The 115,343-nt window shown below is 67.6% G+C and carries 101 protein-coding genes, 1 tRNA gene and 13 pseudogenes (1 of these 115 running past the window's edge); 71 read left to right on the top strand and 44 right to left on the bottom strand.

Annotated elements, in window-relative coordinates; all coding sequences use genetic code 11:
• From OG331_RS00575 to OG331_RS00560, 4 genes and pseudogenes are all read left to right on the top strand, one after another.
• A pseudogene (locus OG331_RS00575) lies at positions 1-590 on the top strand (transposase family protein) (its annotated part extends 288 nt beyond the left edge of the window); the annotation flags it as partial.
• A gap of 259 nt (positions 591-849) precedes the next feature.
• Positions 850-1,239 carry a luciferase family protein gene (locus OG331_RS00570; RefSeq protein ID WP_406190490.1) on the top strand — a complete coding sequence of 130 codons (390 nt, stop codon included), beginning with the start codon at positions 850-852 and terminating at the stop codon, positions 1,237-1,239.
• A 23-nt stretch (positions 1,240-1,262) separates the two neighbouring features.
• Entirely contained in the window at positions 1,263-1,469 is a 207-nt protein-coding gene (locus tag OG331_RS00565; protein WP_406190487.1) for a three-helix bundle dimerization domain-containing protein, read from the top strand.
• Positions 1,470-1,708: 239 nt separating this feature from the next.
• Positions 1,709-2,191 carry a GNAT family N-acetyltransferase gene (locus OG331_RS00560; RefSeq protein WP_406190485.1) on the top strand — a complete coding sequence of 161 codons (483 nt, stop codon included), beginning with the start codon at positions 1,709-1,711 and terminating at the stop codon, positions 2,189-2,191.
• An 821-nt stretch (positions 2,192-3,012) separates the two neighbouring features.
• Here OG331_RS00560 and OG331_RS00555 read toward each other — a convergent pair.
• On the bottom strand, positions 3,013-3,225 hold the full coding sequence (locus OG331_RS00555) for a transposase (RefSeq protein ID WP_406190483.1): 213 nt from the start codon (positions 3,223-3,225) through the stop codon (positions 3,013-3,015).
• A gap of 139 nt (positions 3,226-3,364) precedes the next feature.
• Here OG331_RS00555 and OG331_RS00550 point away from each other — a divergent pair, with 139 nt between their 5' ends.
• From OG331_RS00550 to OG331_RS00535, 4 genes are all read left to right on the top strand, one after another.
• Positions 3,365-3,742, top strand: a complete 378-nt coding sequence (locus tag OG331_RS00550) for a helix-turn-helix domain-containing protein (protein ID WP_406190481.1) — start codon at positions 3,365-3,367, stop codon at positions 3,740-3,742.
• A complete protein-coding gene (locus OG331_RS00545; RefSeq protein WP_406209545.1) occupies positions 3,727-4,413 on the top strand; it encodes an IS630 family transposase in 687 nt (228 codons plus the stop codon). The genes OG331_RS00550 and OG331_RS00545 overlap by 16 nt, the downstream gene beginning before the upstream one ends.
• A gap of 106 nt (positions 4,414-4,519) precedes the next feature.
• Positions 4,520-5,653, top strand: a complete 1,134-nt coding sequence (locus OG331_RS00540) for an IS630 family transposase (protein ID WP_406190477.1) — start codon at positions 4,520-4,522, stop codon at positions 5,651-5,653.
• Positions 5,654-5,716: 63 nt separating this feature from the next.
• A complete protein-coding gene (locus OG331_RS00535) occupies positions 5,717-6,994 on the top strand; it encodes an IS701 family transposase (protein WP_406190343.1) in 1,278 nt (425 codons plus the stop codon).
• A gap of 304 nt (positions 6,995-7,298) precedes the next feature.
• Here OG331_RS00535 and OG331_RS00530 read toward each other — a convergent pair whose 3' ends face one another.
• The 4 genes from OG331_RS00530 to OG331_RS00515 all read right to left on the bottom strand — a co-directional run bounded on the left by OG331_RS00530 (position 7,299) and on the right by OG331_RS00515 (position 9,858).
• On the bottom strand, positions 7,299-7,685 hold the full coding sequence (locus OG331_RS00530; protein ID WP_406190474.1) for a fic family toxin-antitoxin system, toxin component: 387 nt from the start codon (positions 7,683-7,685) through the stop codon (positions 7,299-7,301).
• Entirely contained in the window at positions 7,682-7,990 is a 309-nt protein-coding gene (locus tag OG331_RS00525; RefSeq protein ID WP_406190471.1) for a DUF1778 domain-containing protein, read from the bottom strand. The genes OG331_RS00530 and OG331_RS00525 overlap by 4 nt, the downstream gene beginning before the upstream one ends.
• A 37-nt stretch (positions 7,991-8,027) precedes the next feature.
• Positions 8,028-8,534, bottom strand: coding sequence for a helix-turn-helix domain-containing protein (locus tag OG331_RS00520; RefSeq protein ID WP_406190468.1), 507 nt, complete (start codon positions 8,532-8,534; stop codon positions 8,028-8,030).
• A 463-nt stretch (positions 8,535-8,997) separates the two neighbouring features.
• Complete coding sequence (locus OG331_RS00515; RefSeq protein ID WP_406190466.1) at positions 8,998-9,858, bottom strand: hypothetical protein; 861 nt, start codon at positions 9,856-9,858, stop codon at positions 8,998-9,000.
• Positions 9,859-10,069: 211 nt separating this feature from the next.
• Here OG331_RS00515 and OG331_RS00510 point away from each other — a divergent pair, with 211 nt between their 5' ends.
• The gene (locus OG331_RS00510; RefSeq protein ID WP_406210884.1) at positions 10,070-10,666 is read left to right on the top strand and encodes a hypothetical protein; all 597 of its coding nucleotides are present in this window, start codon (positions 10,070-10,072) and stop codon (positions 10,664-10,666) included.
• Between the two features lie 215 nt (positions 10,667-10,881).
• Here OG331_RS00510 and OG331_RS00505 read toward each other — a convergent pair.
• Positions 10,882-11,076, bottom strand: a pseudogene (locus OG331_RS00505) (transposase); the annotation flags it as partial.
• Positions 11,077-11,399: 323 nt separating this feature from the next.
• Between OG331_RS00505 and OG331_RS00500 the strand changes: the two are divergent.
• From OG331_RS00500 to OG331_RS00460, 9 genes are all read left to right on the top strand, one after another.
• Positions 11,400-12,227, top strand: a complete 828-nt coding sequence (locus tag OG331_RS00500) for a transposase family protein (RefSeq protein WP_406190463.1) — start codon at positions 11,400-11,402, stop codon at positions 12,225-12,227.
• A 610-nt stretch (positions 12,228-12,837) separates the two neighbouring features.
• Complete coding sequence (urtA, locus tag OG331_RS00495) at positions 12,838-14,094, top strand: urea ABC transporter substrate-binding protein (protein WP_406190460.1); 1,257 nt, start codon at positions 12,838-12,840, stop codon at positions 14,092-14,094.
• A gap of 52 nt (positions 14,095-14,146) precedes the next feature.
• Complete coding sequence (gene urtB, locus OG331_RS00490) at positions 14,147-15,034, top strand: urea ABC transporter permease subunit UrtB (protein ID WP_406190457.1); 888 nt, start codon at positions 14,147-14,149, stop codon at positions 15,032-15,034.
• Positions 15,031-16,152, top strand: a complete 1,122-nt coding sequence (urtC, locus tag OG331_RS00485) for an urea ABC transporter permease subunit UrtC (protein WP_406190454.1) — start codon at positions 15,031-15,033, stop codon at positions 16,150-16,152. The genes urtB and urtC overlap by 4 nt, the downstream gene beginning before the upstream one ends.
• Entirely contained in the window at positions 16,149-16,934 is a 786-nt protein-coding gene (gene urtD / locus OG331_RS00480) for an urea ABC transporter ATP-binding protein UrtD (RefSeq protein ID WP_406190451.1), read from the top strand. Before urtC ends, urtD begins: the two co-directional genes overlap by 4 nt.
• Before the next feature lie 5 nt (positions 16,935-16,939).
• Positions 16,940-17,632 carry an urea ABC transporter ATP-binding subunit UrtE gene (gene urtE, locus OG331_RS00475; RefSeq protein ID WP_406190448.1) on the top strand — a complete coding sequence of 231 codons (693 nt, stop codon included), beginning with the start codon at positions 16,940-16,942 and terminating at the stop codon, positions 17,630-17,632.
• A gap of 15 nt (positions 17,633-17,647) precedes the next feature.
• The gene (locus OG331_RS00470) at positions 17,648-18,397 is read left to right on the top strand and encodes a metallophosphoesterase (RefSeq protein WP_406190445.1); all 750 of its coding nucleotides are present in this window, start codon (positions 17,648-17,650) and stop codon (positions 18,395-18,397) included.
• Between the two features lie 221 nt (positions 18,398-18,618).
• The gene (locus tag OG331_RS00465) at positions 18,619-19,053 is read left to right on the top strand and encodes a transposase family protein (RefSeq protein ID WP_406190442.1); all 435 of its coding nucleotides are present in this window, start codon (positions 18,619-18,621) and stop codon (positions 19,051-19,053) included.
• 30 nt (positions 19,054-19,083) lie between these two features.
• Entirely contained in the window at positions 19,084-19,641 is a 558-nt protein-coding gene (locus OG331_RS00460; RefSeq protein WP_406190439.1) for a hypothetical protein, read from the top strand.
• Between the two features lie 40 nt (positions 19,642-19,681).
• On the opposite strand, the gene OG331_RS00455 is transcribed toward OG331_RS00460, so the two are convergent.
• From OG331_RS00455 to OG331_RS00430, 6 genes and pseudogenes are all read right to left on the bottom strand, one after another.
• A complete protein-coding gene (locus tag OG331_RS00455) occupies positions 19,682-20,536 on the bottom strand; it encodes an urease accessory protein UreD (RefSeq protein WP_406190436.1) in 855 nt (284 codons plus the stop codon).
• A complete protein-coding gene (ureG, locus tag OG331_RS00450; protein ID WP_406190433.1) occupies positions 20,533-21,222 on the bottom strand; it encodes an urease accessory protein UreG in 690 nt (229 codons plus the stop codon). The genes OG331_RS00455 and ureG overlap by 4 nt, the downstream gene beginning before the upstream one ends.
• Before the next feature lie 39 nt (positions 21,223-21,261).
• Positions 21,262-21,936 carry an urease accessory protein UreF gene (locus OG331_RS00445; RefSeq protein WP_266592331.1) on the bottom strand — a complete coding sequence of 225 codons (675 nt, stop codon included), beginning with the start codon at positions 21,934-21,936 and terminating at the stop codon, positions 21,262-21,264.
• A gap of 86 nt (positions 21,937-22,022) precedes the next feature.
• Positions 22,023-24,080: an urease subunit alpha gene (locus OG331_RS00440; protein ID WP_406190431.1), complete on the bottom strand. Its 2,058-nt coding sequence runs from the start codon at positions 24,078-24,080 to the stop codon at positions 22,023-22,025.
• On the bottom strand, positions 24,077-24,472 hold the full coding sequence (locus OG331_RS00435) for an urease subunit beta (protein WP_406209542.1): 396 nt from the start codon (positions 24,470-24,472) through the stop codon (positions 24,077-24,079). The genes OG331_RS00440 and OG331_RS00435 overlap by 4 nt, the downstream gene beginning before the upstream one ends.
• 165 nt (positions 24,473-24,637) lie before the next feature.
• A pseudogene (locus OG331_RS00430) lies at positions 24,638-24,934 on the bottom strand (urease subunit gamma); the annotation flags it as partial.
• 703 nt (positions 24,935-25,637) lie between these two features.
• On the opposite strand from OG331_RS00430, the gene OG331_RS00425 reads away from it, so the two are divergent.
• A complete protein-coding gene (locus OG331_RS00425; RefSeq protein WP_406190428.1) occupies positions 25,638-26,117 on the top strand; it encodes a hypothetical protein in 480 nt (159 codons plus the stop codon).
• Positions 26,118-26,298: 181 nt separating this feature from the next.
• On the opposite strand, the gene OG331_RS00420 is transcribed toward OG331_RS00425, so the two are convergent.
• Positions 26,299-27,543, bottom strand: a complete 1,245-nt coding sequence (locus OG331_RS00420; RefSeq protein ID WP_406190426.1) for an IS110 family transposase — start codon at positions 27,541-27,543, stop codon at positions 26,299-26,301.
• 355 nt (positions 27,544-27,898) lie between these two features.
• Positions 27,899-29,293, bottom strand: a complete 1,395-nt coding sequence (locus tag OG331_RS00415; protein WP_406190423.1) for an APC family permease — start codon at positions 29,291-29,293, stop codon at positions 27,899-27,901.
• A gap of 734 nt (positions 29,294-30,027) precedes the next feature.
• Here OG331_RS00415 and OG331_RS00410 point away from each other — a divergent pair.
• The 4 genes and pseudogenes from OG331_RS00410 to OG331_RS00395 all read left to right on the top strand — a co-directional run.
• A pseudogene (locus tag OG331_RS00410) lies at positions 30,028-30,237 on the top strand (transposase family protein); the annotation flags it as partial.
• Positions 30,238-30,361: 124 nt separating this feature from the next.
• Positions 30,362-31,258, top strand: coding sequence for an ISAs1 family transposase (locus OG331_RS00405; RefSeq protein WP_406190421.1), 897 nt, complete (start codon positions 30,362-30,364; stop codon positions 31,256-31,258).
• A gap of 5 nt (positions 31,259-31,263) precedes the next feature.
• Positions 31,264-31,596: a transposase gene (locus tag OG331_RS00400; RefSeq protein ID WP_406190418.1), complete on the top strand. Its 333-nt coding sequence runs from the start codon at positions 31,264-31,266 to the stop codon at positions 31,594-31,596.
• Positions 31,593-32,504, top strand: coding sequence for an IS3 family transposase (locus OG331_RS00395; RefSeq protein ID WP_406190415.1), 912 nt, complete (start codon positions 31,593-31,595; stop codon positions 32,502-32,504). The genes OG331_RS00400 and OG331_RS00395 overlap by 4 nt, the downstream gene beginning before the upstream one ends.
• Positions 32,505-32,589: 85 nt before the next feature.
• Here the strand turns inward: OG331_RS00395 and OG331_RS00390 are convergent, their stop codons facing one another.
• Positions 32,590-32,889 (bottom strand): transposase, encoded by a 300-nt coding sequence (locus OG331_RS00390; protein ID WP_406190412.1) that lies wholly within the window; start codon positions 32,887-32,889, stop codon positions 32,590-32,592.
• Between the two features lie 674 nt (positions 32,890-33,563).
• Here OG331_RS00390 and tnpB point away from each other — a divergent pair.
• Together tnpB and OG331_RS00380 are read left to right on the top strand one after the other, a co-directional pair.
• Positions 33,564-34,940, top strand: coding sequence for an IS607 family element RNA-guided endonuclease TnpB (tnpB, locus tag OG331_RS00385; protein ID WP_406190409.1), 1,377 nt, complete (start codon positions 33,564-33,566; stop codon positions 34,938-34,940).
• A gap of 25 nt (positions 34,941-34,965) precedes the next feature.
• Positions 34,966-35,721: a transposase gene (locus OG331_RS00380; protein ID WP_406190407.1), complete on the top strand. Its 756-nt coding sequence runs from the start codon at positions 34,966-34,968 to the stop codon at positions 35,719-35,721.
• A gap of 156 nt (positions 35,722-35,877) precedes the next feature.
• Here the strand turns inward: OG331_RS00380 and OG331_RS00375 are convergent, their stop codons facing one another.
• Complete coding sequence (locus OG331_RS00375; RefSeq protein WP_406190404.1) at positions 35,878-38,655, bottom strand: AAA family ATPase; 2,778 nt, start codon at positions 38,653-38,655, stop codon at positions 35,878-35,880.
• A 168-nt stretch (positions 38,656-38,823) separates the two neighbouring features.
• Here OG331_RS00375 and OG331_RS00370 point away from each other — a divergent pair.
• Positions 38,824-39,168, top strand: a pseudogene (locus OG331_RS00370) (ABC transporter ATP-binding protein); the annotation flags it as partial.
• A 5-nt stretch (positions 39,169-39,173) separates the two neighbouring features.
• Positions 39,174-39,587 (top strand): annotated as a pseudogene (locus OG331_RS00365) (ATP-binding cassette domain-containing protein); the annotation flags it as partial.
• A gap of 394 nt (positions 39,588-39,981) precedes the next feature.
• Here the strand turns inward: OG331_RS00365 and OG331_RS00360 are convergent.
• Positions 39,982-40,056: transfer RNA gene (locus tag OG331_RS00360), tRNA-Gln, on the bottom strand.
• Positions 40,057-40,513: 457 nt separating this feature from the next.
• A complete protein-coding gene (locus OG331_RS00355) occupies positions 40,514-41,185 on the bottom strand; it encodes a hypothetical protein (protein ID WP_406190401.1) in 672 nt (223 codons plus the stop codon).
• A 133-nt stretch (positions 41,186-41,318) separates the two neighbouring features.
• Between OG331_RS00355 and OG331_RS00350 the strand changes: the two genes are divergently transcribed.
• Entirely contained in the window at positions 41,319-42,911 is a 1,593-nt protein-coding gene (locus OG331_RS00350; RefSeq protein ID WP_406190398.1) for a S8 family serine peptidase, read from the top strand.
• Positions 42,912-43,470: 559 nt separating this feature from the next.
• On the opposite strand, the gene OG331_RS00345 is transcribed toward OG331_RS00350, so the two are convergent.
• The 3 genes from OG331_RS00345 to OG331_RS00335 all read right to left on the bottom strand — a co-directional run bounded on the left by OG331_RS00345 (position 43,471) and on the right by OG331_RS00335 (position 46,372).
• On the bottom strand, positions 43,471-43,788 hold the full coding sequence (locus OG331_RS00345; protein WP_406190396.1) for a hypothetical protein: 318 nt from the start codon (positions 43,786-43,788) through the stop codon (positions 43,471-43,473).
• Positions 43,789-44,218: 430 nt separating this feature from the next.
• Positions 44,219-44,419 carry an EF-hand domain-containing protein gene (locus tag OG331_RS00340; RefSeq protein ID WP_406190393.1) on the bottom strand — a complete coding sequence of 67 codons (201 nt, stop codon included), beginning with the start codon at positions 44,417-44,419 and terminating at the stop codon, positions 44,219-44,221.
• 1,143 nt (positions 44,420-45,562) lie between these two features.
• Positions 45,563-46,372 (bottom strand): S1 family peptidase, encoded by an 810-nt coding sequence (locus OG331_RS00335; protein ID WP_406190390.1) that lies wholly within the window; start codon positions 46,370-46,372, stop codon positions 45,563-45,565.
• Between the two features lie 497 nt (positions 46,373-46,869).
• On the opposite strand from OG331_RS00335, the gene OG331_RS00330 reads away from it, so the two are divergent.
• From OG331_RS00330 to OG331_RS00310, 5 genes and pseudogenes are all read left to right on the top strand, one after another.
• On the top strand, positions 46,870-47,634 hold the full coding sequence (locus OG331_RS00330) for a transposase family protein (protein ID WP_406190388.1): 765 nt from the start codon (positions 46,870-46,872) through the stop codon (positions 47,632-47,634).
• A 671-nt stretch (positions 47,635-48,305) separates the two neighbouring features.
• On the top strand, positions 48,306-48,854 hold the full coding sequence (locus tag OG331_RS00325; RefSeq protein WP_406190385.1) for a SigE family RNA polymerase sigma factor: 549 nt from the start codon (positions 48,306-48,308) through the stop codon (positions 48,852-48,854).
• 140 nt (positions 48,855-48,994) lie between these two features.
• Positions 48,995-49,192, top strand: a pseudogene (locus tag OG331_RS00320) (transposase); the annotation flags it as partial.
• Between the two features lie 67 nt (positions 49,193-49,259).
• Positions 49,260-49,733: pseudogene (locus tag OG331_RS00315) on the top strand (transposase); the annotation flags it as partial.
• Positions 49,730-49,900: a hypothetical protein gene (locus OG331_RS00310; RefSeq protein WP_406190383.1), complete on the top strand. Its 171-nt coding sequence runs from the start codon at positions 49,730-49,732 to the stop codon at positions 49,898-49,900. The pseudogene OG331_RS00315 and the gene OG331_RS00310, both read left to right, overlap by 4 nt.
• A gap of 69 nt (positions 49,901-49,969) precedes the next feature.
• On the opposite strand, the gene OG331_RS00305 is transcribed toward OG331_RS00310, so the two are convergent.
• The gene (locus tag OG331_RS00305; RefSeq protein WP_406190380.1) at positions 49,970-50,974 is read right to left on the bottom strand and encodes an NADP-dependent oxidoreductase; all 1,005 of its coding nucleotides are present in this window, start codon (positions 50,972-50,974) and stop codon (positions 49,970-49,972) included.
• A 100-nt stretch (positions 50,975-51,074) separates the two neighbouring features.
• Between OG331_RS00305 and OG331_RS00300 the strand changes: the two genes are divergently transcribed.
• Positions 51,075-51,974 carry a LysR family transcriptional regulator gene (locus OG331_RS00300; RefSeq protein ID WP_406190377.1) on the top strand — a complete coding sequence of 300 codons (900 nt, stop codon included), beginning with the start codon at positions 51,075-51,077 and terminating at the stop codon, positions 51,972-51,974.
• Between the two features lie 120 nt (positions 51,975-52,094).
• Positions 52,095-52,274 (top strand): hypothetical protein, encoded by a 180-nt coding sequence (locus tag OG331_RS00295; RefSeq protein ID WP_406190374.1) that lies wholly within the window; start codon positions 52,095-52,097, stop codon positions 52,272-52,274.
• A 582-nt stretch (positions 52,275-52,856) separates the two neighbouring features.
• On the opposite strand, the gene OG331_RS00290 is transcribed toward OG331_RS00295, so the two are convergent.
• On the bottom strand, positions 52,857-53,135 hold the full coding sequence (locus OG331_RS00290; RefSeq protein WP_406190371.1) for a hypothetical protein: 279 nt from the start codon (positions 53,133-53,135) through the stop codon (positions 52,857-52,859).
• 248 nt (positions 53,136-53,383) lie between these two features.
• Here OG331_RS00290 and tap point away from each other — a divergent pair, with 248 nt between their 5' ends.
• Entirely contained in the window at positions 53,384-55,507 is a 2,124-nt protein-coding gene (gene tap, locus OG331_RS00285) for a telomere-associated protein Tap (RefSeq protein WP_406190368.1), read from the top strand.
• Between the two features lie 3 nt (positions 55,508-55,510).
• On the top strand, positions 55,511-56,014 hold the full coding sequence (tpg, locus tag OG331_RS00280; protein ID WP_406190365.1) for a telomere-protecting terminal protein Tpg: 504 nt from the start codon (positions 55,511-55,513) through the stop codon (positions 56,012-56,014).
• A gap of 138 nt (positions 56,015-56,152) precedes the next feature.
• On the opposite strand, the gene OG331_RS00275 is transcribed toward tpg, so the two are convergent.
• Positions 56,153-57,577 (bottom strand): IS1380 family transposase, encoded by a 1,425-nt coding sequence (locus OG331_RS00275; protein WP_406190362.1) that lies wholly within the window; start codon positions 57,575-57,577, stop codon positions 56,153-56,155.
• Positions 57,578-57,697: 120 nt separating this feature from the next.
• On the opposite strand from OG331_RS00275, the pseudogene OG331_RS00270 reads away from it, so the two are divergent.
• From OG331_RS00270 to OG331_RS00220, 11 genes and pseudogenes are all read left to right on the top strand, one after another.
• Positions 57,698-57,790 (top strand): annotated as a pseudogene (locus OG331_RS00270) (XRE family transcriptional regulator); the annotation flags it as partial.
• An 82-nt stretch (positions 57,791-57,872) separates the two neighbouring features.
• Positions 57,873-58,307 (top strand): GNAT family N-acetyltransferase, encoded by a 435-nt coding sequence (locus OG331_RS00265; RefSeq protein WP_406190359.1) that lies wholly within the window; start codon positions 57,873-57,875, stop codon positions 58,305-58,307.
• Positions 58,308-58,569: 262 nt separating this feature from the next.
• Entirely contained in the window at positions 58,570-59,109 is a 540-nt protein-coding gene (locus OG331_RS00260) for a DUF5994 family protein (RefSeq protein WP_406190356.1), read from the top strand.
• A 1,157-nt stretch (positions 59,110-60,266) separates the two neighbouring features.
• Positions 60,267-60,656: a hypothetical protein gene (locus OG331_RS00255; protein WP_406190353.1), complete on the top strand. Its 390-nt coding sequence runs from the start codon at positions 60,267-60,269 to the stop codon at positions 60,654-60,656.
• 932 nt (positions 60,657-61,588) lie between these two features.
• Positions 61,589-62,476 carry a hypothetical protein gene (locus OG331_RS00250; RefSeq protein WP_406190351.1) on the top strand — a complete coding sequence of 296 codons (888 nt, stop codon included), beginning with the start codon at positions 61,589-61,591 and terminating at the stop codon, positions 62,474-62,476.
• Positions 62,477-62,606: 130 nt separating this feature from the next.
• A complete protein-coding gene (locus OG331_RS00245; RefSeq protein WP_406190349.1) occupies positions 62,607-63,875 on the top strand; it encodes an ABC transporter substrate-binding protein in 1,269 nt (422 codons plus the stop codon).
• A 150-nt stretch (positions 63,876-64,025) separates the two neighbouring features.
• The gene (locus OG331_RS00240) at positions 64,026-64,253 is read left to right on the top strand and encodes a hypothetical protein (RefSeq protein ID WP_406190346.1); all 228 of its coding nucleotides are present in this window, start codon (positions 64,026-64,028) and stop codon (positions 64,251-64,253) included.
• A gap of 931 nt (positions 64,254-65,184) precedes the next feature.
• Positions 65,185-66,462 carry an IS701 family transposase gene (locus OG331_RS00235; protein ID WP_406190343.1) on the top strand — a complete coding sequence of 426 codons (1,278 nt, stop codon included), beginning with the start codon at positions 65,185-65,187 and terminating at the stop codon, positions 66,460-66,462.
• Between the two features lie 488 nt (positions 66,463-66,950).
• Positions 66,951-67,142: a hypothetical protein gene (locus tag OG331_RS00230; RefSeq protein ID WP_406190340.1), complete on the top strand. Its 192-nt coding sequence runs from the start codon at positions 66,951-66,953 to the stop codon at positions 67,140-67,142.
• A complete protein-coding gene (locus OG331_RS00225) occupies positions 67,139-67,306 on the top strand; it encodes a hypothetical protein (protein ID WP_406190338.1) in 168 nt (55 codons plus the stop codon). The genes OG331_RS00230 and OG331_RS00225 overlap by 4 nt, the downstream gene beginning before the upstream one ends.
• Positions 67,303-67,482 (top strand): hypothetical protein, encoded by a 180-nt coding sequence (locus tag OG331_RS00220; protein ID WP_406190335.1) that lies wholly within the window; start codon positions 67,303-67,305, stop codon positions 67,480-67,482. The genes OG331_RS00225 and OG331_RS00220 overlap by 4 nt, the downstream gene beginning before the upstream one ends.
• 475 nt (positions 67,483-67,957) lie before the next feature.
• Here the strand turns inward: OG331_RS00220 and OG331_RS00215 are convergent, their stop codons facing one another.
• Together OG331_RS00215 and OG331_RS00210 are read right to left on the bottom strand one after the other, a co-directional pair.
• A complete protein-coding gene (locus tag OG331_RS00215) occupies positions 67,958-68,524 on the bottom strand; it encodes a Uma2 family endonuclease (RefSeq protein ID WP_406190332.1) in 567 nt (188 codons plus the stop codon).
• A 475-nt stretch (positions 68,525-68,999) separates the two neighbouring features.
• A complete protein-coding gene (locus tag OG331_RS00210; protein ID WP_406190329.1) occupies positions 69,000-69,416 on the bottom strand; it encodes an ATP-binding protein in 417 nt (138 codons plus the stop codon).
• An 883-nt stretch (positions 69,417-70,299) separates the two neighbouring features.
• On the opposite strand from OG331_RS00210, the gene OG331_RS00205 reads away from it, so the two are divergent.
• The 3 genes from OG331_RS00205 to OG331_RS00195 all read left to right on the top strand — a co-directional run bounded on the left by OG331_RS00205 (position 70,300) and on the right by OG331_RS00195 (position 72,312).
• Positions 70,300-70,632, top strand: a complete 333-nt coding sequence (locus OG331_RS00205; RefSeq protein ID WP_406190326.1) for a MerR family transcriptional regulator — start codon at positions 70,300-70,302, stop codon at positions 70,630-70,632.
• A 60-nt stretch (positions 70,633-70,692) separates the two neighbouring features.
• Positions 70,693-71,493 (top strand): hemolysin III family protein, encoded by an 801-nt coding sequence (locus OG331_RS00200; RefSeq protein ID WP_406190323.1) that lies wholly within the window; start codon positions 70,693-70,695, stop codon positions 71,491-71,493.
• 114 nt (positions 71,494-71,607) lie between these two features.
• Positions 71,608-72,312 carry a transposase gene (locus OG331_RS00195; RefSeq protein WP_406190320.1) on the top strand — a complete coding sequence of 235 codons (705 nt, stop codon included), beginning with the start codon at positions 71,608-71,610 and terminating at the stop codon, positions 72,310-72,312.
• Positions 72,313-72,372: 60 nt separating this feature from the next.
• Here OG331_RS00195 and OG331_RS00190 read toward each other — a convergent pair whose 3' ends face one another.
• The 3 genes from OG331_RS00190 to OG331_RS00180 form a co-directional block, all read right to left on the bottom strand.
• Positions 72,373-73,350 carry a hypothetical protein gene (locus OG331_RS00190; RefSeq protein WP_406190317.1) on the bottom strand — a complete coding sequence of 326 codons (978 nt, stop codon included), beginning with the start codon at positions 73,348-73,350 and terminating at the stop codon, positions 72,373-72,375.
• A 7-nt stretch (positions 73,351-73,357) separates the two neighbouring features.
• Entirely contained in the window at positions 73,358-73,549 is a 192-nt protein-coding gene (locus OG331_RS00185) for a hypothetical protein (RefSeq protein WP_406190314.1), read from the bottom strand.
• Positions 73,550-73,690: 141 nt separating this feature from the next.
• Complete coding sequence (locus OG331_RS00180; protein WP_406190311.1) at positions 73,691-74,002, bottom strand: hypothetical protein; 312 nt, start codon at positions 74,000-74,002, stop codon at positions 73,691-73,693.
• Positions 74,003-74,288: 286 nt separating this feature from the next.
• Between OG331_RS00180 and OG331_RS00175 the strand changes: the two genes are divergently transcribed.
• A complete protein-coding gene (locus tag OG331_RS00175) occupies positions 74,289-74,669 on the top strand; it encodes a hypothetical protein (RefSeq protein ID WP_406190308.1) in 381 nt (126 codons plus the stop codon).
• Between the two features lie 1,870 nt (positions 74,670-76,539).
• On the opposite strand, the gene OG331_RS00170 is transcribed toward OG331_RS00175, so the two are convergent.
• From OG331_RS00170 to OG331_RS00160, 3 genes are all read right to left on the bottom strand, one after another.
• The gene (locus tag OG331_RS00170) at positions 76,540-77,139 is read right to left on the bottom strand and encodes an IS630 family transposase (RefSeq protein ID WP_406190305.1); all 600 of its coding nucleotides are present in this window, start codon (positions 77,137-77,139) and stop codon (positions 76,540-76,542) included.
• Entirely contained in the window at positions 77,091-77,579 is a 489-nt protein-coding gene (locus OG331_RS00165) for a winged helix-turn-helix domain-containing protein (protein ID WP_406190302.1), read from the bottom strand. The genes OG331_RS00170 and OG331_RS00165 overlap by 49 nt, the downstream gene beginning before the upstream one ends.
• Positions 77,580-77,830: 251 nt before the next feature.
• Positions 77,831-79,699 (bottom strand): helix-turn-helix domain-containing protein, encoded by a 1,869-nt coding sequence (locus tag OG331_RS00160; protein ID WP_406190299.1) that lies wholly within the window; start codon positions 79,697-79,699, stop codon positions 77,831-77,833.
• 334 nt (positions 79,700-80,033) lie between these two features.
• Here OG331_RS00160 and OG331_RS00155 point away from each other — a divergent pair, with 334 nt between their 5' ends.
• Positions 80,034-80,303 (top strand): hypothetical protein, encoded by a 270-nt coding sequence (locus OG331_RS00155; RefSeq protein WP_406190296.1) that lies wholly within the window; start codon positions 80,034-80,036, stop codon positions 80,301-80,303.
• A 110-nt stretch (positions 80,304-80,413) separates the two neighbouring features.
• Here OG331_RS00155 and OG331_RS00150 read toward each other — a convergent pair.
• Positions 80,414-81,135 (bottom strand): annotated as a pseudogene (locus OG331_RS00150) (IS6 family transposase).
• 886 nt (positions 81,136-82,021) lie between these two features.
• Here OG331_RS00150 and OG331_RS00145 point away from each other — a divergent pair.
• From OG331_RS00145 to OG331_RS00120, 6 genes and pseudogenes are all read left to right on the top strand, one after another.
• Positions 82,022-82,735 (top strand): LysM peptidoglycan-binding domain-containing protein, encoded by a 714-nt coding sequence (locus tag OG331_RS00145; RefSeq protein WP_406190293.1) that lies wholly within the window; start codon positions 82,022-82,024, stop codon positions 82,733-82,735.
• A 434-nt stretch (positions 82,736-83,169) separates the two neighbouring features.
• Positions 83,170-83,469, top strand: a pseudogene (locus tag OG331_RS00140) (tectonin domain-containing protein); the annotation flags it as partial.
• Between the two features lie 11 nt (positions 83,470-83,480).
• Positions 83,481-83,903, top strand: coding sequence for a tectonin domain-containing protein (locus tag OG331_RS00135; protein ID WP_406190290.1), 423 nt, complete (start codon positions 83,481-83,483; stop codon positions 83,901-83,903).
• A gap of 410 nt (positions 83,904-84,313) precedes the next feature.
• A pseudogene (locus tag OG331_RS00130) lies at positions 84,314-84,409 on the top strand (helix-turn-helix domain-containing protein); the annotation flags it as partial.
• Between the two features lie 44 nt (positions 84,410-84,453).
• Positions 84,454-84,630 carry a hypothetical protein gene (locus OG331_RS00125; RefSeq protein ID WP_406210882.1) on the top strand — a complete coding sequence of 59 codons (177 nt, stop codon included), beginning with the start codon at positions 84,454-84,456 and terminating at the stop codon, positions 84,628-84,630.
• Positions 84,631-84,723: 93 nt separating this feature from the next.
• The gene (locus OG331_RS00120; protein WP_406190287.1) at positions 84,724-85,410 is read left to right on the top strand and encodes a DDE-type integrase/transposase/recombinase; all 687 of its coding nucleotides are present in this window, start codon (positions 84,724-84,726) and stop codon (positions 85,408-85,410) included.
• A gap of 141 nt (positions 85,411-85,551) precedes the next feature.
• Here the strand turns inward: OG331_RS00120 and OG331_RS00115 are convergent, their stop codons facing one another.
• Together OG331_RS00115 and OG331_RS00110 are read right to left on the bottom strand one after the other, a co-directional pair.
• Positions 85,552-87,075 carry a Mu transposase C-terminal domain-containing protein gene (locus tag OG331_RS00115; RefSeq protein WP_406209539.1) on the bottom strand — a complete coding sequence of 508 codons (1,524 nt, stop codon included), beginning with the start codon at positions 87,073-87,075 and terminating at the stop codon, positions 85,552-85,554.
• 353 nt (positions 87,076-87,428) lie between these two features.
• Complete coding sequence (locus OG331_RS00110) at positions 87,429-89,096, bottom strand: Helicase associated domain protein (RefSeq protein WP_406190284.1); 1,668 nt, start codon at positions 89,094-89,096, stop codon at positions 87,429-87,431.
• A gap of 166 nt (positions 89,097-89,262) precedes the next feature.
• On the opposite strand from OG331_RS00110, the gene OG331_RS00105 reads away from it, so the two are divergent.
• From OG331_RS00105 to OG331_RS00090, 4 genes are read left to right on the top strand one after another with little or no spacing between them, the layout of a single operon-like run.
• Positions 89,263-89,610: a hypothetical protein gene (locus OG331_RS00105; protein ID WP_406190281.1), complete on the top strand. Its 348-nt coding sequence runs from the start codon at positions 89,263-89,265 to the stop codon at positions 89,608-89,610.
• Between the two features lie 36 nt (positions 89,611-89,646).
• Positions 89,647-90,378 (top strand): tyrosine-type recombinase/integrase, encoded by a 732-nt coding sequence (locus tag OG331_RS00100; RefSeq protein WP_406190277.1) that lies wholly within the window; start codon positions 89,647-89,649, stop codon positions 90,376-90,378.
• A 5-nt stretch (positions 90,379-90,383) separates the two neighbouring features.
• Positions 90,384-90,725 (top strand): helix-turn-helix domain-containing protein, encoded by a 342-nt coding sequence (locus tag OG331_RS00095; RefSeq protein ID WP_406190275.1) that lies wholly within the window; start codon positions 90,384-90,386, stop codon positions 90,723-90,725.
• The gene (locus OG331_RS00090; protein WP_406190272.1) at positions 90,722-93,145 is read left to right on the top strand and encodes a site-specific integrase; all 2,424 of its coding nucleotides are present in this window, start codon (positions 90,722-90,724) and stop codon (positions 93,143-93,145) included. The genes OG331_RS00095 and OG331_RS00090 overlap by 4 nt, the downstream gene beginning before the upstream one ends.
• Before the next feature lie 3 nt (positions 93,146-93,148).
• Here the strand turns inward: OG331_RS00090 and OG331_RS00085 are convergent, their stop codons facing one another.
• The 3 genes and pseudogenes from OG331_RS00085 to OG331_RS00075 all read right to left on the bottom strand — a co-directional run.
• On the bottom strand, positions 93,149-93,340 hold the full coding sequence (locus OG331_RS00085; RefSeq protein WP_406190269.1) for a hypothetical protein: 192 nt from the start codon (positions 93,338-93,340) through the stop codon (positions 93,149-93,151).
• Entirely contained in the window at positions 93,337-93,546 is a 210-nt protein-coding gene (locus OG331_RS00080) for a helicase associated domain-containing protein (RefSeq protein ID WP_406190266.1), read from the bottom strand. Before OG331_RS00080 ends, OG331_RS00085 begins: the two co-directional genes overlap by 4 nt.
• A gap of 172 nt (positions 93,547-93,718) precedes the next feature.
• A pseudogene (locus tag OG331_RS00075) lies at positions 93,719-94,024 on the bottom strand (helicase associated domain-containing protein); the annotation flags it as partial.
• A 301-nt stretch (positions 94,025-94,325) separates the two neighbouring features.
• Here OG331_RS00075 and OG331_RS00070 point away from each other — a divergent pair.
• The gene (locus tag OG331_RS00070) at positions 94,326-95,441 is read left to right on the top strand and encodes an endonuclease domain-containing protein (protein ID WP_406190263.1); all 1,116 of its coding nucleotides are present in this window, start codon (positions 94,326-94,328) and stop codon (positions 95,439-95,441) included.
• A gap of 247 nt (positions 95,442-95,688) precedes the next feature.
• Here OG331_RS00070 and OG331_RS00065 read toward each other — a convergent pair whose 3' ends face one another.
• The gene (locus tag OG331_RS00065) at positions 95,689-96,381 is read right to left on the bottom strand and encodes a hypothetical protein (RefSeq protein WP_406190261.1); all 693 of its coding nucleotides are present in this window, start codon (positions 96,379-96,381) and stop codon (positions 95,689-95,691) included.
• 335 nt (positions 96,382-96,716) lie between these two features.
• On the opposite strand from OG331_RS00065, the gene OG331_RS00060 reads away from it, so the two are divergent.
• Positions 96,717-97,262, top strand: a complete 546-nt coding sequence (locus tag OG331_RS00060) for an IS1096 element passenger TnpR family protein (RefSeq protein ID WP_406190258.1) — start codon at positions 96,717-96,719, stop codon at positions 97,260-97,262.
• A 419-nt stretch (positions 97,263-97,681) separates the two neighbouring features.
• Here OG331_RS00060 and OG331_RS00055 read toward each other — a convergent pair whose 3' ends face one another.
• The 4 genes from OG331_RS00055 to OG331_RS00040 form a co-directional block, all read right to left on the bottom strand.
• Positions 97,682-98,512, bottom strand: a complete 831-nt coding sequence (locus OG331_RS00055) for a DUF6233 domain-containing protein (protein ID WP_406190255.1) — start codon at positions 98,510-98,512, stop codon at positions 97,682-97,684.
• Between the two features lie 124 nt (positions 98,513-98,636).
• Positions 98,637-98,846: a hypothetical protein gene (locus tag OG331_RS00050; RefSeq protein ID WP_406190252.1), complete on the bottom strand. Its 210-nt coding sequence runs from the start codon at positions 98,844-98,846 to the stop codon at positions 98,637-98,639.
• Entirely contained in the window at positions 98,834-100,639 is a 1,806-nt protein-coding gene (locus OG331_RS00045) for a helix-turn-helix domain-containing protein (protein ID WP_406190249.1), read from the bottom strand. The genes OG331_RS00050 and OG331_RS00045 overlap by 13 nt, the downstream gene beginning before the upstream one ends.
• Before the next feature lie 704 nt (positions 100,640-101,343).
• Complete coding sequence (locus tag OG331_RS00040; protein WP_406190246.1) at positions 101,344-103,734, bottom strand: Helicase associated domain protein; 2,391 nt, start codon at positions 103,732-103,734, stop codon at positions 101,344-101,346.
• A 297-nt stretch (positions 103,735-104,031) separates the two neighbouring features.
• Between OG331_RS00040 and OG331_RS00035 the strand changes: the two genes are divergently transcribed.
• The 6 genes from OG331_RS00035 to OG331_RS00010 all read left to right on the top strand — a co-directional run bounded on the left by OG331_RS00035 (position 104,032) and on the right by OG331_RS00010 (position 111,801).
• The gene (locus OG331_RS00035) at positions 104,032-105,711 is read left to right on the top strand and encodes a Mu transposase C-terminal domain-containing protein (RefSeq protein WP_406190243.1); all 1,680 of its coding nucleotides are present in this window, start codon (positions 104,032-104,034) and stop codon (positions 105,709-105,711) included.
• Complete coding sequence (locus OG331_RS00030; protein WP_406190240.1) at positions 105,708-106,499, top strand: AAA family ATPase; 792 nt, start codon at positions 105,708-105,710, stop codon at positions 106,497-106,499. Before OG331_RS00035 ends, OG331_RS00030 begins: the two co-directional genes overlap by 4 nt.
• 86 nt (positions 106,500-106,585) lie before the next feature.
• A complete protein-coding gene (locus tag OG331_RS00025) occupies positions 106,586-107,347 on the top strand; it encodes an AAA family ATPase (protein ID WP_406190237.1) in 762 nt (253 codons plus the stop codon).
• A 1-nt stretch (position 107,348) separates the two neighbouring features.
• The gene (locus tag OG331_RS00020; RefSeq protein WP_406190234.1) at positions 107,349-107,780 is read left to right on the top strand and encodes a hypothetical protein; all 432 of its coding nucleotides are present in this window, start codon (positions 107,349-107,351) and stop codon (positions 107,778-107,780) included.
• The gene (locus tag OG331_RS00015; protein ID WP_406190230.1) at positions 107,777-108,922 is read left to right on the top strand and encodes a hypothetical protein; all 1,146 of its coding nucleotides are present in this window, start codon (positions 107,777-107,779) and stop codon (positions 108,920-108,922) included. Before OG331_RS00020 ends, OG331_RS00015 begins: the two co-directional genes overlap by 4 nt.
• Before the next feature lie 212 nt (positions 108,923-109,134).
• Positions 109,135-111,801 (top strand): TOTE conflict system archaeo-eukaryotic primase domain-containing protein, encoded by a 2,667-nt coding sequence (locus OG331_RS00010; RefSeq protein WP_406190228.1) that lies wholly within the window; start codon positions 109,135-109,137, stop codon positions 111,799-111,801.
• Between the two features lie 453 nt (positions 111,802-112,254).
• On the opposite strand, the gene OG331_RS00005 is transcribed toward OG331_RS00010, so the two are convergent.
• On the bottom strand, positions 112,255-114,741 hold the full coding sequence (locus OG331_RS00005) for a Helicase associated domain protein (RefSeq protein ID WP_406190225.1): 2,487 nt from the start codon (positions 114,739-114,741) through the stop codon (positions 112,255-112,257).
• Between the last annotated feature and the right edge of the window lie 602 nt (positions 114,742-115,343).

Raw genomic sequence — 115,343 nt, 5'->3', positions numbered from 1 at the left:
TGCCCTCGCCCACGGGTCCGGGGCGGTGCTCGGCCAAGCCAGCACGCTGCGCGACTACGGCATCCACAGCGTCGGCCTGCTCGCCGCTGTGCCACCCGCCACGGTGCAGCGCCTGCTGGGCGGCCGCGCCGGCCGCACCGCGGCCGACCGGGCCCGCGGCATCGACCCGCGCCCCGTCGTCCCGCGCACCCTGCCCGCGGCCGCGACCGTCCGCCACGCCTTCCCCCGACACACTCTGGACGGCGCCGCCGCCCGCGCCGCCCTGCTCGAGATGGTGGTCCGCCTCGGACTGCTGCTGCGCCGCCGCGACCAGGCGGCCCGCGCGCTCACCATCACGCTCACGTTCGCTGGCGGCGGCCGCTGGGAGAAGACGCGTCGCCTTGCCGAGCCGTCCGCGCACGACGACGACCTGCGCCTGACCGCCTACCAGCTGATGGACGCCGCCGCCCTGCAGCGCGGCCGCCTGACCGGGCTGGCCCTCAAGGGTGAGGACCTAGGCGCGGCTGTCCGCCGAAGCAGCCATCGACCGCGTCCGGGACAAGTTCGGCCCCCGCATCGTCGGCCTCGCCGCCGTCTTCCGGCGCGCCTCGTGCCCCGTCCCGCTCCTGTCATTGGAGGCGAAGCCGATGCTGCTTGACCCGCCAGGATGGTCCGGCCAGCCTGAAGGCTTGCCGCACTGGCTTTACGTGAGGGCCGTCGACGACGCCTTGGCCGCGCGCGGTATCCCGCTGTCTGCGGTGGTTGCTTCTCGGCTACTGGCAGGTCTGCATCCGGACGTTCGGCGGGGTGTGGCGGTTACGGATGCCGTAACTTCTGGTGGATGTGGCGTGTGCTGGTGATTATGAACGTATGACGTTGGCCGCGCAGGCGTTTGCTCAACTGGTGAGTTGGCCCGATCTTGCTGAGGTGGAGCCGAGTTGCGGCATCGGGCGGGGGCTTGGCTCAGCCCACCGGGAGATCGTCCATTTTCATTCCGGACGGGAGGCTGACCTGCACCTGACGGTGGGGGTGATCCGGCGGTTCGAAGAACACCTCAGCGAATCTGCGGCCGTCCGGGTGGTGTCGGCATCGGCGTGGGTGACGGTGCGGCTGGATGCTGCCGGGGATCGCGATGTGCTGATGACGCTGGTTAGTCTCGCCCTGCAGGCTCACCAGGCTTGGCCGGCGCCGGGTGAGTTGCAGCGAGCCGATTGCAACGAGCAGGTGTTGCTCGCGCATGATCATCGCAGTGGGTGCTGAGCCTCTTCCAGGTGGGTGGCAGTATGGCTGACCAGGCGCGTGAGGACGACGCAATCCGTCATGTAGCGAAGCGTTTGAAGGACGCCTTCAGTGCGTCATGCAGTCCGGCCGAAGTCGAAGAGGCAGTAGCGAAGGAGCATGCCTATTTCGCGGGTCGGCCGGTGCGTGAGTTCGTTCCTGTGTTGGTCGAGCGCAGGGCGCGTGCCATTTTGAATGGCTTGGGCGGGTAGCGTCGTGAACCCTGGTTCCGCAGAGACGCGCCAGGCGTCACGGATTCCGGCTATGACGCAGGGCGAAGGAACCGGGCGAGCCGGGTTCCGGGGCAGACGCCGAGGACACATCCGGAGAGGGCCTTCGCCTCGGCGGGGGCACGGGCCCTCGCGTCTGTAGTAGTCGAATCTCGTCACGGTGCATACGGGGAGGGCGCTGTGAGCGCGTGTCCCGGGTGAAGGCGTCTTAGCCTGCCGCCATGTCGATCAACGTGGTCCGCATGGCGGACGCACACCGCGCGGAGCTTCACGAGCTGTTGCTCGCCGAAAACTGGACCCAGCTTGCCAAGGAACTTCAGCAGAACAGCCTTCAGGTGTTCACGCAGTACGTGGCTCTGGTCAAGGGACGTGTCGTGGGATGGCTTGAGGGCACGGCGCGCTATGAGGCGGACGCCGAGGTGCCCGGCTTCCCGACCCCATGGGCGCAGGTCAACTACGTCCTCACCCACCCTGCCATGCGCAGGCGGGGCATCGCAGGCGACCTCCTTCGCCATTTCGCGCACGACGAATACAGCGCCGGTCGTCGCTTCATGGTGCTCTGGCACGATCGACGCGAGGACTCGGGCGGACGGCTTGCGTTCTTTACTGCGCACGGATTCCAGCCAGTTTCGGGCACAGGCCTCTTCGGCATCGACCTCCCGCAACTACTCACCAGTCCGGGCACGGCGCCCCCCGGTCAGTGACCAGCACTCTGAAGTACCCACCCCCTGCCGCCGTCCTTTCCCTCACTGGTCGACGGTGTGACGGTGACGGCACCCCGCGATGCTGGGCGCACGGGTGGCTAAGTGGTCTGCGTCGTAAGTCCTTCGGGGGTTGATCAGCGGGCGGGTGCGGCGGAGGATTCTTCGTGTCGGCCAGCGGTGTGCTGGTCGAGTCTGGCCAGCAGACCGTCCAGGTCGGAGGTGGTAAACCTCCACTGGAACGGCTGTGCCGTGGCGTTACAGCGGTCTTCGAAGGCTCGGAGCGGCCCGCAGCCCGGAGGGACGCCCACGGGGGCTTGATTCCGAACCCCGCACCGCGCGAGTAGCCAGCCCGGAACCAGCTCAAGCGCAGGGACTCTCGAAAGAGGGTGGTGAGGGCCCGGGGGCCGGGCGCTGGCGGGACCGGGCCCTCACGGGGGTTCGCGCTTCCGCCGGGGACGGATGGCCAGCGCGATGACATCTGAACGAAACCCGGGCCGTCCAGGTCACGCGTCAGATCAGGTGAGAGAGAGTGCGTGGTGCGCCCCTGCGGGGGGAACACATGCGAATGGTGGAGCAGGGGCGAGTAACGGGGCGGCACAGCACTGATGCCTGTGCCGCCCCGTCGCCTGCCAAACCGCTGGTGAACCATTTGCGGGCTTGCCCGCGTGGCATACGCGGAGAGGGGTCCGGCACCGAAGCAGGTGGGCTCTTGCGCCCGCGGCTTCCCGCGCCGTCCTTGGCCGGCACCGGCCGGGCGACGACAGTGTCGCCACCGGGTTGGCGCGCTGCCGTCGAGTGATCGCGGCGTCATCTGGGCCCGGCTACCGGGATCCATGGGATCGAAGCCGTATGTGCGCGGGGATAGTACCGGCAGGAGGTTCATTCCGTTCCTTATGCTTCTTCACCCAGCCCCGGAGGGTTTCGGGGTTCATACCGAGTTCACGGCCGACCTCGGTTACGGTCTTGCTGGAAGCCAGCGCGATCCGGACGGCTTCCTCACGGAACTCAGGCGTGTACTTGCTCGGTGGTGCCACTTCGATTCCTCGTTTCCAGTTCAGACGATCCTATTGGACGCCTGTCCGGAAACTTCGGGGCATCCCACCGGTCAGGCTGACCACGCAGGACCGTGAGGAATTGGTCCGGGTGACCACGACGGGTGTTCGCGGAGCTTCGATGATCATGCGTGCGCGGGTGCTGCTCGCGCTGGACACCTCGGTGGGTGAGGTGGACTCCAAAGAGGCGATCGCGACCCGGCTCGGCGTCTGTGGTGAGACGTTGCGGCTGGTCGCCAAGCGTTTCGCCGAGACCGGTGGCGATGTCCGCGCCACGGTCGCACGGAAGAAACGCGACCTGCCGCCGGTGCCCTCGCCGGTGACCGGCGAGGTCGAAGCCCGGCTGATCGCGATGGCATGCTCCCAGCCGCCCTCAGGCTATGCGCGGTGGTCGCTGCGACTACTGGAGAAGCACGTCGCACTGGTTGAGGACATCCCCGATCTGGACCACTCCACCATCGGCCGGATCCTAAAAAAACGGAACTGCGCCCTCACCTGAAGAAGTGCTGGACCATCCCACCACGAGCGAACGCACAGTTCGCAGCCCGGATGGAAGACGTCCTCGCCGTCTATGCCCGACCCTACGACCCGGCACGTCCGGTGGTGTGCATGGACGAAAAGCCCTACCAGCTCCTCGACCACGTCCGCGGCCCAATCCCCGCCCGGCCCGGCCGCGACGCGTGCCAGGACAGCGAGTACATCCGCTGCGGCACCTGCTCCGTCTTCGTATGGACCGAACCCTTACGCGGATGGCGTCGAGTTCAGGCACTGACCCGGCGGACCCGGATCGACTGGGCCGGCCAGGTCAAACAGCTACTGACCGTGGACTACCCCGACGCCGAAACCGTGGTCCTGGTGATGGACAACCTCAACACCCACACCATCGCCTCCCTGTACGAGGCATTCGAACCGGAGGAAGCCTTCGCCCTGGCTCAACGCCTCGAGATCCACCACACACCCAAACACGGCTCCTGGCTCAACATCGCCGAGATCGAACTCTCCGCGCTGACCCGGCAATGCCTCGACCGCCGGATCGGCGACCTCGACACACTCAACACCGAACTCTCGGCCTGGCAGAACGCCACCAACACCCACCAACGCCAAGTGGACTGGCAGTTCACCACCCATGACGCACGCATCAAACTGCGCCACCTTTATCCCAAGAATTAGCCACGACAGTCTACTAGTGCCGCATCAGAGAACCTTTGCCCTGTGGTGATGTGACGCGCCGTTCGGATGCTGGTCCGGACGGCGCGGTGTCGGCCAAGCTGTCTGGGTGGCAGAACGAGTACGCGTCCGTGAGATCGATGACGACGAGGGGCAGCGCCTGCTGCGGATCATCCGTAGAGGCACGGGGTCGGTGGTGACCTGGCGGCGGGCCCAGATGGTGCTGCTGTCCGCGCAGGGCATGCCCGTGGTGAAGATCGCCGAGGTGACATTCACCAGCGCGGACCGAGTCCGGGACGTGATCCACAACTTCAACACCGACGGCTTCGACTCGCTCTACCCGAAGTACAAGGGCGGTCGGCCCAAGACCTTCACTCTCCCCGAACGCCGGGAGATCAAGAAGACCGCCAAGTCCAAGCCCGCCGAGCACGGCCTGCCGTTTTCGACCTGGAGCCTGGCCAAGCTGGCCGACTTCCTGGTCGCCGAGGGGGTGGTCGACGACATCAGCCACGAGGGCCTTCGGGTTCTGCTCCGTGAGGAGGGCGTCTCGTTTCAACGCATAAAGACCTGGAAGACCTCCCGCGACCCCGACTACGCCGCCAAGAAAGCGCGCGTCGAGCACCTCTACGCCATCGCCGACGGCGAGGTCATACCCGACGATGGCGAACCAGAAGTCGTCTTCTGCCTTGACGAGTTCGGCCCGCTCAACCTCCAGCCTCACCCCGGCCGGCAGTGGACCGAGCGCGGCGGGAAGCACAAGGACCCCGACCGGGAACCCCGCCCCCGCCGACGGGCCACCTACACCCGCCCGCACGGCGTCCGCCACCTCTTCGCCGCCTATGACCTGGCCCGGGACAGGCTCTACGGCCACATCAAGCCGAAGAAGAACCGGACGAGGTTCCTGGAGTTCTGCCGCTACCTGCGCAGCCTCTACCCGGCCGAGACCCGGATCGCGATCGTGCTCGACAACTTCTCCCCGCACCTGACCACCAAGAAGGACACCCGCGTCGGCGACTGGGCCACGGCCAACAACGTCGAATTCGCCTACACCCCGACCAACAGCTCCTGGCTCAACCGCATCGAGGCCCAGTTCACCGCCCTGCGCTACTTCGCACTCGACGGCACCGACCATGCCAGCCACAAGGAGCAGGGCAGCATGATCCGCCGCTACATCATCTGGCGGAACAAGCACGCCGCCGACGAACGCCTGCGCAAGGTAGTCAACAGGGCGAACGTTGCCTGATACGGCACTAGTAGGACTCCGTTATGTCTGCCTGTCGGTCCTGTTTGGGGGAACGCTGAAGGTGTGGATACACATGAAGTGAACCGGGCTCGGGCGAAGTTGGCGTTATTCGTGGCTGATGTGTTCGCCTCGGTGCCGCGCAAGGACCAGCGGGCCAAGAGCGACTGCTATCTGCGGGGACTGATGGTGGACGGTCGCCGCAAGTCCATCCAGGCCATGGCGCAGCGGCTGCCGGACGGCAACGAGCAGAATCTGCAGCAGTTCGTGAACCAGTCGACGTGGGATCCGCTGCCGGTGCGGCGGCGGATTGCGCAGCGGATGGTGCCGCTGGTCGGTCCGGACGCGTGGGCGGTCGATGACGTGTCGTTTCCCAAGGACGGGAAGATGTCGGTGGCGGTCGCCCACCAGTACTGCGGGGCGCTGGGCAAGCAGGCCAACTGCCAGGTCGCAGTGAGTGTGCACGCGGTCTCCGACACGGCGTCCTGTCCGCTGCAATGGCGCCTGTTCGTGCCTGAGGAGTGGGCGCACGATCCGGTTCGCCGGCGCAAGACCGGGATGCCCGACGAGATCGGGCACCGGGAGAAGTGGCGTCTGGCCCTGGACACCATCGATGAGCTGGCCGGATGGGGTCTGGTGCCTCCGGTTTTGGTGGCCGACGCCGGCTACGGACAGAACGCCGACTTCCGCGACGGCCTGGAACATCGCAGCATCGACTACGTGGTGGCGATCCGCTCGGATGTGACCGTCCACCCGCATGATGCGATGCCCATGGCCCCCACCTGGTCCGGCAACGGCCGCAAGCCGCAGCCCCGCTACCGCGACAGGCCGACTCCGGTGGCCGCGCTGGTGGCCGGCCACGGACGGCAGGCCTTCACCGAGGTGACCTGGCGGGAAGGATCCCGCGGACCGCTGCGCTCACACTTCCTGTCCCTGCAGGTGCGGCCCGCCGGGATCAAATCCAAACGCCTCGCCCAGGCCGCCGCCCTCGCCTCACACGGCCACTGGGACGGCGTCCTGCCTGAGGTCACACTGCTGGCCGAATGGCCCGACGGCGCCGAAGCACCCACCGGCTACTGGCTGTCCAACCTGCCCGCAGACACCCCAATCGCCGAACTGGTCCGCCTGGCGAAGATCCGCTGGCGCATCGAGCACGACTACCGGGAACTCAAGCACGGCCTCGGCCTGGACCACTTCGAGGGACGTTCCTGGAACGGCTGGCATCACCACGTCACCCTGGTCACCGCCGCCCACGCGTTCCTCACCGAACAGCGACTGGCCCCAAAAGCCGATACAGCCAACTCACCCTCTACCAGACCCTCGACGCCATCCAGGACCTGCTGAACTGCTGGACCGGCACCTGCACCACCTGCCACCGCCCCCTGCCCAGAACATCCACCACCAGCCAAAACCCCAGAGCCAGAGCAACCTAACGGAGTCCTACTAGGAAACCGTGCGTGCTAAGCCAATGGCAGGAAGCAGTTCTGCCCCGTCCGGCCTCCGGACTCCTCATGACTGCGCTGACCGGCAGCGAGGGGCGGTTGATCACCGCCTCAGTGGAGCACCGCGCTGCACGAGCAAACCGGTCGGTGGCTGATGCAGCCTGGGCGTCGGCGGCCGCGGCGACACCCAGTACGGCACGGCGGGATCAGGCGACGGTCCATTCGCGCAGCTGGCGGGCGATCCGGGCGACGCCGAGCGCTCCGGAGGCCGCATCCCGCACGAGCGCGACCGCAGCCTTGGGCGGGTAGTCGAGTTCGCGCGCGTTGAGGATCAGGTAGGCCTCGGTCGCGTGCCAGGCGAAAGCCTCGTTGGAGTGCTCCAGGCACGGCAGTTTCGCCAGGGTCTGCAGCAGCGCCGCGGCCTTGAGATACCGGGATCCGTAGATGTCGCGATCCATCGCCCTGGCATTGACCCGGGCGACAGCGGCGTACAGCGGTCCGAGGTCGTCGACCTGCGGATCGCCGTTGAGCAGCTCGGCGGCGTGCAGCAGGAAGGTGACGTCGAGCGGGTGAATCGGTTCCGGTTGGGTCACGCGGCGTGGCCTCGCTCCTGGTGCTGCTCGAGGTCCTGCTGGGCTTCCTGCTCGGCCGCCCGCTGCTCGGCACTGGGGTCCAGGCTGCCGGGCTCGGCCGCGAAAGCCGCGCCGCTACGGGCCATGGACACCTTGAAGCCGTCCAGGAACTTCCGCTCCACGGCGGTGGCCCGGTCGTAGGCGGCGGAGAGGATGTACTCCTGCATGCTCATCCCTGCCTGCCGGGCCGCTGCCGCGATTGCGGCCCGCTGGTCAGGGTCGGGAAAGCGCAGGTTCATCGCTTTGGGATCCGGCATGGTATCCATGGTACCAGCGGTACCACCTGCGCGTCTCCAGGAAGGCTCAGGACGCGGCCCGCTCACGCGGTGGGGTAGCTTCCGCGACCCGCGCAGGAGCCACGTGACCGTTGCACATCCCGCCCAGGAGGTGCCCCACGGGGACCTGGAAGGCGTGGGCCAGCGCGGGCCAGGTGCTGAGGCTTCCGGCGGACCGGCCGTGTTCAAGGTCCACCAGGCTACGGCGGGACACGCCGCTGAGCTTGGCGAGAGTGTCCAGGGACCAGCCGCGCACCGTCCTGTGTTGCACCAGTTCGGCGCGCACCGCGTTGAGGTTGGGCGCACTGGTGGGGCAGCGCGACGTGTCGGCCGCATTCTGCGAGCAGGCCGGCGCTGTGCCGGGACCGTCGTCCGAGACGGCTTTGTCCGACTGCGGTGCAGGAACAGGCGCGAAGCCGGTGTCCTCGTGGGCCAGGTGCACCCCCGGTGGCGCCGGGCACGAGGTCTCCGCGCCGCCCGGCAGGCAATCGAGGGGGAGGGGATGCCCCTGCGGATCGTGCTGATCGAGGGGCACGTGCTCACAGAGGACGGGCGGCGCTCGATGGCCTCCGCGAGGGTCTCCTCGACGAAGGCCTGCAGATTGCCAAAGGTTTCCGCATTGAGGCGTGCGGTCCTTTCCTCGCGCCGGGCCGCCTCCAACTCTCTCTCCAGCGTTTGGACACGGAGCTGCGCCGTGGTCAGCCTGGCAGCATCCGCGGCGGCAGTCTCCTAGATCTGCAGGAGCAATTCGCGCAAAGAACTCAAACTCACATACTTGCCGCCCCTTCATGCTCCACACCGGCCGTGGGGCCGCCGGTCAACCAGACCCCCATGTACGCAACGTCAGGGGCGGACAGGGGGACACGCCTCTGAGCGCAGGGAAGCCGCCGTGCTCGCTCCGGGCAACCCTGGCCGCTGACCGGCATGCCGCGCGCACTTCACCGCAACACCCGCGTTCACCTGCTTCGTCGATGATTCGGTGCACACGGCGAGAGCCGTCACTGCTCGCCTCGCCCGGCCGGCAGGGGCTGGTGGTCGCCGAGTTCGAGGAGTTCGGCGACGGGCACGCGTACATCGGCCCCGTGGTACAGGCCGGGGTATTCGTCGGCGTAGTAGCGCAGTTCGGCCCGCACCTCGGGTGGGGTGCGTCCGAGGGCTTCGGCGACCTGGGCCCAGGTGGAGCCGAGCGTGATCGCTTCGTGGATGTGGCGGCCGCGGCCGGCCAGGATCTCGCGGCGCATCGACTCTCCCGCGGCGAGTACGGAGCACGCGTCGGCGGCGGTGCCGCGCCAGACGTTCGCGTAGATGCCGTCGCGTGGCAGGTCGTTGTTGGCCAGCACGCTGGCGTACACGGCCACCTTCTCGGCCCGCCAGGCCAGTGGGGCCGCGTCGGCCTCGGTGGGGCGGCGGAGCTCGCGGCGCAGGAACTCCTCACGCAGCGCGTCGCCCCGCTCTCCGGCGCGCTTCTTCCACTCGGCGTAGCCGGGACTGTTGAGCACCTGGGTGACGGGGGCGTCGTCCTCGGCGGGGGAGTGGCAGACGAGGCGCCAGCGATCCTCGTCGTAGCCCTCGGTGCCCTGCCACGCCCACACGGTGAAGATCACGTGGTTCCAGGCGTCCGCCTTCTCCTTCAGCCGCTCGGGCCCTGCGTCGTCGTAGCGGAAGGGCAGGCGCAGCTCGTCGAGTTGGACGCCGACCGCTGACTGCAGGGCACGCCCGGCGAGGACCCCGGCCGCGCCCTGGCCATCGCCGAGTTCACGCACCCGCGCGGTGAGGAATGCCGTGAGGGCGTCGACGTCCGCTTCCGTGAGGTCGGCGGCGGTGAAGGTGGCTTCGGCGGGCACCGGAGCATCGGTCATGCGGCAGATTTCCCTCCCTGCTTCCAGACACCAGCGCGGCCTGGGCTGTTGCCACATGGGATCACGGGACTACCAGAGCAGTCCATGCGCTCACCCGCCCCGCACTCTCGTGGCGACGAGGGCCCCCGGGATCCGGCACCGAGGGCCAGACGGCCGCTGAGGGCCAAAACCGCTGTCCTCGGCCCGGCCGTGCGGCCTACCGTCTTCGAGCATGAGCACGCAGGCCTTCAATGGCGCCTACCTGTTGCCCCTGTTCCAGGAGATCGAGCAGCTGCGCGATGAGGGCGCCTACCGGCAACTGCCGAAGCCCGCGCCCTCCAGCAGCCTGGCCGCCGACGACGCCCCGCTCGGCGCCTACGCCACCGCCCACTTGATCCGCGCGGCCTACACCGCGGGCCTGGCCCACGCGGATGCGCTGCGCCGCTTGACGTTGGCCGGTGAGGTCGATCCCACCAGCCCCTGGACCCTGCTGCGCGGCTCCCTGGAGAACCTTGCTACCGGCCTGTGGCTGTTGAGCGGCCCCGATCGCGCCGAACGCCGACGCCGGGCCCTGTCCTTGTGGGACGAGGACATGCGCAACCGTCACCAGCACGAACAGGACACCGGCCACACTCCGGCTCCCGGCGGCATGACAGGCGCCCAGCGCCGTGCCGAGATCCGCGCCCTGGCCGACCAGTTGGGCCTGGCCCCACTCACCGCCCCGAAGGCCCACCAGATCATTCTGGCGGCCGCGCCCGCCGCCGGCCTGACAGCGGTCCGGTCGCGCCGCCGGGCCGTCGCCGAATCCGGACGGTCTCGCCATTCGTAGTAGCCGGACTTGGATACGCCGAGCCGTTCACACATGAACTCGACGGAATATGCGCACTCCGCTTTGTCGAGCCGCATCGTTTCGATGAACTCGTACTTACTCGCTACCGGGGATCCTTCGCGAAGTACGCTGCGGCTTTTTTTCAAGAAGGAGACCTTCGCCTCCAGTTCACGAATGCGCCGGTCCTGTTCCTTCAAACGAGCCCGCTCATCAAGCGTCAGCGGTACACCAAGTGTCGGCTCGTTCCGTTTCTGGTACTTCTTCACCCAGCCACGGAGTGTCTCCGGGTTCAAGTCGAGCTCACGGGCCGTCTCCGAGATGGTTTTACTGGACCGGAGCGCGATCTGGACGGCTTCCTCACGGAACTCCGGCGTGTACTTGCTGGGTGGTGCCACTTCGAGCTTCCTCATTTCCTTGACAGGACGACCCTATTGGCTCCCTGTCCGGGAACTCCGAGGCACCTCAGGATGGCAGCCACACCCGGAACCCCTGGGCCTCCCGATCGTACGAAGGACCAGGACGAACCCAAGCAAGAAGGTAAGGAGGATGGTCGGGTGCCGCTTCGGGCCGTGGTCCGACCCGCAACGTGACTGAGCCTTTCCCAGTAAGGGGTCGTCGCTCGCTGTGATCGCGATGCTGGTGCTGTGGCCCGTGGGCTCCCCAAGTCCGGGCAGGCGTAAGGCCCCTGGTAGGAACGATCTTGCGAAGGATTGTTCTGACCGAGGGGCCCCACGTGTCGACCAGTGTCACATACACCGCCGTGCTCGATGTGAAGCGGTCCACCGCCGAGCACCTCGCCCGGTTGCTGCGCGATCACCGTGTCGCGGCCGGGACCCGCAAGGGCAGGCGTGCACTGGGCTGCTTCCGCCAGGCGGTGTTGATCCTGCGCTGGTTCATCGACGGCACCCGCCTGTCCCAGCTTGCCCGCGACAACCGCCTGTCGGCCTCCACCGCCTACCGCTACCTTCATGAAGGACTGGCCGTTCTGGCGGCCGGGGCACCGGACCTCGCGACCGCGCTGGAGCGTGCGAAGGCGGCCGGGCTGACACACCTGAACCTCGACGGCACCGTCATCCGCACCGACCGCGTCGCCGCTCCCGGCCCCAACGGCGCAGACCTCTGGTGGTCCGGAAAACACAAACACCACGGCGGGAACGTGCAGGTCATCGCCACCCCGGACGGCTGGCCGATCTGGGTCTCCCCGGTCCGCCCGGGCCGCGAGCACGACACCACCTGCGCCCGCCACCACGGCCTGATCGACGCCCTCAGCCGGATCGCCGCCGAGCTGGACATGCCGACCCTGGTCGACCTCGGTTACGAGAACGCAGGTGACGGCTTCCGCCACCCGGTCAAGAAGCCCGCCGGAAGCGAACTGACAGAGGCCCAGCAGACCTACAACAAGGTCATGCGTAGTATCCACGGTGTCTGCGAGCGCGCCAACTCCCTGCTCAAGACCACCTTCAAGGCCCTGCGCAGGGTCAGCCTCGACCCCAGCCGCATCACGAAGATCGCTGCAGCGGCCCTCGTCCAGCTTCAGCTCGAGTACGACCGCACCATCTGAACGATCACACAACGTCATGATCCGTTACTGGGAAAGCCTCACTGGCTGCGTGCCTTGGCGTTGATCTGTCGGCCGCCTGCCCGGAGCGGTATTCGCTGCCGCCGGCCAGGGGACGTGTCCCGACAGGGCGATCCGTAGCCGCGCGCGACGTCCCTCGGTACACGGGTTGTGTCATGTCCCAGCCTCCCCGCCAAACCCTGGCGACGGAGATGGCGAGCAGCAGGAACACCTGGTTGGCACGGACTGTCTCCCTTTCGTCTCTTTTCTTGGCCGCTCGGGGGAGTGAACGTGAAACTCGGCCATACGCCTGTCACCGACGAGGAAGTTGCAGAGATGGAAGTTTCACAGCCTCTGACCAAGCCAAAACGCCCCTACAGCCCATCGGAGATGGTCATCGATGGTGTGGTGTGGAGGAATCATTCGGAGAGCAAGACCTTGAGCGTCTACAAGCCTCGCAGGCTGTGGATGCACTTCAGCGACCAGCCCGGACGCCCCGGAACGGCTGGGGATCCGTGCGCCACCGCCGCCGTTTCTGAAGCGCGTCCTATCTGCTCCCTCCCCAGAGTTTTCCGCTCTCTTCGCATCGCCCTTCGGGGCATGGAGGTTTTGTATGTCCGGGCTCAGCATCAGCAGACGCGGTCTGTTGGCCGGTATGTCAGCGGTCGGCGCGTCGGCCGCCCTCAGCGCTTGTGGCGCCAAGACCGGGGACAACTCCTCGGCCGACGCGGCCGGCGCCAAGGCCGACACCTCCGGCAGCACGGTCAAGGTCGGTCTGCTCAACTCGCTGTCGGGCACGATGGCCATCAGTGAGGTCACGGTCCACAACGCGCTGCTGCTTGCCATCAAGGAGATCAACGCGGCCAGCGGTGTGCTGGGCAAGAAGCTGAAGCCCGTCAGCCAGGACGGTGCCTCCGACTGGCCGACCTTCGCGGAGAAGGCGGAGGCCCTGATCAAGGACGACAAGGTCGCGGCCACCTTCGGCTGCTGGACTTCGGCCAGCCGCAAGGCCGTCAAGCCGGTCTTCGAGCGGTACAAGTCGCTGCTCTTCTACCCGGTGCAGTACGAGGGCCTGGAGCAGTCCCCGTACATCTTCTACATCGGCGCGACCACCAACCAGCAGATCATCCCGGCGCTGGACTACCTCAAGAAGCAGGGCCTGACCAAGCTCTACCTGGTCGGCAGCGACTACGTCTTCCCGCGCACCGCCAACAAGGAGATCACGGCGTACGCGAAGGCCAAGGGCATGACGGTGGTGGGCGAGGACTACGCGCCGCTGGGCTCCACCGAGTTCAGCACCATCGTCAACAAGGTCAAGGACTCCGGCGCGGACGCCGTGTTCAACACCCTCAACGGCGACAGCAACGTGGCCTTCTTCAAGGAGCGCAAGTCCTCCGGGATGACCGCGAAGAGCATGCCGGTGCTGTCGGTCTCCATCGCCGAGGAGGAGGTCAAGAGCATCGGCACCCAGTACCTGGAGGGCCAGCTCACCGCCTGGAACTACTACCAGACCACGCCCGGCGCGGCCAACACCAAGTTCGTGGCGGCGTACCAGGCCGAGTACGGCAAGGACAAGCCGACCAGCGACCCGATGGAGGCTGCCTACATCTCGGTCTACCTGTGGAAGGCGATGGTGGAGAAGGCGGGCTCCTTCGACGTCGCCAAGGTCAAGGCGGCTTCGGACGGCATCACCTTCGACGCCCCCGAGGGCAAGGTCACCGTCGACGGAGCGACCCAGCACGTCTACAAGACGGCCCGGATCGGCAAGGTCGGTGCGGACGGACTCATCACCGAGGTCTGGAACTCGGGCAAGCCCATCAAGCCGGACCCGTACCTCAAGGGCTACGACTGGGCCTCCAGCCTCTCCTGACCCAGGCCCAGCTCCATACGGACGGACCTCGTCCCCGACCCGGAGCCGCTCCATGACGGTCATCCTCAACCAGTCCTTTACCGGCATCAGCATCGGTGCCGTCCTCCTGCTCATCGCGCTCGGCCTGACCCTGACCTTCGGTCAGATGGGCGTGATCAACATGGCGCACGGCGAGTTCATCATGACCGGCGCCTACACCACGTACGTCCTGCAGAAGTCCATCAGCGGCGCCGGGATCTCGCTGCTCATCGCGCTGCCCGTGGCCTTCCTCGTGGCCGGCGCCATGGGGGCGCTGCTGGAATGGCTGCTCATCCGGCGCCTGTACACCCGGCCGCTGGACACCCTGCTGGTCACCTGGGGCGTCTCCCTGATGCTCCAGCAGCTCGCCCGGGACATCTTCGGCGCCCCCAACGTGCAGACCCGCGCCCCGGACCTGCTCACCGGCAACATCTCCGTGGGCGGCGGCATCACCCTCGCCAACAGCCGGCTGTTCATCCTCGGTCTCGCCCTGCTCTGCGTACTCGCCCTCACGCTGATCCTGCGGTTCACGCCGCTCGGCCGGCGTATCCGGGCCGTCGTGCAGAACCGGGACCTCGCCGAGGTGTCGGGCATCGCCACCGGGCAGGTCGACCGGCTGACGTTCTTCATCGGCTCGGGCCTCGCGGGCGTGGCCGGTGTCGCGCTCACGCTGGTCGGCCCGATCGGTCCGACGACGGGTACCAACTACATCGTCGACGCCTTCCTGGTCGTCGTCGTGGGCGGCATCGGGCAGTTGAAGGGCAGCGTGATCACCGCCTTCGTGCTCGGGGTGCTCCAGTCCGTGCTGGAGTACTCGACGACGGTCAGCGTCGCGAAGGTGATGGTGCTGGTCGCGATCGTCGCCTTCCTCCAGTGGCGTCCCCAGGGCCTGTACACACTGCGCACCCGGAGCCTGGCATGACGACAACGACCCCCTCCTCTCCGACGACGGCCGCCGTGACGAAGCCACCGGCATCCCCGCTGGAACGCTTCCGGGTGCCCGGCGGCTTCGCCCTCGGCGCCGTACTCCTCCTGGGCATCGCGCCGCTTGTCCTCTCCGACTTCCGCCTCTCCCTGCTCGCCAAGTACCTCTGCTACGCGATCGTGGCCGTCGGCGTCAGCCTGGCCTGGGGCCGCGGCGGACTGCTTGTGCTCGGCCAGGGCGTCTTCTTCGGCCTCGGCGGCTACGCCATGGCCATGCACCTCAAGCTCGCCGACGCCGCCGCCACCGGCGAGACACTCCCCGACTTCATGCAGCTCTACGGCTCCGGGGGCGCCCTGCCCTGGTGGTGGAAGCCCTTCGCCAATCCCGGGTTCGCGCTCGCGGCGACCGTCCTGCTGCCCATGGCCGTCGCCGCGGTGCTCGGCTTTTTCATCTTCCGCCGCCGGGTCAAGGGCGCCTACTTCGCGATCCTCAGCCAGGCCATGGCCGCGGCCCTGTCCATCTGGCTGGTCGGCCAGCAGGCCACCACCGGCGGTACCAACGGACTCACCGGCATGCAGGGCTTCTTCGGCTACTCGCTGGACGATCCGGTCAACCAGAAGATGGTGTACTTCATCATCGCCGTGGTCCTGCTGCTCCTGATGGTCCTTGCCCGCCAGCTGTTCGTCAGCCGCTACGGCGAACTCCTCATCGCCGTACGGGACTCCGAGGAGCGGGTCCGCTTCCTCGGCTACAACCCGGCCAACGTCAAGCTCGTCGCCTACGTCGTCGCCGCAGGCATGGCCGGCCTGGCAGGCGCGCTGTTCGTGCCGGCCGTCGGGATCATCTCCCCGGCCCTGATCGGCATCGTGCCGTCCATCGGCTTCGTCATCGGCGCGGCGGTCGGCGGCCGGGCCTCGCTGGTCGGCGCGGTGCTCGGCGCGATCGCCGTCGCCTGGGCGCAGAGCACGCTCTCCGACGCCTTCCCGGCCGCCTGGACCTACTTCCAGGGATTGCTGTTCATCGTGGCGGTCGGCTTCCTCCCCGGTGGCCTGGCCTCCCTGGTGACCGTCATCCGCAACCGCCGAACCCGCACCCCTGCAGGAGAGACAGCATGAGCGGCGAGGGACTGACCATCCGCGACCTGCGGGTCACCTTCGACGGCTTCACCGCCGTCGACGGCGTGGACCTGGACATCCAGCCCGGCGATCTGCGGTTCCTCATCGGGCCGAACGGTGCCGGCAAGACCACCCTGGTCGACGCGGTCACCGGGCTGTCGAAGGCCACCGGCTCGGCCCGCTTCGGCGACCAGGAACTCATCGGCAAGCCCGTGCACCGCATCGCCCGTCTGGGGATCGGCCGTACATTCCAGACGGCCACGGTCTTCGAGGAACTGACCGTCCTGCAGAACCTCGACATCGCCGCGGGAGCCGCGCGCGGACCACTCACGATGCTCCGCCGCCGCAAGGGCGTACCGGAAGCGGTGACGAAGGGCCTGGAGACCACCGGCCTGACCGAGCTGCGCGACCGCCCCGCGGGCGCGCTTGCCCACGGCCAGAAGCAGTGGCTGGAGATCGGCATGCTGCTCGTCCAGGACGTACAACTGCTGCTGCTCGACGAGCCGGTCGCCGGCATGAGCCACGACGAACGCGAGGCCACCGGCGAACTGCTGCAGCGGGTGAGCGAGGACCACACGGTCGTCGTCATCGAACACGACATGGACTTCATGCGTTCCTTCGCCCGCAGCGTCAGCGTCCTGCACGCCGGCAAGGTCCTCAGCGAAGGCACCGTCGCCCAGGTCCAGGCCGACCCGAAGGTCCAGGAGGTCTACCTCGGCCGCGCCTCCGAGCCCGAGCCCGAACCCGAGCCCGCTCCCGTTTCTGTCGCCGAGGAGGCGTGACGCCCATGCTGGAGATCAACACTGTCCGGGCCGGCTACGACCGCACCACCGTCCTGCACGGCGTGACCGTCTCGGTCCCGAGGGACGGCGTCGCGGCCGTCCTCGGTCACAACGGCGCTGGCAAAAGCACTCTGCTGCGCGCCGCCATGGGCCTGCTCAAGCCGACCAGTGGGACCATCCGGCTGGACGGCGAGGACATCACCCGCCTTGCCCCGCACCAGCGGGTGGCCCGCGGCATGGCGTACGTCCCCCAGGGCCAGCAGTCCTTCCCGCACCTCACCACCGCCGAGAACCTCCAACTCGTCGCCGACGGCCGCCCCGACGGCAAGGAGGCCATCGCTGAAGCCCTGGACCTCTTCCCCGCCCTGCGGGAGTTGTCCGGCCGCCGCGCCGGCCTCCTCTCCGGCGGCCAGCGCCAGCAACTCGCCATCGCCCGAGCCCTCATCACCCGCCCGAGGCTGCTCCTGCTCGACGAGCCGACCGAGGGCATCCAGCCCTCCGTTGTCGCCGAGATCGAGGAGACGATCCTGGCCCTCGCCCGGCGGGGCGGACTGTCCGTCCTGCTCGTCGAGCAGCACGTGGGCTTCGCCATGCGCGCCGCCCAGCACTACTACGTCCTGGAAGCGGGCCGCGTGACCTCCTCCGGCGACCGCGGGGTGGAGGCCGAGCAGACCGTACGGACCGCGCTCAGTGTGTGAGGACGGAGGGTTCCCATGCTCATCGCGCATGTGAGCGACCTGCACATCGGCGGCAGCGAGGACAGCGTCGAGCGGGCGATGAGGGTGCGGGAGTACCTCAACGGACTCCCCGGCCCGGTCGACGCCGTCATGGTCACCGGAGACATCGCCGACCACGGGCTGGCCGACGAGTACACGATCGCCCGCGAGGTCATGCGGTACGACGCACCCACCATCGTCTGCCCAGGCAACCACGACTCCCGGACGGCGTTCCGCACAGTGCTCCTCGGCCAGAGCGGACACGGCCCGATCAACCAGGTCCTGCGCCTGGAGGGCCTGACCATCGCCCTGTGCGACTCCAGTATTCCCGGCCGCCACGACGGTCACCTGGACGACGAGACGATCGGCTGGCTGGAGTCCGAACTCGACCGGGCCGAAGGACCGGTGTTCGTCGGCATGCACCACCCGCCCGTACGCCTCGGCCTGCCCTCGGTCGACGCCATACGGCTGACCAACCCCGACCGGCTGGAGAAGGTCCTGAAGCACCACCCGCACGTACGGGCTGTCATGGCAGGCCATGCCCATACCGCGGCGTCGGCGATCTACGCAGGACTGCCGCTGTCCGTCGCACCAGGGGTCGTCTCCACCCTGAAGCTGCCCCAGGAGCTGGTGCTGCCCGACCAGTGGACCGAAGACGACGCACTCGACTTCGAACTGCCACCGGCCATTACCCTGCACGTCTTCGACGGCGACCGGCTCGCGTCCCACACCAGAGTCGTTCCGTAGCGCCAGTTGGTCCGGCCGAGGACGGCACGAGGAGTGCGTCGGTCTCCGTCAGGCGCTCGACGCCAGGGCTGCGACATGGCCGCATTGCCGACACACGGAGCCTTTTCCATTTGTAGGGCGTGTGGGTGACGTGGTGGCGTTTGGTTGACCGTGGCGTGACGAACGGGGCATCCCGCTGGTTGGCGAGTCGCCAAACACAGCCTCACGTGCGGAGATGCCCCGTGTTCTCTTATCCTGCCGCATGCGACGTCGACGAAGAAGTTCTGGAACTGGTCACGACGGTGATCGCATCGCGAGAGGGAGACCGGGCTTGCAAGCTCCGCCCGTACGACCGAGCGCGATGCACGCTGGTCTACCTGCGCAAGCACGACACCCTCGAACAGATCGCCGCCGGCTTCGGCATCGGCGTGGCCACCGCCTGGCGCTACGTGAACGATCAGCACACCCAGCCCTCCGACCCGTACGGACCGCTGTACCACGCCCTGACCAGCGAAGTGCTGCCACCCCGAAGGGCGGACAGAGTCAGCCCACGCGCCGTGAAACGACCCATCTCACCCTTCTCCTACAAACAGGCCAAGTCCCTGCGTGAGAGCCGGACAGCACGACGCGCCACCTACACGATCAGACTCAGAAACCCCGCCAGCACGCACCCTTGACAACCCCGGCCGGACCCAAACTTCGCGGCATTGCCTTGCAAGAGCCCTGGGAGCGAACCCGAGGGCTGGCTGGTGTGGCTGCAAAGCCATCTCGATGCCGGATGGCGCCCGACTGAATGGCGCCCGGACTGTTGGCTGTTCACCGGCAGCGTCCACGAGCCGCGGACCTCGGTCGCCCTGTGCCGCACCGTCGCGTGCGAGACCGTCGTCTCACCGGCCAATATCTTCTGCCCTTTCTACAAAGAGGAGTTGAAGAAGTCGCCGTTGACGGCTGGGGAACTCGCACGGACACTCGTGCCGGTGCGTAACCGGCTGCCTTTCGGCGGCGTTCCCGAGCAGTGCCGTTTCACCAAGGACGGGCAACGCTGTGTCCGGCCCCGTCACTGCAGACAACTGTGCGCCACCCACTACACGCAGTGGAAGTCGCACGCCGCCCGCAACCTCGCCGGGCTCTGGGAGGACACCGCCGTCCCCTACACCGACGTTCCCGCCTGCCCGGTCACTGCCTGCCCGCTGCCGGGCCTGGCAGCCCGAGGCCTGTGCCGCCACCACGCGCAGCGCCGTGATCTACAGCTGAAGGGTCAGTGAGCCTCCGCTCTGGGCCGTCGGCGCGGTGGGCCGCCCGGCTCTAGGGGGCGAGAGCGTGTGCGTGCGCTTCGTCGAGCAGTTGTCGCAGCCTTGAAGCGGTGGGTGCGACGGCGGTGGTGAGCAGTGCCGGGCCGCCTGCCAATGGTGCGAGGACAGCGCACCCGTCTTCGGCGCCTTCGCCGAGCAGGACGGCATCTCGTCGGACGTCGAGGCGCGGATCCACGATGAGGAGTTGGCCGACGGCGCGGTGTCCGTTCAGGATGGCCGGGCCGTCCCAGCCAGGTTCTGAAGCCCCGTAGGCCGTGTGCTGGTCGAGTAGTGGGCGTCCGGCGCGGTGGACCAGGATCCGGATGACGAGGTGGCCCGGTTCCTCGTCGGCCCGGCCCAGGAGCTGTTCTTCTCGCAGCACCAGGTGTGAGGTGGCGGCCAGTTCGACGGTGTATGTCTGGTGCAGGTTGCTGCCGGCGGCGCTGATCAGGGGCTGTGGTAGCCAGCGCAGACGGGCGTGTTCTCCGATGGTGAGGCGTACGTCGTAGGTGGCCGCGTCGGTGGTGGGGCCGCGCAGGGCGAGTGTGGCGGCGGCTGTGGTGATCTCCAGCTCGGCCCGGTCCTCGGCGGTGATGTCGAGGGTGAGCCGGTCGCCACCGAGCGGGGCGCTCATCGCGCCGATGATCCCCACTGTGGTGGCGTTGCCGTGAGTGCGCAGGCGCCGCAGGTGGAAGGGGCCGTCGCTATGCAGTTGCGGGAGGGTGGTGACGCGTCCGTTGTGCGCGGCGCGGATCCGGGCCGTGGCATGTACGCCGTCGGGGTGTCCGGCGGGCTCCTGGGCGCCAGATGGGGGAAGGCCGGGGCCGGACGTGGTTCGAGCGGGGATGAGCTGGGGGGAGGGGCTCATACGGTTGCCCCGGCGCGCCACTGGGTGAGGTGGCCGGTGACCCAGTCGGCGACTTCGCGGATGCCGTTGTCACAGGTGAGGCTGGTGAAGGTGACGGGGAGGTCGCCGCGCTGTCGTTTCGCGTCGCCGGCCATGGTGTCCAGGTCGGCGCCGACGTGCGGGGCGAGGTCGGTCTTGTTGATGATGAGGAGATCGGCGGTGGTGATGCCGGGGCCGCCCTTGCGAGGGATGTCGTCGCCGCTGGCTACGTCGATGACGAAGATCTGCAAGTCGGCGAGGCCCTTGGAGAAGGTGGCGGTCAGGTTGTCGCCGCCCGACTCGATGAGTACGAGGTCGAGAGGGTCGAGGGCTGCTTCCAGTTGCTCGACGGCTTCCAGGTTCGCGGAGATGTCGTCGCGGATCGCGGTGTGGGGGCAGGCGCCGGTCTCGACGGCGGTGATGCGCTCGGGCGGCAGGACGGCTTCGCGCCGCAGGTACTCGGCGTCCTCGCGGGTGTAGATGTCGTTGGTGACAACGGCGATGCACCAGCGGTCGCGCAGGGTGCGGCACAGCGCGGCGACGGTCGCGGTCTTGCCCGAGCCGACGGGGCCGCCCAGGCCGACGCGCAGGGCACGGCGGCTGCTGTCGGGTCGGGCCGCCGAGACGCTGGGGGTGTGCTCGTGAGGCAGAGAGTGGTCGAGGTGCATGGCAACTCCGTCGAAAGACTCAAGTGTGGTTGTTGGTCGTCAGGAGGCGAAGAGGCGGGCGGTCCAGGCGGCGTGCTGCTCTGCGGTGATGTCCAGCAGGGGTGAGGAGGCCGACGGCAGGGCGTCGAGGCCCTCGGTCATGGCGCGGGCTGCGGCGTCGGCCGCGGCTTGGGCGACGTCGTCGGTCTCGGGGCCGAGGCGGGCCAGCAGCCCGGAGGCGTCGAGCGGGTCGAGGCTCAGCAGGCGCACCGCCGCTGTGGCCGGGCCGCCGACGTTCTCATAAGCGGCGGCGTAGGCGGCGTCCAGCGGGGTGAGCCCGGCGGCGCGGGCGGCGAGGCCCAGGACGACGGGTTGGTGGGCGCCCTGGGGACGTGCAGCGGCCAGGCGTTCGAGTGCGTCGGAGGGGAAGGTGGCGCGGGCCGCGCGCATCATCTGCCGGCCGAGCCTGCGGGCGACGGCGCGCAGTGCGGGGGCGGGGGTGCGTGCGTCGGCGGCGACGTCGAGCAGCAGCGGGTCGTATCCGCCAGCGGCTGCGGCGGCGAGTCCTGCCGTGGTCAGGCCGGTGGTGTGCAGACGCCCGCGGCAGAACGCCTCCAGGCCGGGGGTGTCGTGGACGGCTTGGTGGGCGACGGCGGCCTCGACGCCGCCGGAGTGGGCGTGCCCGCCAGCGGGGAAGCGGCCGTCGGCCAGGAGGAGCAGGGCTGCGCGGCTCATGGGGGAGCGGCTGCCTTTCGCAGGTCGGATGGTGATGCGGTGGCCCGGGCGGGCACATCAAGTCCCCCCGGGGCCCAGGCGGCCATTCAGAAGAGGAAGTACCGCTGTGCCAGAGGGACTTCGGTGACGTAAGAGCGCGGCACGGTGGCACCGTTGAGTTCGGTGCGGGCGTCGCTCGTGGTCGCGCCGCCGATGGTGACCTCGAAGCTGTTGTGGTCGACTTCGAGGCTGTCAGGCACCGTGTCGTTCAGCTTCATGTGCTTCTTCTCGACGCTCCGGGTGCTCTCGATCGCTTCGAACTTCTTGCCGAGGCCGAGACCGTCGTACGTGTTGTTCGAGTCGGTCCCGCCGTTCAGCCGGAGCGCCACCTGCTCGTCGGCCACGAAGTTCACCGAGTTCTTCCCCGGGGAGCGGCTGGTGGAGCCCCAGACCGGGCGCGGCAGGTAGGGCTGCGGCGTTGTGATCGACGCGTTGGCGTCGCCGACCTGCGCGTAGGCGAGCTGGCCGCCCTTGAGGAGCATGTGCGGTTTGACGCCGAAGAACTTCGGCTCCCACACCACCAGGTCGGCGAGCTTCCCGGTCTCCACGGAACCGACGTATTTGGCGATGCCGTGGGTGATCGCCGGGTTGATCGTGTACTTGGCAACGTACCGGCGCGCGCGGAAGTTGTCGTTCGGCTGCAGCTGCTGGTCGTTGAAGGGGTGGTCCGTGTCGTCGGTGATCGTGCGGACCTTCGCGGCTTCGAGGTCCTCCTTCAGCGCCCCGTAGCGGCACTTCATGCCGTGCGCGGTCTGCCAGGTACGCATGACCATTTCGCCGATGCGGCCCATAGCCTGGGCGTCGGAGGACATCATCGAGATGGCGCCCATGTCGTGGAGGAGGTCCTCTGCGGCCATGGTGGACGGCCGGATCCGGGAGTCGGCGAAGGCCATATCTGCCGGAATCTCCGGGTTGAGGTGATGGCACACGATCATCATGTCGACGTGCTCCTTGACGGTGTTGACCGTCAGCGGACGCGTCGGGTTGGTCGAGGCCGGCAGGACGTTCGGGTCCTTGACCAGCTCGATCATGTCGGGCGCGTGACCGCCGCCGGCACCCTCGACATGAAAGATGTGGATGGAGCGCGCCTTCTTCGCCGTGAACTTCCCATCTGCGTCCCTGGCGGCGCCTGTGAAGGCTGCCCGCGTGCTCTCCAGGAACCCCGACTCGTTCAGTGAGTCGGCGTGCAGCGCGAGCTGGACGCCGCGCTCTTCGCAGACGTCCAGGGCCCGGTCGATCACTGCGGGCGTGGCGCCCCAGTCCTCGTGGACCTTGAAGCCGCAGGCACCGGCATCCACCTGTGCGTTGAGTTCGTGCTTGTTCATCGTGCTGCCTTTGCCGAGCAGGCCGATGTTGACAGGGAACTCATCCAGCGCCTCGAAGAGCCGCCTGATGTGCCACGCGCCCGGTGTCACGGTGGTGGCCGTACTGCCCTCGGCCGGTCCCGTCCCGCCGCCGATGAGGGTGGTCACGCCAGAGGCCAGGGCCTCGTGGATCTCCTCGGGGCAGATGAAGTGAACGTGGGTGTCCACGCCACCGGCGGTGAGGATCCGCCCGTTGCCGGAGATGACCTCGGTGCTCGGCCCGACCACGAAACTCTCCGGCGTCACCGGAACCGGCACCGCATTGCCGACAGTCGTACGGTTCGGCATCTCGAACCTGTTGCTCGGAATCGGATCCATCGTCTCGGGGTTGTACGCCTTGCCGATGGCCGCGATCCTGCCGTCACGGATGCCGATGTCGGCCTTGACCACGCCCCACCAGTCGAGGATCAGCGCGCCTGTGATGACGGTGTCCACGGGCCTGTGGGCCGTGGCGTCGCCTTTGCTGTTCCGCCCGTCCCTGGCGAGGTGCGACATCCCCATCGACTCGCGGATCACCTTGCCGCCACCGAAGATCATCTCATTGCCGCTGTACGAAGGGCCGCCGCTCCAATCGGCCTCGATCTCCAACGTGAGGTCGGTGTCGGCGAGCCGGACCCTATCCCGCGTGGTCGGCCCGTACAACGCGGTGTAATCCGCCCGCGTCAGCTCATTGCTCGGCTTCAGCCGGCCCTTGCCAGGCTTCGGCGCCTGGCCACGGCCTTGTCCCTGCGGATTACTCATCGGATGATCCCTTCGCGCAGCCCCTGGATCTTGGTGAGGTCGCTGGTGTTGCTGCCGCCGGCCGTGACATCACCCTGGATCTGCACCAGTTCCACGCAGCACTCGTCGCCCGGTTCGAAACGTACGGACGTGCCCGCGGCGATGTTGAGCCGCCGGCCCCTCGCCGCGTCGCAGTTCCAGAGGCTGCGGTCTTGGGGGACTGTCTGCCCGGCGGGAACCTCGACGCTGACGACCTTCAGCCCCGGGTTGACCTCGGCGAAGTGATAGTGGGAGCCGACCTGAATGGGACGGTCCGACTCGTTCCTCACCTTGATCTTCGTCTTGCCCGGCCCCGGCAAGGTGGTGGCGTCCGTCTGCAGGTTGACGCCCTGCGTGTCCCCGTCGAGGTGCACGTTGAAGCAGATCGCGTCGTACCGGGAGACTGTGTCGTCGTCCTCGTCGCAGCTGACGGACGAGTTGCCGCTGTCGTCGCAGTCGACCGAGGAGCCTGGCTTGCGGGGCGGCTGAGGGTGCTCGACCTTGCCCGGGTAGACCTCGGGTTCCTCCGTGGCCTCCGGGATGGGGTCATGGATCGTGACCAGCTTCGTGCCGTCCGGGAAGGTCGCCTCCACCTGGACGTTCTTGATCATCTCCGGGACGCCGTCCATCATGTCGTCACGTGTGAGCACCCGTCGGCCCGAGTCCATGATGTCGCTGACCGTCTTCCCGTCGCGCGCCGCCTCGAAGACGTGAACGGTCAGCAGGGCCATCGCCTCGGGGTAGTTCAAACGCAGCCCCCGGTCGCGACGCTTTCCTGCCACGTCGGCCGCCACGTGGATCAGCAAGCGCTCCTGCTCATGCGGAGTCAAATGCACGATGACTCGTCTCTGTTGTTCGGATTGTGCGTGCGACCGGGCATGCCAAGGTCACGGACAACGCTTTCCGGATGGCGACGGGCGCCCTTCGAGCATCGGCGGGGAAGATCGGCGAGACGGCCAAATGGCGGGTGATCCACACCATCTGATGAAACTGTGGAGTACCCGGTTTCACCCTGCTGGGCAGGACAAGCGGCCTGGAGATCGGTCTCTACGGCCTTCCTCTCACGCGCCTTGGCGACTGGCGGTGACAGGACTGCCGGAGGCCGTGGTCGGCTTGGGCTGGTCGGACTGGGTGCTACCCCAGGCGTTTGGTGCGATCTTTCGGTTTGGGGGCAGTGGTGTGAGAGGCAGTGGGCCTGGGTGTGTTGTGGCTGGTCGGGGGTTGTTTTAGGGGTGGGGCACTGTCATGGATGTGAGAGATCGGTGGGGGATTGCTGTTGTGGGCTGTTATCGCGGCAGGTGTGACGCTGTCTCAGTTTCGTGGGTTCTGATCCACCGGCTGGCGGGTGGTTGGTGTGATCGTGGGGTGGATCAGGAAGCACGGGATTCGGGCTCTGCAGGAGGGGGCAACGGTTCGGCTGCTGCATTGGCTGTGTCGGTGCGGGCGTTGCGGGGGCCGGCGGTACGCCGCCTGCTGGCCTTGCGTCGGGAGGGGAAGCTCACTACACGGCATGTGAGGGTGGCGGCGGATGCTTTGGGTGTGCGGGAGCGGGCGGTGTGGCGGTGGCTGGCGGCCGCCGAACAGGACGAGGCTGCGGCTGCGGCGCCGGGGGAGCGGGCCCGGTATCACGGGCGGTTCACGGTCACTGCGGAGGTTCGGGCTCTGCTCGGGCTGTGGAAGGGGAACGTCGCTGCTGTCCATCGTGAGTTGACCGCCCGCGCGGCCAGGGGCGAGGGCGGTCTGCCGCCGTCCATTGCGACGCTGCACCGCGCGATCCGGCGTGATCTGACGCCGGGGGAGCGGGCGGGGCTTGCCGGTGGTGAGCGTGAGGCCCGGAAGTACGACGTGTTCTTGTCGCGCCCTCGGGGATGGCGGAACCAGGTCTGGGAGGCCGATCACGTCCAGGCCCCGGTCCTGGTGGACGACGCCTCCTCGCCCAACTCGCGGCACTCGGCCACGACGTCACCATCACGCTCCACCAGTCGCTTGACCTGGGCTAACGCGGGAGCCCGCAGGTGATTTTCAAGAGAGCCCCCCGGCCGATGGCGTGCTGAGTGAGATCACCACACCAACGACGAGGGGCTTCGCCATGTCACCCCACCTGACACGTAAATACATGCAGGTCAGGGCGTTTTCGGGCAGGGGTGGTGACCGGGCGGTGGTGATGCGAGGGCCGTCCGGTGTCTGGGTGGACGGAGTTTCAGGCCGCGCTGTTCATCGGGTCGAGGGTGACCCGGTAGCCGAGCTGGTTGAGCTGGCCGACTGCTTTGCGGGCGGCGCGTTCGGGGTCGCGCTGGGTGAAGTAGGTGCCGCCGAGTTCGTGGTAGGGCCGTTGGTCGGTGAGCATGTGCCAGATCGCGGTGATGATCGAGTGTTCGATGGCGACCAGGGCCTTCATCGGGCCCCGGCGGGCGGTCAGGCGTCGGTAGCGGGCCTGGAGATAGGTGTCTTTGGTTCTCACCGCACCGAACGCGGCCAGGCCCAGGGCGCCTTTGAGATGCGGGTTTCCGGGCCGGACCTTGGTGGTCTTGCTCCGGCCGGCGGAGGAGTGATGGCCGGGGCAGACGCCGGCCCAGGAGGCGAGATGCTTGTCACTGGCGAAGCGGCTCATGTCGCCGCCGGTCTCGGCGACGATCACTTCGGCGGTGGTTTGGTTGACACCCGGGATGGTGTCCAGGAGTTCCAGGACGGGCCGAAAGGGAGACATCGCCTCCGCGATCCTCGTGTTCAGCGTGTCGAGCGCGGTCGTGAGGTGGTCGTAGTGGTCGAGGTGGACGCGGGCCAGGAAGCCGTGGTGTTCGCGAAAACGCCCGGTCAATGCCTCGGTGAGCTCGGGAATCTTGTTGCGGAGGCGACGCTTGGCCAGGTCGGCGAGCGCGTGCGGGTCGTCCTGACCGGCGATCAGAGCCTCCAGCATCGCCCTGCCGGAGACACCCATGATGTCGGCGGCGACCGCGGAGAGTTTGATCCCGGAGTCTTCCAGCATCTTCTCCAGCCGCTGGACGATCTGTCCGCGGGTGCGGGTGAGTTGAGTGCGCATCCGGGTCAGATCCCGCAGTTCGCGGATCGGCTGCGGCGGCACGAACGAAGCCCGCACCAGGCCGTGCGCCCCGAGTTGGGCCAGCCAGGCCGAGTCCGAGACATCAGTCTTGCGGCCGGGCAGGTTCTTGACCTCCCGCGCGTTGACCAGCATCACATTCAAGTCCTCGGAGAGCAGGAAGTAGAAGGGCTTCCAGTAGTCCGACGTCGCTTCCATCACTACCAGCGTCACGCCTGCCGCCACCAGATGATCACGCAGTTCAAGGACCGAGTTGGTGGTCGCACCCCAGGTAGTGATCTCACTGGTGAACGTTCCCCGGCGTTTGCCACCCGGCGTCCGCACGCAGACCTTGGCGTCCTTCTTGCTGATATCCATCCCCGCGCACCGCTCGTGCAGCACATCCATGGTCCCGTTCCCCTTCCGGCCGAGCAGACAGTCCACAGGAACTGCCCGCTCCGGGAGGGCCAGGGCAAATCAGGAATCTGACACCCGTGCTCACAGCAACACTCCACGGTTCCCGTGGACGGCCCTCAGCACCATGCTGACCAACGAGCTGCACAGCATCACAGAGGAGTCGGTTTCGACCGGAACGACCAGCCCACGATCATGCTCGCGGCCATCGCACCAACCCGGCAGAGCGCGCGAGAAGCACCCGCAGCACACCACACCATTTACCACGCCCCCGGCGCGCACCGAAGGTGCGCTGGGTTGCTGACCAGCCCATTTCATCCCCACGGCACAGGATGAAAGAGGTTCACTGTCAGTTGTCGCCAGTGCCTTGCCGCGGCGGGGTGTTCCTATCGTTTTCAGGACTCGTTAGCAGCCAACGATCGTCGCGCGAGCGCAGGTGAAGTAGGTAATAGAGGATGGCTGCCGTCATGAGACCCAGGGGCCACAATAGGTTCGCGGCGGTCTGCGTCTTGATCACGTATCCGAGGGCGACAAGGGCCAGCAAGGGTGGAAGCGGCCAGAGCGGCATACGGTAAGGGCTGCGGTCAGTGCGGTGGCGTAGCCGTCCGACTAGCGCTGCCAAGGCAACCAAGATATAGGCGAAAGTAGCGCTTGCACCAATGAACTGGATCAGGCCGCTTTGCGGGACAAAGAGGAATCCGAGCGCCACAATTGTGCTGGCGATATTCGCTGTGATCGGTGTCGCGTACTTCGGGTGCAGCCGGACCATGCCTCGCCTAACCGGATCAGGCCAAGCCCGGTCACGTGCCGTACCGTACAGCAGGCGACTCAGGAGGATGAGCACACCAACAAGCAAATTGAAAGCTGCCAGCGCTACTCCGATACTGACCATGTCATGAAACCATGGATCAGATACGGAGGAGAGAAAGTAGGTAATGGGAGATTCCGACTGGCCGAGTTCCACCAGAGATGGGGCCCCGACGACGATTGCCGTTACAGGAATTGCTTCGGCAATCACGGTGATAGCGAACGACAGCAAGATGGCCCACGCCACATTGCGGCTCGAACCCCTGGTTTCCTCGGAAAGGTAGGCAGGGGTTTCATAGCCGCCGTAGGCGAATAGGGCAACTGCAGTGAAAGTGAGGATGACATTGAAGGACGTACCGCTCAGTGCCCCGTCCGGGGCGATTACCTGAGGGTGTGTCAGCACGCTTGACAGCGGCCGGTGAACGTGGACGAATCCGAGAATCGAGAGGCTTGCCAGCAATGCAATCTCTAGGATCAGGAATGCTCCAGTAACAAAGACATTTACTTTGATTGTACACATTGAGATCAAGGACGCTAGAATGATTAGTGCCGCAGAAGTGAAACGTGAGCCTGCTCCTGAAATGACGGCATCGAGGTAGCTGGCCGCACCCTGCGCCAAAATGGCAGGAATTACAAATTGGAGTACAGCGAGAGCAAGCATCGCAAATCCCGCCGCTGGACCCATGGCGCGTCCGACGAGGACATACGGGCCTCCAGCGGAGGGGAAGGCCGCAGCCAGTTCTGCGTAGCAAAAAGCCAGACAGATACCAACAAGTGCAGCTGCGAGGAAGCACCACACCGATCCAGAACCTGCCCCCGTGACCACTACTGATGCAACCACGAAAACAGCAATCGCAGGGCTAATAACGGACAGCGTGATAGCTGTAGCCCCTCCTACGCCAATTGTCCGAGTAAGCCGCTGCGGCTCTTTAGGCATACCGTTACGTTGTCGCAAGAAATCCTCCAACCGATTCTCGAGGCGCGGAGAGAAAGGCCGTTCCAGACCACGCCGACGTCACGTCTGGAGTAAAGTTAGCGGAATACGTGAGCTCCAGCTCAGCAACACGCAGAGTGCGATCTCTCGGTTTCGAGACAGTGGTGTGAGTGGACGTTAACCTCGATCATTCATGAGTCCCCGTCAGCTTGCTGACGGGGACTTTGTGTCTGTGCGGTGGGGTGTTTTCGGGGCTGGGGCAGGCGGAGGGCCCGGCTCTCGCGTCGGGTGGGCGCCGGGTTCCACTTCGCCGGTGCGGTGGTGGGGGTTGTCGGGATGGTGGAAGTGGCTGGTCAGCCGGGGTTCGGGAGGATGTGGAGCCTGGCGATCGCGTGAGTGATGGCCTCGGTCCAGGGCCATCGGGCCGTGAAGCGGAGCCAGTGGCGGCGGCCGGTGTTCACCATCTGCGCGGCCCTCTCTGTCAGCCTTTGGTGAGACGCCCCGCTTCGGTGGGTTTGCCTGAGAGGGCACGACAGGAGAACCACCCCCTCATGACCAGCACCAAGCCCGCCGGATCCGCCCCGGCCCCAGGGCTGATGTGTTCTCAGCTGGCGAGATGAGCTGATCGCCTGTGTACGGGCCGCTGCGTGCGGTTCGCCCGGTTCGGTAACGAGAGACGCGACCCCTGATGATCAAGGTTGGCGAAGCCTTTGATCACGAACAGGGGTCGCGTTCGGGTGCCATCTTTCCTGATCGGTGTCCTGCAGCGCCACTGCGAGGACATCGACTCTGCCTGCCCGGATCCGCAGCAGTTCACCTCCCTGGCCGACGTGCTGGGGCGGATACCCGATCCCCGCCGGGTCCGGGGCCGCCGCTACCGCCTGGGCTCCCTGCTTGGGCTGTGCCTGGTCGCCGTCCTCGGCGGAGCCACGTCCCTGGCCGCGATCGCCCGCTTCGCCGCCGATACCGACTACGGCCTGCGCGAACAACTCGGGCTGACCTCCAGCACGACGAACGCCTCCACACCGGGACGCCTCCCCGGCCCTGAACGGCGACGCCCAGGACGACGCCGTGGGCGCCCGGCTCGCCCGGTACGCCACCGACCCGGTCGACGAAGACGGCGACACCCTGGCCGGCCTGGCCGTCGACGGCCAGGCCGTGCGCGGATCCCGCGCCGACGGCACGGCCGTCCACCTGCTCGCCGCCGCGTTCCACGCCTGCCAGACCGTGATCGCCCAGCGCCGGATCACCGCGAAGAGCAACGACATACCCGCCCTCGCCCCACTGCTGGACCGGATCGACCTGCGCGGCGTCGTCGTCACCGCCGATGCGATGCACACTCAGCGCGCCCACGCCGAGCACGCCATGGCCGCCGGCGGCCACTACGTCCTGGTGGTCAACGGAAACCAGAAGAAGCTCCGCAAGCAGCTGCAGCGCCTGCCCTGGAAGCAGAATCCCCTGCAGGCCCGCACCACCGGTACCGGGCACGGCCGCCGCAAGGTCCGCCGCCTGAAGGTCTGCACCGTCCGTCCAGGCCTGCTCCTCCCGCACGCCGTCCAGGCCATGGAGGTCAAGCGCCGCCGCACCCACCGCAAGACCGGCAAGGCCGAAACGAAGACCGTCCACGCCATCACCAGCCTCCCGCCCGAACAGGCCAGCCCGACACAACTCGCCGAACTCATCCAGAATCACTGGTCAGTTGAGGCCCTGCACCACGGCAGAGACGTGACGTTCGGCGAGGACGCCTCGCGCATACGCACCGGCTCCGCACCCCGCGCCATGGCCACCCTGCGCAACCTGGCCATCGGACTCATACGCCAAGCAGGCTGGACCAACATCGCCACCGCAGCCGATCACTACCGGTCACGCCCCAGCACGCAACAGCCATGCCCCGACTCACAGCCTGAGAACGCATCGCCCCTGTGCCTCCCCTCGTACCGTGGAGCCCGTGATTGCAGAGGAAGCTGAGGTTCATGGGGTCCAAGCAACAGCCGTACAACGCTGAGTTCCGCGAGGGTGCTGTACGCATTGTGATCGAGACCGGGAAGCCGATTCCTGAGGTCGCCGAGGAACTCGGGGTCCACCCCGGGACGCTGCACAGCTGGGTCTCGCGTTGGCGACGCAACGGTTCGCCGTCTTCTGACCGGCGGGTACCGGCGGCTGAGGGGAGTGGCCGGCTGCGCGAGAGTGAGCGTGCCGAGCTGGAACGGCTGCGCGGGGAGATGAGCGAGAAGAACAAGCGCATCCGCGAGCTGGAGATGGAGCGTGATGTCTTCAAGCGATGCATGGCCCTCTGGGTGAAATGACCGAGCGGGCGCCGGCCGAGCTGGCCGCGTTCATCGGTTCCCAGAGGGCCGAACACAAGATCCCGCACCGTCTCACCTGCCGCATCCTGGGGGTGTCGGAGTCCTGGTTCTATAAATGGCGGGACAAGCCGGCCACCACCCGTGAGAGTCGGCGGCAGCGGCTGGCCGACGAGATCGAGCGGATCTTCGAGGGCTCGGGTGGCACCTACGGCTCCCCGAAAATCTGGATCACGCTCGTGCGCGCGGGCTGGAAGGTCTCGGTGAACACCGTCGCGAAGGTCATGGCCGAGCTCGGTCTGGCCGGACGGAGGATCCGCCGGCGCCGTGGCCTGACCCGGCCCGGCAGGCGGGCGGCGGCCCCGGACTTCGTGCGCCGCGACTTCACCGCCGACGCAGCGGACCAGGTGTGGTGCGGCGACATGACCGAGATCGTCACCGGCGAGGGCAAGCTCTACCTCGCCACCGTGATCGACCTGTACTCGCGTCGTCTGCTCGGCTACGCGATGGGCGAGCGCCACGACGCCGAACTCGTCGTCGCCTCCCTGAACATGGCTGCCGCCACCCGCGGCGGCGACGTGAAGGGCGTGATCTTTCACAGTGATCGCGGCAGCGAGTACGTCTCCCGCCGCTTCAAGCGGGCCTGCCGGAAACTCGGCGTGGTCCAGTCCATGGGACGCGTCGGTTCATGTTTCGACAATGCCGTCAGCGAGGCGTTCAACAGCGTGCTCAAGGTCGAGTACGTCCACCGGCGCACCTTCGCCACCCGCACCGCGGCCCGGCTGAAGATCGCCACCTGGATCACCGGCTTCTACAACACCTACCGACTACACAGCGTGTGCGGGTACCGCAGCCCGATCGACTACGAACAAGACCACCGGCCCAACTCCGACCTGGAGCTGGCCGCATAGAAGATCTCCACACTTCGAGGGGATTGACACCCCTGGACGATCGGGTAGTTCGCCTTCTCCGCGTGGATGAACCGGTACAACTCGCTCACCGGTCGTTGTCCTTCACGAAGAAGGCGGTCGCTTTTTTCAGGATCTCGATCGTCTGCTGCTGTTCGCGAACTTCCTTGCGTAGCCGCTTGAGTTCCTCGCGCTCGGCGCTGGTCAGCTCGCCGGACCCGTCCTCGCCCCGGTCCGCCTTGGCCTTGCGGTACCAGCCGCGCAGAGACTCGGAGCCGATGCCGAGTTCCCGGGCAACGGCGGTGACCGTCTTGCCCGAGGAGTCGACGAGCGCGATCGCGTCCCGCTGGAACTCCTCGGTGTACCGCTTCGTGTACTTGTTTCCCACCTGGTGCTACTTCCTCTGGAACCTCAGGTCCCAGTCTCCAGGTGTCCACGATCAAGGGGAAGCTTCACTGGGGTGCGTGATGCTGGGCAAGGTCGCCTGTCTCCTGATCGCCTCGGGAATCGGTGGCCAGCCGCCGGGGCGGGGAGGTCAAGACTGTGACGGTGCCTGTCGCGAAGGCCCCTAACGGGACACGTCCCCTGCCCGGCGGCAGCAGGTACCACTCCGAGCAGGCGGCCGACAGATCAACACCAAGGCACAAGGCCAGTCACGTTGCGGGTCAGGCCACCGCCCGAAGCGGCACCCCACCATCCTCACAGTCACGTTGTCGGGGGCGTGATCGTTTAAGGACAGGGGAAGGTAGGCAGCGGCGGTTGCTCAGGCCGTGGCAGGTCGACTCCGTTGCTGAATTGCCTGCGGCGGTCTGGGGCTGTCCGGCATGATCGTTGGTGCGGTCGTTCTGTCTGTCCCGGCCGCAGGGGGTCGGTGCGGTGTCCATGCGGCCTGGAGGTCTGCCGCCCATTCCGGAACAGACGGTGCGTACGGCCCGTGCCGCCTTTCCCAGGGGCTACTAGCTGCTGTGGAGTCCATCAGTGAATCTCGGCCTTCGTCAGGTTCTCTTGATCGTTGGGGTTGCTGGTGTCGGGTTGTCAGCGGGGGCAGGTACGGTTCTTGGGGTGATCACGACGCATGCCTACCGGTTTGCGCTGGACCCGACGCCGCGTCAGGCCGGTGCGATGTTCCGGCATGCCGGTGCGGCTCGTGTCGCCTACAACTGGGGTCTGGCCGTGGTGAAGGCGAACTTGTCCCAGCGTGAGGCGGAACGCTCCTACGGCATTGCCGAGGCGGAGTTGACGCCTACGGTGTCGTGGTCGATGTACTGGCTGCGCAAGGCGTGGAATCAGGCAAAGGACGCCGTTGCCCCCTGGTGGGCGGCGTGCTCGAAGGAGGCGTACGCCACCGGTCTTGACCGGCTCGCGTCTGCGTTGAAGAACTGGGCCGATTCCAAGCGGGGCAGGCGCAGGGGCCCGCGGATGGGTTTCCCGCGCTTCAAGCCGAAGCGGAAGGCCACGCCTTCGGTCAGGTTCACCACGGGTGTGATCCGGCTGGACGGGCGTATGCATGTGGTGCTGCCCGTGCTGGGGCGGATCAGGACACACGAGTCCACATGCAAGCTCGGCCGCCTCATCGAGGCGGGGAGCGCGCGGATCAAGTCCGCGACCGTCGGGCAGGAGGCCGAACGCTGGTTCGTCTCCTTCATCGTGGAAGTCCAGCGCGCGGAGCGTACGCCCACCCGGCCGGATGCGGTGATCGGCGTCGATCTCGGGGTGAAGACCCTCGCGGTGTTCTCCGACGGGCGCCCGGCCACCGAGAACCCGAAGCACCTGGCCGAAGCACAGCGGAAGCTGGGCCGCCTGTCCCGTACGGTCTCCCGCCGCCAAGGGCCCGACCGGCGCACCGGACAGCAGCCCTCGAACCGGTGGAAGCGCGCCGACGCCCAGCGCAACCGCGTGCACCACCGCGTCACCGCGCTGCGCCGGGACGGCATACACAAGCTCACCACCTCCCTGGCCGGGGAGTACGGCACCGTGGTGGTGGAAGACCTCAACGTCGCCGGCATGGTGAAGAACCGGAAGCCGGCCCGCTCGATCGCGGATACCGGGTTCGGTGAGATCCGCCGGCAACTCGCCTACAAGACCGCCTGGAACAGCGGACGGCTCGAAGTCGCCGGCCGCTGGTTCCCCAGCTCGAAAACGTGCAGTGCCTGCGGCAACGTGAAACCCAAGCTGCCGCTGCGGGTACGCACCTACATCTGCGAAGACTGCGGATTGGTCCTGGACCGGGATGAGAATGCCGCACTCAACCTCGCCGCACTCGTGAAGCGGCACGTCGCCGGGAGTGGCCCGGAGACAGTAAACGGACGTGGAGCCGACCGTAAGACCCCGCCTGGCGGGGCAGGTGGCCATGAAGCGTCTACCCCGCACCGGGCGACCCCTGCCCGGGTAAGACGGGGACCTTCGTCCAGCAATGGGCGAATCACTGCGATTCACTGAGAATCCAGCGAACGGAAGCCTTCCTATGCGGGTCCGCGACCACCTGGCCGAGGTCTTCGATGACGCGTTGTTTGCCGGGGCGTTTCCCGGCCGTGGTGCTCCTGCCCGGGCCCCGGCCCTGCTCGCTTTGGTGACGGTGCTGCAGTTCACCGAGAATCTCACCGGCCGACAGGCCGCGGAGGCGGCGCGGGACCGGCTGTCCTGGAAGTACGCCTTGGGCGCGGAACTGTCCGATACCGGCTTCGACTTCTGCGCGTTGTCGAGGTTCCGTGCCCGGCTGGCCGGTGACGGGACGGAACGGGTGCTCTTCGACCGGCTGCTGGAGCACTGCCGCGAGGCCGGGCTGGTCAAGGCCGGTGGCAAGCAGCGCACCGACTCCACCCATGTGATCAGCGCGGTCCGTGACCTGAACCGCACCGAGCCGGCCGGGGAGAGCGTACGGGCGGCGCTGGAGGCTCTGGCGGTGGCGGCACCGTCCTGGCCGGCCGGGGTGATCGACGTCGCCGAGTTCGCCGGACGCTACGGGCCGCGCGTCGATGGGTGGACGATGCCGTCGTCGAAGACCAAGCGGGAGCGACTCGCCCAGGTCTTCGGCCAGGACGCGCTGGCCTTGTGCCGGGCCGCCTGGTCCCCCGCCGGTCGTACGGACGCAGCTTGCACGCGCGGTCGCCGTCACACGCGGCGATCACCATCGTCACCAGCTCCAGGAGCTCTTCCTCGACGTCGCATGCGGCAGGATAGGAGAACACGGGGCATCTCCGCAGGTGAGGCTGATGTTTAGCGACTCGCCCAACCAGCGGGATGCCCCGTTTGTCACGCTAGCGTCAATACGACGTCACCGCTTCACCCGCAGGCCGTACACATGGAAAAGGCTCCTGGATTGAAACAGCCGGGCGAGTCCAGTCTCCTGCTCTGCGGCGTGACGTCAATCTTCCCGTTAGCCCAGGATCTTCGATTCGGGCTGGCGGATCCCGCCACGGAGTTGGCGACGGCCACTAAGGTTGAGCTTGGTGTAGACGTGACCGAGGTGATGTTCTACAGTTTTACTGCTGATGATTAGGTGTTTGGCGATTTCTTTATTGGTGAGGCCTTGGCCGGCAAGGTGAGCGATGTCACGTTCTCGGTCGGTCAGGCTAGTTAGGTCTTCGGCGTGACTCCGGGGAGTGACGATTCCACCGATTGCGGCAAGGTCGGCTTCGCATCGGTTCTGAAAAGGCGCGGCTGCCATCGACGCGTAGCGATCACGGGCGCGCATGAGCCAAGTGCGGGCACGTTTGGATAGTTCCTGCGTAGCCAGGAAGCGACCGTAAGCGTGTTCGAGAAAAGCCTGGTGGAGGACGTGCTTATCAGGGGTGCTCGGGAGTGCGAGCCCTGCTTCGTAAGCGGTCTGGGCGGCGACGGTGTCGCCACGAACTTCCGCCATTCGCCCGGACAGCCACGCCGCCGCCAGGCCCAGCGAGGGGTATGTGCGGGTCAAGGTCTGCAGTTCGGTAAGCGCCGTCGCCGCCTCGTCGTGGTGTTCAGTGTTCAGAAGGGCCTCGACCTGTAGCGGCTTCCACAGTACTTGGTCGCCGGTTAGAGGACCTGGGGGCGCTGTCAGCATGTGCTGGATCGCGCTGAGCATGGCCGGGTGGTCGGCGCGGGTTTGGGCGTCGACAGCCCGGCTCATGTAGACGAGGTGGGCATTGAAAGGCAGTGCGTACCGGTCAGCGGTCTGCAACAGGTTCTGCGTGCGGCGAGTCTCTCCTCGTCCTGAATACACCCATGACACATATGCGCAGACGTCTGTGTCTGAGGAATGGCGCTGCTCAGCCGTGAGTGCGGTGAGCGCGAGATCAGCATTGATGGCTGCGTCACCCCAAGACCCGCTCCAGTAATAGGTCAAGGCTAGGAACGTGTAGACGTATTCCTCCATTCCTTGACTGGCGCCGCTGTCGTTTAGCCGCCGCGCTTGCAAGAGATCCTCTCTTGCTGCTGCGGGCATGCCGCAAAGCATGTGCGCCATACCGCGGAATATCAACAACCACACGTCATGCGCGGTCACCTCCGGTGCCTTCGGTAGGCGGGTAAGGCGAATCAATTCTTCCAGTGCTGCCTGAGGCCCGTACTGGAACAGCTCCCCGAGAAAGAGATAGCACTTTGCCTTATTAGCCGAAGAGCGATCAAGGCCGCCTAGAGCCAGGACTGGACGGGCAAGCGCGATGATTTCTGCTCCGCTAGAGCCGTGCCAGTAGCGCACCGCTACCAACTGCGATCTGGCCAAAGCGTGGGCCCAGCGCTGCGAGGGATCGGTTTCAGAGCATTTCAGCGCATCGGTTAGGTCGGTTTCGGCCCGGTCAAGCGACCCGTTGATCAGTGCATAGCTTCCCGTCACGAGAGAACGAAGCGGGCTGGAGGTGCAGTTGTGGATACGAGGGAGGAGGGCCTGGACAGAGCGCACGCGCATGATCCAGAGCAAGCGTGCGGCAGCGGTGAGCAAGAGACGTTCGCGTTCGGTGCGCGTGGTGGCCACATCGGATGCCCACAAGAGGAGGGTGGCAGCGCGTTCCGTGGCGCTGTCAGCTAGGCACTCGTTGGCGGCCTGCTCCAATTGTCGAGCGAGTTGGGCGTCGAGGCCGTCGCCGGCAGCAACCCGATGGCGCCACGAAGCGGCTCTGTCGACTCGCTCGGCCGCGGCGGCGTGCAGATCACGACGCCTGGCCGGGGCCAAAGCCTCGATGATTGCCTCTCGTTGTAGGGCGTGGGCGACCATGACCAGGCAGATTGGTTCGTGCGGCCACCAATGCAGCAGATTCGCTGCAAGCGCTGGTTGCAGACTAGTCGCCGGGTCGGACACGCCCGCTATCTGCCCGACCAGGTTCAGTGGGACGCGGGTGCCCAACACGGCGGCGGCTTCGGTTAGGGCCCGGGCGTCGGCTGGCAGGGAGTTCAGTTGCCGGCGAACCGCAGCCGCCAGGGTGCCGGGCACCGGCAGGGAAAGGTTGCGATTACCGGGCAGCAGCTGATCAGATGGCACCTCAGCCAACAGGGCTTGCAGGTAGAGGGGGTTGCCGTCAGTGTGCTCCTGCAGGCGATGTGCCGACAGCTCGTCCACCTGCCGGCCGGTGGCAGCCTGGACCAGCTCCGCCACCGGCTCCGCCCTCAACCCGGTCAGGAGCACTGCACGGCCCCCATTCCGATCGGCGGCCAGCTTCCGAATGTCATCTCGGGCAGGGGGGCGAGTGGTCAATACGGTGAGTACGCGGTCGGCCTCCAGACGACGCAGCAAAAAGCCCAGCGCCTGCAGCGAAGCCAAGTCTGCCCAGTGCACATCCTCAACGATCACCGCGACCGGTGCCGCCTCCTGCAGATCATCCACCAGCCGGAGCAACTGCTCACCCACCTGCAGAGGCGACGTCCCCGCCAACGGCCCGCCGCCCCCCAAGAGAGCTTCCCGCTCCAGTTCCTTCCGCGGCACCCACCTGACAAGCTGGCCGACCACCCCGAACGCCCAGTCCGACTCATCCGCATCGCAAAAGGCCCGCAGCACGGTCATCCCCCGGGAATCCTCAGTCGCCAGCCATCGCTGCACCAGAGCTGTCTTTCCTACTCCCGCCACGCCTTCGACCAGCACCACCCCGGCACGCCGCGACTGAGCCCTCCGCGCGCACCCAGCCAACACAGCCAGCTCCGCTTCCCGGCCAACAAACGAGGAGCCTTCACCGGTCGTAGCCATCGTCCTCATTCCCTCTCAAAAGGGATGCATGCACAGCGTAACGCTGACCCCGGATCCCGCACGAAGTGCGCACGGGGCAACCTGCGACGTTCCGGCTGAACCACGGGACGCACCGGGCCCTCGCACGCCCCGACGCGCCATCAGCCGACCACACCCCCAACAACGTGACAACGCCCCCGGCTGGAGATCGGCATGCTGCTCGTCCAGGACGTACAACTGCTGCTGCTCGACGAGCCGGTCGCCGGCATGAGCCACGACGAACGCGAGGCCACCGGCGAACTGCTGCAGCGGGTGAGCGAGGACCACACGGTCGTCGTCATCGAACACGACATGGACTTCATGCGTTCCTTCGCCCGCAGCGTCAGCGTCCTGCACGCCGGCAAGGTCCTCAGCGAAGGCACCGTCGCCCAGGTCCAGGCCGACCCGAAGGTCCAGGAGGTCTACCTCGGCCGCGCCTCCGAGCCCGAGCCCGAACCCGAGCCCGCTCCCGTTTCTGTCGCCGAGGAGGCGTGACGCCCATGCTGGAGATCAACACTGTCCGGGCCGGCTACGACCGCACCACCGTCCTGCACGGCGTGACCGTCTCGGTCCCGAGGGACGGCGTCGCGGCCGTCCTCGGTCACAACGGCGCTGGCAAAAGCACTCTGCTGCGCGCCGCCATGGGCCTGCTCAAGCCGACCAGTGGGACCATCCGGCTGGACGGCGAGGACATCACCCGCCTTGCCCCGCACCAGCGGGTGGCCCGCGGCATGGCGTACGTCCCCCAGGGCCAGCAGTCCTTCCCGCACCTCACCACCGCCGAGAACCTCCAACTCGTCGCCGACGGCCGCCCCGACGGCAAGGAGGCCATCGCTGAAGCCCTGGACCTCTTCCCCGCCCTGCGGGAGTTGTCCGGCCGCCGCGCCGGCCTCCTCTCCGGCGGCCACTCCCAGCCTGCGCCCGACGGCCTGCTCCGGCCACCCGCCCCCTCTGGTGCATCGAGTGCTGCCTCCGGGTCGGGGATACCGGCGGCTTCGAGGAACACGACGAGATCATGATCGGATCGGAGTGGGCAAAACCGAGCGTCACTTCACGCCCGTCGCACTGATGAGTTACCCGCCGTCCTCCGGACGGCCTCGACGGTTCATGCACTACCACCGGCCAGCCGTCCATCGACCAGGATGCGGCACCTCGCGGTGCGCTGCAGAAGATGCCCCAGGTAGCAATACACCGTCCGTCATCGGTTTCGAGCAGAGTGTGCCGGGCCGCCGCGCTGACGCGTCCGGGACCATTGGAAGCGGGCTCTTCTGAAGTTGTCGGCGCCTCCCGTGTTGGGCGCGCCCGCGCTGGCTGGGATACCAGGACTCGAACCTGAACTAACGGAACCAGAAACCGTTGGGCTGCCAATTACCCCATATCCCATTTACCCCGAAGGCCACGGGAGCCAAGACCAATAAGACTGGTCAGGGCGTGCTTACCGCGCCTTGCGCAATACAGTATGGCCCCCAGCCCAATCTATGCGCTCTCTTTGTGATGCTCGATGATGTACCGGGCGTGTCGATCGGACTGGATAGTCGCTGACGATGGCCACGTAGCCCTGTCGGCTGGACTTTACCTAATTCCCCCAGGTCCCAGCCTCGCTCATGTCCAGCTGATCAAAGGCGCGCTGGCTCTCGGGGCCTTGTCGGGGCGCATTTGCATGGGTCGCGCTGGTGGCTGTTCGGGATGGCCGACGTCGGGCACCTGGCCGGCAACGCGGGCTGGCCGGTTGTCGGATCCGATCGGGGGGATTCCTCTGTCCTGGGCGGCTCGTCCGTTTGCGGTCGGGGCGATGCCGCTTTAGCTTCAGCGCGTCGGAATCGTTCCGAAAAGACCAACATCATCCCTTATGTTGGTCTTCCGTGGCGTCGAAGGAGCCTTCATGTCGGTGATGACCGGGACCCAGCCTCTGCAGCAGTTCGGGCAGCAGACGGGCGGGGCGCAGCAGCAGCTCGCGCAGGTCGTCCAGCAGTCCATCCAGCAGGCGTGTCAGCAGGCGGGTCAGCAGATCGCGCAGCGTATGCAGCAGACGCTGCAGCAGATCCAGCAGGTGCAGCAGCAGCTGCAGCAGCAGGGTCTGGAGCAGCAGGCGCACCCGTACCTGGCTGTCGCGCTGCACACGACGCTGATCCAGGGCGTGCGCAGTGCTGTGGAGCAGTCGGTTCAGCAGGCACTGCCGACCGCGATCCTGGCGCTGTTGCAGCACAGCCAGCAGGGTCAGCAGGGTCAGGGCCAGCAGCAGTGGGGCGGCGGCTTCGGCCAGCAGTCGTTCGGCCAGCAGCCCGGCTTCGGCCAGCAGGGTCAGCAGTCCGGCTTTGGTCAGATGGGTCAGCCTTTCGGCATCAGCTGAATTGCCGGCGGCGCGCGATGCGGTGTGGCCAGGAGTTGATCCTGGGCACACCGCATTACCGTTAAAAGCGGCGATCCGCCCGTCATCCGGATCAGAAGCACTTAAGACCGACACAGGCGTGGTGAAGGTAGACGTGATGGTGAAGGACAGGCCCGGAAACAAGCCCCGAAACAGCCGCCAGAGCGAATCCGAGGGAACGGGGGCCGCCGGTCAGGGCCCCGAGGAAAAAGAAGCGGCACCCCGCCGGAAAGGCACACCGTCACCGGTTGAGGTGCAGTCGCGTCGGCAGCGGTACATGGTGACTCCGCTGCCGCAGCATCTGCTTCCCCCGGGAGTGTCCGAGCTGAGCATGGACGCGGTGTGTGACCGGCTGGAGAGCATGCCCGATGTCACGGTGCGGCGGCGGCTGCAGCCGCCGGAGAAGCTGCAGTCGGCCGGAGTGCAGCCCTCCTGCCCTCAGATCGCGGTCGTCGAGGCAGCCGAGGCACAGCTGCCGGCGATGCGGACATTGCACGTGCACATCGAACCGGATCTGCCGCTGTCCGGCACCGGCACCGGCCCCGCCGCCATGCCGCCCTTGGGGATGCCGGTGCTGCGTGATCCGGGGCTGGTCGTGCCGCTGGAAAAGCCGGTGGAGATCATGTTGCGGGTGTGCGGCCCGGACGGCGAGCCACTGGCCGGCGCGGGCGTGTTCCTGATCGGCGCCACCTGGCCGGGCCAGGGCATCACCGCCGCCGACGGGACCGCCACGATCATGCTGGCCACGGAGACCGAACAGTCCATCCAGGCCCTCTACGTCCGCCCACGGACCGGTTACACCGACCGCTGGATCCACCGCCCCACCCTGTCGGCAACCGAGGAAAACCTCGTCACGCTCACCCCGCTGGCCCAGGTGTATCCGAAACTGGACGAACGCCCACAGTACGGGTGGGGTCAGCAGGCCATGCGGCTGGACCGGCTGCCCCCCACCTTCCGCGGCTTCGGCATCACGATCGCCGTCATCGGTACCGGGGTGAGCGTCGATCACCCCGACCTGAAGCAGCGGGTCCGCTCCGGCGCCGACCTCGTGCACGGCACCACTGAGGGCTGGGCGCACGATGCGGTCGGCACAGGTACCCACGTGGCCGGGATCATCGCCGGCGCCGACACCGGCAAGGGCATCCTCGGCATCGCCGTCGACGCCGAACTCGAGGCCTGCCAGGTCATGCCCGACGGCCACTTCAGCGACCTGATCGCCGCCCTCGACCACTGCATCGAGCGTGAAGTCGACATCGCCCACATCGCCGTGACCAGCCCCTACCCCTCGGCGCTGGTCTCCCGCAAACTCGCCGACGCGACCGCGGCGGGCATCGCCTGCATCGCCCCGGCAGGCGACAGTGGCGGGCCGGTCACTTTCCCCGCCTGCCTGCCCACCGTGTTCGCCGTGGGCGCCCTCGGAGCCCTGGGCACCTGCCCACCCGACACCTCCCACGCCAGCCACACCGGACCGCCGCTCACCCCAGAAGGCCTCTTCGCCGCCCCGTTCAGCAGCCACGGCCCCGGCATCGACGCGACCGCTCCCGGCGTGGCCGTCCTGTCCTGCGCCCCCGACGGCGGCTACACCACCCTCGACGGCACCCACGCGGCCTCGGCCCACCTCGCGGGACTTGCCGCCCTCGTCCTCGCCCACCACGAAAACTTCCACGGCCAACTGCTGCCCCGCGGACCCGGCCGGGTACAGCACCTGTTCGACATCATCGCCGCCAGCTGCCGCCCCCTCGCCGCCCCCAACACCGTGGAAGCCACCCGCACCGGACGCGGCCTACCCGACGCCCTCACCGCCCTCGGCCTGGCCCCCGGCATCCAACTCGCCCCCGCCCTCGCCCCCCTCACCACCATGACTGGATAGACCCCTACCCGCGGCAACCACACCCAGCGGCAGGCCAACCCGAAAAGAGAGCCGTCAACGCGTTCGACCAGAGCTGCAGCCCACAAGAGCGCCCCGGGCTGAACCCACATAGCGGACGGGACCTCCAAAAGGCTGCGGACATGTCAACGGACGATCATTCCGTTCAATGATCGATCAGCTGAACGGTTACGCTCGGCGATCTCGAAATGTTGATCAGAGCCGCTTTGCACTTCCGCCGTCCCCCTCCACCTCCGCCAGGTCACCACCTTTTTCCGGTGCGCGAGGGGGCGGCCAGACGATGGACTTCTCTGGCGGGTCTGCCGGATAGTGATACCGACCGGTGATTAGGCTGAGGGCGGTGAATCTGCCGTTGCTTTGCCGATGTGGCGGCGGAACGCTACGGCGGGGTTCCGGGCCACTGGCCGCTCTGGCACCCTACCGCTGCGCCGCCGCCTCGCGTTCTGGCCACGTAGTTGGCGAGGCGGCGGCGCCCGGTCTCGATAACCCAATTGTGGGCGCAAGCGAGGCCGGATTAATTTTCCCGTACTCGTGCCTCAAGCTAATTCTCTGCATCCGGGCTGTCCTTCTTCCCGAACTGCTGGTGCCGGTGCTGGAAGTCAATGCTCCGCCACGTCACGCCAGCCTCGATCTGCTGCAGGCTCAGGCCGGTCTCCTCGGCCAGGTCCTCGGGGCGGACGCCGTCCGGATGCTGTTGCATCGCCCGGGCGATCTTTCCTTGCCAGAGTTCGGCGTCCACGAACGGCCGATGTTTGTACTGCTCAGCCAGTTCAGCGAGGTGTTGACGCGAACAACCGACGATCAGCCGCTTGCCGTCAAACTCGAGGCCGACCGTGATCGACGATGAGTCCGGGAGCACAACGGACAGGACACCCTCTTGACCGACCCCACCCCTTCAGAGATGACAGTGCCCGAGCGGCGGCCTGCGAGAGCAGCTCATCCTCACGGCCTTCCAGGTGAACTCCGGTATCTCGTCGCAGAGTTCAAGATCACGAGGAATGCCGCTCTCACGATCACTCCAAACAGTGACGACGCGACCGGGCCCGAGGTTCAGGAACAGGTGGCTGGGAGTACTACGGGGCCGACGGTTCGAGACTGCGGGAGTACGGGCTGGCCCGGCGGGATCTGGGTCTGTAGCTGGATCGCGACGGACCCGATACAACACCGTCCGCGCGCCGGCCGGTAGCGGCGTCTACGGCACGGGACGTGATGCCTGTGGCCACACCGCGAGGTGAGCGCGGCCACGGATCCCTGTCTACTGCACCGTGGCCGCCCTCGTACTCTTAAGTTCAGCGGACGAACTTGGAGTACTCGTCAAAGTCGATCTTCTTATCCCCGTTTTCGTCGGCCATGTTCACGATCGCGGTGGCATTTTCGTCCGAGACCTTCCCGCTTGAGGTCTGAAGGGCCGCCTTGAATTCATCGGCAGTGATAAATCCGTCACCGTCGGTGTCGATCTTGTCGAACGCTGCGCGCTTGTCGTCACTCACAAGGTCTCCTCAAGCAGTATGTGTTGGTCGAGTACTAACGGCTTGCCGTCCATGGCAGTTACGCAGATGCGGCATTGGGGTCGCTTCCGTATGCGAGGCTCCTCAGCAGCCAGAATTCCGTAACGCGCCAATGGCCGTTCCGGCGTTTCCCCGAGGCCGTACCCAGGGGATGAAGTTGAGGTAGGGCGCGGTAGACGGCCTTGGGCGTTCGGCGTGGCCGGCGCCACGGCAGTGCTTGCGTGGCTGGCTCCAGTACAGCGCAGCGTTTTCCCTTCTCCGCGCCCGGGCGGGCAGGGTGATTACACAGCGCTACATGTGTTCGGGCCGGTGGCCTACAAGTTGACGCTGTCGAAGGTGATCAGCCGGGGATTGTGGCGCCGGATGCGGTCCGCGGAGCACGGCTCGCCGCGGTCCAGACAGGGCTGATGCGCGCCGCGTCTGAGGAGCGGTTCCGGCGGGTGCTGTCGTTCCACAGCAAAGGGTCAGTGAGGCGGTGCGCTCTGGCTACGGCAGAGGCGGGAGCAGGGGCGTGCGGACGCTGCGGTTCAGGAGGAGGCTGGGCTGAACGGATAAAATCGGGGACCTGGGTGGCGCCTTACGCCGCTGGGACATAGGGCAGCCCGTATGATGAGAGGCAAGCGAGGCCGGTGGGTCGCGAGTTCGAGTCTCGTGCCTTCCATTGGGAGGCTAGCTCAGTCGGTAGAGCAAGCTCGCCCTTCAAACGTGCCACAGCCGCTGCTGGATCCGAGATATCGCTGACCTGGGGCGATTTGGCGGTCAATGTGGGCTGTGCGGGCCGGGGCAGTTCGGGCGTGGTCGTCGCCCTGTAAGCATGATCCGGCTGCCGCCCTTCATCCTCGTCGACGACGTCCGGGCCGCGCCAGCCGCAGGCCCTCGCGCCCCTCTGGCAGCGAAATTGAGCTGGTAGCGGCCCCCGACAGCGGCCGTTGACAAGCGCCCACAGTCACCATGAGGAGAGCTCTTGACCGGCCGGAGTCGCTCGCGTGTGTCATGCACGGTCAGGCGAACCTCCGCGTGGGCCCCACTGCCGAGCAGGAAAGGGCTTGGCAGTGGGGCGCGTTGGTGCGTGTGCCCCTGTGAATAGGGGCTACGGACGTGGCCTGCGAATCCGGGTCGGCTGGGTCAGCCGCTCAGACCTTCGGCCGCTTTCTTGATGTCTTCAGCGAACGTACTGACCTCGGTGTAGACGCCGGGCTTGCCCGGGCGGGCGCAGCCCTCGCCCCAGCTGACGATGCCGACCTGGGTCCAGGTATCCGCCTCGTTCTTGCGGAACATGGGGCCGCCGGAATCGCCCTGGCAGGTGTCGACACCGCCGGTGTCCAGGAGGCCGGCGCAGAGCTCTTCGCCTGGCGTCAGCTGATCGCCGTACGCGTTCTGGCACGTGGCATCGTCGATGAACGGCACCTTGGCCTTGAGCAGGTAGCGCTGCTGGCTGCCGCCCTCCTTGTCCGCACCCCAGCCGGCTATGTCGAACTCGCCATTGTTGAGCTTGTCGTCCGCTGCGATCGGCAGGGTCGGCAGGTCGATCGGCTTCTCGAGCTTGATCAGTGCCCAGTCCTTGCCCTTGCCGTTGTATCCGGGGGCCTGGAGGACCTCGGCGGACTTCACGCTGACCGCGTTGGGATCCTCCAGGTCGACCACGTCGGCCGTGGCGGTGATGCCGGTGTTGGGGCCGCTGCTGTCGACACAGTGGGCGGCGGTCAGCACGATGTCCTTGGCGTACAGCGAGCCGCCGCAGCCCATGGACAGCCGCACCATGAAGGGGAACTCACCCTGGTCGGCCTTCGTACCGCCGACGACGGTCGCGCCCACCTCACCGCGTGGGGTCGGTTCGGACGCGGCGTGGGCCGCGCCGGGCTGGAGGCCGAAGGCCGCGAGGGCGACGACACCGGACGCGGTGGTGCGCTTGAGGTGCTTGAGGTAGTTCGTCAACAGACTTCCTCTCGTGGGGGGATACACATCCCGAACTCGCCCACAAGAATCGGCGCACCATGCCGAGAACGGCACGGCACAACACCGTGTGCGGCCGATGGCTGCGGCAGCAGGCAGTGGTGCGTCCGAACCCAGTGAGGGATGAGTTCGCAAAGCGCCTAGCGATTATGGGGAACAGCTGCGCAAGCATCAAGGGCATTGACAGCCCAACGACCTTTCTGGCCTGTGCTGTTGCGCATCACCACAACTGAGGATTGGCCGGTGGCCGAAGGGGTAAGCGGTCGCGCTCCCAGGGCGATTTCAAAGCAATGCCGCGAAGTCCACCCCCAGTACTACAGCGGTGATTCGCCGGGTGTCGGCCGGGGTGGCCCCGCAGTACGCCGGGATCACCGGGCAGATCGAGAACTGGCAGGTCAGTGGGGGTGGGTAACGAGACGAGGCCCCTGGTCGTTGCGGTGGTGTTCTCTACGCACCACGCTTCGCCCGAGGAGCCTCGCTTGGTCCCGTATCGTGCCACGGTCGACGTCCCGCATGAGTTGGTTGAGCACGTTTCCTGGCTCATCTACGCACGAAGGTGTGAACGCCGTACGAGGTGGCGGAAGCTGGGCTGCTTCAAGCAGGCCTTGCTCGCCCTGGTGCACCTGCGCAAGAACGAGACGATACCCGCGCCGGCGGCAGGCTTCGGTGTCTCGACAGCCACTGCGTGGCGCTACGTCGACGAGACCCTGGACGTCCTTGCGGCCTGGGCGCCGGGCCTGCAGGAAGCCCTGGTCGGGCTGGGCGAGGGCGACTTCGTCATCGTCGACGGCACCTTGATCGCCACCGACCGCGTCCACGCGGACGAGCCGTACTACTCCCAAAAGCACAAGCAGCACGGCATGAACGTCCAGGTGATCGCACGTCCCGACGGCACACCGCTCTGGTTCTCCCGGGCCACGCCAGGACGCACCCACGATCTGACCGCCGCCCGTGCTCACGGCATCATCCAAGCCTGCCTCACCCGGCAGATCCTGATCCTGGCGGACCGCGCCTACCAGGGCGCCGGCGCCACCGTCCGCACCACATACAAGAACCACCGCGAACAACCCGCGCGCTACCAGGAGTTCAACCGCGATCACGCCCGGCTGAGGGCGCAGGGCGAACGCGCCTTCGCACAGCTGAAGTCCTGGCGACTGCTCCGGCGGGCCAGATGCTCCACCCGCCGCATCGGCACCATCGTCCAAGCCGTCCACACGCTGATGACCTGCAGCTATTCAGGATGAAAACGGCTCACTGACGCAAACACATCAGCCACGAATAACGCCAACTTCGCCCGAGCCCGGTTGACTTCATGTGTGCGTGTCGTTGCCGGTGGCCCAGTCGTTGACCCGATGCAACAGACCGGTATGCACGTGTGTGCGCCAGCGGCTCCACGTCCTGCTCTCCCGCCGGGCGCGGGCCCGCCTCCGCTCCGGTGAGCCGGCCGGTCGGGCGGCTCCGGGCAGCATGCACCGACATGCCCGGAGCCCACCCGGCTAATCAGGGCTCGGTGAGCTGTGGGGAGGCCACCCATCAGTGAATGCCCGGAGCCGTTCGCGTTGCCGTTCTTCCTCCGCAATGCGGTCGGCAAGGACGGCTTGGTCGATGTCGGGGCGACGGCGGCGAGGCGCTGAAGTTCGACCGGCTCCAGGGCCTCGACCTCCCACTGCACCGGCTGGGATGGGGTCGTGTCCCTTCTTGTGCAGCAACAGGCCCGGATGCGCATCCGCAAGAGAGTACGGATTGCACCTGAGGCTGACCTTAAAGTCATGGGCCAGGAACCGCTGAGCCGACAGCATTGCGGCTCCGGGGAGCGGTGGCCGTACCCAGAGCTCATGACAACGTCTGTGGACTTTGATCATGCAGCCGTGCATCCGCAGTTGCCCAACACCACACCAGGAAAGGGAACTATGGCATGGACACGGCAGCCGGTGGTGTGCCCGACTTCGAGGAGTACGTGCGGACCCATCAGACCGCCCTCCTGCGCCGCGCCTGCCGTCTCGTACCGAACCCCATCGACGCGCAAGACCTGCTGCAGAGCGCCCTGACCAGCACCTACCGCTATTGGGACGGCATAGTCGACAAACGATGCGCCGACGCGTATCTGAGCCAAGTCATGATCAATACCCGTACGAAGTGGTGGCGGTCCCGAAGACTGCAGGAAGTACCCACCGAGCAGCTGCCGGACGCAGGCGTCGACGACGGCACCGAGCAGTACGCAAACCGCGCCCTGCTGACAGACCTCCTTGCCGTACTCACGCCCAAGCAGCGCAGTGTCGTGGTGCTGCGGCACTGGGAGCAGATGAGCACGAAAGAGACAGCCGAAGCACTGGGCATATCGGTTGGCACAGTCAAAAGTACCCTGTGTCGCGCTCTGACCAGACTTCGGCAGGAGCATGAGAAGCACGCAGGTTCAGGCCGGCAAGGCGGGATTCCCGATGGCAGCCAGGACGCCGACCGATGACACGCATCGCTCTTCGTCCGCATCACGTAAGTAGGGTTGAGGTTCACCCCGAGATGCGGGGAAAGGTGACAGCAGGCCAGATGGGTCTCATGAGTGGCGATTCATAGGGGAAGAAGAAGCCGCGTCCTCGCCACTCGTTCGCGCCGGAGTTCAAGGCCGAGATCGTCGACCTTTGCCGGCGCGGTGACCGCTCGGTCGGTCAGGTCGCCAAGGACTTCGACCTGACCGGGACGGCGGTGCGGGACTGGGTCCGCCAGGCCGAGGTCGACGCGGGCGAACGCGGCGGCCTGACCAGCAGCGAGCGCGAGGAACTGGCCGTGCTGCGTCGCGAGAACCGCAGGCTGCGGGAGGACGTGGAGGTCCTCAAGCGTGCGACGGCTTTCTTCGCGACGGAGACCCGGGCACCAGAGGTGTTGGGTTCACAAAACCCGGAACATCACGAACGCGCTGCCGAAGTCTGCACAGCCCGGGGCGAAGAAGGCTCTGCAGGAGATCTACAACGCCGAGGACCGTGCGCACGCAGAGAAGGCGGTCACCGCGTTCGAGAGGGCGTATGGCGCGAAGTGGCCCAAGGCCGTCGCGAAGATCACCGACGATGCGGAGGAACTGCTGGCGTTCTACGGCTTTCCCGCCGAGCACTGGATCCATCTGAGGACCACGAACCCCATCGAGTCGACCTTCTCCACCGTGAAGCTTCGGACCAAGGTCACCCGCGGGGCCGGCAGCCCGGCAGCCGCCCTGGCGATGGTGTTCAAGCTGGTCGAGTCCGCCCAGGCCCGCTGGCGCGCGATTACCGGGGCCTCCCTCGTCGCCCTGGTCCGCTCCGGGGCCAAGTTTGAGAACGGCGTCCTGGTCGAGCGGTCCGAGGTGGCCGCATGAAGGACATGTTCGCTGCACTCGAAGCCCTGACCGACCGCGAACCGGACCGACGGGACGCCGCAGCGATGCTCGGCGATCTTCTACGCGGCACCGGCCTGGACACCGATACGGCCCGCCTGACCGTCAACGAGCCCGCAACCAGGGTCCGGGAATCCGCTCTGATCTGACCGGGCATGCCTGGCTTCGGTGCGCGGCCGCCGAAGTGATGCGGCACGCGCGCGACGGCCGGACCAGGCCTACGCGTGGTCCCGCACGATGATCTTTCCGGTGTTCTTGCCGTGCAGCATGCCCAGGAATGCGTCCACGATGTGCTCGAACCCGTCCACCACCGTCTGGTCCAGCGCTAGCCGGCCGCTCTGCAGATGGGGGACCGCGAACTCGTACAGCTCGTCCTGCAGCTCGCGGTAGTTGCTGACCAGGAAGCCCTCCATGCGGAGGCTCTTCTCCACGATGTCCGAGTAGTTGAAGTGCGGCGGGGGCGCGTCCGGGGTGTTGTAGCGGCTGATGGTGCCGATCCGGACGATGCGCCCGAACTCGCGCAGTGCGCCCACCGCGGCGGCCAGTTGTTCGCCGCCGACGTTGTCGACGAAGACGTCGATGCCGTCCGGTGCAGCCTTGGCGAGCAGTTCAGCGGCGAGGCCGTCATGGTAGTCGAACGCCGCGTCGTAGCCCACCTCCCGGGTCAGGTGGTCGACCTTGGCCGCCGAGCCCGCGCTGCCCACGAGTCGGCCGGCGCCCAGCAGCCGGGCGAACCGGCCAGTGGCCGTGCCGACGCCGCCGGCTGCGGCGGAGACGAAGAGGTCGTCGCCCTCGCGGAGCCGGGCGATGCGGGTGAGGCCCACGTAGGCGGTCAGTCCGGTGCCGCCGAGGACGCTCAGGTACGCCGTCAGGGGGACCCCGTCGAAGTGGGGGAGTTTGCGGATCTCCTCGGGTCGGACCACGGAGTGCGTGCGCCAGCCCTGCCGGTGGAACACGATCTCGCCCTCGGGCAGCTCCGGCGTCCGCGAGGCGACGACGCGCCCGAGGGTCCGGCCCTCGAGCGGTGTGTGGAGCGCGAAGCCGCCGGGCACGTCGTCCATCATCTCGCGGTGGTACGGGTCGACGGACCAGTAGAGATTCTCCACGAGCGCGGTGCCGACCGCAGGATCGGAAATCGCGGACTCGACGAAGGCGAAATCCTTGGTGGTGGGGAAACCGTGGGGGCGGGCGGTCTGCTGGACGGTGATCGCGTTCTCGGTCATGACGGGACCGTAGGACGGGAATGGAGCCCTCGGGCAGGCGGTTGGGCTCATGTGACGCCCCGTTCCATGAGTAGTTCTCATACCTCGAGGTGAGCGCCCTGTGGCCCGCACGACCGACACCGATCTCGCTCCGCACGAACTGCGCATCCTGGTGGCGGTTGCGGACGCCGGCGGCTTCTCGGCCGGGGCCGAGGCACTCGGCCTAACACAGTCCGCGGTCTCCCACTCGGTGCGCGGCAGCGAGCGCAAGATCGGCGCCGTTCTGTTCGAACGCGGCCGCAGCGGTGCGAGACCCACTCCGGCGGGGGAGAAGGCTGTGGCGCATGCGCGCCGTACCCTGCGGCTGCTGGACGTGCTCGTCGCCGAGGCGCGGCAAGCCGCCCGGTCCGAGGCGACGCAGGGGCCGGAGGGCCCGCTGCGGATCGCGGCCTTCCGCAGCACCGCGCTGCACCTGCTGCCGCCGGTCCTGCAGCGGCTGCGCGCGCGGTATCCCGGGATCGAGCCGCAGGTGCGGATCGTCCGCGAGCTCGGGCGCGGCACGGCGGGCGAGGTGGCCGACGGGCGGTCGGATCTCGCCATTGCCACCTTGGACGGAGCGCAGCTGCCGGCGGGACTGGTGGCGAGCGGACTCTTCGAAGAGAGCTATTCCCTGGTGCATCCGGCCGGACACCCGGCTCCGCGCTCGCTGCCGCTGGTCGACTGGGTCGAGAACTGCGGCTCGTACACCCGCGCCTGGTGGGGCGCGCAGGACTGGATCCCGAGGGCCACGATCGAGGCCGAGGACGACGGAGCAGTGCTCTCGCTCGTGAGCGGGGGGCACGGAATGGCGATTATGCCCGCGCTCTCCCTGGTCGGAGCAACGGACTCGATCGAGATCACCGATCTCGGTCCGGAGCGCCCGACGCGCCGTGTCGGCTATGTGACCACCCCAGAGCTCGCCGGCTCCGCCGTCGTGCGCGCTCTGGTGCGGGAGCTGCGGGCCGCCGGCTCCGCCATCTGACGGGCAGCGGGCAGCCAGGTCAAGGCACTGCTGTCAGATCTGAACGCGGTCAGCGAGGCGTTCAACCACCACAGCCTGCCCCTTGACCTCGTCAAACCGCTGGCGGCTGCCATGCCGTCGATGGAACCCGAACTTCTCAGGCACGCGATCTGGATCCTCGGGGCCACGCACGACCCCAAGGCCCTCCCGGCGATCGAGCCCTCCTCAACCACCCCCGACCAGGTCGCGCGCGAGAAAGCACGCCTCGCCGCAGCCGAGATCACCGCATCAAACCCAGAAGACACCATCCACAAGTCTTGACGATTACTCCTTCACCACCCAAGGGATCACACTGTCTGGGACCTCATTCCGCAGGTCGACATCGCCCAGTTCTGCGTGGACTGGGACCGCTACCGCCCCTTGCGCGAGCCCGACCTCGCTATCGGGTGGTCCGCTCCGCTCGGTGTCCTCGAAACCATGGCGATGGAAATGGGTGAAACGGAACCTGGCGGGCAGTTGCAGACCACTTCACCGCAGCGTCTCGCACTGAGTAGCTGACCCGAAGGCTCATCCGTTTACCCAACACTCCCCACCGCGTTGCCCTGCTCCGTCAGCCCGCAGCCGCCCACTCCAACCCCAGTGCGGCGAGCGCGGCGAGCTTGTCAGGGGCGCTCTGCGCCTCGCACAGCGCCGATCTCCATCTGCCGCGCCCCCTGGCTGCATTGGGGTGGAGATCGGCGCTCACAACGCCACACAGGCGATCATGGGGGCCCTGTGATGCCGCGCCTGGTCTGTCCGCCCTCATGGGTGCCGCTGCAGCAGTCCGGAGAGTGGGCGCGCTCAGCCGGTCCGGAAGGCAGGAGCCGGTCTTGGGGCAGTGCACGGGCGTCCGTGAGCCGGTGTTCAGACGCGCCCGCGGTAGGCCGTGCGGAAGACCAACAATGCCCAGAAGGCGGTGCCTTCATAGGCCGAGGAAGCGCCGTACGTGCTCATGCTGTCCAGCGTCCAGCCTTCCCGCTCAATGCCCTCGATCGCTGCGGACAGCAGGTGCTCGTGCGCCTGGTCCGAGGTTGCGGGGTGACTGACGGGCACGCTCACGGAGAACACTTTCGCCTGGGCGCTGCGTGCTTGAGCGGTGATCGTGTCCAGCCACTCACTTGCGCTCTCCACGATCACTGTCATGCTTCGCCCCGTTCTGAGCTGCTCCGTCATCCGTGCCGGCGTTCGCTGGTCCGCCGGGCGGGTGGTGCCTGTCGACTTTATCCACGGCATGCCCCGCACATGAGCCCCTCACCCCCGCGAGTCCCCAGTGACTGCCGCCTTGTGAGCAAGACCGTGCACCAATGTGAGTTAGAAAGTTAGCTTCAAAGTGATGTTCGGAGTGAATTTCACTGTGGTGTTCGGGTATGGTGAGGGCAGGAGGTTGCCATATGCCCACGGAAGAAGAGCTGATCGCACGGGCGGCGGAACTGCTGGCCCGCGGCCCTTTGCTGCCCCCGCCAGCCGAGCGGAAGCGGCTGCGCGAGGCCGCAGGCCTGACCCAGCAGGATGTGGCGCTTGCACTGGAAACGAAACGGGAGACCGTGAACGGCTGGGAGACCGGCCGCACGATGCCGCGGCCGCCGCGCCTCGCGGCCTACAGACACCTGTTGGACGGGTGGGCTGCGCAGTTCCCGGCTCCCACGGATATCGCCTCCACCACCTCCAGCGACACGGGTGCCGCGGCCGCGGTGCCGGAGACATTCACCCCAGCGCCGTCGCAGCGTCCGCGCGACGTGCCGGCGCCCTCTGAGCCCTCTGCACCTCCCGCGCTGACGGTCACGACCAAGAACACGTCGCGCAGGCCATCGACGACACGGCGCCCTGCCAAGGCAGCCGCGCCTGTGGTCGACCCCCCCTTCCCGAACGGCCCGTTGGCCGTGCTGGACGGGGACGGTACCGCGTACTGCCTCGGCGGTGTGCTGCTGGAGTGCCCGGCGACCACGGTCCCGGAGCTGGTGGAGTGGACGCTGCGAGAGTCCGGGCTCGGTGCGCCGAAGCTCAACCGCTTCGGCAAGGACGGCGACCCGCTGATCGTGCTCACGGCCGCGGCCGCGGTGAAGCTGGGGCTTCCGGAGCGCCTGGAGGGTCACGAGCAGCGCCGTTCCCTGCGCTTGCCTGAGGACCATCCGGTCGTGAAGCAGGTGGCGAAGGCGAAGTGGCAGTTGACGCAGCGCGGGTTCGGCCCGTGGGCGCGGATCTACCGCAAGGCGCAGGGGCGCGAGCGGCAGTGCGTGCAGCTGGCGATCCTGTCCTGGGACGCGCTCGATGAGCGGTCCTGGCCCGGCGTCGCGGAGATGGAGCCGGCCGATATCGCCCGCGTCCTCGGTGTGTACGCGACCCGGGTCATCACCCCGCGCGGCTCCACGGCCGTCTCGGGCCTGGAGCTGATGACCGCGCTGCGCCCGCCCACGAAGGCCGTGCAGGACCCGGGAAGCGGGACCTGGGTGTCCGGTTACAACCCGGGCTCGCTGGGCACGGAGCCGATGGACCCGGCTCCGCCGGAGGCCACCGCCGAACACCCCGTCGTCGTGAACAGTGGCTGGACCGGCGGGTTCCTCAATGAGGAGGCGTACCAGTGGGTGCGGTCGGTGGACTTGCTCAGCGATGAGGAGTGCACGCTGCCCTTCGCGGTCGGCCTGGACCTCAACACGGCGTTCCTCGCCGCCGCGGCCCGCCTGGTCGTCGGCCTGTCCGCCCCGGACCACTTCTACGCCCCGACGTTCAACCCGAAGATCCCCGGCTCCTGGCTGGTCGACCTCTCCCACATCGAGCTGGACCCTCGCCTTCCCAGCCCGTTCACGCCGGACGGCACCCGCCCGACCGGACCTGCCTGGTACCAGACGCACACCGTCGCTTACGCCCAGGAGCTCGGCTTCAACGTCCATCCGATCGAGGCGTATCTGCGCCGCGAGACCGGCGCGTACTTGGATCCGTGGCACGACCGGCTCAAGACGGCGTACGTCGACACCCTCGCCGACCTCGGCGTCACCAAGGACCTGGACGACCGCCAGTTCCTCGCCGCGATGGGCCAGCACAAGCAGGTTGACCCGGCGATGGCCGCCGTGCTCGCCGCCATCAAGGCGACAGTGAAGGGCGGGGTGGGCAAGCTGCGGGAGCGCCCGCAGGGCAAGTCGTACAAGGAGGGTGAGCGGTGGCCGGCTCTGGAGCGGCCGACCTGGCGCCCCGACATCCGCGCCGCCGTCATCAGCAAGGCGCGGGTGAACATGCACCGCAAGCTCAACAACATGGTGAAGATGACGGGCCTGTACCCGCTCGCCGTGCTGTCCGACTGCGTCGTCTATCCCTCGCCAGGTGGCAGCCCGTTGGGCTTCCTGCCGTACGCGGCGTCCGGCAAGCCGCAGCCCGGCGGGTTCCGTCTCGGGCCCACGCCGGGCCTGGCGAAGCTGGAGGGCTTCATGTCGATGCTGTGGGCGGTCGACCTGATGGAGCAGGGCCTCAACCCGGCCCGGCACATCAAGGGCGGCGACGCCGTCCTGGACGAAGGGGAGTAGACCATGGCGGGGGAGATCGACGAGGCGATCGAGCGTGCCGACCGGGAGAGCTTCACCCGGGAGCCGCCCAAGACCCTCAAGGGTCAGATCGGTTACCTGATCCGGCAGTTGGGCAGTGCGAAGGCCGTTGCGCAGGAGATCGGTGTCACCGCCGATTCCGTCAACAGGTACCGCAGGGGGGCCCGCAAGCACGCCCGTGCCGACGTCGCCGCGAAGATCGACGACGCGGTACGGCAGCGGTGGCAACCGCAGGTGCGCAAGCGCCGGCAGCGTCTGGCCGCTGCCACGGGCGGGATCACGGTCGAGACCCGGGCCCGGTTCGGATACACCGCGCCCATCGGCACGACCGACGACGGACGGTTTAGGCGACTCACCGTGCACCTCCCCCCGGCCTACGCACAGCGCCTGTTCGACGCCCGCGACGCCGGAACCGGCGACCAGGAGATGCGTGGGATCATCGCCGAAGGGTTCAACCTCGATCATTCAACGGGGTTGCTGACGGTCTGAGGTCGTGGCTTCACCCCGTTTGTTCCGCCAGTGGGCGCGTGGAGTCGTCGCGTGTCGCTGCGGCTGCGCCGGGTTCCACTGGCCCGGGACTGCGGGTCTTCCTCCTTCCTGGCTCGCGTCGGAATGCGTTCGTGCAGGTCAAGTGGTCTGTGGCAGGGCGGTGAGTCGATTCCAGGCGAGGACGAAGGCGTCCGTCCAGGGCCAACTCGGGTCGAGGCGGAGGTATCGGCGCCTTGCGTGGCGGGCCAGGCGGGCGGGCTGGTGATAGATCCGCAGCCGCATGGTCTGCGGCTCGGCCTCGGCAAGGTCGTCCTGGTCGTGCAGGGTCAGGAGCCTCAGCCAGGCATCCAGGTCCGCGGCCGTGTTGGCTGCCGCCATCCAACTGCGGTTGATGGTCCAGGACTTGGACGGAAGATTGTGTAGGCCGGTGGCCTTGCCGGTCCGGACGCGGTCCTCAACGACCGCGTGCTGCCGGTGCAGCGCGTCCAGCCACTGGATCTGGTGCGAGCCGGGGATGCGGGTCATCTTGCTGATGTCGGTCGCGACGACGGAGTACTTCCAGCCGGTCTTCTTCTCCAGGTCGGTGAGGTTCTTCAGGTGCCTTCGGGACGGTCTGACCCGGCGGACGATCAGCCGCAGTCCGTCGATCCAGCCTTCCCGCTCGTTCAGCCCGGTCAACTCCGCGACTTCGTACTCCTCGTGAGGACTGCCGTCCTGCTGCAGGGCCGGCTCCCAGGCCCGTTCCGGGAGGCGGGCGATCGCCGCCTCGTCCGCATCGGTGATGGTCCAGCCGGTAGTGAAACGGACCCGGCGACGGCGGGTGGTCAAATCCCGCAGATACTCGTGCAGTTTGTGGGTGGCCCCGGCGCCGTCCACCCTGACCAGGAGTTTCGCGCTCGAGGAGCCTGGAATCTGGCGGAGGGCCTCGTCCAGCACGGCAATGTGGTCCTCGGCCGTGTTCGAGCCGGCGTTCCCGCTTCTCAGCATCATGGCCAGGCACTCGCCGGTGTTCGCGCACCAGACAGCCAGTGGATGGAAGCCGTATGTCTTTTTGAACGTGGCGCCCGCCCCGTCCTTCTTCGACGCGGACGTGATAATCGTGGCATCGACGTCGACGATCACCCACTTGTCCAGGCGCTTGCCTGCCACGCTCATCCAGGGAAAACCGTTCGGCCGCAGCGTCAGCAAGGTCCAGACGACGCGTCTCGCCCGGGCCCTCGCCCGGGACAGGGCGGCGAACATGTCCTCGTCGAAGGCCGCGAGCATCCGGTGCATCGTCGAGTCCGACACCACCGGCCCGAACACCCGCCGCTGGTGCAACGAGAGCTGCTCGGCCTCGAGAACGCTCCGGGCACCCAGCGCGATCGATATCGCCAGCTGCACGAAGACCACCGCCCGGTCCCGCCAACCGCTCCCGCCCGCGGGAAACACCCTGGTCAGCGCGATGACCAGCCCCGTCCGGTCGGCGAGCCGGCGCAGCAGCACCGCTCCCGCATGCCCGACCATGCCCTTCCCGCCAGCCCCCACGGACAGCCCGCGGTCCCACGCTGTACCCTCGATCACCAGAAAGGTGTCCTGACATCTGCACCGGATATGACCTAGACACTCACATCCTTGCAGGTCACGGGCACCTTTCTTCTATCGGGCCGCCAGGTCACCCAACTCCGCTGAAGAACGGAGGTCAAGGACGTCTATTTCCAGGACGGCGGCGCACGCGCCATGGGGCTGTCGGACGTGGCCATCAACGACATTGACTACCTGGATCTCGACTACTAATCCGAAGCCCCTTTGTGGCGAGTATCAACATCGCTCTCACCGACACGAACATGCCGATGTCTTGTTCGAGGAGGACACGAAAATGCCTGAGGGATTAACGGACCGGCACTGGAAGCGGATCCTGCTCCGGCATCCTTTCCGGCAGCAGCTGTGGCTGTACTACCCGGCCGCCCATGAGGCCGACTTCCAGGTCCTGAGCGTGTGCGACCGGACGGGCTGGGACGCAGCCGTCCTGTCCTGGCACACCTGCACCCCGTGCTGGCGCGGCCACATCGCGAAGATCTCCATTGCAGAGCACTGGCAGCGCCAAGGCCTGGGCCGGCGCCTGGTGCTGCGCGCCCTGCGGGGCGCGGAGGACTTCCACTGGACGACGACCAGCCAGTCGCCCGAGGCCCAGCAGTTCTTCCCAATCCTCGCCCGCGAGACCGGCGCTGCTTTCACTCAGCGCCAGCCCGTCTGCGCCCACATGAAGGCCGCCGACTACGGCCACCCGGAACCGCGGTTCGAGCGCCACTGACCCCGCAGGCCGGCCCCTTCGGGCCTCAGGTCATCTTTCGTCCGGCCGGGGCGTCCAGGGCTCGGCGGGCGGTACCGTGAATTCCAACAGCGAAGCAGGAGTCGCGCGATGAGCGAGCACACCGAACACGACCAGGGGCAGTCGGCCCCGGGCCGCGAGCCGCTGACCCCCGAGGGCGCGCAGGCGCTGCGCGCGTATGCCGCGAGGAGCTGCGCGAGGCAAAGCTCGCCCAGCTGCACGCCCAGCGGGGCCGCGTCGCCTGATGGGCAAGCACGCCCGCGGCCGTGCACGGATCTTGTTCTCCGACGCCGCCGCCAAGCAGATCGAAGCCATCACCGACGAAGCAGAGATCCACGCCCTGGACCGCGCCCTGACGGCACTGTCTGTCGCCCCGGACCTCGGCAGTCCGATCCCCGGCTCCCAGCCCGAGTTGCGCGAGTACACCGTGGTCCCGCACACGGTGCCCGTGGACGGGCGCAAGTTGCACGTGGGCTGGTTCACCGAACAGGACCCCGACAAGCTCATCCTGCTCTCCTACACCGTCGGGCGCTGGGACCTCCTCGTCATCCCGCCCGAGACTGCACCCGCAGCTGCGGCCCGCCTGATGGTCGCCGCGGCGATCCCGGGCAGCGTCCTCACCGCAGGCGTCCTGATGACCAACGAAGCCGTCATCGGGTGCCGCATCCGTGACGCCCTGCGCCGGGAAGCCATCTGGGAGGGCGAAGGCGGAGCCTGTATGTCCCCCTTCGGAAGCCCGATCGGACGAAGCGCCCTCCCGCTGCCCGAAAACGGCTGGAAGTGAGCTCCATGGAGACCCTCGTCATCATCGCGCGCTCGCACCACTGCTCGGCCAGTAGCCGTCGTACGGAGCGGTATTGACTGCCGAAGCTGACTCTTGCCAAGGCACCGCCCAGGGGCTCTGGTTTAGAACGGCGAAGCGAGCGGGCGGAGTAGAATAGGGGCAGGGCACGAGAAGTAAGAAGACCGCGAGATTTCTCGGTCGTTGCCAGACCGCACCGGCGCTCGTCCGGATCCACCCGCCCTTCGGATGCAAAGTCGCCGGTGGCCAGAGACATGCACAAGGCGCGAAGCGAAAACGTGAAGGCACAGGTGGAGATCGACCGGCATCCTTACCAGAGAGTATCGCCGGAACGGAAAAACCTGATGACCCCTTCCATAATCCCCCTCAATTACAGTGCTACGCATTCCCGCAGGTGCACGTGCCGCACATACGCCATCCCGCGCTGTCGAAAGAAGAAGTTCGTAAGGCGCCTAGATGCCGACCTGCGGTCGAAACAGCACGGTGCCCGGGTTTGGGATTTCACGCAAAACGAGTGGATCTACGATCTGGAGCCTGTCTATGATTACGGCCGCTCCTTCATAAATGACGCGGCCACGGTCGCCACCTTCATATGTGCTTCCTGTCTGGAAAATGAGCGAGAGGAGTTCCTGAAGGAGCACCCGGAGTAAGCGGCGAAGCGGCGTTTGGACGAGTCGGAAAAAAAGCCTACAGCGACAGATCGACCAGACGGGCGCGCAAGGCCAAAGCTATCGCAGTAAGCGCAACTTGGGCTAAACCCGCCCCGTGAAAAGCCGCCGCTCCCGCCAGCACTCATCCCACACGGGCGACAGCCGGCGCCAGACACGACCAGGGATCTTCCCGGTGCCACACGCGGCGTGTACCTGCCCGCGCAGGCCGTTCCAGGGAATACCGCCCGGCGGGATATCGAAGCTGCGCACAATAGCGGCAACGGCCTCGATCTGGTGGTCACGCAGTCGCGAAGGCCCCCCTGACTTGTTGAATCGAGCCCAGGCGCTCGGTCTGCAGCCGTAGCGACCGGGAGATGCGTGGGATCATCGCCGATGGTTTTAAGGACGTGTATTTCCAGGACGGCGGACGTGCCATGGGGCTGTCGGATGGTGTGCCCACTGGCCCGGGCGGGCTGGCACGATGCGTGTATGACGTTGCCGACTCCCTGCCCTGCTGATCTGATCCCGGAGGCCACCGGTCTGGGCGCCTATACCGCGGTCTATCAGCAGGCCAAGCGGCAGCGTGCGGTGCTCGTTGCTGTGGAGCGTCAGGCCCAGCTGTGGACGGTGACGGTCGACACGCTCACCGCGGGCCCGGCGTATGCCGTTGCCGACACGGTGATCGAGGCTCTTCGTGCCGCCGTCGCCCACCTGGTGCGCTCCCGCGAGATCCGTCCGGACTCGCACGCGAGCCCTGTCTACATGGAGCTGTACGACATCGGCACCGAATCCCGGGCTCGTGAACTTGCGGCGGCGCTGCATGCCGCCCTGTATGGAGACCTCACACTACTGAGCCGCGCGGTGCCAGAAGTCTCCTGACCCAGGCTTCTGACATACCGCGAGGCTGCGCTACCTGCGCAGACGCGGTATCAAAGCGACTGTGGATGGTGTTCGCTGCCTTCGCACGATGGCCGTTCGATACCCCGGCGAAGCCCCGGCCCGGTCACGTCGGCAAGACGATCGACACTGCCGCAGCGATAATTGTGAGGGCAGCCAGCGCGACCATCGCCGTCCTCGCTGCTGGAACCGGGCCCGCCTCGGCCTGACGATCGCTCAGGCTGCACGACACCTTCCACGGTGCGGGCGATCGGGTCTCCTGCACCACCGACGCTTGACGTGCCCTGGCGTCCGTTCCCACCAGTTACACGCCACCCGCGGGTGCCCCCTTCCCAGGCGGCGGATCGGGTATCAGGACCTGGGGTCGCGTGGCTTCCGAAGATCTCCATGCCGGCTCAACGACCCAACTCCGGCCGGGCAGTCGGCACGTCACCTATTCGCCGCACCGTTCGTGCACTGCGAGGGCCTGGCACTGACGGCTGGGAGGCCAGGCCCTCGGCGCGCCGGGGAGGCTCATGCACCATTGCATTGGACGGGCTGGCCGGCCTTCGGGCGCGCGGACGCACTTTCTCCCCGTCCCTCGGCTGGCGGACAGCACCGTTCAGCCGGTGGCAGGAGCTGCCGGCTCGAACACCCCGACAACCCCTGCCCGGAGCTGCCGTGGTGCGTAGGAATGTTGTCGCTGATCTCGTGGGGGTGCAGCCGGAACCTGTGCCCTGTGAACGTCGGTGGTGAGGTTCGCTGTGAGCGGTTGGCTGTTCACGCGTCGCCAGCATCCGATACTCGCAGCTGGGCGGCCTGGAAAGGGGGTGACCCCCGGCCGGGTGATGTTGGCGTCCATCGCCTTCTCACGGGTGAGAAATAGTGGCGGGCCTCAATCGTGCGGCCTCGATGCCCCTGAGAGCGGAGGCAGTATGGACGCGGAGCAGCGCATCGGGCTAGGGCCGGTGTACGTGGTCGGGACGCTCGGTTTCGACTTCGGGACGGAGGCCCGCAGGGAGGCATACAAGCGACAAATGGGTCCGGGTAAAAACCCGTACGACGTCATGGAAATGGTCGCCTTTCTCGAGGAGAGGCCCCACGAGGCGAGGGCGTTGCTCTGGACACTCAACCTCGATCTGACGCCGATCTACACCCTGCGGCCGGTTGACGGGCTCTACGAGGAGCTTGTCACGCTCCTGGCCCGGCAGGCCGTTGCCGCCACGGACGATCCGGAGGACCCTGGCCTGTTGGTTCAAGTGGTCGAAGGGGTATCGAGTTTCCTGCTGCCCTCGTCGGAGGAGGAGAACGCCGACCTCCGCCAGTTCACCGGCGTGGAGCGGATCGCGGTGGCCGGCACGAAAACAGGCGAGACAGAAAGGCTCTATAGCGGGCAAGTCGTGCCGGTTCTCAGAGCGCACGACTTGGTGGGCTGGGAGGTGCTGGCTCGCTCGCTGAAGATCGCGCAGGCCAACGAAAGGCAGGAATCTGGGAAAGATCTAGCGCCCGCCAAAAGAAGGGCGGTCGCCGCGTCGGTCAACGGCTTCCTCAGCCAGCTGGGAGTCGACCGCAATCTCGGGGACACCTCACCTGACCGCGCTCTCAACTACGGCATCACCTCGCTGTTGAGCGACGGCGTGCCGGAGCGCCTGTCTCGGGGAGAAGAATTGCGTGCCACGGTCGCGGTGGAGAAGAACACTGCGGAGAGCGATCGTGACCTGTGGAACGTTGCTCTTGAGGTAAGCGGGCAGACTCAGACGGATCTGCGTGCCTACCAGCGACTGGTCGACGTGGCGGTGAATCCGCCAGCCATCCGGTCCTAGCGTCACCACGGGGCGTGGCGTTCCACGTATCGCATCACCACCGCCCAGGCGAAGCCAGGGCCGAACGCCCTCTGACGAATCTATCCAGGGCTAGTCTGATAGACGCACCGGCAAGGGGGCCTCGACCTTCATGAACAGACGTCGGAGAGTGTCCGCGGTGCTGGTCGCGTTCGCTCTGACCGTGGCGGGGTGCAGCGCCGGCGCCGGCGAACCACCGACCCCCGGCGTGACCGCCGCCACCATCACCATCGGCAGTCACGCTGACTTGACCGGCGTGAGTTCCCCTGGACTTAAAGAGATCCCGCCTGCGGCCAAGGCCTACTTCGACTACGTCAACGATCACGGCGGGGTCTACGGACGCAAGATCATCTACGACTACCGGGACGACAACTACAGACCCGCCAACGCCCTCACGGTGGTGCGCCGGCTCGTCGAGCAGAACAAGGTCTTTGCCATCTTCAACGGTGCCGGCACCGGCCCCCACCAGGCCGTCGCCGGCTATCTCAACGCCCAGAAAGTCCCCGACCTCTTCCCGAGTACGGGCTGGTCCGGCTGGAACGACCCCGCCAAGCTCCCATATACCTTCGCCTGGGCGCTCTCCTACCGCGCCGAAGCCAAGATCCTCGCGACGTACGTCGAAAAGACGTTCCCCGGGAAGAAGATCGCCTACTTCTACCAGGGCACAGCCTCCGGCAAAGACTTTGTCGCGGGCCTGGACACGGTCATTCCAGCCTCCCAGGTCGTCGCGCGCGAGGCAGCCCAGCCCACCTACGACGGCATCAACGCCCAGGTAAGAGCCATCGCCCAAGCCAAGGCCGACGTGATCATCGGGGCCATCGTCCCGGCCTACTGGGCCCTGCTGCGTAGGGCCCAGGAGCAGATCGGCAACACTGCCCAGTTGGTCATCAACTCCAACGCCTCCGACCCCACGAATCTCTCCCGCTTGATGGGGCCCGCACTGATGCAGGGCATCATCACTGACGTCTACCTGCCGCAGGTCACCGACACCTCCAACAGCTGGGTGGCCCTGGCGAAGAGGATCCACGACCGCTACCTGCCGAACGCCCCCTTCGGCCAGAACTTCCTGTACGGCGTGGCCAACGCCTACTCCTTCGTGGAAGCTCTGCAGCGTGCCGGGAAGAACCTGACCCGCCAGTCACTTGTCACCGCATTGGAACAAGGCGGCCCCGTCCCCGGCTTCGGGCTGGTCCCCCTGGACTACAGCCGCACCTCGCACGCCGGCTACAGCGGCGCCCAGATCGGTGTCATCAAAGGAAACACCATCGCCCTCGAGGGCCGACCGATGACCACCGACGACGGCAACGGGCCCGTCGTCCCCTACACCGCACCACAGCCCCCAGCCCCCGCCGACGGAATCCCCGCACCCCCAGATGAATGAGTCGGGAGGATGCTGTCACGTTGTCGGGGCGTGATCGGCTGAGGGCGTGACGGGGCCGGGGCGGCCTGTGGTTCAGGCCATGGCGGCGGGCGCTGGGGCCGTTTCCGGCAGGCGGTGCTGGTGCTGCGCTGATTCCGTGAGCGGGGGTGTGTGCACTGCCTGGCCCGGGACGCGGGCATCTCGCAGGCCACCGGTTACCGGTACCTGCCTGAGGGTATCGATGTTCTCGCAGCTCAGGCCCCGGATCTTCACCGGGTTCTGGAGGAGTGCCGGGACCGGGGGATCAGTCACGTGATCCTGGACGGCACGCTCCTCACGACGGACCGCGTCGCGGGCACCCACCTGAACAGCGAAGGCCGGCAGGTGGACACCTGGTAACTCCGGCAAGCACAAAGCCTTCGGCGCGAACGTGCAGTTCCTGTCCGCTCCGGACGGCACGCCGCTTTGGGTCTCCGACGCCGAACCGGGCTCCACGCCCGACATCACCGCCGCCCGCATTCACGCGTTGCCTGCGTTGTGCGAGCCCTCAAACGGATCACCTTGAGCCCCTGCCGGATCGGCGACATCGCCCGAGCCGCACTCGCCCTCAACCAAGCCTGGAAAAAACCTTCGTTGAGGAAACCTCAACAGACTCACGTCAGCAGCTGCCGCGATTCTCACCCTCATGATCTACACGTGAAAAAGGCTCCTGGCGTGTGCGGCGGCACCAATTGGCAGTGCCATTCTGCCCACGGACGCACCCGAATGGGCACAGCGATGAGGAAGCGGCTGACTAGCATGAGATGAACATGCATTCCGCCTCGAGAGCAGACGCAGCATGGAAATCTTGGACGAAACGAGATGGCGCTTCTTGAATAACTGGGAGCAGTGGCGGGGAGCCGCGACAGAGGACGTCGATACGCTTGCGACATTCTTGAATGGCCCTGGCACGCCAAAGCCTGCCGATGTGCTCGATTGGCTTCGTCGGATCGCTGGGTCGCCGATCGTTGATGGCGTCCCGTCAGGAGGAGGTGTAGGGATCAAGGCACTGGAATCCGCAGGCCAGGGACGGTGGCTCGGCCCGACCGGGCGCCCAACTCGCCCTATCAGGAGGCTTCGTGGAAAGCCACCTCCACACAGATCCTCCTGGACCTCGAACCCGGAACGCCCAGCGCTTGATCCCCTCCACCACGTCGGGGACACGACCCGATCGTTCCCTTTGACCTGCGAAATCCCGCCGGGATGGAGTAAGTATTGAAGGGGTGCGGAGCGGGCTAGTAGGACTCCGTTATGTCTGCCTGTCGGTCCTGTTTGGGGGAACGCTGAAGGTGTGGATACACATGAAGTGAACCGGGCTCGGGCGAAGTTGGCGTTATTCGTGGCTGATGTGTTCGCCTCGGTGCCGCGCAAGGACCAGCGGGCCAAGAGCGACTGCTATCTGCGGGGACTGATGGTGGACGGTCGCCGCAAGTCCATCCAGGCCATGGCGCAGCGGCTGCCGGACGGCAACGAGCAGAATCTGCAGCAGTTCGTGAACCAGTCGACGTGGGATCCGCTGCCGGTGCGGCGGCGGATTGCGCAGCGGATGGTGCCGCTGGTCGGTCCGGACGCGTGGGCGGTCGATGACGTGTCGTTTCCCAAGGACGGGAAGATGTCGGTGGCGGTCGCCCACCAGTACTGCGGGGCGCTGGGCAAGCAGGCCAACTGCCAGGTCGCAGTGAGTGTGCACGCGGTCTCCGACACGGCGTCCTGTCCGCTGCAATGGCGCCTGTTCGTGCCTGAGGAGTGGGCGCACGATCCGGTTCGCCGGCGCAAGACCGGGATGCCCGACGAGATCGGGCACCGGGAGAAGTGGCGTCTGGCCCTGGACACCATCGATGAGCTGGCCGGATGGGGTCTGGTGCCTCCGGTTTTGGTGGCCGACGCCGGCTACGGACAGAACGCCGACTTCCGCGACGGCCTGGAACATCGCAGCATCGACTACGTGGTGGCGATCCGCTCGGATGTGACCGTCCACCCGCATGATGCGATGCCCATGGCCCCCACCTGGTCCGGCAACGGCCGCAAGCCGCAGCCCCGCTACCGCGACAGGCCGACTCCGGTGGCCGCGCTGGTGGCCGGCCACGGACGGCAGGCCTTCACCGAGGTGACCTGGCGGGAAGGATCCCGCGGACCGCTGCGCTCACACTTCCTGTCCCTGCAGGTGCGGCCCGCCGGGATCAAATCCAAACGCCTCGCCCAGGCCGCCGCCCTCGCCTCACACGGCCACTGGGACGGCGTCCTGCCTGAGGTCACACTGCTGGCCGAATGGCCCGACGGCGCCGAAGCACCCACCGGCTACTGGCTGTCCAACCTGCCCGCAGACACCCCAATCGCCGAACTGGTCCGCCTGGCGAAGATCCGCTGGCGCATCGAGCACGACTACCGGGAACTCAAGCACGGCCTCGGCCTGGACCACTTCGAGGGACGTTCCTGGAACGGCTGGCATCACCACGTCACCCTGGTCACCGCCGCCCACGCGTTCCTCACCGAACAGCGACTGGCCCCAAAAGCCGATACAGCCAACTCACCCTCTACCAGACCCTCGACGCCATCCAGGACCTGCTGAACTGCTGGACCGGCACCTGCACCACCTGCCACCGCCCCCTGCCCAGAACATCCACCACCAGCCAAAACCCCAGAGCCAGAGCAACCTAACGGAGTCCTACTAGGTGGCTGAGAGCCTGTCAGCATGCGTACGGCCAGGCGAGGCATCGGCAAGTACAGCGACCTGGACGGGACATACGAGTTCGAGGGACCAAGAAAATCTCGGAGCGGGTCTCGGTAAGCGCAGCAGCCGTGATTCATCCGGGAACGACAGACTAAATAAGTGTTCGCGTGGAGAAGACAACGCCGGGCCGACGCGCTCGGACGATTTCGATTCCACACCTAGTGAGTTCCTGTTGGACGATTTCGATCCCCTCAGCGGTACGGGAACTCAAGCGGAAGACGAATCGCAGGGCACTCGGATGGGATGATGCACTGGGTTTTGGCCAATGAGGACCTGAGTAGCGGCGACACCCATACCGCCGAGATGGCCGCCAAGAACCCCGAGCGATGGGCAAGGATAAAATGAGAAAGAAACTAGCGGGCGAAATGGCCCTGTTGCACGCCAACGGGATGAAGTGGGAGGCCATGCTTGACGTCTACGCCAACCGCCTGGCCGATGAAATCGCCGAGGCCTTCAATAAGGACCCCGACAATTTCGGGGTGGCCGCCTGTGACGCACTACTGAGGAGAGACGAATGACCGAGTTCACAGCAGAGGACCGCGTGCGGTACCAGGGCGACAAGGGGACGGTAGTGAAGTTCATCCCCGCCCAGGGCAGCTTCATGGCTGTCTGCGTCGTCGACTTCGACAAAGGGGTGCGGGGCACAGTGCGCGCCACGGACGTGAGGGTGGAGGAATCATGACCGACTGCGACTGCCAGTACAGAGACAGGTGCAACGCGGAGAGCGAGTGTATCGCCCGCGCCGTTGAGGAGCGCTGTATCGACAGGATGCGGCGGGCCATGCCGTCCGCCGTCGAGAAGAAGGCTTCGTACCTCAACGGATGGAAGGCTGCCATGGCTGCGGCTGAGCGCCGATGAAGCCCCCGCCGGTGGCGTGTTCCTTGAGGAGGTGCGCCTGCTGGCGGGCGTGGGGGTAGCGGTCACCCCTCACCAACCGGCTCGGGACGCCGTCCGGCAGGCGGGAGAGCAGTAGACCGCGGAGACCGGGCGGTCGACACCGACCGTCCACACCGCCCCACACTGCGGACACGAGGCCGTCACGCCGGCCTTCACCGCCTCGGTCCGAGCCCTCGCCCGCCGCATCCGCCGCCAGTGCCGCGAGCGGCAGGCGGACGAACAGAACACCGCCGTCGTCTTCGCCGTGGGCATCAGCGGACCACCGCACCCACGGCACAACCGCGGCGGTCGGCGAACCGAGCCCCCGCCGGGCACTCCTCCCCTCCTCGCCGGCCCTTGAGTACGCGCACAACGACGACACCCGTAGTCGGCCAAGCACCCGCCACGTAAACCCCGGCGAGACCCCGCCGGCCCCGGAGGGGAAGGGAGACGTCCGCTACTGCTGGGCGATGCCCGCGGGGTCGATGGAGAAGGGGAACGGCTCGTTGACGGTCGTGGTGGTGCCGGGCAGGGCGGTGGCCTGCTCGATGTATCGGCCCTGATCGAGACGCATCATGATCAGGCGGGGTGCCGGGACAAATTCGAGCCGCCAGAAGTAGGGGATTCCGGCGTGCGCATAGGCGAGTGGCTTGAGCGTCCGGTCTACCTGGGCGTTCCCGGGTGACACCAACTCGACGACCAGCTGTACGGCGTCGGCGCTGATGCTGGCGGTGTCCTCCGCGGTGGCGCCGGCGTCGGCCACAACGACGTCGGGCACAAACAGGCCGTCCACCGTGATCACGTTGACGGCCTCCAAGACCTCGACTGCGGCGCCTGCGGCTTGTACGGCCGCATCCAGGGCGAGGTGGAGCCTGAAGCTAGCCCGTTGGTGGCGGATGCCTGGGGCGGGCGTCATGAGGAGGGTTTCTCCGAGGAGCTCGTAGCGGGTGCGCCGGTCCTCGGGGAGGGCGAGAACCTGGTCCACGGTCCACGGGCCGATGTGATCGGCCATGGCTACGCTCATGGGTTCCCTCCTTCCTCGTGCGGACGTGCCTCCAGTGTGGACTGCGGGAGGCCTTCGTGTCTCCTCCCGTCGCTGCATGCCGACCGTGCAGCCTCGTCGTGGCGGTTTCCGGCTGCCCAGGGCACAAGGCGTGCGGATCGATCCGGCCGGGTACACCCGGTAGTAGGGACGGCCCGGCCCGCAGGCCTGCGGGCGTCCAGCCGGAAACGAGGTGGTTGCTGTGGCCTCCAAACGGATGCGGTGCCTGGGGCCCGGCTGCTCCAACACAGTGCCTGTGCCGGGTCCGGTCGGCGGACGGTGCCTCGCTCAACCCCCACCCGCCCCTGCCACGCCTCGATCGTCTCTGACTCCGGCCACACCCCCGGCGGCGAGCCTGGAGGCGATCCACTCCGGTAGCTGCGCCACCGGTAGATCATGCTCGACGACATACCGCACACCGCCGACGATCGAGCCGGGCCCGATGAGGTAGCCGCCGCTACGCAAGCCGGGCCCGCGCACGTTGATGCCGGGCGAGGAGGGCGCTGACGGTCTTGCCGCCGGGCGTGCGGCGGGTGACGGCGGTAGCGCGGGCGAGGCGGTTGACCATGGGCCAGCCGAAGCCTCCGGTGCCGCCGTTCAGGTCGGGGGTGCGCAGGCGCGGGGCCTGGGGGCTGGGGTCGTGGACGGCTACCTCGATGCTGTCCGGGTCCGCGGTCAGGTCGAGGGTGCAGGTGCCGCCGCCGTGGCGCAGGGCGTTGGTGACGAGCTCCGAGACGACCAGGACCACGGTGTCGGCGGCCTCCGCTGCGATCGGGCGCACGAGGCGGTCGAGGAAGCCCCGGGTGCTTTCGCGTGCGCCGGCGAGGGATGCCGTGGATCGGGCGGTTGCGATGTCGACGCTCATCGTGTTCATCAGATCAGGCTGGTCTCTGGATCGTCCCTGCCCGGTCCTGTCTGCGTGGTGCCTGTGCCCCGGGCTGCGGCTGTTAACCCCCGCAGATAGCCGCTTTGCGCCTGTCCCTTTTCGCTGTTCGAGGTCGATTACCTCATTGTCGAACGCGCGGAAATCTATGCCAGCTGGAGTAGACATGGGTCGGTGGTGTGGTTATGGTTTCTCTCGTAGCCGAGATCAACGAGGCCTGGCAGAGATGAACTGCCGGGCAGTAGTACCCGCAGGACACGTAGTTGCAGTGCGCAGGACGGTGCGGTGGTGGAGTTCCGGAGCCAGGGATGTCGCAGGCGGCGACGGGACTGACGACCGGACCGGGTGGCCCGCAGTGATCAGGGGGCCACCATGAGCAGTAACGCAGTGGCAGTCCAGTAAGTGCAGTTCGCAGTACCAGCAGTCAGTGAGCGGTACCTCGGTGAAGGCGTCGGCTGCGGACGCGCGCACCGGGAAGTTCGGCAGTGGGGTTCTAAGCCAGTGCAGACGCAGGACGGGCGACGGGGCTGGCTGCCGAAGAGTGGCGCTTACTCAGGTCACCAGCAGTTCGCATCACCAGTAGTACGCAGTCCCCGTTGGTAAGTAGTTCATCAAGAGGGAAGAACGGAGGAGCCGAGCGCCATCAGGATCGCCCGGGCGGAAGTCTTGAGCCCGGGTACCGCAGGACATCGATAGTGAGGTGGTCTCCGGTCAAGCAACCGCGATCCCCGTACACCCGACAGCTCCCAAGTCTGGTCGGCGGAAACAGAAAGCCGGCGCAGTACCAGGGCCGGTAGATGGTGTAACAGTTCTTTCGGGGCCCTGGTGCCATACGGCACCAGGGCCCCTCAGCGTGTTCCACAAAGAGGTGCAAATGACATCAGACGATTCGTTCGGCCGTCTCAATGACGACGACTACCCCGCCTACACCATGGGCCGGGCCGCCGAGTTGCTCGGCACCACCCCCGGCTTCCTCCGCGCCCTGGGCGAACACCGCCTGATCACCCCCCTGCGCTCCGAGGGCGGCCACCGCCGCTACTCCCGCTACCAGCTCCGCATCGCCGCCCGCGCCCGGGAAATCGTCGACCAGGGCACCCCCATCGAGGCCGCCTGCCGCATCGTCATCCTCGAAGACCAACTCGAAGAAGCCCAGCGCATCAACGCCGAACACCGCCGCGCGGCATCCCGGAACGCGGCCAACATCTGACCCGCAGTCCGGGGCGACGCGCCGGGCCGTATTCTTCCTCCGATTTCAGAATATGGACGCATGATCGCCGAAGATGCTCAGCCGCCGGCACACGGGCGGAAGTCCCAGCCCCGCTCCGGCACCACGCCCGACGCCCTGCGGCCTCCCGCGGTTGATGCGCCTGTTGGCACATCCGGCCGGCTGACTGCCGGGCAGAGCGCCGCCCTGGAAGGCGGGGTGGAGCGCGCGGCGACTGTGCTGAAGCCGAGGATGCGCGGCTGGCTGCACGTCGGCGTGTTCCCCCTCTCGCTGGTCGGCGGCATCGTCCTGATCGCTGCTTCGCGCTCGGCCGCGGCAGTGGCGGCCTGCTCGGTGTACGCGCTGTCGGCCTGCCTGCTGTTCGGTATCAGCGCGGTCTACCACCGCGGAACGTGGGGTCCGGGCGGGGAGGCGGTCTTGAGGCGGTTGGACCACGCGAACATCTTCCTGATCATCGCCGGCACGTACACCCCGTTGGCGGTACTGCTGCTGCCCGCGGGCCAGCAGCTGGTGCTGCTGGCCGTGGTGTGGGCAGGCGCCTTGGCCGGCATCGCCTTCCGCACGCTGTGGATCGGGGCTCCCCGGTGGCTGTACACCCCGTGCTACATCGTCCTGGGCTGGGTGGCCGTCTTCTACGTGCCCGACTTCGCGCGCACCGGCGGCACCGCAGTGGTCGTACTCGTTATTGCCGGTGGTCTGCTCTACACCGCGGGCGCCGTCGTGTACGGACTCAAGTGCCCTGACCCTTCACCGGCCTGGTTCGGCTTTCACGAGGTCTTCCACGCCCTCACCATCGCCGCCTTCACCGCGCACTACACAGCCATCGTCCTGGCAGTCACATGACTGCTTCGGCGCAAGCTCGGCCCCAACCCCTCCTCGCCTGCTCCGCCACGGGAACTGAGAGGTCTTCCCTTCTTGGACGCCTGCCAGCGGCGGAAGAACCGGTAGACCGCCTTCGTGCGCACCACCGACGCCACCGTGCCGGATGTGAAGGCCACGGCCGGTATCCAGCAGCGGCTCGCCGAACGCGGCCTCGCTCCGGGCGAGCACTACCTCGACTCCGGCTACCCCTCGGCCGACCTGGTCACCGCCGCCGCGAAGAACGGCATCGCCATGGTCACCCCGCTGCTGGCCAACCACTCCTCGCAGGCCAGGGCCGCCGAGGGGTTCGCCAAGAGCGCCTTCCGCATCGACTGGACGACCCGGACCGTCCGCTGCCCCGAAGGACACGCCAGCACCGGCCGGCATCCCGTCACCCAGCACGGACGCGACGCCATCGTCATCGAGTTCGCCAAGTCCGACTGCGGCAGCTGCCCGGTCAAGGACCGGTGCACCAGCGCCGTCCGCGGCAACCGCATGCTCACCCTGCGGCCCAAGGAGATCCACGAGACCACCGCCAAGGCCCGCACCGAGCAGGACACTCCGGCCCGGCGGACCAAGTACGCCCTGCGAGCCGGCATCGAGGGCACCGTCAACCAGGCCCTGGACGTCACCGGCATCCGCCGGGCCCGCTACCGCGGGCTGCCCAAGGTCCGCCTCCAGCACGCCTTCTCCGCGGCCGCGGTCAACGTGGTGCGGCTGGACGCCTACTGGAGCGACCACCCCCTCCGCCGGGTCCGCACCAGCCGCCTCGAACGCCTCGCCTACCAACTCACCGCATAGACCTCACCAATTGCGCAGCAGAGTCCCAGACGCGGAGCCTGGCGTATTCGCCAGTGGCAGTCACTTCGATTCGGGATGTCCGTGGCGTCGCAGGAGACGGACGAAGAAGTCAGTGAGCAATTCGGCAGCAGCGTCATCGCACAGCTCCTGGCCGCCGATGCGGTAGACCTCATAGCCCTGGAGCGTGAGCTCGCGGTCCTCCGCCACCATCGAGGCATAGCGCACAGGATCTGTCAGCCAGCCCGCGCCCGCCTGCTGCGCCACAGAGCGGCCGGCGGCGCGGGCGTAGTGCTGGATGCCATCGACCTCGATGACCGCGCGGGCCCGATGGTTCATCAGCAACAGGAAGTCCATCCGCTGGCGGGCAAGGCGGCTGGCCCCGCCCAACTCGCTGATGGTGTAGGGGTCGTAGTGGAGATAGACCTGGGGAATGAGCGCCGGAAGGTTGAAGCCGAGCTTGAGGTAGGTGTCGAACACCAGCAGCTCAGCACCGTTGTCGCCCAGCGAGCGCCGCAACCGTTCCCGTAGTGAGATCCGCGCCTGTGTCGGGTCGTCTGCGTGCTCGGGATGCTGGCGAACCCACCAGGTGACCAAGTCCTGCCAGCTCAGCCCACGGTCCTCGAGCGGCTGGTCGTACACCAGGCAATACTGTTCGTTCTTGACGATGCGGATGGTGTTGCTGATGGAGTCTGGCAGCACGATCTGCGGCTTAGGACCGTCGGCAGCGAAGATCAGGTTCTTCAGTTCCCCGGAGACGCCGTGCAGTCCCATCTGAGCCAGCAGCTGCTGCAGGTCGTCGTCGCCATACTCACCGACCACTCGACGGGCTATCGCCATCAGTTCGGGGAGGGGCTTGTCCTCCAGCCGGGTGTGAACATAGGACCTCTTGCTGTTGTACGGATCCTCGTCTGGCTGCTGCGGGGCGAGCCCCAGGTACTCGCACACCGCCGCAAGCCGGTTGGCTTTGACATGAGCCCACAGCGCCTCCGCGATGGCATCCCGAAGCTTGAAAACTGGCACTCCGGACGGCAAGTTCATCTCGCCATCATGGAGGCGTAGCACCCGGCGCGGCAGTAGCGCAGGTGAAGTCGTGCTTGCCCGGGCAGATCCCGGTGAGTACTGCCATGTCGCCCTCGCGCACCGCCCGGTCGTAGCGGTTGATGCTTTCGGCGCGTAAGCACGGCAGCGCGAACAGCTTCGGGCCTTCACGACGCAGCACCAACCAGCGCCCCGTCATGACCGCGACGGAACAGACGACCCATTGTCAGACCCCCTCCCTACCCTTGGCGCTGAGTCATCTGCGACGGGAGGGCAACGTGGCCCGCAACTCCATCAATCAGCGCGCGATCGAGAAGCACCTCAAGGAGATCGCCAAGGGCTAGAGCGCGCGGCCCGGCGAACGCCGATCCAGACGGAGCCGTCTGCCGACGGAGGCTTTGTGCCCGGCCGTGACACCGGCGAAGGCGCCCCGATCCTGGCCCGGCTCCTGCTGTGGCTGGATGAGCAGGCCCAGCAGAATCCCTCGCACTACGTCGACGTCACCCGGTTCGTCGAAGAACAGCAGCTGCACGGCGAGGACGCCTCCGTGCTCGCTTACGAGCTGGAGCAGCGCGATCTGATCCGCGGCGGGCGCGGCTTCGACGATGCCCCGGACGTTCACCTCACCGACGGGGGCCGGGCCGCGATCCACCGGCTGAAGAAGCTGCGGACAGACCGCGCCGCACGGCTCCGCTACACCATGGACGCCTTCCAGCGGTGGCTATTCGACACCGCTGGCAACCAGCAGCCCGTCGGCCCGGCGCTCTTCTTCACCGCGCCCGCCTCCTACTTCGCCGGATCCGCCCTCTCCGGCGACGACCTGTACGAAGCACTCGCCTACCTGGCAGAGCACAAGCTGATCGAACGCATCGACACCGACCCCGCCACGGTCACCATCACACCCCAGGGCGTCAGCTGCGGCCCTGGCAGGAGGAAGCGTGCAGGACCACATCAACCAGCCCAGCCCCGGCACCACATACAACAACTACCTGCCGAACGCCAAGGGCGTCATCATCGGCGAGCAGCAGCACTTCACCCAGAACAACACCGACGGCGTCGACCCGACACTGTTCGTCCAACTGGCCGGGTACGTCGGCCAGATCAGCCCCACGCTGGGCATGCCCGAGCCGGACCGTGCGGCGCTGGAGCGCGTCGCTCAGGACCTCCACGACGAAGCGACCTTGGAGAATCCCGAGCCGGGCCGCTTGCGGCAGTTCACCACCCAGCTCAAGGACAAGCTCCTGGAGGGCGGCGCCACCATGGCCGCCACGATGGGTGTCCAGATGGCCGAGCAGGCTCTCGGAGTGCTGGTGCAGTAGCGCCCACGCACAACGCCACGGGGCCCCGGGGGATCAGCCATGACGTCCCCGGGGCCCGGCTCGGGGGCGCATGGTCCAACGACGGTGCGACCCCCGCCGTCACGCGGTGGCCAGCTGTGGCTCCTCCAGCACCGGCGACCTTCCGGGCCAGCTCCGCGACGTGCGACGGCAGGTAGCTGTCCAAGGCCTCGACGCCCTCACCGATCGAGTCCCACGAGATCGACCAATGGCTCCTGGATCTGAGGGTTCAGACCGGCGTTCGCTGGGACAAGGCAGAGGTGATCCGCGAACTGCTGCGCATGGCACGTACGCCCGACGGCATCCTGCGCGATGCCCTGACCGCCCGGGCGAAGAGGGCCTGCACCTGACACAGCGCGAGGGGCCACGCCGACTCCGGCATGGCCCCTCGCGCTGTCTCCGACGGGTCGCTACCCCGCTGCCCACTCCAGCCCGAGGCCTGCCAGTGCCTGGAGCTTCTCGGCACTCAGCTTGGCGCGCCTGCTCTTGCTGTTACTCAGGAAGACTCCGAGCTTGATGAACGTCCCCGCCCCTCCGTCGACTCTCGTTCCCTAACGAACAGGCCGGGCGCAAGGCAACTAGGACGGACAGAGGGCCGATGGCTACTTTGCACCGTGGGTCAGGGATAGGAGTCCGGAGCCTAGACGATACGGGCATCCAACAAGTTCATCGACACTGGGGTGGACAAGTCGTGCCACTAGGCGATTTCAGTTTCTCGCGCTAGGTCCGGCGCCCTGACCTGCATCGATATCCCGCCGGATCCCCGAGAACCCCGCTCAACTGTGGAACGCAGGAGAATTCCGCTTGCGGAATTCGATTCTCCCGCTTGCGGGAGAATCTGGCGGAGCGCCAGCGGAGCCGCGCAAGAAGGCGCGGCCAGGCGCTCGGCCGTGGGCGGCAGCCGGCGGGAAGGCTCGTCCCACACGTGGCGCAGCCGGTTGAAGCGGTCCAGCGGATCATCCACCGTCATGCCGTACAGGGCGCGGATCTCGGTCGGGTAGCGCAGGCGTACGAACGCGTGGGCCGGCAAACTCCACGTACGGTTCGGCAAAGCGGCAGGCGCCTCCGGACCACGCCCGAGAGACCAGCTGACGGTCTGCGGCGACCATCTCGTCATAGCGCTGCCGAGTGACCTGACCGGGGTTCATGGGCATGGTGATCACCACCCCTTGCGGGGCCGGGTGCGGCGCTCAGGACCGCGAAGAGACCCACGGCCCCTTGCTCGCCTGGAGCGTCCACCTGCCGGGAGATCGTCAACAAGACTTGACGTCAACTCGGTCATACTCGGTCGGAGTTGGACAAGAGAAGCGTTCGCATCAGCGTCACTGTGACGCCGTCCCGGACGCTTCCTGTCGCTGCCGCCAGGCCCTCGTGCGGCACTTCGGCGAGCAGTAGAGCGTCCCAGCCGGATGCTCCACCCCCGGCGTCCATCGTGCCCCGCACGACGGACACTCGGCAGAGTCCCGGACGTCCCGCAGGGCCGCTACCCTCGCCCGCACCCGGCGGGCCTGATGCCACTGCCTGGAACGACACACCGCTGAACAGAACCGGACCCTCGGGCCGGCGTCCGGCCGAAGCCGTTCACCACAAGCCAGGCAGTACCGGGCAGGCACCCGGCCATCACCATCGGCCACACCACCAGGCTAGGCCTCGCGAGAGATCACTTCAGCGACTTCGGAAACGGGCACTCATCGCGCACCAACTCCAGGAGCGCGGCGTACTGCCGATGCCAGTCCGCCGGCCACTGCGGGTTCCAGTGCTCGTCGGCCTCCTTGAGTGCCGTCTCCCACTCCGGTTGGCGGTCCAGCGTGCCCGGCCGGCGTCTACTGATCTTTATCTCAGCGCTTGACGGTCACTCCAGCAATGCCAGTCCGGTCCCGGCAAGGAATCCACGCAGGAGATGCGGTGTTTTCTTGATCTTGCTGAGGGCTGCCTCGGCTGCCTCCGCCAGCTCAGGAATCGAACGGAATGCACGGTTCGCGAGGATATCTTTGACGATCTTCCACAGGAGCTCCACCGGGTTCAGCTCGGGGGCGTACGGCGGCAGCTGGACGATCCGCAGCCAGTGCTCCTGCCCCTTGGCCCACTCGCGCACCTCGGCGCTGGTGTGGCTGGAGTAGTTGTCCCATACGAGCGTGATAAGGCCGCCGAGGCGGGCGTGGAGCATGGTCAGCAGGAGCGGGAAGTGCTCCTTGGTATATCCCTCACGGCTCTTGTGCCACACGAGCAGCCTCGGCTCGAAGCCGGGCCGGTAGGCCACGAACGCCACCATGTTCTCCCGGTCCCCGCGCGCTCCGTTCAGCTTGATCACCGGGGTGACGCCCCGCCGCCCCCAGGTGCGGCGGACCACCCCGGCGAGCGCCGCCCCCGACTCGTCCTCGAAGACGATCCAGCGCCCCTCGGTCACGGCTTGGGCGGATGAGACACCGCCGGCCACGTCCTCGTGCGCCATGCGGCGATCGCCTCCTCATCACGCTGGAGGGCCTGCGTCTTCGGAACCTGCCACGACCAGCCCAGACGGTCCATGAGGTACCACACCCCCGGCACCGAGAACCGCACCCCGTACTTCTCCTCGATCACCCGTGCGATGCGCGACAGCGTCCAGCCCTGGCCCTCCCAGCCGTGCGCCGACGCCCCCAGCCGCAACCCACGCAGCAACTCCTGCTCCTGCTGCGCCGTCAGATGGAAGTGGGTTCGGTTCGGCCGCGCCACCAGCGCCTCACGACCGCCCTCCCGCCACGCCGCATGCCACTGCCCGACCGCCTGCCGCGACACCCCCAGCAACCGGACCACCTGCACCTGCCGCACACCCTGTTCGAACGGGTCGGCAGCCTGCATCCGCCGTGCCTCCCGCTCAACCGGCCCCCAACGCGCTGTATTCGAAGTCCCCATGCTGCCTTTATGCTCGACCTGACAGATCGTCAAGCACGACCATAAAGATCAGTACTAATTCACGCTCAATTTATGGCGAGCTCGAAAGCCGCCAAAGTTCCTCGGCGGGGAACGAGTTGCAATGACGCTGATGGACACCGCCGACGAGATTGCCCAGCGGCTGCGTGAGGCCGTCGGAGAGATCCTCGACGACTGCTGTACTCTTCCTATTTCTCTGTCCACAGGCCGATCATCATGCGGTGGATCGAGGGTCAGTCGGTCCACGAAAACTTCCGCCCCATTGCCTTCTCGTAGAGCCGGCGCAGCTCCGTGCGGACGCTTTCCCTGTCTTGCAGTCCTGCCGTCAGGAAGTTGATCCACCTGTTAGCTCTCTCTGCTGCTGCTGGTGGTCTCCCATACTCCCAATTCGTAAGGCTCTTTTCCGGTACGTCGATTCCAGCTTCGACCTCTGCTTGGACGAGTCCCCTCTCCTCGCGGAGCTGCTGCATCCGTTTCGAGAACGCCTTCTTTGCGTCTTCCCTGCCTTCTCTCCCGTCTTGGTATATTGCGTTATAGAGCGTTTGAAGCTCTTCTCGAATTTTTGGGTTGTCTGTCGCCGCCTGGATCCAGCGGTGTGCCGTGTCCGGATCGATGTAGATGCCGGACTCGCCTCTCGATATAACGCTGCTTCCGACACCCAACTCTTTTGCAAGCTCCTTCTGTGTCAGGTCTAGATCCTCGCGCAGTTTCCAAATTTTCCGGCTGAAAGCGTTTTCGCCAACGGCGCGTTGGCGTTGGCGTTTACCTTGGTTGCCTTTGGATCCAGTGAGGTTGGGGTCGGGTGTGGGTTGTTTCCGCTTGAGGGGCTTGGGTTGTCCGCTCGAGGGTGGTGGAGCCGGGTGGGGTGTGGGCTGGTTTCGGGGGTGGGCCTGCGGGTTTTGTGCTGGCGGGTGGGTCTGCGGGGCTGGCTGGGGGTAGTGCTGCTGCTGGGTCTGCGGGTCGGGGACCCAGGTGTATGCGGGTTGCTGGGGCTGGTCCTGCTGTTGGTCGGGGGTCCAGGTGTATGCGGGTGGCTGGGCCTGGGGCTGGTTTTGGGTTTGCTGTTGCTGGTTTGCGAGGGCCCACCGGCGGGTGGATTCCCAGGCGTAGGTGATTTGTGCGTCGAGGGTTATGGAAGCGTCGGCTCGCTGGCGGTGGTGGTATTGCCGCAGGTATGCGATCCGCCCGCCGGAAGACTCCCAGGCTGTGGTCCACCAGGCTGTGGGGTCGTCGTGGATGTCTTCGCTTGCCAGGAGTTGCGCCAGGCCGTTGGCGATGGTGTTCCATGTGGGTTGCTGGTCCATCTGGGCAAGCCAGTCGAGCCAGCGGATGAGGACGTCTTCGTCCATCTGTGACCAGGCGGGTGTGGCGGGGTGGGGGTGGGGGTGGAGGGATGGGGGTGCGGCGGATGCGGGTTGTGGGGCGGGATCGGGTGTCCAGACGTAGCCGGCCCCTTGGATCTGCTGTTGTGGGGCGGATACGGGTTCGGTTGCGGGGTGGGTGTCTGCCAGGACCTGCGCGAGCGCGTCGGCCCCGCCGTGGTGCAGGCGTGCCCGGTCGATGAACGCCTCCGCTACGCGCTCGTCAATCTCTTCGCCGTCGACGAAGAACGTCCACAGGCCTGCCTCATTGCGGGGGTATTCGCCCTGTGTGCAGGCGTTGAGGAAGTCGGTGAGCCATGCCGTGTCGTCGTCGGTCCATGCGTCGTGGGTGGGCTGGTTTTGCACGGAGGTGGTTGCACCGCTCTGCCCGCTGCCGGGTATGTCACCGGCGGCGGCCGGCTGGTAGACGGTGTTGTACCACGTGTAGTAGGCGCCGACGAGATCGTCCCAGGCATCCTCGGCCTCAGCGGCAGTAATGGGGCGGGTGCCGCACAGATTCGCCACGGTGGGAGAATTCCCGTACATCTGGCACAGCCACAGCTCATGATCGAGGTCGTCATCGTTGTAGTGGGCCTGGAGCTGGTGGCCAAGCCATTGGAGATCGGGGTTTTGAACGGTGGTGGACTGGAGGAGGATCGCCTGGAGGATGGTTTCCTCCTTGTTGCCGTCCTGCCCGGTACCACCGGCGCTGCCGGTGGCAGGAGGGGGGTAGTTCTCCATATCGTGTCTGTTCCGTTCTCCTGGCCCCGCCCCCCTTCTGTGTCCCGGGCTGGGGGAAGGGCGGGAGCGGAGGCGCTGTTCGGCCCTTTGCGGAGCAAGGGGCCGGTTGTCCTGCATCGCATTGTGCGGTCCGTGACCGTATCCGGCTCTGCCCTGGGGGGCAGGGGGCAGGGACGGCGGGCCCTCCCAGGAGGGTGCTGCTGTTGTCGGGGGCGTGATCGGCTGGGGGTGTGACCGGGGGCGGGGCGGCCTGTGGTTCAGGTCGTGGTGGGCAGGCTCGTGCCGGCCGGCGGTCGCCAGGTGCCGGTGGGGTCTGAAGTGGGGTGGGTTCCTGGTGAACGCGGACAGGGACCGTTGTGCGGATCCGGCGGACCGGAAGCCTTTCATCGCGGGTTCGCGCTGCCCGGGGTGCTGTCACACGGCAGCCCAGACCCTGCGCGACGCGCAGGAAACCGTCCACGCGGCCCGCCGGAACCTGACCGCGGCGATCGTCACCGCGTACCGGGCCGGGGAACCAGTCGCTCGCATCGCTGAACGCACCGGAAAGAGCGTCACCGAGATCCGGAATCTGCTGGCCGCCACCCAGACATCGCGCCGCGCATAGCAGAGCGCGGAGCCACCAGATTATGCACCGCAAGGGCGTTGTCACGTTGTTGGGGGTGTGGTCGGCTGATGGCGCGTCGGGGCGTGCGAGGGCCCGGTGCGTCCCGTGGTTCAGCCGGTGGCGGGCATGCCGATGCTGCCGGTGATGTGGTTCCAGATCGTGAAGCGGATCGTCATCTCGAGGCGGTACCGGCCGGCGGTCATGAGGTGGCGGTAGGGGCGGAAGTGGGGTGAGATCCCGGTGAACGCGGACAGGAGCGCTGCGCCGCGCCCGGGCTGCGGAATCCTTTCATCGCGCGTTCGCGCTGCCTGGTCGGCTGGTGGGAGTTCTCCGCCCGGTTGTTCAGCCCCTTGTGCGAGCGGTGCTCCACCGACGGCATCACCTCCCGGTGCGCGGCACCGTAGGACTTCAGCTTGTCGGTGATCATCACCCTGGGCACCTGCCCGGTCCTCTTCAGCAGCCGGCGGAAGAACCGCCTGGCCGCGGCCTTGTCGCGCCGGTTCTGCGCGAGGATGTCGAGAACGCTGCCGTCGGTGTCGACGGCCCGCCACAGGTACTTCTGCTTCCCACCGGTCTTGATGAAGACCTCGTCGAGATGCCATTTGTCACCGGGCTGCGGACGCCTGCGGCGCAGACCGGTGGCGTAGGCCTGGCCGAACTTCACACACCAGCGGCGGATCGTCTCGTGGGAGACGAGGACGCCGCGCTCCAGCATCAGCTCCTCGACCTCGCGGTAGCTGAGCGGGAAGCGGAAGTACAGCCACACGCAGTGCGAGATGACCTCCACCGGGTACCGGTGGTTCTTGTACGACGGCCCCGCATCCGACACCACCGGCTCCCTCCCCGGACACCAACCCGAAGATCATCCCACCCCGCCACCGACAATGTGACAACGCCCCTCCGCCGGGTACTGGTGGCCCTGGTACGACGGCGACACGCCCCCAGGACAGCCCCCCAAGAAATGATCAACTCGAGTAACATCCTACGACCACCCGCTCACGTGACAACACGTGCGGCGGACACAGCCGCCTCCCCCGCCCCCCAGCACGTACCGCACCGCGCACAACATCAAAACCGGCCAGGGGCAGAGGTCCGGTCACGGCGGGTGCTGTGCGCCGGACCGGGGCGGCTGCCGGCCGCGTGGCCCCCTGCTGGCGCTCTGCGCTCCGGCCGGTGACGGTTTTCCGTCCCCTGCCGCCGGGCCGTGCGGCAGCCACTTGCGCGACGGCAGGGCCTCGCCCGGCACGGCTTGCTGAAGGGTGACGCCGCCCGTCGGGCCGCAGTGCGCCGCCCGATGGGGCAAGTCCCTTTGCCCCGGAAGAGGTCCGGCCGGATCAAGCCGCGCAGATCTGCCACTTTTCGGCCGCCGCGGCCCGTGACATGCATCACGTGTGAACTGCCGGGGAGAGCGTGTTCTTGGGTAAGTGCCGTTCAGGTTGGCCCAGTTGGAGAAGCTGGCCCGGCCCGCTCGAGCAGACTCCGGGGCTTGCCCTGTGGATTTGGCTCACCTACGGTTCCGCGCAATCCGGGTGTACGCCGCATTTTGCGGCGGTTCTCCCGAACACCGCGGCCATGACGCATCTTGCCCCCAGCCGGAGCGGAAACCGCCGGTTCGACGACGGTGCCGACGTGCGGACCGCCGGGGTGAAGCTCAACGCCGGAGACATTTCGGCTCCGGCCCCAGACCTCGCCTTGTCGACGCCAGATAGGACTGTGCCATGCCTGGAAAAGGCAGACATCGCCGACCGAAGAACTCCCTGATCAACCGCCGGTTCGCAGCCGTGGGAACGAGCGGGATCGCGATGGCCCTGCCCGTCATCAGTGCGACTGATGCGGGTGCCGCCACGGCGTCGGCTCCGGCCGTCACGCAAGTGAACGCGGCCGCGAAGTCCGCCCTGCCGGCGGCGCAGAAGGGCGCGGTGAACCATACCGTGGCCGCCGGTGAAACCCTCCACAGGATCGCCAGGATGCATGAGCTGAAGGGCGGCTGGAAACAGCTCTATGCGGACAACCGCACCATCGTGGGTGACAACCCGTCACTCATACGGCCGGGCATGAAACTTGTTGTCAGCCGGTACAGGGCAGAGGGTCCGGCTGCGGGCAGGATCTATCCGGACAACCTTGACGGCTGGATCCGCCAGTCGCTGGACGTCATGGCGCTCCACGGCATTCCCGGCTCCTACCACGGCATCCACCGCAACATCATGCGTGAGTCCTCGGGCAACCGGTGGGCTGTCAACAATTGGGACTCCAACGCGAGGGCCGGCACCCCCTCCAAGGGGCTTCTGCAGGTCATCGCCCCCACCTTCACCGCCTACCACGTGCCCGGCACCTTGTGGGACCCCTTCGACCCGGTCGCCAACATCACGGCTGCGTGCAATTACGCCGCCGACCGCTACGGATCGATCAACAACGTGTACGGCGCCTACTAACGAGGGTGGTCGCCCGGCACGGTCCGCCCGGCCGCATGATGTGCCAGCGCGCCGGACGCGGAGAGCCCGGACCCGGCCGCCAGCCGAGTCGGGACCTTCTGTGATGGATGGCAGAGTAGTTCAGCTGCGTTCCGGTTCGGTGCCGTATTCGGGCAGGAGTGTCATGGTTCTCGCACGCCCGACGAAGGCTTCTTCGGGCGTATCTCCACGACAGCCTGCTTGGGCTTCCTTGTGGACTGGGCAGGCGCCGTTGCTCGTACGAGTGACGCCTGATCAGGCCGATAAATGTGGCGGTCAGGGCGTCACCATCAACGCTTATGGACTGACCCGCAGCCAAACATCGATTTCAGGTCCGACTGTCATCCCATCCATGCGTGACCCTATGTGATGGTGGCGACACTGTGAGTGTCATTCTCGACGGAAGGTAGCCAGGCATGCCCGAGTGGAAGCAGATCCGCGGGAACCTCACAGCGATCGCTGCTGGGTCCCGGACCAACGTGTGGGGCGTCAACGCCGCCGGCAACATCTACAAGTTCTCCGGCTACGACGACCTCGCCTCCAGCCCGTGGATCCAGATCCCGGGCAGCCTCTCCGACATCGGGGCCGGCGCCGACGGCACCGTCTGGGGCGTCAACGCAGCGGGGAACATCTACCGCTACGCCGGCGACCAGGAGGAAAGCGCCGACCAGTGGGTCCAGATTCCCGGCAACCTGACCCGCATCGCGGTCGGGTCGCGCACGAACGTGTGGGGCGTCAACGCAGCGGGGAACATCTACAAGTCTCCGGCTTCGACTTCCTCACCCCGAGCCCCTGGGTCAAGATCCCGGGCAGCCTCTCCGACATCGGGGCCGGTGCCGACGGCACCGTCTGGGGCGTCAACGCAGCGGGGAACATCTACCGCTACGCCGGCGACCAGAACGACAAGAATCACTGGTCCGAGATCTCCGGCAACTTGACCCGCATCGCGGCCGGGTCACGGACGAACGTGTGGGGCGTCAACTCCGGAGGCGGCATCTACAGCTTCTCCGGCTACGACGAGCGCACCTCCAGCCCCTGGAACCAAATCACCGGCAGCCTCACCGACATCGGGGCAGCGGCCGACGGCACCGTCTGGGGCGTCAACGCAGCCGGCAACATCTACCGCTACACCGGCGACCGACAGGACTGACCGAGTCGGCAACGTGGGCTGATCGTTGCGGGTGGGTTGATCTCCGGGGTGCCGAGGGGAACGGTGACCATGTCTTGATCGGGAAACGGCCCTCCCGTTGTCGTTGGTCGCGAAGCCGGGAGTGCCGTTCGGGTGCGCCCGGAGGCGCTTTGATCACGGTAGAGGCGGTTGCCGGTGATGTCGAACGGCGTCTGGCGGCAGGAGAGTTGAGGTGTCCGTCGTGTGGCGGGGTGCTGACACCGTGGGGATGGGCCCGGCCGCGGGGGCTGCGCGGGGCGGGTGATGTTCGTCTGGACGTACGGCCGCGCCGTTCCCGGTGCTCGAGGTGCGGGCTGACGCACGTGTTGCTGCCGGTCAGTGGCTTGTCGCGGCGGGCGGACGTGGTCGAGGTGATCGGGTCCGCCGTGGAGATGAAGGCATCCGGCGTCGGGCACCGCCGGATCGCGGACCGGCTGGGGCGGCCGCAGTCGACGGTGCGGGGGTGGCTGCGTCGGTTCGCTCGCCGGGCCGAGGCCTTGGCCGGGTTCTTCACCTCGCCGATGATCCCTCGGTGGTGCTGCCGGCACCCGCGGCCTCGGCATTCGCCGACGCGGTCGCCGCGGTCATCGCCGTCTCGATGGCGGTGCGGGGACGGTTCCCGATGGTCACCGCGCCGGTCTGGGAGGTGGTCTCGGCGGTCAGCCGAGGCTTGCTGCTGGCGCCTTCCTGGCCGCTGCCGGTTCGGTGAAGTCGATCAACACGAGTTGACCCTGACGGGCTGCGGTGGTGCGGGCCGATGATCGCTCGTTGACATGTCCGCAGCTTTTTGGAGGTCGTGCTGATGGCTTTGGTCGACGAGGAGGAACGCCGGCGGGCCGAGCGGGCCCACCAGGTCGCGCTGTTCCGGTACCAGTTGATCCGCGAGGCGGCCGATCCTGCCCTGAGTCCGCGCCAGCGCGGGGCGATGGTGCGGGAGCTGGCGGCGAAGACACATACCGACCCGTTCGGTCGGCAGGTCACTGTCGGGCGCGGCACTCTGGACCGGTGGCTGCGGAACTGGCGCGCGGGCGGCTTCGACGCCCTGCTGCCGCCCACCAGGCAGGTCACCCCGCGAACCCCGGAAGAGGTCCTGGACCTGGCCGCGGCCTTGAAGCGGGAGAACCCGCAGCGCACGACTGCTCAGGTGGTACGCATCCTGACCCAGCATCTGGGTTGGGGCCCGTCCTACCGCACCGTCCACCGCCACCTCGGCCGTCTGGACCTGCTGAACCGCCCGGACGGCCAGGCTCCGCCCGCGTTCGGCCGGTTCGAGGCCGACCGCCCCAATGAACTGTGGGTCGGGGACGCCTTGCACGGCCCGAAAATCGCAGGTCGCAAGACATATCTCTTCGCTTTCGTGGACGATCATTCGCGGGCGGTGGTCGGACACCGCTGGGGCGGCGCCGAGGACAGCGTCCGCCTCGCCGCAGCCCTACGCCCGGCCCTCGCCGCCGGCGGGGTCCCGGAAGGCGATCCGGCCGGCCCGTAGACGCACATCATGGCCTTGGCCTCGATGACGGCCTCGATGTTGTCCCGGGTGGTTAGCAGCGTGTCGGTGCCCACCAACTGGGCCTGCTCCAGGCCCAGGAAGTGGTCTTCGCTCTCGTCGGGCAGCAGTCCGTAGTCCAGGTCAGCGATCATCAGCTTGGTCCTCATCAGCAGTAGGTGTGCGTGCCGTCCTGGGGCGGGCCCAGGTATCGGGCGCGGGGCCGTGCGGAACGAGATCGGGACGGGCCAGCGCGCGGCGGTCCGTCTGCGCCGCCGCTCCCAGTTCCTCTTCTGCCTGCGCCAAGGTCGGGGAGGTGAGAGGGCGGGGCGGGGCGGCGGTGGTGGAGGCTTCGAAGCGCCGGCGGCGCAGCTTTTCCGCAGCCTTCAGATCGGCCTTGAGCCGGCGGGCGGCCGGGGTCCGTGCCGCCTGAACGGAGCGGATCTGGTCCCGGCTCGCCGCGGCGGCCAGGAACGCCGACCCGAGGTGGCGGCCGGTGGCGGCGTCGAAGACTTCGATGGTGTCGTCGTGATGGGGCAGATGCCGTACCGAGACTTTGGTGCCGGTACGGCCGTTCATCCAAGGGGCGAGGTAGTCGCGGCGGCGCCACCGCACCCCGCTGGTGCTGATCGTGTATGTACGCCCGTCGTCCTCCAGAGCGAACGTCGCCAGCTGCCCCGCGGACACGTCTGTCAGGGGCGTCGCGTCGGCCTGCCACGCCTGGAGCGGGGTCCTGCCGTTCAGCGCGGACGGATGGTGCCGGGTGTTCCACCAGTCCGCCCAGTCCAGCAGCAGCCCCACGAATGCCTCGTACGTCAGCGGCGGGGCGTCGGGGTCGGCGAGCCGGCCGCCGGTGAGTTTCTGACGGCCGGTGTACCGGGGGAGCGAGACGAGGAACATCTCCTCCACCGCGTCGTTCAACGCCTCGATGGTGCCCTTCAGATGCGGGCTGTAGGCGGGAAGGCCGGTGACGGGGACGGCGAACGCGCCCATCGCCGCAGTGACCGTCGCGCACAAGAACTCCTTGCCTCGGTCCACCCGGATCTGACCGGGCAGTCCGCCCACCGGACCGAACGGCCTGGTGCGGGTGATCGCGATCCGTAGGGACGCCAGCACCGCGTCACGGCTCGGCGTGTGAGCGGTGACCGCCACCCCGGTGATCGCCTTGGTGGCGCAGTCGACGAACCAGGTCACCCACGGCGTGGCCAGCTCACCCTCCACGTCGACCTCGACAGGCACGTGCTTGTGGTCGCCCTCCCATACGGCGTTGCGGTGCGCCGCCGGCCGCTGCCCGAACACGTCATGCGCGCGCCGCGCGGCTTCCCCGCTCTTCAGCCCGGCCCGTTCACCGCGGGTCAGGTCCCGGCGGATCGCCCGGTGCAGCGTGGAGAGCGACGGCACCGCGGGCGCGTCCGGATCCCCGGCCGCCCGCTGCACCAGCTCGGCGTGGACCCGGGAAGCGTTACCGCCCCACAGCGCCAGCAGCCGCCGCACTTCTGCGGTGACTGTGAAATGGGACGACTCCACCCGGGCAAGGCGATGATCCTCACGGGCAGCGGCCAGCCATCGCCACACCGTCCGCTCCGACTTCCCCAACGCCTGGGCGACCAGACGCACATGCGCGGATGTCAGCTCACCGCGCCCGTCGAGGTCCAGCAGCCGGGGCATCGCGGCCGCCCGCCCCAGCCGGGACGGGAACACGGCCGATGGGCCCCCTTCGAAATACCCATCCTGCGTTCCCGGCACGGGGCGGCCCCCTTCCCACAAGCACCGCACGGCACGGCTCGCCGTCCTGGTCCCAGGTATCCCAGCCCTTCGGCACCCAACTGACCGGTACCGGCAAACAACTGACGGCCGCCTTCGCGATCCAGTACAGCCGTGCCGGCGTACGAAGCCGCACGGCACTCGACCAACTCGGCAAGTCGCCCCAGATCCCAGGCGCTACACATACATCAGTCCGATGACACCGGCCCGGAGCAGGAAAGCTTTTAGCGCCGGAACGCTCGGGCCCCCGACACGGGTCAGGCTGCGGCCCAGTCGAGTCCGAGGGCAGCCAATGCCGCCAGCTTGTCGGTGGCGAGCTTGGCGCGCCTGCTTTTGCTGTTGCTCAGAAAGACCCCGAGTCTGACCTCTGTGCCGTCCTCCAGCCGCTCTACGTGGGCCCTGGGGACCTTCACGGAGCCCTCGCGGGTCTTGTACTGCGCCAGGGCCGCGACGCCCTTCTCGAAGGCGCTCACGGGCGCTGTGGACGGCTTCGCGGGCTCCTCCGGCTCCGGCGCCAGCGGCACGATGCCGAGCTGCTCCAATCGCTCGCGCTGCCCCTCCGCCAAGGACTGCCAGACCTTCGGCGTCCGCTGCCGGGCCAACCACTTCCCGATGTCCATGCCGTGGACCGTGAACCCGGGCAGGACTTCCGCCTGGCTCTCTTCGTCGGCCACCAGCTCCCGCAGCGCGGCGTAGTGCCGTTGCCAGTCCGCCGGCCACGACGGATTCCAGTCAGCGGCCACGGCTTCCAGCGCCGTCTTCCATTCGGGGTGTCCGTCCAGCGCACCGGGGCGGCGGAGGTTGGACAGCCATTGCCCCACCGGCTTGTCCAGCATCGTCGCGGACCGGGGCGCACACAGCGTCCAGTGCAGCTCGTAGTACGCCTTGGCGGCCTCCAGGTTCTCCTGGAACCGCTCATCCGCCAGCGACCACACCATGCCCAGCTTCTCCAACCTGCGGGCACGCAACCCGCTCATCTGCCCCGCCCCGTACGCCCTTCGCTGTTCCGCGACCCACTGGCCAAGGGGGTACGCGCCTTCCTTGTGCCCATATGGCACTCGGGCGTGAAGCTGACGCTCCGTGAACTTCTTGAGCGCGGCCCAGCCGCGCGCCCAGTCCTGCTTCTCCGTGTCGATCACGTTGAAGGACACCCAGTCCGCGACCATCACCGGATCACGCGGAGCAGCAAAACGCAGCAGCAGGCGGGATTCGTCCTCGTCTTCCTCGGGCGCCGAACCGATGTTCACGGACGGCTGCGCAACGTCCTTCTGCGGCTCCTGCGGAATCGCCAGCAATTCGATGGCCTCTTCATCGTGAGCGCGCAGCCCTTCCAATACCTTCACCAACGGGCGATACGATCCGGAGGTGAACATGTCCTCCGGCTTTTCTCCCGGCTGGAGAAATACCGGCACGATCAAAGAGGCGAGCTTCCCCTGTCCCGGCTTCTGACGCAAAGCCCGGCCGATGGCCTGGACGATGTCGTGCGGAGCACCCTTGGGGTCCAACAGGGCCACGCTGTCCACCGCTCTGATGTCGACGCCCTCACCCAGGACACGACAGTTGGAGAGCACAGCCCGCAGCGCCGTAGTCCCGAACCCGCGCAGGACCTCCCGCCGGCGCTCCGGGACGTGCTCGCCGCACAGCCAGTCCGCCCAGATCCGAGCGGGGTACGTCTCAGGCTGATCGGCGTGCAGCTTCGCCGCAACCCGCTCCAAGCCCTCCGCGTACGCCTGCGCCTCGATCGTCCGATGGTGGAACGTGATGCACGTCTGCAGGTTGTGCTGGCTCATGGTGTGCAGGAGCGCGGCCTGGAGGGCTCCGAGGCGCTGCCCCCGCACCTCTTCCGTGTGCGGCTCCTCGCCCATCAGCTTCTCCGGGGTGACGACGGGGTCCTGGAGCTCCAGCACGATGATCTGATACCGCAACTGTCGGCTATTGCATCAGGCGGGAGTTATTCGGCTCTTGAGCAGTTCAGCTGTTGTTGCCTAACTTGCTGACGGTACTCCCTAACACACGCTGATTTCAGGAGGTTTGTCGAGCTCATCCCGCCTGATGCACGATCAGCCCGTTGGACGGGAGAGGTGATCGGCGGTGGCTCGATCTCAGACGGAGTTGGCCGGGGCGGCGCGCCTTCAGTTGGTGGCGGGGGTGGTGCATCTTCGGCCGCAGGAGGTAGTCCTCGAGGGGATGCTGAGTGGCTGGAGGGCGCAGCAGACCTCCCGCGGGGTGAAGACGGGCACCATGGTTGCGCGGGAGCAGACGGTGCGCCGGTTCTTGGCGTTCACGAACGAGTTCCCGTGGGCGTGGATGCCGGCGCATCTGGACGAGTGGTCGGCGTCGCTGCTGGGGGAGCGGCGTCTGGCGGCGTCGACGGTACGCGCCTACCAGTGCGAGTTGCGGCTGTTCAGCGAGTACCTGATCGATCCGCGCTACGGGTAAGCCGGGGTGTGTGAGGAGCGGTTCGGTACCCATCCGGTGGCGATCTGCCACGAGTGGAACACCATTGCCCACCTGAACGACTACGAGGGTGATCCCGAGGCCCGTCCGTTCACCCGCGAGGAGCTGCAGCGCTTCCTGGACTACGCAGACGAGCAGGTAGCCCGTGCGGTGCGGGCCAGGCGCAAGGGCGCGCTGGCGGCCTACCGGGACGCCACTCTCTTCAAGGTCATCTACGGGTGGGGGCTTCGCCGCGGTGAGGCAGCCCGGCTCGATCTCGCAGACTTCGGCCGCAACCCCCAAGCCCCCGCATTCGGCCGGTACGGCACGCTCAACGTCCGCTACGGCAAGGCGAAACGCGGCCAGCCGCCGCGGCGCCGCAACGTGCTGTCGGTGATGGACTGGGCGGTGGAGGCAGTCGCCGACTACGTCGACAACGTCCGGCCGCGGTCCGGCTGCGCCGACCACCCCGCGCTGTGGGTGACCGAACGCGGCGGACGGATCAAACCATCGGAGATCAACGCCCGGTTCGTCGCCTACCGTCAGGCCCTGAATCTGCCCGAGTCGCTGGTGCCGCACTCCCTGCGGCACTCCTACGTCACGCACCTGACCGAGGACGGCGTGGACCGGCGGTTCATCCAGCAGCAGGTCGGCCACGAGTGCGACACCTCGACAGCCGTGTACACGCACGTCAGCGACGACTTCATGAACGCGGCCCTGGCCCGGGCGCTGGCTCCGGCCTTCAATGGGCTGCCAGCGGCGGGGGAGTGAGGCAGATGGGAAAGCTCGACTACCACTGGCACCTGCGCCGGGTCATGGCCGAGCGCGGGATGTTCTCCACCACGGACCTGCTGCCGCTGCTGACAGAGCGGGGCATCACCTTGTCCACCAGCCAGGTCTACCGCCTGGTCGTCGAACGTCCGGAACGGCTGAGCCTGAAGATCCTCATGGCGCTGCTCGACATCCTTGACTGCACCATGGACGACCTGATCGAACCGGTGGCCGCCGAGGCCGGCGCACGCACGCCGAAAGCCGCACAGGCAGGCACAGGCAGTACGGACGGTGCCCTGGGCAGCTTGCGGCCCCGGCGGGCCCGGATCACCGGGGTGGACCCGTGACTGCGGTCGGCGCCGATCCCGGCCATGACCCCCTCGACCTGACGGTCGAGTTGGTCTGCCGCGCCGAGCAGTACCTGTCCCGCGACGAGATCCACCGTGTCGTCACAGGCCTGAGCCGGGACCGCACCAAGCAGCGGCGCCTGGCGCGGGCCCTGGCCGCCGACCCCGCCCTGCTGATCACGGGACAGCCGCCCGCCCCCAAAGCCGTCGCCGAGCTTCTGGTCGCCCTGCGGGCCGCCGGAGCCCGTGCCATCGCTGCGCCCCGCTGTGACCGCTGCGGCCGGTTTCAGAGTGGGCTTCGGCGATGGCAGAGCAGCTCCTTTCGCTGCGCCACCTGTACCGCCGGCCGCGGAACTTGCGCCGGATGTGGTTGTCGGCGACGCCTGCCGTACCGCGACAGCGAAGGGCACCCGCGCTGCAAGGGCTGCCGCCGCGACGACACCCACGCCGTCGACGAACTCATCCTGCTGCTCACCGCCCTGGATCCGGCCCTGACCCGAACCAGCGTGCAGACGGCACTGGGCCGCGCTGCGTCCCTGCCCAGCACCCGGCAGCGGCTTGCCCGCCAGATCGTCAACCAGCCCGACCTGCTGACCGGGGCAGGCCACCAAGCCCCCTCCCCGGCCGTCTTACGGTTCATCGACGAGCTCACCGCCCAGCACGCCACCCGGGTGGTCAAGCCGTCATGCCCCCGCTGCCACCGACTGCTCCCGCTGACCGTGCTGCACCAGGGGGAACGGATCTGCAGGACCTGCTACGGCCGTGCCCGGGCCACCGCGTGCGCGCGCTGCGGGGCCGTCCGTGACCCCGCTGTCCGCGACAATGACGGGGCCCCGATCTGCTCGTCCTGCCTGCGCAGCGACCCGATCAACTACGAGCGGTGCTGTGGCTGCGGCCGCCGCCGCACAGTCGCCGTCCGCTGTCCCGACGGCTCCTACTGCAGCAGTTGCCGCCCCCGCCGGCACGTCACCTGCTCGATCTGCGGACGCACCCGGCCGGGATGGATCTCCCCGACAACCGGCAAACCCTGGTGCGATAGCTGCGAGAAATGCTGGGCCGTCTGCAGCCGCTGCTCCACCATCGCCCCACTCCGCGGCGGCACCGCAACCGCTCCACTGTGCGCCCAGTGCCTCAACCCCGACCCACAGTTCTGGCAACGCTGCACTCTCTGCCGCGCACCCTGGCAGCTAACCGCCCGCCCCTGCACGCATTGCGTCCTCGACCAGCGCCTACGCGCACTTCTCACGTCCGACGGTCACCTGCCCGAGCACGTGACCGCGCTGCACGTCGCGCTGGTCGGTCACGGCCGGCCCGACACCACCCTGGCCTGGCTCGCCCGCCCCCAGGTGACCACCGTCCTGCGCGGCATCGCCACCGCCGGCCGCCCTCTCACCCACGACCTCCTCGACACCTTGCCTCACGGCAAGACCGTCGCCCATCTGCGCGCCGTCCTCGTCGCCAGCCAAGTGCTGCCTGCCCGCGACGAGCACCTGATCCGTCTCGAGCGATGGATCAACCACGAAATCCAGGCCTTAACCGATCCCGACCACCGCCGCATCCTGCACGGATACGCGATCTGGCACCATCTGCGCCGCCTGCGCACCCGCGTGCGAGGCACCCCAGCCACCCGCCTGCAAGCGGTCAACATCCGCAGCCACGTCACTGCCGCCGCCAACTTCCTCAACTGGCTGCAAACACACGGCCTGACCCTGGCTACCTGTACTCAGGCCGACCTCGAAACCCAGATCACTGATCCGAACTCCATCTACCCCCGCGAGACCAGCAACTTCGTCCGCTGGGCCGTCACCCACCGGCACGCCCGCGACCTGACCTACCCCGCCGTTGCCTGGCCCGGTCCCACCGTCGCCCTGGACACCGAACGACGCTGGACACTGACCCGCCGGATCCTGCACGACGACACGATCCCCACCGCCGACCGCGTCGCAGGACTCCTTCTGCTGCTGTACGCCCAACGCCCCGCCGCCATCTGCCGACTCACCACCGCCCACGTCATCCACGACGACGACCGCACCCGCATCCGGTGCGGCAGCAAACCCATCACACTCCCCGAACCGGTCGCCGGACTCGTCCGCGACCTGGCCACCACCCGCCACCGAGGCCGCGTCCAGAACGGCACCACCGGCGCCGACACGCCCTGGCTGTTCCCAGGCATCCGCCCCGGCACTCCCCTCGATTTCGCCGGCCTCGACGAACGCCTGAAGAAGCTCGGCCTGCGCCCCCGCAGCGACCGCTCCACAGCTCTGTTCGCCCTCGCTGGCGAACTGCCCGCCGCCGTCCTCGCCAGGCTCCTCGGCATCAGCACAGACACCGCCGCCACCTGGCAGCAGATCGCCGCCGGCGACTGGGCCACCTACGCCGCAGACGTAGCCAACCGCCCACGACCACCACAGCCCAGCTGACTCCTATGGTGCAGTCAGATATCGCAAGTCGCCGAATACCCTGGCTGAAGCCCAGTCGAGGCCAAGGGCGGCGAGCGCGGTGAGCCTGTCGGTGGTGAGCTTCTCCATGCGGCTCTTCTGGTTCATGAGCCAGACTCCGAGCTTGACTTCGGTGCCGTCCTCCAGTCGCTCTACGTGGCTTCTGGGTACGGTCACGGTGCCCTCGCGGGTCTTGTACTGGGCCAGGGCCGCAATGCCCTCTCGAAGGCGCTCACGGGCGCTGTGGACGGCTTCGCGGACACCTCAGGCTCCGGCGCCACTGGCACGACGCCGAGTTGCTCCAGGCGTTCGCGCTGCCCGTCCGTCAGGGCCTGCCAGACCTTCGGCGTCCGCTGCCGGGTGAGCCACTTCCCGATGTCCATGCCGTGGACGGTGAACCCTGGCAGGATCTCGGGCTCTCTTCGTCGCGTACGACGTCGCGTAGCGCGGTGTAGTGGCGTTGCCAGTCGGCCGGCCATGCCGGGTTCCAGTCCTTGTCGACGGCTTCGAGCGCGGTCTTCCATTCGGGGTGGCCCCCAGCGCACCAGGGCGGCGCAGGTTGGACAACCACTGCCCCACCGGCCGGTCCAGCATCGTCGCGGACCGGGGCGCGCACAGCGTCCAGTGCTGCTCGTAGTACGCCTTGGCGGCCGCGAGGTTTTCCTGGAACCGCTCATCCGCCAGCGACCACACCATGCCCAGCTTCTCCAGCCGCCGGGCGCGCAGGCCGGTCATCTGCCCCGCCCCGTACGCCCTTCGTTGTTCTGCCACCCACTGCCCGAGGGGGTACGCGCCTTCCTTGTGCCCGTAGGGAACGCGGGCGTGAAGCTCACGCCCGGTGAACTTCTGCAGCGCCGCCCAGCCGCGCGCCCAGCACCGGCGAGGGCTGACGGCTGGCCGCTCCTATCGGCTTGTCGGTGTGGGCGGTTAGCCTGCTGGTATGTCAGAGGGTTTCATCCCGGGTCGTACGGGCGGCCTGATCTCTTTGGGGGCTGCGGACGCTCTGTGGGCCGGCTTGACGGCCGACGGCGCTGTGCCAAGGGCTTCTGCGGCGTTTACCTGTTCTCCTGCCAACGCCCGGGCGGGGTATGTCCTGCTCGGTGGCCGTGTGGTGGCGACGGTGAAGGCAGGCGACGGTCAGTGGAGTGTCCGGGAGATTGAATTGCGCCGGGCGGCACTGGAACTGAACGCGGTCGAGATGGACTGCCAGGACCTGGTCCGCATCGGTCCGTTCCGTGGCGCGCCGAAGAAGGAGTGCATCGAGGGAACGCTGCTGCGGTGGCGTCAGCGCATCACTTGGGAACTGCAGGAGCTGGCCGGCTTAGAGCGGGCAGCCCGGCGCGAAGGCGCTGGGCCGTGCCATCTGGCGGGGATCGACTGGCGACGGATAGTCGTGGAGCAGACCCGGGACCGGACGGAGCGGACATGGTGGCTGCCGCGTGCCGTGGTGAGACTGCTGGATGCCGCCGAGCATGCCGAAACGCGGTGGCTGCAGGCCGCGCGGCCCTGCCAGGCAAGCACCGCCGCCACCGTGCCGCCCGACTGCCAGCAGGTCCGAGCCACTGACGGCCGGCAGAGGAGCCCAACTGCCCCACTGCGCCCGTACAACGGGGAACTGCAAGGCCAGCTGTACTCGGTACTGAGTAGGAAGCCGGGCACCTCAGGCAAGGTGGTTGGGTGGGTTTGCGCTGTCTGCCGCACCGCACCCGCTGCCGTACTCGACCACTGCCATGAACACGACTACGTCCGCGCCCCCGTCTGCCACTCCTGCAACACACTGGAACGCCCCGACCACCTGTACAGCAACGACATCCGCGTAGCCAGCCGCTACACACGCCTCTTTGACACCAACGCCGTCGACTGGCTCCGCCACTGGCACCGCTGCCCCGGCTGCCGCGCCCGCACCACCCTGCCGCTGCCACACCTCGCCGCGTGGACCGCCTACATAGCCTGCCGATCGCTGCGCCCGACCCACCACGCCCCCCGCAGCTCCCGCGCGCGCAAACCCTGCGGTGTACTGCGCGTGTCCTGGACGGGCAGCCACAACGCCCCCCGTTCCTGCCTGCTCACCGTCGCCGTCGATTTCTGTCCTTCGGGCGAGCACCGTGTCCTGGCGCAAGTGCCCTACCGCGAAGCCGCCAAGCGGTTTGGCACCTGGCTGGCCGAGACCGCCCCCGCCGTGGCCGCCGCGGCCGGCCCCGACCGCCTGGACGGCCTCCCCACCCGCTTCCGGCCCGTCATCGCAGACACCAGCAGTGAGGGCCTGGCACTGTTCTGAACGAACGGCATCAGATCCGACACCCAACCCCAGCCGCCCGGAGCTGGTTCGCAGCCCACCCGGACGCCCATGAAACCCGCTGTTTCCTCCATCAACGCCGCAAGCTGTCCACAATTTCAGACATCTCCGGGACCCGCCGTCCCCGGAGTCTGGGCCCTGGCAGAAGGAACGCTTGCTCGGATTGTTCGCACCGGCGACCTGAGCAGAGGTGGGCCGCCCGCCCGGGCCCTACGTCGGCGGAGGTTGCTCAGAACCCTGCGGCGCGCCGGGCGGCGGCGGTTCGGGTGCGGGCGGCGTCAGCGGGGCGGATGCCTTGGCTGACGGGGTCGAGGGCGATGAGTTCGCGGTGCAGACGGCGGATCCGCAGGGCGAGATCGAGGTGGAGGCGGGGGCGTTTGTCGCGGACTTCGGCGATGGTGGCGGGGGTGACGTCCAGTCGCTGGGCGAGTGCGGTGGCGGGCCATCCGGCACGGGCCACGTCTGCCAGGAGCCGGGATGCTTCAGCGGAGTCGGTCAGGCCCGGTGCCTTGGGTTCGCGTCGGGCGGGGACTGGGATGCCGAGTACGGCGTCGGCGGTGGTGCGGGCGATGTTCCGCGTCTGTGTCTGCTCTGGGACGCGCAGCAGTCGGCGGACCAGGGTCACGGACAGACCGGCTCTGTCGGCGATGTCCTGCGCGGACATGCCCTGTTCGCGCAGTCGGGCCGCCCACCGGGCGGCGGCATGCGGTGGAACTCGGGCGGGGCGGCCGCGCAGGCGGTCCTGGTTGCGTTGACGGCGGGCTTTGAGTGCCGCGCGGCGGCACTCGGTGCGGGTGCAGCCGTAGTCGGCACAGGATGCCTGGCCGTGACGGACAGTTGACCGCTGCGGCCGGCGCTGCATGAGCGGCGCGGCCGGGCGCGGGGCGGCGATGGAGGCGGACTGTACTTCAGTAGGCGGCACGGTGATTCCTGCTGCGAGGTCGTGGTGCCGGTCTACGTTACGCGCTCACGAGGAGGGCAAAGGGACCACGCCTTCGGCTTCCTGGCAGAGCCGGGGGTAGCAGTTGCTGCTGGAGCCGGCCGCCGGGAGCACGGTCATGGTGATGGCAGTGGAGGGCAGACCATCAGCGGAACAACGGGCCACCTCTTACGCAGATGTGGCCCTCTTGGCTTGGCTGCCCTCACACGGTAAAAGTGTCGGCGGCCAGTAGCGGCCAGCTCGATTCCCCACGTGGCAGTCACACTCGGTAGTCTCGGTGCCGGCTCGCGGACCTGACGGTTGAAGGGGTTGAGGTTGTGGCACGTACCTGGCTGTCCATCCGGGTGGAGTTGGTCTCCGGGCACGGGGCAGACCTGTGGCCTCGCCCCGGCCGGGTCTTTGCCGCCGCTCGCTCGCACTCCTTCGCCCAGTTCGCCACGGCCATCGATCTCGCCTTCGGCCGCTGGTACTTGGCCCACTTGCACCTGTTCATCTTGTCCGACGGCTCCCGGGTCAGCCCTCTGGACTGGTGGGACGGCGAGGCCCCGGACGGCACCGTGGATGGCCATGCGACCAAGTTGAGCAGGCTGCAGGCCGAGGAGCAGTTCGCCTATGTCTTCGACATGGGCGACGACTGGGCCCACCTGTGCACGGTGGCGGAAAAGCGCATGGATCCTCTCGACGAACTCGGCGAGGCCCCCGACTGCCCGGTTCCCTACTGGGGTTGGGGCAGCCTCCCGGACCAATACGCACGCCGCTGGGACGGGGACGGCGGGGAGTCGCCGATGCCGAAGCGGCCAGCCCGCGGGCTCAGCGACCTGCCTCCGATCCTGCCGTGGTGGGGCGAACACCGCCGAGGATGACCTCACGCTGCGTACACGAAGCGGCCGTCAGTGGGGAATCGAAACGGCCGCTGACAGCAAAGCAGATCAGTACAACGGCGCTCCGGCGCATGAGGTCAGAGCCGTGAGCTTCTGGCATCGTCGCTGTCACAGGTCGCGGTGCTCGCAGGGGTTTGTTCGGTTCCGCAGTCACAGAACCACCGTTCGGTGTCAGCGGTGTTCACCCAGGTTCCCCCGCCGCAAGCAGAACAGCGGCTTAGCGTCATCGGCACGGCTCCATGGTAGTGCGCACTGGCCAGTGCATTCCGGGCCGACGCCGGGGTGCTCACAGGCCGAGGAACAGGTCCCGAAACAACATCTTGAGCGGGGAAGAGACGCTCGTGACGTACATGAGGCGGCCACCTCCGCTTCTTGTCGTGCCGCTCTCAGGCACCAGGCGGTTATGTGACTGTTTCGCGGGGTTTTGTGTTCTGATGGGATTCGTCGGTGTGCTGGGCCTGGCGAGGTTGGTCGGTCGGTTGTGCGTCTGAAGTGAGGGACCGGGCCGCGTCGCATTGAATGCAGGCTGCTGCTCGGGGCTGATCGAGCGCGGCGAGTGCTTCTTCGCGAGTGAGTGTCCGGTCGCTGGGGGTGCAGCCGACGACGTGCAGGAGCGTGGCGCCCGGGTGTCCGGGGCGGTGGGGCAGGTACTGGATGGTCCATGCGGGCGGGCGCCTATGAGAACGGCTGTCTGCTTGCGGACCGGTGTGGGTGGGGACGTGCTGGTAGGAGACACCGGGTACCGGGCGTGCGTGTGCGGGACTCACCCAGACTCGCTGCTCGGCAGGTTCGGCGGGGCCGCTCGTGGCGTCCTGCCACACCAGGATTCCTACCTGGTAGAGCCAGCCGTCCTCCGCCCGCCGGCGGGCGTGCAGCCGTCCGCGGACTTCCTGTCCGTCGGGGAGTACGAGGCAGATCGGCGGCGCGTTGTGTGCACCCTTCCCCTGGTCCACGATGACCGCTTGTGTCCCTTCGCTTCGACGGCGAGCCAGGCCTCTGCGCCGGCCACCGCTGACTCTCGCTGTTCTGCTTGATTCGGCAGGCAGGACAACGTCCCGACAAAGATAGGCTTTTCGCTGGCCCGTGCCGGTACGGAGTGTGCGGGACAGGTCCCTGTCCCCGCGGGCGGGATGCAGCAGGGCCGGGGCCGCCCCGGGCAGGAACTCGCCCGAGTGACCCCGACACGCTTTCCGGGGCAGCGTCAGCGGCCCGACCGTCAGGCTGTTGCCCATTCGAGTCCGAGGTCGGCGAGCTGCCGGAGCTTGTCGGCGGTGAGCTTGGCGCGCCTGCTCTTGGTGTTGCTGAGGAATACCCCGAGCTTCACGGCATGCTCCTGGCCGCTGACCACGATTGTCTCTACGTGACTCCTGGGGAGGTCAGGTGTCCTTCCCGGGTCTTGCACTGGGCCAGGGCCGCAACGCCCCGCTCGAAGGCTGCCATGGGTGTCGTGGACGGCTTCGCGGGCGCTTCCGGCTCCGACGGCAGCGGCGTGATGCCGAGTTGCTGCAGGCGCTCGCGCTGTCCGTCCGTCAGGGGGGCCTGCCAGACGACGGTCAGTCGGTCCACGAAAGCTTCCGCCCCATTGCCTTCTCGTAGAGCCGGCGCAGCTCCGTGCGGACGCTTTCCCTGTCTTGCAGTCCTGCCGTCAGGAAGTTGATCCACTTGTCAACTTTCTCCTGGCTCGCTGCTGTTGTCGGTGTAATCTTCTTCTCCCAAAGCGAAATGTTCACGGTCCCGCCGAGTGCAGCTGCGACATCTGCTTGGGAGAATTCCTGATCTGTGCGGAGTTGCAGCATCCGTTCCCGGAATGCCGACTTTGCGTCTTCCGTGCTGTGGAATATTGCATCATAGAGTGCTTGAAGTTCTTCTTGAATTTGCGGGTCGTCTGTCACTGCCTGGATCCAGAGGTGTGCCCTGTCCGGAGCGATGTAGCTGCCGGACTCGCCTCTCGATATATATACTTGTCCAATATTCAGCCTGTCTGCAAGCTCCTGCTGTGTCAGGCTTGCCTTCTCGCGCAGTTTCAACAGTTTCTGGCTGAAAGCGTTTTTGCCAACGGCGCGTGGGTGTTTACGTTGGTTGTCTTTTTGTTTAATGGCGTTGGGGTCTGGTGCGGGTTGTTTCCGCTTCCCGGGCCTTGATTGTCCGCTTGAGGGTGGTGGAGCCGGGTGGGGTGTGGGCTGGTTTCGGGGGTGGGTCTGCGGGTGTTGTGCCGGCGGGTGGGTTTGTGGGGTTGTCTGGGGGTAGTGCTGGGGCTGGGTCTGTTGGTCGGGGGTCCAGGTGTATGCGGGTGGCTGGGGCTGGTTTTGGGTTTGCTGCTGGTTGGCGAGGGCCCACTGGGTTGATTGCCAGGCGTAGGTGATTTGTGCGTCGAGGGTTACGGACAGGTCGGCCTTCCGGCTCTGGTATTGCCGCAGGTATGCGATCTGTCTGCTGGGGGACTGCCAGGCTGTGGTCCACCAGGCTGCGGGTTCAGCGTTGATTTTTTGGCTTGCCAGGAGTTGCGCCAGGCCGTTGGCGATGGTGTCCCATGTGGGTTGCTGGTCCATCTGGGCAAGCCAGTCGAGCCAGCGGTTGAGGACGTTTTCGTCCTTCTGTGACCAGGCGTGTGTGGCGGGGTGGGGGTGGACGGGCGGGGGCGCGGCTGGTGCGGGTTGTGGGGCGGGGTCGGGTGTCCAGACGTAGCCGGCCCCTTGGGTCTGCGGTTGCGGGGCGGGCACCGGTCCGGTCGTGGGGCGGGGGTTTGCGAGGACCTGTGCGAGCGCGTCGGCTCCGCCGTAGTGGCGGTGTGCCCGGCGGATGAGCGCCTTCGCCGCCTCGGGTTTGCCTCCCGCGTCCTGGAGGAATTCTTTCAGGCCTGCTTCGTCGCGCTGGTAATTGCGCTGGTATTCGTCCTGTGCGCAGGCGTTGAGGAAGTCGGTGAGCCATGCCGTGTCGTCGTCGGTCCATGTGCCGGGGGTGGGCTGGTCCTGTACGGAGGTGGTTGCACCGCTCTGCCCGCTGCCGGGTATGTCACCGGCGGCGGCCGGCTGGTAGACGGTGTTGTACCACGTGTAGTAGGCGCCGACGAGATCGTCCCAGGCATCCTCGGCCTCAGCGGCAGTAATGGGGCGGGTGCCGCACAGATTCGCCACGGTGGGAGAATTCCCGTACATCTGGCACAGCCACAGCTCATGATCGAGGTCGTCATCGTTGTAGTGGGCCTGGAGCTGGTGGCCAAGCCATTGGAGATCGGGGTTTTGAACGGTGGTGGACTGGGTGGACTGGAAGAGGATCGCCTGGAGGATGGTTTCCTCCTCGTTGCCGGCCTGCCCGGTACCACCGGCGCTACCGGCGCCAGGAGGGGGGTAGTTCTCCATATCGTGTCTGTTCCGTTCTCCTGGCCCCGCCCCCCTTCTGTGTCCCGGGCTGGGGGAAGGGCGGGAGCGGAGGCGCTGTTCGGCCCTTTGCGGAGCAAGGGGCCGGTTGTCCTGCATCGCATTGTGCGGTCCGTGACTGCATCCGTCCCTGCCCTGGGGGGCAGGGGGCAGGGACGGCGGGCCCTCCCAGGAGGGTGCTGCTGTTGTCGGGGGCGTGATCGGCTGGGGGTGTGACCGGGGGCGGGGCGGCCTGTGGTTCAGGTCGTGGTGGGCAGGCTCGTGCCGGCCGGCGGTCGCCAGGTGCCGGTGGGGTCTGAAGTGGGGTGGGTTCCTGGTGAACGCGGACAGGGACCGTTGTGCGGATCCGGCGGACCGGAAGCCTTTCATCGCGGGTTCGCGCTGCCCGGGGTGTTGTCACGTGGTCGGGTGGGGCGCGGGATGATCTTCGGGTTGTCCGTGTCGTGGCCGGGCCGCATCTGGCGGCGCCGGGCTCAGGCCGAGTCCAGCCCCAGTGCGGCCAGCACCTGCCGTCTGTCCGTGGTGAGCTTCCCGCGGCGCCCCTTCTGGTTCATGATCCACACTCCGAGTTTGACCTCGGTGCCGTCCTCCAGTCGCTTACGTGGGCCCTGGGGACCTTCACAGAGCCCGTGCGGGTCTTGTACTGCGCCAGGGCTGCAACACCCCTTCGTACGGGTCCGACGTGGCTACGGGGCCGCCGCCCATTCCAGCCCGAGGTTGGCCAGCGTGGTGAGCCTGTCGGTGGTGAGCTTCTCCCTGCGGCTCTTCTGGTTCATGACCCAGACTCCGAGTTTGACTTCGGTGCTGTCTGGCAGCGTCTCTACGTGCCCTCTGGGGACGGTCACTGCGCCCTCTCGGCTCTTGTACTGGGCCAGGGCCGCTACGCCTCGTTCGAAGGCGCTCAGAGCCGTCTTGGCGGCCTTGATGACCGCTTCCGGCTCCGGGGCCGGCGGGACGACGCCGACGGCCTGCAGGCGTTCGCGTTGCCCGTCCGTCAGGGTCTGCCAGACCTCGGGCTTCCGCTGCCGGGTCAGCCATTTGCCGATGTCCATGCCGTGGACGGTGAGCCCGGGCAGGACTTCCGCCTGGCCTTCCTCGTCGCGTACGAGCTCGCGCAGCGCGGCGTAGTGCCGCTGCCACTCCGGCGGCCATGACGGGTTCCAGTCTTCGTCGACGGCCTCGAGTGCCGTCTTCCATTCGGGGTGTCCGTCGAGGGTGCCGGGGCGGCGGAGGTTGGACAGCCATTGCCCCACCGCCCGGTCCAGCATGCTTGCTGAGCGGGGCGCGCAGAGTGTCCAGTGCTGGTCGTAGTAGGCCTTGGCGGCTTCCAGGTTTTCCTGGAACCGCTCGTCGGCCGGGGACCAGACCATGCCGAGCTTCTCCAGCCGCTGGGCGCGCTGGCCGCTCATCTCCCCAGCTGTGTAGGCCCGTCGCTGCTCTGCCACCCATTGTCCCAGGGGTGTCGCATCTTCCCGGTGTCCGTAGGGCACCCGTGCGTTCCCGACCCGTTCGACGTACGCCTTGAGCTTCGCCCAGCTGCGGGCCCAGTCCTGTCGTTCGGTGTCGATGACGTTGAAGGACACCCAGTCCGCGACCATCACTGGGTCACGCGGGGCGGCGAAACGGAGCAGGAGACGGGATTCTTCCTCGCCTTCATTGGGCGGCGTACCGATGTACTGGGACGGCTGCGCGACGTCCTTCTGTGGCTCTTGCGGGATGGCGAGCAATTCGATTGCTTCTTCGTCGTGAGCGCGCAGACCTTCCAATACCTTCACCAGCGGGCGATACGATCCTGAAGTGAACATGTCTTCCGGTTTTTCTCCGGGCTGGAGAAATACCGGCACGATCAGAGAGGCCAATTTCCCTTGTCCCGGCTTCTGACGCAAAGCGCGGCCGATGGCCTGGACGATGTCGTGAGGCGCGCCCTTGGGATCCAACAGGGCGACACTATCCACCGCTCTGATGTCGACGCCCTCGCCCAGGACCCGACAGTTCGAAAGCACCGCACGCTGCCCCGTGGACCCGAAGCCGCCCAGGACTTCCCGCCGGCGCTCGGGGACGTGCTCGCCGCACAGCCAGTTGGCCCAGATCCGCTTCGGGTACGTCTCGGGCTGGTCGGCGTGCAGCTTCGCCGCCACCCGCTGAAGGCCCTCCGCGTACGCCTGCGCCTCTATCGTCCGGTGGTGGAAGGTGATGCAGGTCTGCAGATTGTGCTGCGCCATCGTGTGCAGCAGCGCGGCCTGCAAGGCTCCGAGACGCTGCCCGCGCACCTCCTCACCGTGCCGCTCCTCGCCCATCAGCCGCTCGGGCGTGACGAGAGGATCTTCAAGCTCGACAACAATTACCTGATACCGAGCCAAAAGACCCCGGGAGACGGCAGAGGCGAGCGAGAGCTTGTAGAGGACGGGCCCGAAGACCTTCTCGTCGTCCATGGAGGCAGCCATCTCCCGCGGCAGCGGGTCACGCACCCCCTCAGCAACCTCCCGGTCCAGCCGCTCCTCCCAGATCCGCGGCGTCGCCGTCAGATACAGCCGCCGGTACGCCGGGAACACGCTCTGGTCGTGGATATCCGCCCACGCCTTCCCCATCGACCCCGAAGTCCGGTGCGCCTCATCAACCACCGCCAGGTCCACCGGGGCCAACTGCTGCCCGTAGACACCCTCAAAAGCCTCCGCCAGGACACCCAGCGACGCGTAGGTGGCGTAGATGGTCACCGGCCCCTGCCCGTGCCACAGCGCCAGCTGCACAGGGTTCGTGGTGGAGCGCACCCTCATGCTCCACAGCTCCGCATCGTCCTGGAGCGAACACACGGCAACCGCCGGCCCCTTGTGCCCGATGTCGTGCCACGCCTTCACCGTCTGCGCCAGCAGATCCAGCGTCGGCACCAGCACGAGCACACGCCCCCTGGGCACAACCCGCTTCGCCGACGCGGCAGCCATGATGGTCTTCCCAGTGCCACACGCGGCATGCACCTGCCCACGAAGACCGTCCCGGGGAATACCGCCCGGCGGGATATCGAAGCCGCGCACAATAGCGGCCACAGCCTCGATCTGGTGGTCACGCAGTTTCACGGCCATGCCCCGTGTGCGAATCTGAGTGTGTTTGTCCTGGGTCTGTACGGGGTGTCCCCGGGTGGGGTGCGGGTGTCTGGCCTGGGGTGTTGTTGGTGCCGGGGGCATCGGTGTGACGTGTGGTCGGGACAGTGATGTGCGGAGGTGCTGGTCGGGTTGGTGCAGATTCCTGAGCGGCAGGGCATTTTAGTGGCTGGGACGTAAGTGAGCGGACATTTCTCTGAATTCGCGTATATGTTCTGGTGGTTGGCGGATCGTGTCTGGTGGGGGAGGGGTACAGGGCGTCGACGGGCGGGGTAGGGCATGGCCGGGGCGGAATTCTTCAGCGGTGGCGGCCTGGGGCATGCTGGTGATGTCCCGCTGGTTCCCAGGGTGTTGGGGCGTGAGCAGGTGGTGTCCCGGTTGCTGGCGTTGGAGGCGCGTGGGGAGCTGGATGCGGAGCATGTGCGGCTGGTCGCTTCCTCGGTGGGGGTGTCGCGGCGGACGGTGCGGCGGTGGCTTCAGGCCGGACGTGAGGGGCGTACAGGCCCGGTTCAGCGGGAGCGTTTCCGGATCACGGACGAGTTGCATGGGCGTCTGGTGGCGTGGTGCGGGAACGCGGCCGCGGTGCACCGGGATCTGGTGGCCGAGGCCGCGCGGGTGCGCGTTGAGGGCAATCAGGTGCCCGATGTGCCGTCGTTGGCGACGCTGCATCGGGCGATCCGCCTCGACCTCAACCCCGGGCAGCGTGCGGCGCTTGCGGGCGGGGAGCCGGCCCGGCGGCGGCACGATGTGCATCTGCGGCGCCCGAGGCTGTGGCGGAATGCCTGCTGGGAGGCGGATCATAAGCATGTGCCGGTCGAGGTGCTGCTGGACGGCGAGTTGGTGTTTCCGTGGGTGACATGGTTCATCGACTGCGCGACCGAGGTGATTCCGGGTGCGGCGATCACGCCGCATCAGCCCTCGAGGGACGCGGTCCTGGCCGCGTTGCGGATCGCGCTGGTAAGGGATGAGGACTCCACGGGCCCGTACGGGCCGATCGGCGGCCTGCCCTCGCTGGTGCGTATCGACCGCGGCGCCGACTTCCTCTCCGCGACGGTCTCCGATGCGTTGGGGCATTTCGCGGTGCCGGTGCAGGACCTGCCCGCCTACCGGCCGGATTTGAAGGGGTCGATCGAGAACCTGAACCGGTGCGCGGAGCGGATGCGTTTCGCGTCCATGCCCCGCTACACCCACGCCCCCTCCATGAGGCTGCGCCCCGGCGCCCGCCCCGGGCGCGTGGACGAGGCGGCTGCGCTGCCGTTCGCCGAGTTCGTCCGTCTGCTGCTGGAGTGGATCACCTGGTGGAACACCGAGCACACCTCGCAGGCCCTCGACGGGCGTACGCCGCTTGAGGCGTGGCGGGCCGACCCGACCCCCGTCGAGGACGTGGACCGCTGTCTGCTGCACCGGTTCACGCTCGCCGACGACGGCCGTATCCGCACGCTGACCGCGAGCGGGGTGCGCTTCAACAAGCGCTATTACGTGGGGGAGTGGATGCACGGTGAGGCGGAGGTGGGATGCAAGGTCCGCATCCGTTTCATCCCGCACCACGACCACGAGATCGAGGTGTTCGAGGCGGCTTCGGGGAAGTACCTGGGGCCGGCGCACCCCTGCGATGAGGCGACCGATACTCAGCGCAGGGCGCACCGGCGGCGCAAGGCGGCCGAGAAGCGGCGCCTGGCCCGCGCTATGTCCGCGGCCGCCGAGCAGACTCGTACCCGGTACGCCGCGGTCACCGAGGTCAAGCCGCCCAGGCGGCTGGGCTCACTGAGCGCGGCGGAGGCCGACCGGGCTGCTGACAGCGAGCGGCTGGGGGATGCGGCCGAGCTCGCGCTGCCCGACCTGATCCCGCCCGCCGCGCCGCCGGATCACTGGCGCACCCCGGCCTCGCTGCGTGCGAAGTGCCGGCCCGCCCCGCCAGGCGACGGCTCAGGAATATCCCAGGAGGGAGAGGACCGATGACGGGCACCCTGCCCCCGGCCGACGGGGACCAGTACCTGGGCCTGAAACTGTCCGACGCGCACGTCGTGACCACCAGAGCGCTTCTCACGGCACGGGAGAACCTTGCCGACACGGTCGAGGCGCGGGCGATGATGTGCGTCTACGGCGACTCGGGATGCGGCAAGACCCTGGCGGTCAACACCGGCCTGCGCGAGCTGGAACCCGCCGAGGACGTACGGCGGATCACGTTCCGCTCCCGCCCCACCGCCCGGGCGGTCCGCTACGAGATCTTCGCCGCGCTGGGCCTGCGGGGCGATGCCCCCGCGCACCCCTCCGAGTTCGACCGGCTCCTCAAGGACGCCCTGGCCGTGAAGCCCCGCACCCTGGTCGTGGACGAGGCGCAGTGGCTCAACTCCGAGGCGTTCGAGTACTTCCGCTACCTGTGGGACGACTACGCCACTCAGCTCGCGATCATCTTCGTCGGCGGTCCCGGCTGCTACACCGTGCTGCGCAAGGAGCCGATGCTCGCCTCCCGCATCTTCATCTGGCAGCGCTTCACGCCCCTGACCCGCGCAGAAGTGCTCGAGGTGATCCCGCTGTTCCACCCGGTGTGGGAGAACGTGAAGGAGGAGGATCTCCTTTTCGTCGACGAGCACGCCGCGCACGGCAACTTCCGCAACTGGGCCTGGCTGACCGTTCAGGTGCTGCGCGGCCTCAAGCGTCTTGGCCGCGAGCAGGTGGACACCGAGGTCGTGCGCTGGACCTTCAGTCACCTGGGCAAGAACGGCCACCTGGACGACACCCCATGAGCCCCGCCGCACGCACCCGTAACCCTCCGTCCGCTCGACGGCGGCGTGCTCCGGGCCGCGCGCAGCCTGCCTGCACGGTCCCCGGTGTGCCCCGGCACTACCTGTCGCTCAAGGGCGCCGACGCCGTCCCTGTGCCGGTCTTAGCGGACCTGGCCCGCCGTCTCGAGCAGATCGCCGCCCAGAAGACGATCATGTGTCTGTCGGGCAACGCCGGGGTCGGCAAGACCTTCGCCCTCGACGTGGTGCTTGCCTCAATGCCTCGGCCCGCCCGCCGCGCACGCCTTGGCCGCCTGGTGCCCCGCCCCGCTCCCACCCCCCTGGCCCTGCGCGCGGACCTCGCCGACGCCTTGAACCTTGAGGCACGGACGCAGGATCCAGGGGCCTTCGACGCGGCGGTACGCGAAACCCTGGCCGCCCGCGACCATCTGTTGGTGGTGGACGAGGCTCAGCGCCTGGATGCCGCATGCTTCGAGTACCTGCGGTATCTCTTCGACGCACCCCACACCCGGGTCGCGATCGTCCTGGTGGTCGGCGAGCGCGGCCAGGCGGTGCTGCGCCGTCAGAGGATGCTCGCCTCCCGCACCGCCGTGTCGCTGCACATTCCCCAGCTCACTCCCGCCGACGTCGCCGAGGTGATCCCGCGCTTCCATCCGTTGTGGCGCGGGGCCGACCCTGATGCTCTCGGGCGGCTCGATGCCCGCTGGTGCCACGGCAACTTCCGCCGCTGGGCACAGACCACCCACCACACCCTGCGCCTGCTGCGCCAGACCCCCGCACCCCAGGGCGCGCCCCACCCGCTGCTCGAAGACGTCCTGGACGCCGTCCTCCCGCCGCGCGAGGAACCCTGAGATGCGCGCCCGCACCGCTCCGCAGGTCGGGCCGGTAACGCTGATCTGCCACCCGGACGACACCGCCGCCTGGCCGTGCTCCGTCCTGGCCGCATCCAGCCCGGCTACCGGATGCGTCGCGGTGGACAACGTTCCCGGCAGCTCCGCCGCCCTGCGCCCGGCTCAGCCCGCGCTGCTCGCCCACGCCGACGTCGCCGAGCCCGACCACCCCACCCCCGGGCAAGCAGCCCTCCTGCCCGCGTCCTTGAGCGGTCATCGGGCTGTGGCCCGCAGCCGTGTACCCCTACCCCTGAGCCCTCCGGTGCTGGCTGAGCTCACCGAGCGCCGTCTGCTGGATGCCCGGTCCACGCCGCGCGCCCCCGTTCTCCACCCGGACCTGCTCTTTGCCGCCGCCCTGCCAAAGACGCGCGCCTGCGCCGGGAGGCCGGCATGAGCCGAAAGATCATCTACCCGGCCGCGTCACCGGTCACCGTGCTCCTGGACCCCGCTGACGACGCCGCCGTCACCCGCGCCGCCCTTGCCGCGCACAATCCATCCGCCGGCCGCGTCACCGTTCACCCCACGCCCGCCGCGTCTGCCCGCGCGCTGGCCCTCGACATTCTCGCCGCCCTCGGCAAACCGACCGAACTGCCGGGGGACTGGGGCACTCAAGGCCCGCCCGTCTTCAACATCGTCGGCGCCTGGATCCTTGCCCTGCCCATCACCCGGCTCACCGTGCTGCGCGCCCACCTCCTGGACGAGAAAATCTGGTCCGCGCTGCTCGCCCTGCGCCTGCGCACGGGCGTGCACCTGGTAGCCGTCTGCCACACCCGGCGCCCGCCCGCCGTGGTGCGCACCGCGCTACGCGACATCGACCACCACACGGTGTCCACCGACCACCACGTGGGCGACTTGCTGGCCAAGGCCCCGACTGTCCCTCCGCCGCGCCGCGGTGCCCAGGGGCGGTGGATCACCGTCCCCGCCCTGGCCTACCTCGATTCCCACCAGGACTTCCCCGACTGCCACTGCACCCCGCCCCAGGCCCGCCGCCCCAATGTGCCCGAACGCGCCTACGGTATCGACCAGCTCGCCCACCGCCTGGCCACCCGTACCGCCTGCCCCCAGCTCGTCGGCGCTCTGGCCACCGCCGTGTTCACCGGCGCCCCCCTCACCCAGCTCTACGCCGTCCGCGCCGGCGACCTCGATGCCGGCGCTACCACCCTCACCCTCCATGACCGTTACCGCACCCGCCGCCCGGGCTTCGTCACCGACTGCGGCATCTTCACCGTCCCGCCGTGGGCGAGGCCCTTCCTGCTGGCCGCGGCGAACCTCGTTCACCTGTCCCCGCGCGGCGACGACTCCCTCTTCTCCACCGGCCTGCCGCGGGTCCTGATGAGCCTGACCGACTTCGCCGAACACTGCCGCCTGCGCCCGCCGCAACCCGCACCGGCATGGCCGCGCCCCCGAACCAGACGCAAAAAACGGGCCGGCCCGCCCACAATCCAGTGGTACAACGGCATCGACGCACTCAGCTGCAAGTACGTCAGCTACGAGCAGTGGCTGCGCTCGGCCGGAGGGGAGTCGCCACCCGCGTGACGGTCCACACGGCCAAGCGACAACGGTCCCACCCTCCCCCGATGATCCGCGTGACCATCCTTACCGCGGCCTCGGCCCCGATGTTGGGTCCCGGGTCCTCACCAGTCAGAACGACTGACCTGGCGCCGACCCGACATCCCCATCACGGCCCCGTGCGGCTGAATCTGCCGCCCCGGCCCAACGAGCGAGGCGACGGCAGGGATCATGAATGTGTGGAGGACTGGTCCGACTGCTTCGATGCCGATGAGTTGCGTATCCGTCTCGACGTGGCGCTGGAGGAGAACGCTGAACTGCTCCAAGAGATCGCTCGGCTGAGAGCCGACAACGCGCAGCTGCGTAGCCTTCTGGGCCCCGGAGGCCGGGCCGCTCCCGCCGCCGCCATGCCTCCCATGACCGAGCCGGTCCTGGACCTGCCGCTGCCTGTGAGGGCTGAAGGCCTTCCGTATGCGGATGCTTCTTCCAGCGCTGAGGCGAAGATCGTTCTCTTCCGGGCTCTGTTTGCCGGACGTGAGGACGTCTACGCCAGGCGGTGGGTGAGCGCCAGGTCAGGCCGTACCGGATGGAGTCCCGCCGAGGACAACCCCTTCGACAAGAACAAGGCCGAGGAAGACCGCATCTTCTGGCCCTTGAATGACGAGGGCGTCTACCGTCACCTCGATCCGACCCGCCAGGGGCGCAGCGAGCTGCACATCGGCCTGTACCCGCTGCTGGCCGACGACACCTGCCGCCTGCTCGCTGCGGATTTCGATGGCAAGGACGGCAGCGACTGGCGCGCCGACGCGACCGCCTACATCACGGCCTGCCACGAGGCGGACGTCCCTGCCCTCCTCGAAATCTCCCGCTCCGGGAAGGGCGCGCACGTGTGGACGTTCTTCACCGCCCCCATTCCCGCGGCCACCGCCCGCGCGCTGGGCATGGCATTGCTGCGCCGGGCGATCGATGCCCGCGGGCAGATGGCCCTCACGAGTTATGACCGGCTCTTTCCCGCCCAGGACTTCCTGCCGACCAAGGCCAAGGGCAGTTTCAAGTTCGGCAGCTTGATCGCGCTTCCCCTGCAGGGCGCATGCCGCGCGGGCGGCACCACCGTCTTCGTGGACCCCGGCACCTGGCAGCCCTATCCGGACCAGTTCGCTCACCTCTCCCGCACTGAGCGCCTGTCCCCGGCCGACGTCGAGGCACTTGTGGACAAGCTCGGACCGGTCAAGGCCGGCCCGTCCCCGACCGCGCCGGAACTGGGGCCCCGGCCCCGCCGCAAGGCCCTCGGCAAGGCACCCGCGCGTGTTGAGGCCCGCCTCGCGGCGATGCTGGAAATCTCCACGGTCGGTCTGCCACCGCAGCTGCTGGCCGCGCTCAAGCACGCGGCGTCGTTTCACAATCCCGAGTTCTACCGTAAGCAGAACCAACGCTTCTCCACCTTCAACACCCCGCGCCTCGTCTGCGGCTTCGACGCCTGTGACCCCGACTGGCTCAGGCTGCCCCGAGGCCTGGCGGACGAGGCGACCGGGCTCATCACCGCTGCCGGAGGCACTCTCACCCTCACCAGTGACCTGCCCGAACCCGAGCCGATCACGGCCCACTTCACCGGCACACTGACCCCCACTCAGCAGCAGGCCGTGGACGCGATGACCAAACATGCGGCGGGGACCCTGGTCGCACCACCCGGTTCCGGAAAAACCGTCATGGCCTGCGCCCTGATCGCCCACCACCGCACCCCGACCGCGGTCATCGTGAACCGGGCGGAGCTGCAGGCCCAGTGGACCGAACGCCTTGCCACCTTCCTCGACCTCGGCGAGAAGCAGCCCGGCTCACTCGGGGCAGGCAAGGACCGCCGCGGCCACGCCGTCGACCTGATCATGCTGCAGACGCTCTCCCACCGCGACGCCCCCGATGGCCTCCTCGACGGGTACGGCCTGGTCATCGTGGACGAGTGTCACACGATCGGTGCGCCCGGAGCGGAAGCGGCGATCCGCCGAGCGAAAGCCCCTCGCTGGATCGGGCTCTCGGCCACCCCCTACCGCGCGGACCAGATGGACCCGGTGATCACGATGCAGTGCGGCCCGATCCGCCACGAGATCGACGACACCAGCACCTTCGCCAAACACCTCGTCGTGCACCCCACCACCTTCACCACCGACGAGCCGGGCACCGACGGCGCCTCCATCCAGGCCATCTACAACGAACTCGCCCACCACGGCGCCCGCAACCAGCTGATCGCAGCGGACATCGCAGACGCCACCCGGCGCGGCCGGTGCAGCCTGGCACTGACCAACCGTGTCGAACACCTGAAGCAACTCACCGACGCCCTCAGGCCCCATGACGTCACCCCGCTCGTCCTGCACGGCGGCCTGCCGCCGGCCGAGCGCGCCCGGATCCGCGCCGCCCTGGCCGAGGAACACGACGGGCCGCTGGTGCTGCTGGCGATCGACAAACTCGCCGGCGAGGGCTTCGACGCACCCCGCCTCGACACCCTGTTCCTGACCAGCCCCATCTCGTTCAAAGGCAGGGTGATCCAGCAGGTCGGCCGGATCATGCGCAACACCGAAGCCAGAAAGTCCCACGTCGAGGCCCACGACTACCTCGACGCCGACGTCCCCCTCCTGGAGCGGATGCACCACAAGCGCCGCCGCATCCTCGAACGCCGCGGCTTCACCACCACCACACCAGCGAATCTGCCGCCGACACCGCCGCGTGCACCTGTTGCCGCCGCCCGGCAGCCCCAATCCGTAGCTCCCGTACCGAGCGTGGCGGAGGTACGGGCCTGGGCCCGCGAGCAGGGCATGGAAGTACCACCACGCGGCAGGCTCCGCGCAGGGATCTGGGACGCCTGGCACGCAGCCCACCCGACCTCGGACGAGCACGACACCGTGCTCAACCGGTGAACTCTCCGACGGACGCTCCCACTTCGAGCCCAGTGGTGCCATACGACTGCCGAAGCGACCTGGGAGAAAGTCATGGCCGCTGGAACCCCTCGCCTGGCCCGCGCTGCGGCGGGCAGAGCACCACCAGCGCGTGGCCGGACGGTACGCACGAAGAAGTCCGGCACCAGTTGCCGCTGCCGGCCCTTTTCACGCCAGATCAGCTGCGCCGACCAGGCACTGAAGTCGACCACCCCGGGTGGAAGTCCAGCAGCATCGCCGTCGACAAACGGTCCAGCAACCGGCAGCCAGCCCGACCGTGGTGGCCGCCCACCACCGGGCGAAGTCCGCCGCACCCCACCAGAGCCTGGACAGCCCGAGGGCGGGGCTCTCTCATTCCGCCCGTACGGACGAGAACGGAGTACGGCAGGTGTGGTGGCTCCCCATGGCGGCGAGGGCGTTGATACCGGTGGCCGGCTATGCCCAGCGCATGCCGATCGCTGTCAGCTGCTCGATGCGCTCGGGGGAGAGTGTGGCGGCTCTGCTGCGTTGGTTGCTGATCCATGACCCCAGCTTGAGGTCTCGTTCCTGCTGGTCTCCGCTGTCGCCGGTGACTATCCGTTCGATGTGTCCTCTGGGTACCTGGAGGTGGCCTTCGCGTTCGTAGTATTGGCGGGCGGCGGCGTAGTTCAGTGCCCACTTGTCGGCGTGTGTGGGGCGCAGGGGCGGCTTCTCGTTCTCGGCCGTGGGCTGGATCCCGAGGACGTGTTCACACATCCACTGCTGGACTGAGGTGAGTTTGCCGAAGGCGAACTGCTGCTGGCGTACCCACCGTCCGAGGTCCTGGCCCTGGTGCACGGTCTCGCCCGGTCCGGTCGGGAGCACGCCGTGGGCCTGGAGGTGCTGGCGGACGAGGTGGAAGGCGCGTTGCCATTGGACGGGCCAGGCGGGACACCAGGATGGGTCGATGTCGTCCAGTTGCTCGCGCCGCTCGGGGGCCAGCGTTCCGGTGCGGGCGTCGGCTCGCGCGTTCTTCAGCCAGATGCCGACCTTGTGGCCGCGGTGGACGGCGTCCAGCGGCGCCAGGAGGTGTCCGTTCTCCTTCGCCCACTCACGCGCCGCGGTGAGCCCTTCCTCCCACGCGACGTCATGGTGCGACCAGACCATGCCCAGCTGCTCCAGCTGCCCGGCGCGTTCGGCGTGCAGGCGGCCGCGGGCGTGCAGGTGGCGGGCGTCGGCGATCCACTGTCCGAGCGGGAAGCCTGCGAGCGAGGCCGGCCACCTCTCGCGCACACCCTCGCTCTCCTGTTCGCCCTGGTCCTCGGCCTCCACCTCCTGCTCCTGGCCGTCGGGGACGCGGTAGGTGAACGGGATCTTCAGGCTGCCGTGGAGCCGGGTGTAGATGACGGCTGCTTCGACGCCGCGCCGCCAGTGCTCTTTCTCGGGGTGGAGGACGCGCAGGTTGATGAACGCGGCGAGGGCGGCCGCATCGCGCGGGGTGCTGAACTTCAGCAGCGCCCGCGCCGGCACCGAGACGGGGACGCCGTCTTCACCCTCGGCGCTCTCTGCATCCGGGTCTCCTGCGCGGCTTGGGACGCCCTTGGAGCGGCTGGGTGCCTGCGGCACAGCCAATGCCTCCACGAGGCGGGTGTCGTGTGCCCTGAGGGCTTCCAGGAGCTTGGCCAGGCCGCCGTAGGCCTTGCTGGTGAGCATGTTGTCCCCGGTTTCCCCGGGCCCGAGCAGGATCGGCACCACCAGCGAGGCCACCTTGCCCTCACCGGGTTGGATGCGCAGGGCACGGCCGACGGCCTGGACCAGGTCGGGCATGGACCCGCGGACATCGGCGAAGTACACGCTGTCGCAGTTGTGGATGTCGACGCCCTCACCCAGGACCTTCGCCGACCCCAAAAAGCGCCTGACCGCGTTCGTACCGCCGGCGAACTCGTCCAGCACACGGCGCCGGTGGGCCGGCGGGTGATCGCCACAGAGCCAGTCGGCCCAGACCGCGCTCGGGTACAGCTCCGGCGCGTCCGCGTGCAACTGCGCGGCGACGTCGGGCAGGCCGGCCGCGAAGGCCTCGGCCTCCCTGACCAGGTGGTGGAAGACCAGCGTCCGGCCGAAGGACTCCTCGGCCGACGCCTTCACCAGCGCCGTCTGAAGAGCCGCGAGCCGCGCCCCGCGCACCTCATCCGACCGGCCCTCTATGCCCAGGACCTGCGCGGCCTTCAGCTGAGTGTCGGTGATGTCCACGCACACCACCTGATACGGCGCACAGATGCCCCAGTTGACCGCCTCGGACAGGGTCAGGGTGTAGCACCTGCTGCCGAACGGTCCGTCCGGATCGTCCTCCATCGACGCGACCAGCTCACCGGGCACCCCCGCGCCGGTGTCGTCGTCCAGCTGCCACAGTCGGGGTGTGGCGGTCATGTACAGCCGCCGCAGTGCGGGGATGCGGGTGTTGTCGTGCACGGCCGCCCAGGGCTTGCCGATCCGCCCCGAGGTCCGGTGCGCCTCGTCCACGACCACCAGGTCCCAGCCCGGAAGCCCGGCCGCGTGCGCCCGCTCCAGCGTGCCGAGCCCGAGCGAGGCATACGTGGCGAACACCGTCACCCTGTCGAACGGCCGAACCCAGTCGACCAGCTCCTCAACCGCCGTGGTGTTCGGGAAGACCGCTTGATCCCCGTGCAGTGACGACACCCCGATCATCAGCCCCTTGCGGCCTCCCTCATGCCACTCGGCCTGGGTCTGCGTGAGCAGGTCCAGCGAGGGCACCAGCACCAGCACCCGGCCCGCCCCCAGCTCCTCCGCGCTGCGCACGGCCACCAGGGTCTTGCCCGAGCCGGTCGCCATGACCACCTGCGTCCGCAACCCCCGCTCGGGCACAGTCGACCGCGGCGGCAGTTCGAGCGCGCGCAGCACCGCGTCGACAGCCTCACGCTGATGGGGACGGAGAGTCTTCGGCACGTTCTCCGCTCCTCCAAGGGCTCTGCTGTCGTCGGTGACGCGATCGTGTGACGTTCTGGTGGCGCGTCACGGATGTCATCCGGTGGGGGATGCTGAGGCAAGTTTAGATCTCGGCTTCATTTTGAAGCATACTAGAGAGGTAGCTTCCTTGCCCAGCAATGGCTCATGTCTGACATGCCGTCACTTCCAGCCTCGAGCCCCGTGCCCTCACCCCTTCCCGCTGGCATGGTTAGCGTCTCGCCCACAACGCGGGCGAGACGAGGGGGCGGAGTCCCCTCAGGGAGCGGAATGGACAGAGCGTCAATCCACTCTCGCAACAAGAGGAGTGAGCGGCCGCGTGCGATTCCCCGGGTACTCAAGAGCAATACGCGCAGCGCGGTGGTCCGCTCTCACAGGACCGCGCCCACCCACTCCTTTGCAGCCGGCTGAAGGAGCCCCGCTTGCGGGGCTCCTTCAATTTCGCGCTTGCGCGAAATTGACACGCTTTCAGAATTCCGCTTGCGGAATTCAATTCCCGCGCGAGCGCGGGAATTCGACGGAGCGTCAGCGGAGTCGGGCCGAAGCGTCAGCGGAGGCCATCACTCTGCAGCGCGCCAGCGCTG

Origin of the sequence: Streptomyces sp. NBC_01017, assembly GCF_045162795.1 — a bacterium.
Lineage (GTDB): Bacteria > Actinomycetota > Actinomycetes > Streptomycetales > Streptomycetaceae > Streptomyces > Streptomyces machairae.
The sequence above is the reverse complement of the archived record's forward strand: the minus strand, read 5'-3'. Positions and strand labels throughout refer to the sequence as shown.

Bases quoted from the DNA above. Each gene is read 5' to 3' on its own strand.
- OG331_RS00395 (WP_406190415.1), top strand. From the start codon at position 31,593: ATGACCGAGCGGGCGCCGGCCGAGCTGGCCGCGTTCATCGGTTCCCAG.
- tap (WP_406190368.1), top strand. From the start codon at position 53,384: ATGCCCACGGAAGAAGAGCTGATCGCACGGGCGGCGGAACTGCTGGCC.
- OG331_RS00145 (WP_406190293.1), top strand. From the start codon at position 82,022: ATGCCTGGAAAAGGCAGACATCGCCGACCGAAGAACTCCCTGATCAAC.
- tpg (WP_406190365.1), top strand. From the start codon at position 55,511: ATGGCGGGGGAGATCGACGAGGCGATCGAGCGTGCCGACCGGGAGAGC.
- urtA (WP_406190460.1), top strand. From the start codon at position 12,838: ATGTCCGGGCTCAGCATCAGCAGACGCGGTCTGTTGGCCGGTATGTCA.
- OG331_RS00230 (WP_406190340.1), top strand. From the start codon at position 66,951: ATGGGCAAGGATAAAATGAGAAAGAAACTAGCGGGCGAAATGGCCCTG.
- OG331_RS00265 (WP_406190359.1), top strand. From the start codon at position 57,873: ATGCCTGAGGGATTAACGGACCGGCACTGGAAGCGGATCCTGCTCCGG.
- OG331_RS00470 (WP_406190445.1), top strand. From the start codon at position 17,648: ATGCTCATCGCGCATGTGAGCGACCTGCACATCGGCGGCAGCGAGGAC.
- OG331_RS00220 (WP_406190335.1), top strand. From the start codon at position 67,303: ATGACCGACTGCGACTGCCAGTACAGAGACAGGTGCAACGCGGAGAGC.
- OG331_RS00440 (WP_406190431.1), bottom strand. From the start codon at position 24,080: ATGAGTAATCCGCAGGGACAAGGCCGTGGCCAGGCGCCGAAGCCTGGC.
- ureG (WP_406190433.1), bottom strand. From the start codon at position 21,222: ATGCACCTCGACCACTCTCTGCCTCACGAGCACACCCCCAGCGTCTCG.
- urtC (WP_406190454.1), top strand. From the start codon at position 15,031: ATGACGACAACGACCCCCTCCTCTCCGACGACGGCCGCCGTGACGAAG.
- OG331_RS00380 (WP_406190407.1), top strand. From the start codon at position 34,966: ATGCGGGTCCGCGACCACCTGGCCGAGGTCTTCGATGACGCGTTGTTT.
- OG331_RS00515 (WP_406190466.1), bottom strand. From the start codon at position 9,858: ATGACCGATGCTCCGGTGCCCGCCGAAGCCACCTTCACCGCCGCCGAC.
- OG331_RS00455 (WP_406190436.1), bottom strand. From the start codon at position 20,536: ATGAGCCCCTCCCCCCAGCTCATCCCCGCTCGAACCACGTCCGGCCCC.
- OG331_RS00510 (WP_406210884.1), top strand. From the start codon at position 10,070: ATGAGCACGCAGGCCTTCAATGGCGCCTACCTGTTGCCCCTGTTCCAG.
- OG331_RS00375 (WP_406190404.1), bottom strand. From the start codon at position 38,655: ATGGCTACGACCGGTGAAGGCTCCTCGTTTGTTGGCCGGGAAGCGGAG.
- OG331_RS00350 (WP_406190398.1), top strand. From the start codon at position 41,319: ATGGTGACTCCGCTGCCGCAGCATCTGCTTCCCCCGGGAGTGTCCGAG.
- urtD (WP_406190451.1), top strand. From the start codon at position 16,149: ATGAGCGGCGAGGGACTGACCATCCGCGACCTGCGGGTCACCTTCGAC.
- OG331_RS00225 (WP_406190338.1), top strand. From the start codon at position 67,139: ATGACCGAGTTCACAGCAGAGGACCGCGTGCGGTACCAGGGCGACAAG.
- OG331_RS00020 (WP_406190234.1), top strand. From the start codon at position 107,349: ATGCGCGCCCGCACCGCTCCGCAGGTCGGGCCGGTAACGCTGATCTGC.
- OG331_RS00550 (WP_406190481.1), top strand. From the start codon at position 3,365: ATGATCATGCGTGCGCGGGTGCTGCTCGCGCTGGACACCTCGGTGGGT.
- OG331_RS00035 (WP_406190243.1), top strand. From the start codon at position 104,032: ATGGCCGGGGCGGAATTCTTCAGCGGTGGCGGCCTGGGGCATGCTGGT.
- OG331_RS00560 (WP_406190485.1), top strand. From the start codon at position 1,709: ATGTCGATCAACGTGGTCCGCATGGCGGACGCACACCGCGCGGAGCTT.
- OG331_RS00445 (WP_266592331.1), bottom strand. From the start codon at position 21,936: ATGAGCCGCGCAGCCCTGCTCCTCCTGGCCGACGGCCGCTTCCCCGCT.
- OG331_RS00290 (WP_406190371.1), bottom strand. From the start codon at position 53,135: ATGACAGTGATCGTGGAGAGCGCAAGTGAGTGGCTGGACACGATCACC.
- OG331_RS00160 (WP_406190299.1), bottom strand. From the start codon at position 79,699: ATGGAGAACTACCCCCCTCCTGCCACCGGCAGCGCCGGTGGTACCGGG.
- OG331_RS00040 (WP_406190246.1), bottom strand. From the start codon at position 103,734: ATGGCCGTGAAACTGCGTGACCACCAGATCGAGGCTGTGGCCGCTATT.
- OG331_RS00190 (WP_406190317.1), bottom strand. From the start codon at position 73,350: ATGAACTTGCCGTCCGGAGTGCCAGTTTTCAAGCTTCGGGATGCCATC.
- OG331_RS00570 (WP_406190490.1), top strand. From the start codon at position 850: ATGACGTTGGCCGCGCAGGCGTTTGCTCAACTGGTGAGTTGGCCCGAT.
- OG331_RS00210 (WP_406190329.1), bottom strand. From the start codon at position 69,416: ATGAACACGATGAGCGTCGACATCGCAACCGCCCGATCCACGGCATCC.
- OG331_RS00415 (WP_406190423.1), bottom strand. From the start codon at position 29,293: ATGCCTAAAGAGCCGCAGCGGCTTACTCGGACAATTGGCGTAGGAGGG.
- OG331_RS00295 (WP_406190374.1), top strand. From the start codon at position 52,095: ATGGAACCCGAACTTCTCAGGCACGCGATCTGGATCCTCGGGGCCACG.
- OG331_RS00305 (WP_406190380.1), bottom strand. From the start codon at position 50,974: ATGACCGAGAACGCGATCACCGTCCAGCAGACCGCCCGCCCCCACGGT.
- OG331_RS00120 (WP_406190287.1), top strand. From the start codon at position 84,724: ATGGCTTTGGTCGACGAGGAGGAACGCCGGCGGGCCGAGCGGGCCCAC.
- OG331_RS00400 (WP_406190418.1), top strand. From the start codon at position 31,264: ATGGGGTCCAAGCAACAGCCGTACAACGCTGAGTTCCGCGAGGGTGCT.
- OG331_RS00080 (WP_406190266.1), bottom strand. From the start codon at position 93,546: ATGGACATCGGGAAGTGGCTCACCCGGCAGCGGACGCCGAAGGTCTGG.
- OG331_RS00185 (WP_406190314.1), bottom strand. From the start codon at position 73,549: ATGACGGGGCGCTGGTTGGTGCTGCGTCGTGAAGGCCCGAAGCTGTTC.
- OG331_RS00250 (WP_406190351.1), top strand. From the start codon at position 61,589: ATGGACGCGGAGCAGCGCATCGGGCTAGGGCCGGTGTACGTGGTCGGG.
- OG331_RS00200 (WP_406190323.1), top strand. From the start codon at position 70,693: ATGATCGCCGAAGATGCTCAGCCGCCGGCACACGGGCGGAAGTCCCAG.
- OG331_RS00215 (WP_406190332.1), bottom strand. From the start codon at position 68,524: ATGAGCGTAGCCATGGCCGATCACATCGGCCCGTGGACCGTGGACCAG.
- OG331_RS00255 (WP_406190353.1), top strand. From the start codon at position 60,267: ATGACGTTGCCGACTCCCTGCCCTGCTGATCTGATCCCGGAGGCCACC.
- OG331_RS00115 (WP_406209539.1), bottom strand. From the start codon at position 87,075: ATGCCCCGGCTGCTGGACCTCGACGGGCGCGGTGAGCTGACATCCGCG.
- OG331_RS00015 (WP_406190230.1), top strand. From the start codon at position 107,777: ATGAGCCGAAAGATCATCTACCCGGCCGCGTCACCGGTCACCGTGCTC.
- OG331_RS00205 (WP_406190326.1), top strand. From the start codon at position 70,300: ATGACATCAGACGATTCGTTCGGCCGTCTCAATGACGACGACTACCCC.
- OG331_RS00310 (WP_406190383.1), top strand. From the start codon at position 49,730: ATGAAGGACATGTTCGCTGCACTCGAAGCCCTGACCGACCGCGAACCG.
- OG331_RS00170 (WP_406190305.1), bottom strand. From the start codon at position 77,139: ATGGCGCACGAGGACGTGGCCGGCGGTGTCTCATCCGCCCAAGCCGTG.
- OG331_RS00165 (WP_406190302.1), bottom strand. From the start codon at position 77,579: ATGGGGACTTCGAATACAGCGCGTTGGGGGCCGGTTGAGCGGGAGGCA.
- urtB (WP_406190457.1), top strand. From the start codon at position 14,147: ATGACGGTCATCCTCAACCAGTCCTTTACCGGCATCAGCATCGGTGCC.
- OG331_RS00325 (WP_406190385.1), top strand. From the start codon at position 48,306: ATGGACACGGCAGCCGGTGGTGTGCCCGACTTCGAGGAGTACGTGCGG.
- OG331_RS00565 (WP_406190487.1), top strand. From the start codon at position 1,263: ATGGCTGACCAGGCGCGTGAGGACGACGCAATCCGTCATGTAGCGAAG.
- OG331_RS00260 (WP_406190356.1), top strand. From the start codon at position 58,570: ATGGGCAAGCACGCCCGCGGCCGTGCACGGATCTTGTTCTCCGACGCC.
- OG331_RS00095 (WP_406190275.1), top strand. From the start codon at position 90,384: ATGGGAAAGCTCGACTACCACTGGCACCTGCGCCGGGTCATGGCCGAG.
- urtE (WP_406190448.1), top strand. From the start codon at position 16,940: ATGCTGGAGATCAACACTGTCCGGGCCGGCTACGACCGCACCACCGTC.
- OG331_RS00245 (WP_406190349.1), top strand. From the start codon at position 62,607: ATGAACAGACGTCGGAGAGTGTCCGCGGTGCTGGTCGCGTTCGCTCTG.
- OG331_RS00045 (WP_406190249.1), bottom strand. From the start codon at position 100,639: ATGGAGAACTACCCCCCTCCTGGCGCCGGTAGCGCCGGTGGTACCGGG.
- OG331_RS00055 (WP_406190255.1), bottom strand. From the start codon at position 98,512: ATGGGCAACAGCCTGACGGTCGGGCCGCTGACGCTGCCCCGGAAAGCG.
- OG331_RS00030 (WP_406190240.1), top strand. From the start codon at position 105,708: ATGACGGGCACCCTGCCCCCGGCCGACGGGGACCAGTACCTGGGCCTG.
- OG331_RS00420 (WP_406190426.1), bottom strand. From the start codon at position 27,543: ATGGATGTGCTGCACGAGCGGTGCGCGGGGATGGATATCAGCAAGAAG.
- OG331_RS00525 (WP_406190471.1), bottom strand. From the start codon at position 7,990: ATGGATACCATGCCGGATCCCAAAGCGATGAACCTGCGCTTTCCCGAC.